This is a genomic window from Geomonas oryzae (assembly GCF_004117875.1).
In the GTDB taxonomy this organism is placed as follows: Bacteria; Desulfobacterota; Desulfuromonadia; order Geobacterales; family Geobacteraceae; genus Geomonas; species Geomonas oryzae.
Window position 1 is genome coordinate 288,358 of record NZ_RAHW01000002.1, and the last position, 113,941, is coordinate 402,298.

The window sequence follows — 113,941 nt, forward strand, 5'->3', positions numbered from 1 at the left end:
GGACTAAGTACGGACACGTCTACCGCACTATCGTCGGCGGTTTCACCTCGTGTTCCGGCCTGAACTGGAGCTTCTTCGCGCCGCGGTTGTTGAGGTACTTCGGAAGTTCAAGGTCGACCTTCTCTGGTACCTTCTCGCCGGCTTGGGCGAGTAACTGGCGCAGGTGCATGTCGGCTGCGGAGGCGTGATTCACCGCATCCTCCAGGACACGCATCCCCTCTGCGGGGTTGTGGAAACCGGTGGAATTCTCGGCCCCAACGAACACGAGCCGGTAGAAGGCCTGCTCGTAGTGCTCGCGCGCCATCCCGTACAGCTCCTGATCGATCTGCTTGCCGGCCCCTTTCGCCCGGTTTGCCATCTCGAACAGTTTCGCATCGGTCGCCACGGCGTACCCGGCTTTCAGATACCGGTCGGTGAAACGATCCTGGATGTCGATGACCTTCTGCCTTAGCTGGGTCGGAGTCTCGCCGTGGCAGGCGGCACAGGCGGACATGCTCCCCTTCAAGGGGCTCATGATCCTGTGGTCGGTAAGCTCCTGGCCGTCGGCGGTCATCACGGGCATGTGGCAATCGGCACAGGTTACGCCGGCCATGTAGTGCGGGCTCTGATTCGAGTAGAACTCGTACTCGGGGTGGCGGACGAAGCCGAGCTTGAAGCCGGTAACCGCCTGGACCCACTCCCCGTTCGCAGGCGAGCTCTTGATCTGCTTGATGATGTTCTCGATGGTGATGTGACCTTCCTGGCTCCCGGCCCAGGGGAAGATCACGTTGGTGGAGTGCATGTCCTTGTCCTTCGGGATCATGTAGGTCACGTGACATTGGGCACAGACGAAGGTCCGCTTTTGTTCCCTGGTCAGTTTCGTCTCGTCGAGCCCGATCTCCTTGAGCGCCTTACCGAGCGTGAAACCGCGCGAGATCCTCAGGGCCATCCCCTTGTTGTCATGGCAATCGATGCAGGCAACCCCCAGGGTCTGCTTATCCTTGGGAAGCCTCGCCAACACTTCCTTGTACGGTGTCGGGAAATAGGCAGCCCCCATATCTTTGGCAAGCTTCGGCGCGTAGGGTGTCTTGCAGGTGAGACAGGCGCCGCCCGCCTTGATCCTCCCCGGATCGACCTCGAGCTGGTCCTGCACCATGTAATAGTGGCCGCGAGGCTCGTTGTACTCGGCCCCGAACCCCCAACCGTTGTACAAAAGAGCGAGGAACGGGTATTCATCCAGCTTGTCGCGCCGTTCCTCACCGACGTCGTACCCCCTCTTGTATTTGCTGAGACCTGCCGGGGTAGGCTCGCTGGTCAGTTTCCACTGCTGGTAGTGAATGGGATAGAGCTTGCCCCAGCGTGCCGGGTCTATGGCGGCATCGGCTGGATCTACCTTGCCTTCCGGTGCCATTTCACTGGTTACCGGGTCCATTCTTTTCTGCACGCACGCACTCCAGATCAAAACCGCAGTCATAAAAGCGAAAACTGAAAGATACCTTGCTTTCCTGCTCCGCATTTGTGCCTCCTTTTACTCATGGTTTGATTGGAAAACGCCCCACAGTCTACCACCAATTCTGCAGATGTCCTCCCCCACCCGGCAGTCTGTCATAGGAACAGCACAAAGGAATAAATCAGACAGCGGTATTGATGATCGTTTTTGACCTAAGTCAAAGATGTATACATATAAAGAAGTTACTAAAGTAACCGACAAGTATTTCAAGCTCGTTTTCAATGGTTTATTTATCACTTTTGGGGGGCACATGTTACAGAACCTGAAGATTCGCTACAAACTGTTGCTGCTACTCGTCGTACCCTTGTGTGGCATGGTGATGTTCGCCTCCTGGGGGATAAGAAACAACTATCTCCTGTCACAGAGGATGGTTCAGACGGAGACCCTTACGAAATTCGCGGTACAGGTAGGTGACCTGATCCACGAAATCCAGAAGGAGCGAGGATATTCCTCCGGATTCATAAATACAAAGGGGGCGAAGTTTGGTGCCGAGCTGAACGGACAACGTGAAAAGGTGAACCAGAAACTTGCTGCGGTAAAGCAGGTATTTACGACCAACGCCTCAGTACTTGCCGCAGCCGGACCCGGGTTCGACGCAGCCGGCACGGTACTCTCCTCCCTTCAGCAGACACGAGGCCGGATCGACGCGCTGCAGATTCAAGGCTCCGAGTCGTTCGGGTTCTACACGAAACTCATCGAGGCGTACACCAGGGTCATCGCCAAGGTGGCGACAACGAGCGGCGCCCCCGAGGTCATGAGGGAAGCGTCCGCCTACTACGCCTTCGTCAAGGCGAAGGAAGAAGCCGGGAAAGAGCGCGCTACGCTGAACGCGGTGCTGAGCGCGGACCGCTTTGACGACGAGACCTACCAAAGAACGTTCGACATCGCGGGCGCCCAGAAAACCTACCTCGAACAGTTCAGGACCTTCGCGCCGGAATCGGTCCTGCGTTCGTATGATGAGAAGTCGGCTCAACCAAGCTTCGAGAAAACCCGGCAGATTCGCTCGGCTGTCCTTGCCAAGGGGGTGAGCGGAGGGTTCGGCATCGCGCCGGAAGAATGGTTCGCCAGCGCTTCGGAAAAAATAAACGTACTGAAAGAGCTGGAGGATGAGCTGGCAAAAAGGATCATCGTGACTGCGGAAGGCCAGGCCGCCGAGGCAAGACACTCATTGCTCGTGGCTCTTCTGTCCACCTTGGCCCTGTGCGTGGTAACCGTCATTGTCTGTTTCATCATCATGCGCGGCATAACACACCCCATCGCACAACTCCTCGCGATGCTGAAAGACATCGCCCAGGGAGAGGGAGATCTGACGAGTAGGCTCACTGCCGAACGAAAGGATGAACTGGGAGAAGTAAGCCTCTGGTTCAACCGCTTTGTCGAGAACGTGCACGGCATCGTCGCTCTGATAGCCAAGAGTACCGTTGAAGTCTCGAGCGCTTGTCACCAGTTGAGCAGCACGGCGGAACAGATAGCCACTGCGGCCGAGGAAGTCGCCTTCCAATCCGGTACCGCGGCAACCGCAAGTGAAGAGATGTCGGCAACCTCGAACGAGATTTCCAGAAACTGCGGTGAGGCGGCGATGTCCTCCAAGCGGGCGACCGACACGGCACAAGGTGGCGCCCAAGTGTTGCACGAGACGCTGCAGGGGATGGAGAAAATAGCGGCCAACGTGCGCGAATCGGCCCGCACCGTATCGAACCTCGGGACCCGTTCGGACCAGATCGGCGAGATCGTGGGAACCATAGAGGACATAGCCGACCAGACGAACCTGCTTGCGCTGAATGCGGCCATCGAGGCTGCGCGTGCCGGTGAACAGGGAAGAGGTTTCGCCGTCGTTGCGGACGAGGTGCGGGCCCTTGCCGAACGCACCACACGGGCGACCCGGGAGATCGCGGAGATGATAAAGACGATCCAGTCCGAGACCGGCGGCGCCGTGGAGACCATGAATCTGGGCGTTGCCGAGGTGGAAAAAGGGATGGAGAGTTCCAGGAAATCCGGCGAGGCCCTGCACCGCATCCTGGAGGTGATCGACGAGGTGAACCGCCAGATCGACCTGATCGCGACGGCCGCCGAGGAGCAGACCGCGGTGACCGGCGAGATATCGACGAACGTGCACCAAATAAAGGACGTGGTCTCTGAGACCGCGCGGGGGGCCCACGAAACGGCGGACGCCGCGGCCCACCTGAACCGGATGGCGGACGACCTGCAAAAGATCGTCGCACGCTTCAAGCTGTAGCGGGATCGAGGCGCCCCGTCCCTGCCAACGGCGGGGCGCGCTACCCGATGCTGAGCCGGTTTTTGCCGGACGTCTTGCTCTGGTACATGAGTGAATCGGCGCGCTGCAGGAGGGTCTGCAGCGTGTCGGTCTTGAGCGCCATGGTGGCGCCGATGGAGATGGTGACGCGCAGATGCGCGTCATCCACGAGGAGGAAGGACTTCTCTACCAGTTTGCGCAGGCGCTGCCCCATGTGCTTCAGGTTCGCCGCGGTGACGTTGCGCACGATGCCGACGAACTCCTCCCCTCCCCAGCGCCCGTAGAGGTCGAAGGGGCGGGAGTTGGCGCTCAGCGTTCCGGCAACGAACTGCAGCACCCGGTCACCGGTTTCGTGTCCGTAGCAGTCGTTGATGCGCTTGAAGTCGTCCAGGTCCATGAAGAGAACGCCGAAGGGGATGTCGTACCGGTTCAGCTCCTCGAGGCGTGATTCCAACTCACGGTCCAGGTAGCGGCGGTTGGCAAGCTGGGTGAGCCCGTCCAGGAGGGCGAGCTTTTCCAGCTCCTGCAGCCGCATCTCGTTGGCAGCGGTAAAGCTGTCGTCGGAGAACATCTCGACGCCGCCGATTACCTTGCCTTGGTCATCGGTGAGCGGCACGACCCGGACCGAGACCGGCAGCCGGTGCCCGTTTTTGTGGTGCAAAAAGACGTGCGCTTCGTGCGGAGTGCCGGATTCTATGGTGTTCGCGAGGGGACATTCGCTGCAGCAGAGGTTTAGACCTATATCGTCGACATGGCAGAGGATGTTGTCGGCACATGGCTTCCCGACCACCTCATCCGCGCTGTAGCCGGAGATCCTTTCCGCGGCGTGGTTCCAGAAGACGATCTTCCGGTCCATGTCGACGATGTACAGACCGTCACGCAGCTCTTCGATGATCTTTAGGTATGAAACGCTGCTGAGATCCATGACACGTACTCCTTCGGGGCGGAGAAGGCTGAACCGGGATCCGAAGGATGCACGGCCGGACAGCAAATAATGAGCGGTAGGTGGCCGAAGTGTTAATGAGTATAGACGCCGCCTTGAAAGTTGTCAAAAAACCCCGCCGCAGCTAGACCCCGAGGATCGCCCCTTCCAGCAGTCCGGAATCGCTCACCTTGAAGCTTTCGAAACCGAAGACGCGCATGGTGGTCAGCACCACCAGCACTCCGGCGACGATGAGGTCCTCCCTCCCCGGCTCGAGTCCCGGCACCAGGAGGCGCTCCTGAGGCGTCAGGGGAAGCAGCCGCTCGAACATCGCCTCGACCTTCGCAAGCGGCAGGGTGTGGTTGTTCACCCGGCGGTAGTCGTAGTCGGTCATGCCGAGGTCGATGGCGGCCAGGGTGGTAGCGGTCCCGGCGGTGCCGACCAGGGTCGCGGCGGCAAAACGCTCGAGATGCCCTTCCCCCTGAAGTTCCCTTTTGAGCCCTTCGAGTTCGCGCCTGATCTTGTCCTCCATGGCGGCGACGCTCCCCTTCCCTTCCGTGAGACGCACCACCCCTATGGGAAGGCTGCGCGAGAATAAAGGCTGCTGCCGCGCGGCCAGCGTGTACTCGGTACTCCCCCCTCCGACGTCGAAAACGGCAAGATCCTCGTCCTTGTTGTCGAGGATGGAGGCGACCCCTCTGAGGGTGAGGACTGCCTCCTCGTTGCCGTCGATCACCTCGAGGGTGATGCCGGTCTCTTCCTGCACGCGACGACAGAACTCCGCGCCGTTTTTGGCGTCGCGTACCGCGGAAGTCGTCACGGCTCTCACGCGACGGACGCCGTGTCCCGCCATGTCGGCGGCAAATTCCTTGAGAGCCGCAAGCGAGCGCAACTGCGCCTCTTCCGAGAGCCCGAACTCCCTGGTAAAGCCCCCCCCAAGCCTGGTGATGATCCTTTTCAGCAGGATCTGGCGGTAGGGATCCCGGCCGGCGATCAGGAGGCGCGCGGTGTTGGTGCCGAGGTCGATGGAGGCTACTTTTTCGGTCATGGGGTTATTCCTTTCTTTTGGTTGATCATGGAGAAACCGAGCTGGGCGACCTTTGAGAACGATGTGATCATGTCGCCGTACAAAAGCCCGGAGACGATGCTGCATTTGCCGCTTTTCAGACGGCGCAGGTGACTTGCCTGCAGCTCGCTTTCAAGCGATGCGATCTCAAGCTTTAGCTGGGTCATGTCGGGGGCGTCCTCTCCTTTCAGGACCGCCTCGCAAAGCTTAACCACATCGCCCACGCTCGCCGCAAACCGCTTCAACTCGTCCATCGCGGTCGACGAAAAACGCAATCGCTCTTCCTTCTTGCGCATGAGGTAGTTAAGCACCGCCTCGATGTGGTCACCCACCTGCTCGATCTCGTTCACAAGCTCCAGCATGGCCGGAATCTCCACGGCGCGCTCGAGCGAGAGGGTCTCGCGCGAAAGGGCCACCAGGAACTGGGACATGTCGCGGTGCAGGACGTCGAGGACCACCTCCTTGTCCCGTACCGCGGCGGCTACCTTCGGGTTGAAGCCGTCGAACTGGGAAACGAGGTCGGCGTACATCGAGGCCGCGATGCTCCCCATGCGGGCCAGTTCGTTCCACGCCTGCACGAGGGCGATGGTCGGCGTCTTGATGACGCGCACGTCGATGAAGCGGGGCCTCGGCTCGCTCTCGGAACGTCTCGTCGGGAGGAGCGTTTCGGCGGAACGGGCGAAGAAGCCGATGGTGGGGAGAAACACGAGCAGCGACGCGACGGTGAAGATGGTATGGGCGTTGGCCAGGTGCCGGGCGATATGCGGGCGCATGGCCTGCACCACCGCCTCAGGCGGAGCCCCCTGATGCAGAAGGGTCAGGTCGCCGGGCGAGACCTGGCCGACCAGGCGCAGAAACAGCGGGAAAAAGATGAGCGCGAGCGCGATGGCGCCCCAACTGATGCCGAGGTAGATGATCACCGCACGTTTCGCGGTCTGGCTGCCGCCGATCGAGGCGATGAGCGGGATGAGCGCCGCACCCGCCACTTCGCCAATCACCATGGCGATGGCGGAATCGTAGGAGAGGACACCGGCCGAGGCGAGTGCGATGACGATACCGAGGGTGGCGCTGCCGGACTGCACCACGAAGGTAAGAAGGGCGCCGATAAGGACCGCCACCAGGCGAAGCGAAGGGAGCGTCTGGTGCAGACCCGCGATGATGGCGCTCTCACTGAGCGGCAGGCAGGCCCCCTCCAGGATGGAAAGGCCGAAGAAGACGAGACCGATGCCAAGGAGCATCCGGCCAAGGTTGGAGAGCCTCCTGCTGCGCGAAAAGAAGCTGAAGAACACGCCGAGGGTGATGGCCGGCAGCCCGAGCGCGGAGACCCGGAAGGCGATGAACTGGATGGCGAGCGTGGTGCCTATACCGGTGCCGAGCAATACGCCCAGGGCCTGGTAAAGCGAGAGGAGGCCCGCGTTGACGAAGCCTACCACGAGCACCGAAGCAGCCGGGCCGGACTGGAGCAGCGATGCGAGACAGCTGCCGAGCAAAGGGGCGGTGAGGCGGTTTCCGGTGGTGCGCTCGAGGATGCGGCGCAGACGCTCTCCGGTGACCTTTTGCAGCCCCTCCGACATGGTCCGCATGCCGAGGATGAAGAGCGCGAGGCCGCCGAGGGCCTCTACGATATACGACCAAAAGGTGGGAAACATGGCAAGGCCGGTTCTGGCTCTGTAAAAGCTGTACTACAGCTACAAAAACAATGGGCGCCCGCCGGCGGGAAGCCGGCGGGCGCAATGGTGACTACGAAGATCTTCGGATCCCGCGGACGTCGAGGGAAGCTTCTGCTAACCGGAGACCTTTTCCTTCAGTTCCTTGCCGACCTTGAAGAAGGGAAGCTTCTTGGCCTTTACTGCAATGGATTCGCCTGTCTTGGGGTTCCTTCCGGTATAGGCGTCGTACTCTTTCACCACGAAGCTTCCAAAGCCCCTGATCTCGATCCGGTCACCGGACAGCAGGGCTTCGGTCATCGAAGCGAAGACCGCGTTGACCACCTCCTCGGCTTTCTTGAAGGAGAGGGTTTTTCTGGCAGCGAGAGATTCAATGAGTTCTGATTTGTTCATTGTCCACCTCCGGGGAACCACTTGCTTTAACAACAACCCTTTAAATATTTTTTGGTCAGGAACTTCACGTCGTCGGTGCGTCCCTGCCCGTTGAGAATCGGAATGAGCCTTTCCGCGGCGGAACGCGCCACGCTCGGATGCTCGAGCGACTTGGTCCAAAGCTCCATGGCGCGCTCGGTGTTGCCCGTGGTCTCGTGCAACTCGCCCAGCATGAACTGAGCCTGGTCGGGGAGGATGTCAAGCTCGAGCATCTTCTCCACGACCGCCATGGCCTGCGGATAAGCCCCGCCGCCTGCGTAAAGCTGGACCAGCGCGAGGTATACCGCAGCGTTCTGCGGATTGAGGGCGAGAGCACGATTCAGGAGCTTTTCGCTCTCATGAATTTGGCCGCCCCTGAACATTATAAGTGCCACTTCGTATAATACAATGTCATTTTCACCAGATAACAACATTTCCTGCAAAATTGTGAAAGCGTCGCGGTCGTTACCCTCATGAATCAGGAGGTAGGCGCGGGCGAATTTCGGCCCCATCTCGGCATAGCGACCCGGCAGGTCGCCGGGGAGCGGCTGGACCATGAGGTAGAACTGATCCTCCTCGGAGAGGCTCATTCCCATGGGTGCCGGCTCCTCGTGGTGGTGCCCGCCATGCCCCTTGCAGCTCGTGCAGGAGCCGCCGCTGTGCGGCTTGTAGTTGCCGACACCGGCCGGTGCCGCAGCCGGTGCCGCGGCAGCTCCGGCGGCAGCGCCGCCAGCTGCGCCGGCGGCAGCAGCAGCCGGTGCTGGGGCGGCCGCGGGCTGCTCGAGTTTCAGGGCCTCGGCCTCGGCGCGCGACTTGATGCCGCGGTCGACGGCGAGATCGGCGGCAAGCCGGAAGTGGTCGTAGGCTTTTTGCGCCTCGCCCGCCCTGAGGGCGTGCTCCCCTTCCTGGAGGTTCAACTCGCCCAAGCGGTCGCAGGCAAGGGTGAGCCCCTCACGGATCGCCGCAGCGTCCTGCGTCGCGTCCTCGGGGCAAAGCCTCAGCGCTTCCTCGAAATCGACGCGGGCATCCGCGAAACGCTCCGCCGCGAGGTGCTTCGCACCCTGGTTCTGGTAGTGACGAAAATCCTTCTTGCCGAACAGTCCGAAAAACATGCAGCCTCCGATAATGGTGGAAATAACAAACTCAGATCACATTCGAATGAGTTCGGTAACACTTTCTAGGTGGTACGTCTGCGGGAACATGTCGACCGGCTTGGACCGGGCGACCCGATAGCCGGCGCCTTGCAGTTGCGCGAGATCGCGTGCGAGGGTCGTCGGATCGCAGGAGACGTAGATGATCCGCTGCGGTTCGAGCAGGGCCAGTTCTGCGGCGGCTTCGGCTCCCGCGCGAGGCGGGTCTAGGACGACAAGATCGAACCTCTCCTTGCGCTTCGCCAAACGCCGGACCGCGAGTGCCGCGTCGCTTACCTGGAACGAGACGTTGTCGACCCCGTTTGCCTCCGCGTTGGCCGCCGCGTCCTGGATCGAGGGGGCAAACCCTTCCACCCCGAAGACCTCGGCGGCGTAAGGGGCAAGAGGGATTGAGATGTTGCCGTTGCCGCAGTAAAGATCGAGCACCCGCTCCTTGCCGGTGAGGGCCGCCCACTCCCAGACGGTGCGGATGAGCTCGAGGTTTTGCCGGTAGTTCACCTGGGAGAAGCCGCCGCGACTGAAACGAAGGCGCATCTCCCGTCCCCCCGGAAACAGGTCGGCCGGGATGCGGTAGCTCAGGGAATCGATGCCGAAGGCGCGGATTAACTCCCCCTTCGCCCCCCCCTTCACGTACGCTCCCGACACGGACGGGATGACATCGCGTGCGGCGGCAAGCTCCTCCGCCATCTGCTCCGGCCGCGCCTCGCGGCAGTGCAGGATGGCGATCCCCTCCCCGTCGTCGCCCACGGCGAGATCGAGTTGCTGTACCGCCTCGCCGCGCGGCAGCCGCGACAAAAGAGAGCGGAGCTCACCCGCCATCCGGTTCAACAGCTCGTGGGCCAGGGGACATCCGGCGCCGAAGTCGACTACGTCGTGGGAACCGGTGCGGAAGAAACCAAGCCTCAATGCGCCCTTGTACCGGGAGACCTTCAACTGGACCCTGGAGCGGTAGCCGTAGCACTCCGGCGAGGGGGAAACCGGGAGGACCACCTCGCGCGGCACCTTCCCGATGCGGCTCAAGGTGTCGGTGAAAATGGTCCCCTTGCTCGCCAACTGGTCGACGTAGGAAAGGAACTGCCAGTCGCAGCCGCCGCAGGCGCCGAACACCGGGCAGGAGGGCTCGATGCGCAGCGGGGACGCCGTCACAAGTTCGAGCAGCTCTGCCTCGACGAAGGAGCGCTTCTCCTTGACGACACGGACGCGGGCAATGTCTCCCGGTGCAGTGAAAGGCACGAAACAGGCCTTGCCGTCGAGGCGTGCGAACCCGGCACCGCCGTAGCAAAGGCTGTCGATGGAGACCTCGTGCTCAGCCATGGACGCCCCGCGGGATGAACCCTCTTTTGCGCCCCTGGGCCTTGACGAGTTCGGCCTGCGCGAGTTTTTTAGGGAAACCGGAACCACTGAAATAATCGAGGGAGTGCTCTACGAAATGGGTGATCACCCGGTCGACGGTCTCCTCGACCGAGGCGCCGGCAACGCCCTGATGCTCGATCTCTTTCTGGTAACTGACACAGGCGCCGAGAAGCTTTAAGGCTGTCTCATAGGACGCCTCATCCTGAAACAGGTCCTGAGTGAGAGGCACGTCGCAGCTTATCTTCACCCTCACTTGGTGGTAGTCGCCGAAGTAGCGGCGGGACGCATCGAAGAAACGAACGGTGAGCCCGTTGGAGAGCGGGATCTCCCTGATCAGTTTTGACATGTAAAAGGACACCTCTGGCAGAAATCTCGTCATTTTTTTAGCATGTTATGGGTGTTCTGTAAATAGCGATGATACCGTGAGGAAAATGGAGCAGACGGCGAAAACCAGCTTGCTTTTTTAAGTAAATATTTGTAGACTCGCCTGTTGTTAAAACAAGCCACACATACCGCCAGGAGCGAAAATGAGCAAGGAAGAAGCAATTGAAGTCGAAGGGACGGTCATAGAGCCGCTTCCCAACGCAATGTTTAAGGTGAAGCTGGAAAACGACCACATCGTGCTGGCACACATCTCCGGCAAGATGCGGAAGTTCTTCATCAAGATCCTGCCGGGCGACAAGGTCACCGTAGAGCTCTCCCCCTATGACCTGAGCCGCGGCCGCATCACCTATCGCGCCAAGTAGTCCTCCCCCGTACGTCACCGGCGTCTGTCCCAGCCACACTCAGCTTCGCTGCAAGGCAATACGGATAACATAGACCCGATACCGGTTTAGCGCGCGCCGCCCACGCCGCACGCTAGAGCCCTATCCAAATACCAATTTAGAACGAGGAAGAACCTATGTACACTGCAGCCGATCTGAGAAAAGGCCTGAAGATCGCCATCGACAACGAGCCGTACATCATCACCCACTTCGACTTCGCGAAGCCGGGCAAGGGGCAGGCTCTTTACCGCACCAAGCTGAAGAACATGATCACCGGCTCCACCCTGGACCGCACCTACCGTTCCGGTGAGACCTTCGAGCCCGCACAGCTCGAGGACCGCAAGATGCAGTACCTCTACAAGGAAGACGATCACTACTGCTTCATGGACAACACCACCTACGAGCAGATCCACATCAGCGAAGACGCCATGGGCGACGCCAAGAACTACCTGATCGACAACCTCCCGGTTGACGTGCTCCTCTTCAGGGAGAAGGCGATCGGCGTCGAGGTTCCCAACTTCGTCAACCTCCGCGTCGTGCAGACCGACCCGTGGGTCAAGGGCGACACCTCCGGCAGCGACTCCAAGCCGGCCACCGTCGAGACCGGCTACGTACTGCGCGTACCGCCGTTCATCGAGGAAGGCGAGCTGATCACCATCGACACCCGTACCGGCGAGTACTCCACCAGGGTGAAGGGGTAACGGATGCCGGGAAGTTGGCCACTGGCCAGGCGCTCACAGGCCCTGGCCCAGCGTGGCGCGATCTTCAACAGGATCAGGATGTTTTTCCATGAAAAGGGGTATCTCGAGGTCGAGACCCCTTTTCGCATACCTGCTCCCGCCCCCGAGGCCCAGATCGACGCCATCCCCAGCGACGGCTGGTTCCTGCAGACCTCCCCGGAACTCTGCATGAAGCGCCTTCTGGCCGCGGGCTATCCGCGCATCTTCCAGATCTGCCGCTGCTGGCGGGCCGGCGAGCGCGGCTCGCGCCACTTAAGCGAGTTCACCATGCTCGAGTGGTACCGTGCGCAGGCGGACTACCTCTTCCTCATGGCCGAGACCGAGGAACTGGTCCGTGCCGCCGCCGGGAAGGAAAGCATCGACTACCGCGGCCACAAGATCGACCTTTCGCTTCCCTGGGAGCGGATCACGGTCCGCGACGCTTTCCTGCGCCACACCGACACCACGGCCGAGGCGGCTCTTGCCGACGGGAGCTTCGACGAGCTCATGGTGGAGCGCATCGAACCGCAGCTCGGCCTCACGCGTCCCACCTTCATCTACGACTACCCCGCCAGTTGCTCGGCCCTCGCGAGGCTCAAGGCATCCGACCCAACGGTGGCGGAGCGCTTCGAGCTCTACATCGGCGGGCTCGAGATCGCCAACGCCTTCTCCGAACTGATCGACCCGGTCGAGCAGCGTGCCCGCTTCGAGGCGGAAACGGCCGAGCGCGCGACGCAGGGGAAGCGGACCTACCCGATGCCGGAGAAGTTTCTCGCCGCGCTGTCCGGGATGCCCGAGGCGGCCGGCATCGCCCTCGGGCTCGACCGCCTGGTCATGGTGCTCCTTGACGCCGACTGCATCGACGACGTCGTCGCCTTCACCACCGAAGAGCTCTAGTCAAGCGCGTCCCGTGCGTTCAGCAGTCCCTGTCCTTGCGCACTCCCCCTCCCAACCTCCCCCTCCAGGGGGAGGAGTATGAACCGGCAACGAGTGGCGTCCGGTGAATGGATCCCCCCCCCACCACACCGGCATCACAAATCGTCAACCACATTTCTCGAAGAGGTTGACAACCAGCTTCTCGGCGTGATACACGACCTGCTGGAGGATCGTTCATGGAAAAATTCATCGCTGAAATTGCACAAAGGATCATCGCCGGCGGCTCCATCACGCCCGAGGAGGCCGTCCGCCTCACCGAGGCCGAGGGCTCGGCAATATACGACCTGTTCCGCGCCGCCACCCGCGTCAAGGAACACTTCGTCGGCAACGAAGTACATCTTTGTTCCATCATCAACGCGAAGTCCGGCCGCTGCGCTGAGAACTGCGCCTTCTGCGCCCAGTCCTCGCACCACACAACCGATGCGCCGGTCTACCCGCTGGTCCAGGAGGACCAGATGGTGGAGTGCGCCAAGACGGCCGAGACCAACGGCTCCGCCTGCTTCGGCATCATCACGAGCGGCACCACGGTGAAAGGGCAGGAACTGGAACAGATCCTCGCCGCGCTGCGCCGCATCCGCAAGGAAACCACCATCCTCCCCTCCTGCTCGCTCGGGATCATCGACGAGGAGACCGCGCTCAAGCTGAAGGACGCCGGGATGGACACCTATCACCACAACCTCGAGACCGCAGAGAGCTTCTTCCCCAACATCTGCACCACGCACGAGTACCGCGAGGACGTGGAGACGGTTCGTGCCGTGAAGAAAGCGGGGGTAAAGGTCTGCTCGGGCGGGATCTTCGGCATGGGTGAGAGCGCCGCACAGCGCGTCGAGATGGCCTTCACGCTGAAGGAGCTCGACGTCGACTCGGTGCCGATGAACTTCCTGAACCCGATCGACGGGACCCGTCTCGAGGGGGCCGCCCTCATCAGCGCCATGGAATGTCTCAAGACCATCGCCGTGTACCGCCTGATCCTGCCGGAGAAGCGCATCACCATCTGCGGCGGCAGGGAAAAGAACCTGCGCGACCTGCAGTCCTGGATCTTCTTCGCCGGCGCCAACGGCACCATGATCGGCAACTATCTCACTACGCTCGGGCGCAACGTCGACACCGATCTGACCATGTTCAGCGATCTCGGCCTCACCACGGTGATGTGCGCGCATTAGCACGAAGCGGAAAGGAACCCACATGTCTGCAAAAAGCATCTTCATCACCGGCACCGATACCGGTGTGGGAAAAACCATCGCGTCGGCGACCATCGCCATGCTGCTCAGGAGGATGGGACACAGCGTCGGCGTGATGAAGCCGGTAACGAGCGGCTGCATCGAGCGGGACGGAAAGCTCGTCTCCGAGGACGCCGAACTCCTCTGTTTCGGAGCCGGCGTGCCGGTTACGCCGGACTGCACCCCCTACCTACTCAGAGCCCCCCTCGCCCCTTCGGTCTCGGCAAGCCAGGACGGCGTCCGCATCAACTTCCAGGTGATCAAGGAGGCCTACGACCGGCTCGCCCAGAAGCACGAGTTCGTCATCGTCGAAGGGGCCGGCGGGCTCATGGTCCCCCTCGCCGGAGGACTTCTCGTCGCCGACCTCGCCCTGCACCTGGGGCTCCCCATAGTGGTGGTGGCGCGTCCCAACCTCGGCACCATCAACCACACCCTGCTCACCACCTTCACCGCACGCACCATGGGGTTGAAGGTGAAAGGGGTCATCGTGAACCGCTACCCGGACGCCCCGGACCAGGCCGAGTCCTACGCGCCGCACATGATCGATTCCCTTTCCGGCTCTCAGCTCCTAGGCCTCTTCCCTGAGATCCAGGGAGCCGACGAGCGCGAGACGGTGACCCAGGTCACCGATCGTCTGCTGCAGCACCCGGCAACGGGGATCATGCTGCGCGAGATGTTCGAATAACCAATCGGCAATTGACGGTTGACGATTGACAACGCTTGGCGCTGCCGCCGGTACCTTTACGGTGCGGCGGCAGAACCTTTTCAGGAGGAATGACGTGGTCGAACTGGATACGGAAACTCTCAGGCGCTACGACAGCGACTACCTTTGGCACCCCTTCACCCAGATGAGCGAGTGGGAGGGGGCGGAAAACATCATCATCACCAGGGGCGAGGGCTCCTACATCATCGACTCGGACGGCAACCGCTACCTGGACGGCGTGGCGGCCATCTGGACCAACGTGCACGGCCACTGCAAAAAGGAGATCAACGACGCGATCAAGGAGCAGGTGGACCGGCTCGAGCACGCGACCCTCCTGGGCCTCTCCAACGACCGTGCGGCCCTTCTCGCCAAGCGCCTGATCGATATCGCTCCTTCCGGACTCGCCAAGGTTTTCTATTCCGACAACGGCTCCACTGCGGTGGAGATCGGCGTGAAGATGGCCTTCCAGTACCAGCAGCAGACCGGAAACAAGGACAAGAAGAAGTTCATCCGCTTCGACAACGCCTACCACGGCGACACCGTCGGCTCGATGAGCGTGGGCGGCATCGCCATCTACCACGAGGTCTACGCGCCGCTCCTCTTCCCTACCATCATGGCCCCCTCCCCTTACTGCTACCGCTGCCCGCTCTCGCCGGAGGGGGACTGCACCAAATGCGGCCTGCTCTGCCTTAAAGAGCTCGAGCGCCTCATGGAGGAGCACGCGCACGAGCTGGCGGGACTCGTGATAGAACCCTCGGTCCAGGGCGCAGGCGGGATGATCGTCCAGCCTCCCGGCTTCGTGAAAGGGGTGCGTGAGCTTTGCGACCGTTTCGACGTTCTCATGATCGCGGACGAGGTCGCCGTCGGCTTCGGGCGCACCGGCGCCATGTTCGCCTGCGGCAAGGAAGGGGTGACGCCGGACATCATGGCAATATCGAAAGGAATCTCGGCGGGATACCTGCCGCTTGCCGCGACGCTCACCACCCGCAAGGTCTACGACGCCTTCTGGGGGGATTACAGCGCGCTCAAGACCTTCTTCCACGGCCACACCTTCACCGGCAACCCGATCGCCTGTGCCGCGGCCCTCGCTAGCCTCGATCTCTTCGAAAAGGAGCGCCTCCTGGAGCAGCTTCCCGAGAAGATCGACTACATCCAGGACCGTCTACAGCGGCTCATGGAACTCCCCCACGTGGGAGACGTGCGACAGGAAGGGATGATCGGCGGGATCGAGCTGGTCAGGGACCGCCACACCCGCGAGCCGTATCCCTGGGAGGAGCGCGTCGGGGTGAGAGTCATCATGGAGGCGAGAAAGCACGGCCTCTTCCTGCGTCCCCTGGGCAACGTGATCGTCGTGTTCCCGCCGCTTTCCATCTCCATGGACGAGCTCGCCATCCTCATGGACGGCATCGAGGCATCCATCCGCAGCGTGACCGAATAGTGCGCTGCCATGCCAGGCAGAAACATCTGGCGTCTCGCGCAACCATCCAGTATAAATAGAACTTCCGCCTTGCCCCCTCCTCCGCCTTCGGCGGCTTATTCCATGCACACCCCTCCCCCTCTGGGGGCGGGGAAACCACGGACGGAGACGAGGCCGAGGGGGACAGGCACCTGCGGAGCCAGTCCCCTATTCAAAGCTCAAGGAGCACTTCATGGAACTGATCGACAGCCATTCGCACATATACGGCGAAGAGTTCGCAGAGGATTTCGAGGAGATGATGGCGCGCGCCGAAGAGGCGGGTGTCGGCACCATCATGGCGGTAGGCGCCGACATGGAGTCGAGCATCGCCGCCTGCGAACTCGCCAAGACGCGCGACAACATCTACTGCTCGGTCGGCATCCATCCCCACGACGCAGAGGGGGTGACCGAGGCGGATTACCAGACGGTGCGCGAGCTCGCCCTCAACAACCCGAAGGTCGTCGCCATCGGCGAGGTGGGGCTCGACTTCTTCCGCGACCGCTCCCCACGTCCGGCCCAGGAAGAGGTGTTCCGCCGTTTCATCAGGATGGCGCGCGAACTAGCGCTGCCGCTCATCATCCACGACCGGGACGCCCACGACCGGATCCTCGCCATCCTGAAAGAGGAGAAGGCGGAAGAGGTCGGCGGCGTACTGCACTGCTTCTCCGGCGACCTGGAGATGGCCCGCACCTGCATCGACATGAACTTCATGATCTCGATCCCCGGGACCATCACCTACCCCTCCAACGAGGCGCTCAGGGAAGTGGTGCGCGGCGTGAAGATCGAGAAGCTCATGGTGGAGACGGACGCGCCGTACCTCACGCCGGTGCCGCACCGCGGCAAGCGCAACGAACCGGCCTTCGTGCGCTTCGCGGCGGAGAAGGTCGCCGAACTGAAGGGACTATCGCCGGACGACGTCGGGCGCATCACCTCGTTCAACACGCGCAGGCTTTTCCGGATTGAACCGCCGGCGCAGGACGACACCATCGCCTACATGATAAGAAACTCGCTTTACCTGAACATCACCAACCGCTGCTCGAACCGCTGCACCTTCTGCCCCAAATTCGAGGAACTCTCGGTAAAGGGACACGAGCTGAAGCTCTCGCACGAGCCGAACTACGCCGAGGTGATCGCGGCCGTCGACGCCGCTTCCGATTTCAAGGAGGTGGTGTTCTGCGGCTTCGGGGAACCGCTCATCAGGCTTGATCTGGTCAAGGAGGTGGCGGCAGAGCTGAAGCGGCGCGGACTGAAGGTGAGGATCAACACGGACGGGCAGGCGAACCTCGTGCACGGCAGGAACGTGCTGCCGGAGCTCTCCGGGCTCGTCGACGCGCTCTCGGTAAGCCTCAACGCGTCGGACGCCGAGGAGTACGAGAGGCTCTGCAATACCCCGTTCGGAGGGGGCGGTTTTAAGGGGGTGTGCGAGTTTCTGCGCGAGGCGCCGCGGTACGTGCCGCAGGTGACGGCGAGCGCGGTCACGGTACCCGGGGTGGACGTGGAGAAGGTGCGCAAGCTTGCGCTATTGCTCGGGGTCGAGTTCCGCGAGCGCGAGTACGAAGAGGTGGGCTAAGGTTCATCAAAAGCAAATCCCCCCCGTCCCCCCTTCGCAAAGGGGGGAGCGCGAGGTCACCTGCCGCGCTTCGTGGGAACACTTTCAGCCATCCCCCGGAATTCACTGATAAAGCTGGGCTAAGGGGTGTCACCCGGCGGGATGGTGAAGTAGAAGGTCGCCCCCTCGCCGGGCTTCCCCTCGCCCCATACCGTCCCCCCCATGCGCTCGATCATGCGCCGCACCATGGAGAGACCCAGGCCGTGTCCGGCGAAATCGGAGCCGTGGTGCAGTCGCTGGAATGGCAGGAAGAGCTTGTTCGCCTGCGACATGTCGAACCCGACGCCGTTGTCCTTCACGTAGCAGATCCCGTCGCGCCTGCCGAAAGAGATCACGGTTTCCGGTTTCCCCGCGCTGTACTTCCAGGCGTTCCCCAGTAGGTTCTCCATCACGCTGGCGAGGAGCTTCTCGTCGCCGTTCACCTGCACCCCTTCCTCGATCTCAACGCAGACGGCCCGTTTTACGTCGGTAACCCTCAATTCGGCCACGATACGCTGCGCCATCGCACTCAGATCAACGCAGATCTCCTTGATGGGAGCAATACGCGCCTCGGATATGTCGAGCATCCGGTCAAGCGTCGCTTCCATCCGCTCGCCGCCGCTGATGATGTTCGCGAGGTAATCGCGCGCCGTCTCGTCCAGCCGCCCCCCGTAACCGTCGAGGAGCAGTTCCCCGTACCCGTAGATCACCCTGAGCGGGGTGCGCAGGTCATGCGACACCGAATCGTAGAGGAACTCGAGCTCAGCGTAGGCCTGACTCAGCTCAGCGGTCCGCTCGGAGACGCGCCGCTCCAACTGTTCCGAGGCCTTTCTCAGCTGATCGGAGAGTTTGCGCTCGTTGGCAAGCCGCATGGCGTTGCGGATAGCGACCCCGATCACCGGTGCGACCCCCTGGATCAGGTTCAGGTCGCTTTGCAGCAGCCCACCGTCACGGTTCGCGTCGTCGACGGCAAGGACACCCAGGGCTTCGCCTTCGCAGACTATGGGCGCGCAGATGAACGAGCGTACCCCGAGGGCCACGAAGAGGGAGAAATTCTCGGGAATCGCCTGGTCCCTCACGTCGTCTATGTTGTCGACGAGCATCGGGTTTTGGGTGCGGAAACAGCTGACGATGACCCCGGGCGCGACCGAGTCGTCGAGCGGAAGCTCGATGCGGCGGATCTTCTCCTCGTCCTCCGGGGAGAGCCCGAAACAGCCGCGCAGCAAAAGCGCATTTTTTTCCTTGTCCGCCAGCACCATGATGCCGCGCCCGTAGCCTAGGCGCTTGTGCAGCACCTGGTTCACGCTGGCAAGGATGTCCTCAAGCTCGGTCCGGGTCGAGATCACCTTGCCGATCTCGTTGATGGTGAGAGCGCTGTCGCAGTTCTCCTGTACCTGGGCAAGCAGCTTTTCGCTGGAATTGCGCATGCTGGTGAGCGAGGCAAGCAGGTCCTTGCGCTCGACACGGTTGCCGAGCAGGGCAAGCAGCAGGTAGAAAACCAGACTGCAGATGAGGACCGGCTCCAGCAGGAAATGGCTCAGAAAGAAGGTGGAGACGCAGAGAACGAGCAAAGCGATGAAGGTGATGCGCCGTGCGAGCAACAGGCGCGCAGTCAGTGAGGGGCGCCACCTGATCAGGTACCGGCAGACCTCGCCGCCGTTGAAGACGCATTCGGTATGCTCGATCTCAGGGAAGTCGTGGCCGAAAACGAGAAAGGCGGCCTCGAAAAACCCCATCCTGTTCTCGCACTGGTTCGGATTTTCCCGCACCCCCTCGTTGAAGGCCACCGTGACCTCGATCTCGCGGGAACCGGTCCTGCGGTGCGTGCAGCGTGAAGAGCGGGTGAACCTGGGGGCGACCTTGTTGATGAAGTGAAAGATGTACTCGGGCCCCACCATGCCGAGCATGAAGGAGCGCAGCGGCCCAAGGGCCTCAGGAGATGCGGCGTAGCGGCCAGCCTCACGGGCGATGCCGCGCCCGCCGGTCAACTGCACCAGCCGGTCGTGAAACCGGTCCACCTGGCGCTGCGTGAACCAGTGCCCGGGGTCGGCCACCTCGTGCGGCTTCATACCGGCGTGAGCGAGGAGTGCCGCCGTGTCGATGTGGGGGTATTTCTGCCTGAGGAGCTTCAGGTAAGAGTCGAAAATGCGGCTGTTGTATAGCGGAGTATCGTGCAACGCTGGATTCCATGCCCTTTTAACGCTTCAACGGAGCGTGGAGTTTACCGGCTAAATGCGCGGGAATCAATCAAATTATTTCTCACGAGATTCAAGGCGAATATCGCACTGTCAACCGGCGTCGGGGGGCTCCACCAGACAAAGGTTCTTTTAATCAGCCAAGGCTCAGGCGTGACAAGTTCGCTATTTGGTGGGCCGCGCAAGGGCGATGTTGTGGTGTAGCCCGGCCCTTCCCTGATATCAGCAGATAAAACTGCGATATATGTGATTTAAAATACTGACTTTATGGATGAGGTTCATAATATTAACATAGCCCAAAATGCAGTGAGCCCTATCAACTTTCGCCAGTGAGTTTCCCGTCTGGCGGCGTTGAGTGAAGTCGAAGAAACCGGTAATTATCAAGATGTAATGTCCGCCGCTGATGAAGGAGCTTGTGCCCTTTTGATCGAAACACAGAGGGCGGACCTTGGCGCAAAACGTGCACTTATGATGTGATTCCGGGCGCGGCCGTTACGCCGGCCGTCCGTGAAAAGCAACTTTCAAACCGGAGTGACTGGAACGTGGCGCAGCAAACGGCTGACATACCACTTCAAGACCTGCTGGTGCAGCTGAAGGAGCTTCCCTCCCTCGCGCACTACAGCCTTACCCTGTACCGCAGGCGTAACGGCGCCGTCGCGTCCTGTCAACATTTCGAAACCTGCTCCACCATCATCGAAGACCCTCTCTGCCGCGACGTATCCCGCCAGTTTTTCGAAGAAAACATGGACGTCTTCTTCGAGGAGGGAACTCCGTCGGTGTGCCGCTACGGCGGCGGCTTCCTCGGCTTTCTCATCCCCTTCGGCGTCGGGGGCGACGATTGCTGCCTCGTGGGCGACGGGGTGCGCGACGAGTCCATCGACCTGTGGCAGCTTGCCGCCCTCTCCCGAACCGAAGGGGGCGGGGATGCCTTTTCGCTGCTCCCCTACGTGGAATCGCTTCACACCGCGCGTTACGAAGAGGTGGAAAACGTCGCTCAGGAAGTGGGGCGCGCCATCGAGCAATACCGCTTCCCGACGGCAAGCCCCCCCCTCCCGCAGATCGTCACCGCTCCCTGCGAATCGGTCACCGACCAGCGCCTTCAGGCCGTCTCCCAGGCGCTCGAGCGTATCGACCGATGTACCTCGGTCACCGCCTGCGTCGCCATCGGCTGCGAGACCATAGCCGCCGAGTTCGAGGTCCCGCGCATCGCCGTGGCGCTCCCAGACGCCGAGGGTAAATCCTATCCGGTGACCGGCGTGTGGGGGATGCCCGACGAGATCGGGGTCGTTCCGGCCGAGTCCCTGCACCTGTTCCTGGCGCCCGCCAAGGGGGGGAAAGCGGTCCCCTGCGACGCCAAGATGCGCGCCGCCCTCCCCGGGCTCAACGCCGCCATGTGCGCCTTCTTCCCTCTCAAGTCGCAAGGGGAGCGGCTGGGCTTTTTGGCGCTACCGGAGAGCGATATCCCGCAGAACTCGGCCATGCTCGTCAACATGCTGACCGGCGCCATGGCCGCCAAAATGCGCTGGATCGTGAAGGACGCGGAACGCTCCAAGGAAAACGCCCTCTCCGAGCGCCTCATGTCGCTCACCGACACGCTGCTGCAGATCGACAGCAAGGAGCAGCTTTACGAGGCGATCATGAAGATCGCGTCCGACCTGATCGAGGCAACCCAGGGTTCCATCATGCTGATCGACAAGGACGGCGAGGGGATGCACATCGTCTTCACGCTCGGCATGACGCTCAACATCGCCCGCTGCCTGCAGTTGAAGGTCGGCAAGGGGATCGCCGGCATGGTGGCGAAGACCGGGCAGCCGCTCCTGGTGAACGACGTGGAGAAGGACAGCCGCGTCGCCATGGCCAACCGGCTCCGCTTCAAGTCCAAATCGCTCATCTGCATCCCGCTGAAACTCAAGGACAAGGTGATCGGGGTCTTGAACCTCTCGGACAAGAAGAACCTCCGCCCCTTCACCAACGGGGATCTGCAGCTCCTCACCTCGTTCGCGAACTTGGCCTCGCTCATGATCGAGCGCACCGAGGTGCTCGAGGAGTCCGAACGTTTCGAGCAGCTTTCGGTCACCGACGCCCTCACCGGACTTTACAACCGCCGCTTCCTGAAGAGCAGGCTCGAAGAGGAATTGAACCGCAGCACGCGCCACAGCCTGAACCTCACCATCATCTTCATCGACCTCGACTTCTTCAAGAGCTACAACGACCTTTGCGGGCACCTGGCCGGGGACGAGGCGCTCAAGATCACCGCGGACATCATCAAGGACTCGCTGCGCGAGATGGATATCGTCGCGCGCTACGGCGGCGAGGAGTTCTGCGCGGTCCTTCCAGGGACCTCGAAGAGCGAGGCCATGATAGTCGCCGAGAGGATCCGCACCGAGATCGAGGGCAAGCGCTTCCCAGGCGAGAGCGATATTCCGCTGAGGCGCCTGACGGCAAGCCTCGGCGTCGCCTCCTTCCCCGAGGACGGCCGGACCTTCCACGATCTGGTGCACGCCTCCGACGTCGCGCTCTATGAGGCGAAGGCGCGCGGCAGAAACCGCACCGTCGCGGCGCGAAGCTCCGCGCCGCAAGCCGAGAAAAGCGTCGACGTGGAGCCGCGCCAGGGCGCGTCTTCCCTCGCTAAAACCCTCGATTTCAACGCCTACCTGGAGGCCTCGCTGCAGTCCAAAGGATGACGTCCCCTCAAGCTGAACGCTCAACGTCCTTCCCTCCTGAAACAACCTCGGCTACTGCTGTATTTTTGTTGCTTCACACGGCGTTTTATTAGTGAAAATGTGTACGAATCGTGCTAATAATCACATCGCGCTTCGGAAGCATGCTTTGCGCTCTGCTGACAGCCGCCGGTCCCGGTTGAATTCGGCAGCACAGCCTTTGCTTTCTCCTGTCGCCATGTGAGGTACTGATGAAAGACGCCAGCAAGATTCTTCAATTTGCCCGGCCAGATACAGTAATAGAATTTGCACCCGGTTCAGAAAAGGAAGTTGGTCTAAACAAACTGATCAACAAACTGAACTTCATCAACTTCCAGGAAGAATCCATCCTTGTCAACTTCAGGCACACGAAGTACCCCCGCACGGTAACCATCGAGGCGGCTCCCCTCCCCTGTCTCAACAACAAGCTCGAATGCCGCTGGATCACGACCGACGCCATGAACGCGTCGACCGTCGGCTGCGTTTTCGACAACATATTCGTCGTGAGCGGCCACCGGCTCATCATGGCCGAGCCCGAGCTGATCAGCATCGACGAGGAAGGCGCCACCTTCCTCCTTCCCGACAAATGCATCGAGGTGAACTACCGGAAGTCGCGCCGGCACCCCTGCCAGGGAATCGCCGTCGAGCTCTTTCAAAACGGTGCGCGCCTGAACGGTACCCTGCTCGATTTCAGCGCCCTCTCCTTCAGGGTCGAGGCGACGGGAGACGGCAGCAGGAACTTCAACTGGATCAACGACGAAGCGCCGGTGCAGGTCATCTTCAGCGACGACCACACCACCCTCTATTCGGCCGAGTGCCGCATCGCGACCCAGACGCTCGGGAACAGCCGCAGGATCTACGTCCTGGAACCGCTGCAGGCCCACATGAGGCGCTTCAAGGCGAAGGAGGTCCGCAGCCTCCGCCACGAACTGCTCCCCTTGCCCAATGCCGTATTCAGGCACCCCTTCAGTCACAGAAACATCGACCTGAAGGTACTGGACATCTCCGGTTCCGGCTTTTCCGTGTGCGAGGATTTCGAGTCGAGCGTCCTTTTGCCGGGGATGATCATCCCCGACCTGGAATTGCGCATCGGCAACGGCTTCGCAACGAGGTGCTCCGCACAGGTGATCTACCGCGAGGACAAGCCGTTAAAGGAAAAGTCCTCCCTGGTGAAGTGCGGGCTGTGCTTTCTCGACATGGACATCCGCGACCATGTGAGCCTGCTCTCCATTCTCTACCTGGCCAAGGACAAGCACTCCTATATCAGCACGCAGATCGACCTCGACGCACTGTGGCAGTTCTTCTTCGACAGCGGCTTCATCTACCCGGAGAAGTACCACTACGTGCAGGCGAACAAGGCGCAGTTGAAGGAGACCTACCGCCGCCTCTACACGGAGAATCCGAGCATCGCGCGCCACTTCGTCTACCAGGAGCACGGCACCATCCTCGGACACCTGGCGATGCTCCGTTTTTACCGGGGGAGCTGGCTTGTGCACCACCACGCCTCGAACAAGGCGGAGTCGAGCCTCGGCGGGCTCATCGTGCTGAACCATCTCTCGCACTCAACCAACGACTCCTACAACCTGAAGTCGTCGAAGATGGACTACCTCATCTGCTACTACCGCCCGGACAACAAATTCCCGAACCGGGTCTTCGGCGAAGCGGTGCAGGCCATGGGGGACAAGAAGGGTTGCTCCATCGATACCTTCGCCTACTTCCATTACCACCGCACCTTCTCGGACAACTGGAACTTCTCCGGCCCGTGGAGTCTCACCCGCACGACCCGGGAAGACCTGTTCGACCTCGAGGCCTTCTACGAGCAGCACTCAGGCGGCCTCATGCTGAACGCCTTCGATCTGGAGCCCGGGTGCGACTGCGGCGAACTCGCGCAGGATTACCGGGAAGCGGGCTTCAAGCTGGAGCGGCACCTCTACACGCTAAAAAGAGGCGGGACGGCCAAGGCGGTCGTCATGGTCAACATCTCCGACATCGGCCTGAACCTCTCGGACCTGACCAACTGCATCACGGTATTGATCATCGACCAGGAACAGTTCCCCAAGGACATCCTGCTCATAGCGCTGTCCATCATCACGCACAAGTACCAGCAAAACGACCTGCCGGTACTCGTCTACCCGGCGAGCTACGCCGAGCACACAAGTCTCCCGTTCGAACGCAAGTACACACTCTGGGCGTTCAACATCCAGACCCACACTTCCAAGTTCATCAAGTACCTAGGTGACCTCCACAACCGCAACAGGCACAGAAGGACGCAGGGAACAGAGTCGGCTCAAGGCACTTAAGGAACAGATGATGAACGATCCGTTATACAACAGCAGCATCATCGACACGTACATAAAGCTGATAAAGAACCGGTACAACTTCATCAACGTCGGTGAACTGCTGAGCTACGCCGGGATGACCCCGCTCGAGGTGGCCGACCCGGGGCACTGGTTCACCCAGGAGCAGGTCAACCTCTTCTACGAACGCCTCCTGAAGCTTACCGGCAATGAAAACATCGCCCGTGAAGCGGGACGCTACGCCGCCTCCCCCGACGCCATCGGCATCCTCAGGCTCTATTTCTTAGGGCTCGTAGGGCTCGCGCGCGCATTCAGCCTCATCGGCGATACCGTCAACTGCAACCTCGTCCGCTCCTCCACCTACACCTCCAGGCAGATCAGCAGCAACAGCTATGAAATCATCGTGACCCCGAGGCCCGGCACGCAGGAGGAGCCGTTCCAGTGCCAGAACAGGATGGGCTTCTTCGAGGCGGTGGCGAGCCTGTTCCAGGCAAAGCTTCCCCGCATCGAGCATCCGGAGTGCATCTTCAACGGCGACCCGGTGTGCCGGTACATAGTCACCTGGGAGAAGTCGAGCATCAACTTCTGGCGCTACGCGAGGAACTACGCCTTCGTCGTCATCCTTCTCGTGACGGCTCTTTGCTTCCGCGCCGGTCAGATGAGGTCGGTCTACCTCCTCGCCCCGTGGGCGCTCTCCCTGCTCCTCGCCCTGAAGATCGGCTCCCTGCGCAGCGAGAAGACCGCCCTCTTCACCAGCCAGAAAAGCCTCAAGGACCTGAGCGACAACCTCTTCAAGAAGATGGAGATCAACTACACAAACGCTCTCGTCACCAACGAGATCGGGCAGGTGATCAGCAGGCAGACCGCGGTCAACGACATCCTGCAGAACGTGGTGCAGATCCTGGAGAAACGCCTGGACTACAGCCGCGGCCTCATCCTGCTCTCCAATCCGGAGAAGACGCGGCTCGTATTCCAGGCCGGCTTCGGATACCACGACGAACAGCTCGCCTTCCTCGGAAAGACCACCTTCCACCTGGACCGCCCCGACTCCAAAGGGGTGTTCGTCATATCCTTCCGTGAGCAGCGCCCCTTCCTGGTCGCCGACGTGAAGGAGATCGAAGGAAACCTCTCCGGCAAGAGCCAGAACTTCGCGAAGCAACTCCTTTCCCAGACCTTCATCTGCTGCCCGATCATATGCGAGGGGGAGTCGCTCGGGATCATCGCCGTCGACAACCTGAAGTCGAAGCGGCCGCTCGTGCAGAGCGACGTCTCGCTTTTGATGGGGATCGCGCCGGTGATCGGCATCAGCATAAGAAACGCAAAGCTGCACGAGGCGAAGTCGAACCAGTTCAGCTCGTTTCTCAAGGTCATGGCGGCATCCATCGACGCCAGGGACCCGCTCACCGCAGGTCACTCCGAAAAGGTCACCGAGTACTCGGAAGAGATCTGCGAAGAGCTGGGCATTGAGGCGGCGGAGCGGGAGATGATCAGGGTGGCGGCGCTTCTGCACGACTACGGGAAGATCGGGGTCCCCGACGCGATACTGAAGAAAAACGGGCGGCTCTCGGAGATGGAGTACGAGATCGTCAAGACCCACTGCCACAAGACGCGCGACATCCTGGAACAGGTCAACTTCGAAGGGATCTACCGCGAGGTGCCGGAGATAGCCGGCGCCCATCACGAAAAGATCGACGGGACCGGCTACCCGAAAGGATTAAGGGGAAAGGACATACCGCTGGGGGCGAAGATCATCGCCGTTGCCGACTTCTACGAGGCGGTCACCTCGCAGCGCCACTACCGCGATCCGATGAAGACGGAAGATGCCTTCCGGCTGCTCCGGGAAGGGGCCGGAAGCCATTTCGACAGAAACATCGTCGAGGCGCTCATCACCTGCCGCATGAGAGCGGCGGAACAGGATGAGGGGCAAGCGGCTCAGGAAGCCTGAGGTTTGCGTCCGCGGCAGGAGATGATCGGCGTGTAGGTGAAGCGGCGCGGGTTGGCGAAGAAGCTGCGGAATTCCTCGAGGAATTCCTCGTATCCCCCGGCGTATTCGTCGAAACCGTACCCGGACCTCTTGGCGGCGACCTCGACCTTCTTGGTCCAGTTGAACTCGTCGACCTGCTTCAACTCTCCGAAGATCTGGTGATGCGCCCCGACCTGCACGTCGATGTCCTCGTAGCCCAGGTCGTACAGGAAAGAGTAGAGTTTGCGGCCGACATAGGGGTCGAAGTCGTCGTTCACCTCGAGGCTCCTGATCGTTGCGGCGACGGCACGCTCCATCCGGGGTGAATGGCCGAAGTGGCTGAGGCAGTTGTAGTCGAGGTCGATGAGGCAGAGGATGCCTCCCGGCTTCACCGCCTCGGACATGTTCTTCACAAGTTGGTAGCAGTTGGAGAGGTGGTATTCGAGGAAGAACCTGCACCAGGCGAAGTCGTACTGCCCCAGGTAGTTGAGCGGCTGGTAAAGGTCGCAGCGCTCGAAACTCACGGTGTCCGAGCCGTAGTGTTCGCGGGCGTAGGCGATGCGTTCCTCGGAGAAGTCGACGCCGACCGCCCTCCCCCCTGGCTGTACCAGTTCGCCGAGCATAGCCGTGGTCTTGCCCGGGCCGCAGCCGATATCGATTACGCTCATCCCGGGTGCGAGCCCCGCCCAGCGTGCCTGCTCCCCGGTAACGGCGTTGTCGGTCTTCATGTCGAGCCGCAGCGATTCATCCGCGTGCTCCATCAGGTACTTCCGGTCTGACTGCATCAAACGCTCCTGTTAAGCTTTTCGAATCATTAGGGTTTATCACATATGCCGCTGATTCGTCAATCAGGCAGTTGGGCATGCCCCAGCTGCTCAGCACACAGTCACGACAAAGCCCGCCACATGCAAGCTTTACAAGATTGGTAGGCTATGGTAATTGGAATGCCGCCTGCCCTAGGGCGGTGCAAAAGGTTCCGTCGAATGAAATCAATCCTTGAGGAGGATCCATGAACTACAGGAAGAGCCTGATCGCCGGCGTGTTTGCCTCGGCGGTCACACTCGGAGCAGGAGCTTTGTCCGCAGCCCACGCCGCCGGCTACGCAGTATTCACCCACGGCGCGTCCGCGCTGGGACAGGGGAACGCGGTCACCGCCCACGCGAGCGACCCGAGCACCATTTTTTACAACCCCGCACTGATGAACAAACTGGAGGGGACCCAGCTCCAGGTCGGCACCACTGCCATCTTCTCTTCCCGCGAGTACACGAGCTCCGTCGGCAGCAACTCCACCTCCGACAATGCCGCCTTCTTTCCGAGCACCTTCTACGTGACCCACAAATTCAACGACAAACTGAGCGCGGGCTTCGGCGTCTTCAATCCCTTCGGCCTCGGCACCGAGTGGGGCAACGGGTGGGACGGCCGCTACATCGCGACCAAGTCCGAACTCACCACCTTCGACTTCAACCCGGTCGTCTCCTACCGCGTCCTCCCCTCGCTCACCGTGGCCGCAGGTTTGGACGTCTTCTATCTCGACGCCACGCTGCAGCGCATGATGCCGTCTTCCAGTCTGGCCGCATATGGGATGCCGGGGGGGTACGATATCGGCGTGAAATTCAAGGGTGACGGTACCGGCATAGGGTACAACCTTGCCGCGGCCTACGACGTTTGCGAGCACCTCACCTTGGGAGCCTCGTACCGCAGCCAGGTACATGTCGACATCTCAGGCGACGCCACCCTCTCCAGCCCGGTGTTGCCGGTAAGCGCCTTCAACAGCGGCGGCAAGACCAGCCTCACACTGCCGCCGCAATTCACCGCCGGGGTCGCCTTCAAGGGCATCGACAGACTGACCCTCGAGGCTGGTATGCGCTGGGAGGGGTGGTCCAAATTCAAGGAACTCAGCATCCAGCAAGACAACGGCTTCAAGACCGAGACGCCGAGAAACTGGAAGGACAGCTGGGGGCTCAACCTGGGCGGCAGGTACCAGTATGACGACACCGTCGCCCTCCTGGCCGGCTACGTGTACGGCGACACCGCGGTACCCGACAGCACCTTCGATCCCTCCATCCCCGATGCCAAGACCCACGTCTTCTGCGTCGGCACGGATCTCAACCTGAAGCCGGTCACCGTCGCCCTCTCCTACGCCTATCAGCTCTACGAGAACCGGAGCAAGCACAACACGCTCTACGGAGTTGACGAAACCTCCGCGAACGGCAAGTACGAAAACGACGCACACCTTGTGGCGGTCTCCGTCGGCTACAAGTTCTAGGGAAATTCCGCATATTAATGGCAAAAGGCCTCTTCCCTGACGGGAGAGGCCTTTTCTTTTCCAAAGATTTTGCAGCCTTAGGCAAAAAGCGTTGTTTTTCAGAGCAAAGCCGAAAGTTTTGATGCAAAAACTTTTACTTTTCAGGTGAAAAAAGTTGCTTTTCAGGTAAAAACAGTTGCTTTTCAGGTAAAAACAATTGCTTTTCAGGTAAAAACAATTGCTTTTCGAGCAAAAACAATTGCTTTTGAGCAAAAACTGATTTTTTTTGGACCAAAACTGTTACTTTCCGGGCAAAAACTTTTACTTTTGGTGGCAAAACTTTTACTTTCCGGCGATTGAGAACTACTTGAGCTTCGCGAATCTCGGATCCATGCTCCGCACCAGGTCGTCGTACGCCACAAGCGCCTTGATCTGCGGCGAGGTCTTCTTGACCGTCGCATCGAAGAGCGTGAGTTTCGTGTTGAACACCTGGGCCTTGTTCTTGAGGGCCGCAGTGCTCTCGGCGAGGAAGCTCTTCTCAGCCTTGTCGTCGCTTTTCAGAAGCGCCTTCGTCTTGTTCCAGTATTCGTCGGTGGTGCCGACATAGTGGTTCAGGCTCTCGAGGAACGAGAGCGACGAGGTGGAGAGCTGTGAGGTGGTCGTCAGACGCTCCTGCACGTCCGTCATCCCCTTGAGAAGATCCTGGTCGGCGAAACGGACCAGGTCGGAGACCTCCTGGGCGTAGTTCGGCTTGTTCGGATCGAGCGCATCCGCGCGGGTCAGGAACTGCTGTGAGGTGCCGAGATACTTGTTGATGGAGACCGAGGCGGCCCCGAGGGAAACCGCAGCGTCGGAGACGAACTTGGTGAAGAGCGAGGCCTGTCCCGCGTAGGGGATCGGCAACACCCTGGCGAAGCGAGCCGCTACCGAGCCGGCCTGGATGTACTTGGAGTATCCGGCGACGTGACCGGACATCCATTTGACGTAGCTCTCGAAATCGGCCATCGCCTGGCGCTGGGCACGCACGTCAGCGGTGATCTCCTTGAGTCTCTTGCTGTTGCGCGCGGCAAGATCGGTCGAGGTGATGCTGCAGCTTTGCAGCGCCTTGAGCTTCTCCTGAAGGAGCGCGTTCTCCTGCGTGAGTGCGGCTATGGTTGCGGCCTGGTCGCCGGTCTGCGGCATGACCACGGCAGCCGGAATTGCAGCTGCAGGGGAAGCGGCCGGGGCTTCAGAAGCCATGGCATGGGAAGCGATGAAGCCGGCTCCGATGATGGATGCGGCGATAACGATGCGGATTTGCACGGGTAAGCTCCTTTGACAAAATCGGTCAAACTGCTGGGAACATACATCAATAGAACCCGACAGACAAACAAAAAAGGTCTTTCGTGATTGCAATGAACGTGCAGTGACCTCTCCACAAAGCGATGCACCGTTTAGAGATCGTTCCTACGGTCCTCCGTGGGAACGCACGCTGGGAACGCTCCAGCGTCCCCTATACAGACGCCGGAGCGTCCGAGGCTTTGCGTTCCCACGCTGGAGCGTAGGAACGATGCAATGATTTTCCGCAGCACCACGTCTACATTCCCTCTCCCTCCGGGAGAGGGTCAGGGTGAGGGCGTCGGCAGTTGCAACTACTCACTTCGCGGCAACGCCCTCACCCGCCCTACGGGCACCCTCTCCCGCAGGGAGAGGGGGACTAGCGGATGAGCATCGCTAAACGAGAAAAAAAATGGGCCGCGCATGTCGCAGCGCGGCCCTAAAAAAGACTGAGGTAGTTTTCTTCTTTATTTTTCTTTGTAGCTGATGCGGTAGCTAAACCCTTTCGGATCGTACCAGTTGAGCATATCGCCGCCGACCTCGGCATAGGGATAGCCGAAAGTGTTGAGCGGAGCGCCTGCCTGTGGCGGATTCAGCACGACATCCCGTCCCGAAGCGATCTTGAAGCGGTAGGGATCGATGCCCCCCAAGAAGTATTCGCGGTACGCGCGTGTCTTGGCGTCGGCAAGCTCGAGCTTCTCGACGAGCATCGCCTTTCTCACGTCGGCAGGATCCACCGGGACCCAGCCGGTGCCGGGGAGGAAGAACTCGACCCAGCAGTGCTGCCAGGTGGTGATGTCCTCCTCCGCCTTCTTGCCGAGGCGCAGACCGAAGACCTCGCGCGCCGGCACCCCGGCGGCACGGGCAAGGGCGATGTAGACCGAGGAAATGTCGGTGCACTTGCCGCCCGGCTTCTTCAGGAGTTCGCAGACATCCCCTTTGCCGCAGCCGACCGTCGCCGGGTCGCGGTACATGTTCTCGCAGGTCCAGTCATAGATCGCCCTCGCCTTCTCCAGAACGGTCTTTTTACCTTTGACGATGGACTCGGCAAGTTTCTTCACCTCGCCGTCCACCGGCCCCATCGAGGTCGGGGCAAGGTACTCGGCGTAGTCCGCAGGGTTCCATGCCGGTTCCTTGCCCGACAGGTTCTTCATCTGGATTTCCTCGCGCTCCACCTTGAAGGTGTAGGTGAGCTTGCGGCTCTTGGCGTCCTTGTCCCACTTGGCGAAGAGCATCGGCGTGCCGTTCACCTTGTCGGTGTAGACCGCCGAAGCTGCGAAGTCGCCGGCAACCTTCACGTCGGTGACGTTCTGGTACCGGTCGGATACCGCATAGGGTATCCACAGTTTCGTCTCCTTGCCCGCTTCCTGACGGGAAAGATCGACTTCGACGCTCACGATACCACTGCGGCTCTGGGCCCAGGCGGCGGGCGCGAGGCTAAGGGAGAGGGCCAGCAGCGAGAGCAACAACCTTTTCATACAAACTCCTTGTTTAACTCGATATTCAACGGCACCAGCAGGTGCCTTACAGTTGCGACTTGACTACGGGCAGCCCGGCCTCTTTCCATTCGGAAAGGATGGCCTGGTAAATGGAGGGATAAGCGAGCTTCATCAGCTTGCGGTAGGCGGAGTAGCTGCGCCCGCCGCTGTTGCAGTACACGATGATTCCCTTCTCCTTCTGGAGCACACCGGACTTGGAGGCGAAATTTTCGGCCGGGATGTTTATCGCCCCTTCGATGTGCCCCTCGGCGAACTCGAACTCGTCACGTACGTCCACGAGGACGTAGGCGTCCTTCTTCTCCTTCAGGATCGCGGTCAACTGCGCCGGCGTGAGCTTGGTCGTCTCGATCTTCTTCGCGTAATCGGGACCCGCGACGATGGGGTACCCCTTCTCCTCCCAGACCGGGAAACCGTCCGGGTAAATGACCAGGTTGGTGTAGCCCGCGGCTTTCGCCTTGGCGGCGACCTTCTTGCTCTTGCCGCATTTAACCCCGTTGCAGTAAAGGACCACGAGGGCTCCCTTGTCTTTGGGAAGAAGCGCGAGTCCCTTCTCGAAATCCTTCTCGGTGACGTTCACCGCAGTGACCAGGTGGGCGACTTGGTATTCGTCGTTTGTGCGCGCGTCGACCAGGGTGAAGCTCCGCTTTTCATCCAGCATATCCCTCAGGGCCTCGCTGGAAACGGTCTTGAAGTCGGCATCCGCGGCAGGAAGCGGCAGTGCGGTCGCCAAGAGAAGAAAAAGGGTCAGCAGCGAGACTGTGGACCTGCCCAGTAAACGGATGACGCTGTTCATAGTTGCCTCCAATTGATATGCATGACATTGAAAAATCAACGTGACATCTCTGGTTTTCGAACACAACTGAGCGACAGTACCGTCTCACCGGTCACCCTCCGAGCCTGGCGCTTATCAGCTCCAGAAAGGCCTCTATCCTCACCCTGAGCTGCTCGGTGTCGGACTCCGAGTAGTCGGTTTCGATCTGCAGGAACGGAGTCCCGGGTCCTTGCTGCAGATGGTGCTTCACGCTAAGCGACTCCACATTGTAGGTATGGCACCCCTGCCAGGTGAGGTCGATGACGCCGTCGACCTGGAACTCGTCGACCAGCCGCTCCAAAAGGGAGAGCCTGCCGTGGTTTGGGGACATGCACGAGCAGGGTATGCGCAGGTACTTCTCCGCGATGCTACGGAGCAGATCCGCGCCGGGGACGACGGGATCGACCTTCTTGTAGGCCCCGCAGCTCTCGAAGCAGACCACGGAACCACCCAGTTCCTCGACCAGGCGCACCACCTTGTCCGACCCGACGCCGACGGGTACCCCGGTGAGGAGGATGCGCGGGGTGGTGCTGTCGAAGGGGGAAACGCCTCGCTCGGCCAGTTCGGTGAGCTCGGCGGTAAGCCGGTTTACAAGTTCGATCGCCTCGTGCTTGTCCACCGTGAAGCCCCGGTTGTGTAGCACGGTCAAAAGATCGATCCCGGTGATCGGCGCGGGCTTACGTTTCATTACGTCCTGGAGCGCCTTGAGGGACCGGCGCTCCTCGTTGAGCAGCATCACGGCGGATGCCAGACGCTCCGGAGTGATCTGCACCGAGAACTCCTCTTCGAGTCGGCGTATCAGGCGTTTGAGTTCAAGGATCCAGTACTCGAGGGCCGCCTCGTCCTGCACCTGCGGCAGCTGCATAAGGTGCAAAGGCTTCATCCGGCCTAGCAGCTCGTACATCTTCTTCTTGCCGTCACAGGTCGTTTCCGCAAGCAGCAGGTCGGAAAAATGAAAGAACGGGCAGGTATCGGTGAGAGCGAATCCGTAGCTCGACTTGATGAGAGGGCAGAGCGAGCGCGGCAGCACCTTCTCGGCGGCCGGTATCGGCGTGGGGCTGGTGCCGCACAGGGAAACCGGGATGGCACCGGCGGCGACGATGAGCTCGACCGGCGAGAAAAGGCAGTAAGTGCCGACGACCTTCTTGCCTCGCTCTTTGGCCATCTTAAGCGATATCGCGTTTCTCTCCCGCAGGCCGCTGATCTCTTGCAGGGTGGGTGTGCAAACCTCGCTCATGCTTCAAACCCGACTAGGGCGGCGCCCAGGGCACCCACCAACTGAGGGGCTGCAGGGACTAGGACCTCGGCGCCGAGGCCGGAGCCGATGGCACGGCAGATGGCCGGGTTCAGCGCGACGCCGCCGCTGAAGGTGATCCCCCCGGAAACGGAGACCTTGCCGGCGAGTCCCTGCATCCTGGAAGCGATGGACTGGAAGACCCCGGCGGCGATGCGCCCCTTGTCGACCCCCTTCGCGAGCAGACCGATGATCTCGGATTCGGCGAAAACGGCGCACATGCTCGAGATACGCACCGGTTCGGCACCCGCCGAGATGCTTCCCAGCTCTTCGAGCGATACCCCAAGCACGCCGGCCATGACCTGAAGAAAGCGTCCGGTCCCGGCGGCACATTTGTCATTCATGGCAAATTCAACGACTTTTCCCTCGGCGTCGACGCTGATCACCTTGCTGTCCTGTCCGCCGATATCCAGCACGGTACGGGTTTCCGGGTGGAGGAAATGGGCGCCGCGGGCGTGGCAGGTGATCTCGGTGACCTTCTTGTCGAACAAGGGCAGCGACACCCGTCCGTAGCCGGTCCCTACCACCCTTCCGACCGCCCCCTCGGCTATACCGGCGGCGTCCAGAGCCTGGCGAAAGGCGGCAACCCCGGCGCCGGCCGGATCCCAGCCGGTAGGAACTACCGCGGTGGCGCGAATCGCTCCGTCAAAGAGAACGGCCTTGGTGCCCGTCGACCCTATATCGATTCCTGCTGCGATCATGGTGCCTCGTTTTTATGGATCTCTCAGGCGGCCGAAGGAGAATAAGGGCCTGACATCAATAACCAATTGACCATCGAGAGTCAAATTGATAAATTCGATCAAATAAATACTAGGTATCGCATCTACCAATAAGGAGGTGTGTGGTGAACCTGAAACAGCTCGAAGTGTTCATAAAGGTGGCGGAAAGCGGAAGTTTCTCGAAGGGGGCGGAGGCTACCTTCATCACCCAATCCACCGTCAGCCAGCACATATCCGCGCTGGAAGGTGAGTTCGGCATGAAGCTTCTGGACCGTACCGGCAAGGGGGCACTCCCGACCGAGGGGGGGAAGATCCTGCTCGAGCGCGCACGCAAGCTCATGGATTATGCGAAGGAGATCCCCGTCGCCATGGCGCGTTTCAAGGGCGTCGAGGAGGCCGAGCTGAACATCGCCGGTAGCAGCATCCCGGGCGAGTACATGATACCGGCGGCACTGCCGCTTCTAATCAGCCGTTTTCCCGGGGTCACCATAGTGCTGCGTCAGGGGGACAGCCGCGACGTGCTGGGAAAGCTCATCTCGGAAGAGGTTGAGCTGGGCGTGGTAGGCGGGCGTTTCGAGGAGGAGAGCCTCGAGTTCATGCCGCTTGCCGACGACGAACTCGTGCTCATCGCCCCCGCCGGGCATCGCTGGAGCGGCAAGAAGGGTATCAGCAAGGAGGATTTGTTGGGAGAGCAGGTCGTGCTGCGTGAAACAGGTTCGGGCACCGGGAAGGCTGCCGCTCAGGCGTTGCGCGAGGCGGGGATAGATCCGGCACGGCTCAAGGTGGCGGCGCATCTTGGAAGCAACGAGGCGGTGAAGCGAGCGGTCATGGCGGGGATCGGGGTTTCCTTCGTCTCCGCGGTGTCGGTACAGCACGAACTGGAGCAGAAGTCGCTTGTGCAGGTTCCCATCGACGGCGTCAGCATGAAGAGACAGTTTTTCCTGGCGAGCCGCAAAGGAAGGGAACTTTCGCCGGCGGCGCTGGCCTTCAGGACCATCATGACGGAGATGTACAAGGGGGATTCAGCTTCCTGATTAGCCCCCCCCCCCTCCCCCTGGGAGAGGGCCAGGGTGAGGGGGGGGGGCGATAGCTGCCGTCCTGTCACTTCGCGGCAACGCCCTCACCCGCCCTTCGGGCACCCTCTCCCAAAGGGAGAGGGGACTTACGACTCTCAATCGTCAATGCGCCTCCCCCTACTCTTCTTACGATCAGAAACCGCCTTCTTGTCGGATAACCGTTTCTCTTTGGCGCCTCTGGGCACCTTAGTCTTGATTCTCTTCTTCGCCTTCTGCTCGCGCCTGCGCAGCATCTCGGCCAGGCGCTCGAGCGCCTTTTCCCGATTTTGAAGCTGCGAGCGGCTCTCGCTTGCCTGCGCCACGATCCCTGTCGGGAGATGGCGTATGCGCACCGCGGAATCCGTCGTGTTGCGGTGCTGCCCGCCGGGCCCCGAGGCGCGGTAAAACTCTACTTTTATATCGGCTTCCCTAATCTCAATCATTTGATGGTTCATCCTTCCTGCTTACTGTGACTGTTATACATACGACGTAGCTGCAACTGGCATAACTTCAGCAACTAGCGCTAAAAATTTCATACTTACCGATTTACCGGATCACACACTTACACATCCCGCCCTTTGTAACTTCCGCCCGTATTGAACTGCCGTGCGATATCTGTTACAGTGCCGCACTTCTGGAAAAATCCGCCTCAAGGAGGAGCACCGGCATGCCCGTCATCACCATCGACCTTGGAACCATGGCGAACAAAGAGAAAAAATGCGAACTGGTTCAGGCTTTGACCGAAGCCGCCAGCACTGTAACACAGATCCCCGCTGAAAAGTTCATCGTCTTCATCAACGAAATGGAGCGCGACAACATCGGCGTCGGCGGCAAGCTCCTCTCCGACATCATCAAATAAACGGAGCCATCCGCAATAACAATTCAAGGAGGACCTATGAAAAAGAGCCTGGGTAAGGCGACGCACGCCATGCCGACGCCGGTCTGGCTGGTCGGCACCTACGACAGTGAAGGAAAAGCAAACCTGGCCACGGTCGCCTGGGGGGGCGTCTGCAGCTCCGACCCGGCCGCGGTCACCGTCTCCTTGCGAAAGGCACGGCACAGCTACGACGCCATCATGGAGCGTCAGGCGTTCACGGTTAATATCCCCTCCCGCGACTTCGTGGTCGCCGCCGACTACGCAGGCATCGCCTCGGGCAAAAACGCCGACAAGTTCGCCGCCGCAGGCCTCACGCCGGTGAAAAGTGATCTCGTCGACGCACCGTACGTCGCCGAGTTCCCGCTCGTAATCGAGTGCAAGCTGCTGCAGACGGTGGAAATCGGGGTGCACACCCAGTTCATCGGCGAGATCGTCGACGTCAAGGCCGACGCATCGGTGCTCGACGAAGCAGGCCTCCCGGACCCGACCAAGGTGCAGCCCATCGTCTACAGCCCGACCAACCGCGGCTACTACGCCCTGGGCGAAAAAGTGGGCCAGGGTTTCGACATCGGCAAACAGTTGATGAAGTAACTGGAGCCTCGTCGCTCATACGGTATACTCCTTCCCGTTATCTCATCTGGGGTGAGGGAGTGCCATGGACGACGAGACCTTCAAAAAGGAAGTGCTGGACCGGCTGCAACAGATCATCGAGATGCTCGCCTCGATCCTGCCGGAGGCGTGTATCGAGGAGCCGGAAGAGACGACAGCGACAACGGATAGAGGGGTACGTAACAGAGCCGACGAAGCTTATTCCATGCTTGAGGAAATGCAGGATAACTACCAGTACGCCGTTGAGAAATGGCAGAGGGAGCACGGTGCCTGACACCTCTTTTCTCCGCACCTTAAAAGGCTGGTTGACCGATGGTCGACCAGCCTTTGCTGTTTCAGCGTTCAGCCTTTTGCAGCGGCAAAGCGCCCCGCCACGAAGCGCGTTTCGAAAGCGGCCGTCACCCGCCTCAGCCGATCATCCAGAAAATCCATGGTCCGCTTGGCGATTTGAGCCGGGACCCCGCCGTAGAAGGCCTCGGCAATTGCTCCGGTGATGCAGGCCAGGGTGTCTGAGTCCCCTCCCAGTGAGACGGCGAGGCGGATGGCGCTTTCGAAATCGTTTGATTCGAGAAACGCGGTGACGGCCTGTGGAACCGTCCCCTGGCAGGAGACGTCGAAACGGTACGAGGGCCTGATCTCATCGCAGCTGCGCGCGAGATCGTAGCCGAATTCCCCGGTGATGAAGCAGCGCAGCTCGTCCTTCGAGGCGCCGGTGCGCCCCAAAAAGACCGCGCCGGCAACGGCCTGCGCCCCCTTCACCCCCTCGGGGTGCCCGTGGGTCGGGAGGGTGCAGCTCCTCGCCAGGGACAAAGCGTCGGCAAGCGTATCGCAGGCCCACCCCACCGGGCTCACGCGCATTGCGGCACCATTGCCCCAGCTGTTGTAGGGCTTAGGCGCATCCGACTCGGCCCACGCGACGAATCCCCTGCCGTATCCCGCGTCTGGGTAGCTGCGGTAGTAATGCCTCATGGTGTCGTCGTACGGCGCGCCGGTCATGATCGCGTCGGCGAGCGCCACGGTGAGCACGGAGTCGTCGGTAAAGCGGCAGCTATCCTGGAAGAGCGGGAACTCCGTGCTCTTTATGTTGTTCCATTCGTAGATGGAGCCGACGATGTCTCCGGTCAGAGCACCCAGCATTGCGCATTCCCCCTACCCCGCTTCGTGCGGTTCTGGTATCATCCCTTCTCATGAACTACCTGTTCCATCTATACCTCTCCGGCGACGATCCCGACATCCTCACCGGAAACTTCATGGGCGACTTCGTGAAGGGGCGCCTCACCGACGCCTACCCGGACAAGCTGCGACGCGGCATCGAGCTGCACCGCCGCATCGATTCCTTCGCCCAGAACCATGAGAGTTTCACCGCCAGCAGAAAGCGCCTGGGGGCTGACTTCGGCCTGTACCGCGGCATCATGGTCGACATCTTCTACGACCACTTCCTCGCCGTGGGATGGCGACAGTTAAGCACCGAAGCGCTCCCGGACTACCTCAAGCGCGTACGCGCGAGCGTCGAGGCGCGTCGGAACCAGCTCCCCGAGCGTCTCAAGGGACTGGTGCCGGTGATCTTCGAGGAGATGATCCCTTCCTACCTGGACACCGAAGGGGTGGCCGACGCGCTGCGCCGCATGTCGCGACGCGTGCCGAGGGCGAACCCGCTCGCTTCAGGCGGCCAGGAGCTTACCCGCCACTACCGCTTCTTGCAAGAGGATTTCCACGCCTTCCTCCCCGACATTCGACGTTTTGCCGAGGAGACCATCCGGCGCTGACCCTTTCTTCGGCGCGGCAACGGTTCAGATGATGCGCGTGAATTTTTCCTTCGGGTAGATGGAGCGCGCGAAGAAGTCGACGAAATCGTCGACCACCTGTTCCACAAGGGCCGGATCAAGCATTTCCGGGCACTCCTCCTTCGGGGGACCGTCGAACTGCATGGTGAACTTCCGCATTTCCAGTTCCGCACTTATCGCACTGCCGCGCAGGCCATCGCCTTCCGGTTCGCGCTCCCAATAGACGCGCGCATACGGCAGGGCCTCCCTTAGTCTCAACATGATCTGCCTGCCGATATCGTGCATCGGCTCACCTCCCGCTTACGTTCCGATTTGGCAAAAACAGCTGCAATATTAGCGGTCCCCTTAGAATTTGCAATTCATCGGCAAGCTAGTTTTGAGATCGTTCCCACGGTCCTCCGTGGGAACGCACGTTCGGGACGCTCCAGCGCCCCTTAGGCAGACGCCGGAGCGTCCCACGCTTTACGTTCCCACGCTGGAGCGTAGGAACGATGCCGTCTCCCTCCCTGCCCCTCCCCTCCGGCGGCCGGACCTCGGCGCTCACTCCAAAGAGATCTCCTTATGCTACAAAAGTGCAATTCCCTCTGCTCTTTTCGCCGAAAAACCTTACATTGCGCTTGAATCCGAGCCCGGAGCAAGGTACATTAGAGCGCCGCATAGACGCCGCTAATTGGAGAAGACCGATCGACACGATTCAACTGCTCATCTTCACCCTTGACGACCAGCGTTACGCGTTGCGTCTGGACCACGTAAAACGGGTGGTCCGGGCGGCGGCCCTCACCCAGCTCCCCAAGGCTCCTGATGTGGTAATGGGCATCCTGGACCTGCACGGAGAGATCGTTCCCGTCATCAATCTGAGGAGGCGCTTCAAGCTCCCCGAGCGCCCCGTCGCCTCGAGCGACCAGTTCGTCATCGCACGCACCGGCAGGCTCACCCTTGCCCTCGTCGTGGACGGTTCCGAAGGGGTCATCGAGCCGCCTTCGGCCGACATCGTCGCCGCCGACGAAATCGTGGCAGGAGACGGGTTCGTGGCCGGAGTGACGCGGACCGCGGATGGACTGGTACTGATCCACGACCTCGACGCCCTGCTCTTCCCTCACGAAGAGGAGCAGATCGCGGCGGCGCTGGCACGCACCTGACATGGCGCAGTCGCAGACAAGCGCGACGCTGCAGCTGTTCGCCGCGTTCGTAGCAAAAGAACTTGGGCTTCACTTCCGCAAGGATCGCTTCGCGGAACTGGCACAGAAGATGGCTCCCCTTGCGCAGCAGGAAGGAGTCGATGATCTGGACCGCTTCCTGCTGCAGCTCATGTCCGCCCCGCTGGGAAAGGAGCGTCTGCGGCTTTTGGCAGGCGCCCTCACCATCGGTGAGACTTACTTCCTGCGCGACCCGAAGAGTTACCGGGTGCTCGAGGAGCGGGTGCTCCCGGAACTTGTCGCGGCCAGGCGACGCGGGAACCGCACCATCCGGATCTGGAGCGCCGGATGCTCCACCGGCGAAGAGCCCTACAGCATCGCCATCATCCTGAGCCGGGTGCTTCGGGACACGACCGGCTGGAAGATCAACATCCTCGGCACAGACTTGAACGAACACGCCCTGGAACGAGCCCGGCTGGGGGTGTACGGCAAGTGGTCCTTTCGTAACGCGCCGGGGTGGCTCATGAATTACTTCACCCAGCGGCCGGACGGCAGCTTCGAGATAGCATACGGCATCAGGGAGATGGTCCGTTTCGGGCATCTGAACCTTGCCGAGGAGACCGATACCCCCTCCCCCATCGCCGGGGGCGCCGATGTCATCTTCTGCCGTAACGTGATGCTCTATTTTCGCGAGGAGCAGATCGAGAAGACCGTCGCCAGGTTCCGTTCCGCGCTCAGGCCCGGTGGCTGGCTCTTCATGGGACCGACCGAAGTGGACCACCACAGGGTGGAAGGCTTCACCTGTCACATCTTCGATGGCGCCTTGGCGCTGAAAAGAAGCGATGGACGCCATAAAGCGACCCGGGCCGCGCTTTCAGTACCCGCTGCCGTGCCGGCGCCTCTTTCCGGTGCACACGCGGGGCAGGTGATCGGGCGCAACGCGACATCTATCGCCGAAAAGCGCCCCCCGGCTCGCAAACCGGCGCCCGGAGCCGAACTCCCTGCGGCGCAGGCGATACCGGACGCACCGCAGAGCCCGGACACACTGCAGCAGGCGCTGTCGCTGTTTGAAACGGGAGCCTATGAACGGGCGGCCGAGGTCGCCCTCGCCGGAGCGCAGCAGGCCGAGCACCTGGCCCTTGCGGCACGCTGCTACGCAAACCTCGGGCGTTACGACGAGGCACGGGAATTGTGCGAAAGATCGATCCGGCTCGAGCGACTGAACCCGCACAGCCACTACCTCCTCTCCATGATCCGCGAGCAGGCGGGGGACGACGAAGGCGCCATCACATCGCTTAAGCACGCGCTCTACCTCGACCACGACTACCTGTTAGCCTACTTCGCGCTCGGAAACCTCTTCCGCAAGCGCGGTGAGCGGCAGGAGGCGGAACAGAGTTTCGGCAACGCCCTGCGCCTTTTGCAGCGGCTCGACCCGAACGAGGCCATCCCCGACACCGAGGGGATGACGGCCGGCATGTTGATCCACCTGATCAAGGGCATCAGCCGGGGATAACACGGCAGGTTTTAAGCGCCGAGCCTGCCCAGCGCACCTCCCCCCGGAGGGGGGAGGCCGGGAGGGGGGAAGTCGGGTCAAGCCGCTACGCTCCCCCTCCCTGTCCCTCCCCCTCCGGGGGCGGGAACGCCTGGGCTACTTACTTAGAAGGAGAAGCAGATGTCGCAGAGAAGTTCCGCCATAGACTGGGCGTCGCTGCTCACCCGCCAGCAGGCGGCCTTCGACGCCGTTCTCCAGGACCGGCACGACCACGAGCGCGAGCAGGCGCTGCTTCAGGAACGCGCCCGGCTCATGAGCCAAAAGCCTGCCGAGGACGCCGGGAGCATTGCCTGCGTCGACTGCCTGGAGTTCACCCTCTCCGGCGAGCACTACGCCATAGAGCTCTCCTTCATCGCGGCCACGCTTCCCCTGGCCGACTTCACCCCTTTGTTCTGCACCCCTCCCTTCGTTTTGGGGATCACCAGCGTGCGCGGCAGAATCATCTCCATCGTCGACCTGCGCCGCTTTTTCGAACTCCCGGCAGCCGGACTTTCCGACCTTAACCGGGTGATCGTCGTAAGCGACGGCACCATGGAATTCGGCGTCCTGGCCGACCGGGTCGAGGGGATGCGCTCGCTGCCCCGGTCGGAACTCAACCCGGCACCCGACACCTTTACCGGGATGAGAGGCGAGTTCCTTGCCGGGGTCACTGCCGAGCGGCTTGCCCTGCTCGACATGGCCAGGATACTGGCCGACCCGCGCCTCATCGTGCACGAAGAGGTCGGGTAGACCTATTGAAATCAAGATCGAGGTTGAGGTTGCGTCTCAACCTGACTTTTGGAGGTTCCATGCTCAGCACCCTTAAAATCCGCTCCAGACTGATCGCAGGCTTTTCCGTGCTGCTCGTGTTCCTGGTCCTGATCGGCGCGCTCTCCCTCAAGAACCTCGCCGCCGAGGGGCGCCTGCTCAGCGAGTTCTACGAGCACCCCTTCGCGGTGACCAACGCGATCCAGCAGGTCGACACCAACATCGCGCGCATGCACCGCGGCATGAAGGACGTGGTCCTCTATGCCGCCGACCGTGAAGACCTGGAAGCAACCCTTGCGGAGATCGCCAAGTACGAGCAGGAGGTCTATCGCGGCCTCGCCCTCGCCCGCGAGCGATTCCCCGGCGACCAGGCGAAGATCGACCGGATCAAGGAGTCGATGGACCAGTGGAAGGAGGTCCGCGCCAAAACCATCGCGCTCACCCGCCAGGGCAAGGTGAAGGAGGCGGTCGCCTTCCACAAGAACTACGCCCGCCGCACCGTTGCCCAGATCGACGCCCAGGTGGAAGAGGTGCTGAAGGCTTCGCACGCCATGGCCGACAACTTCGCCGCCGAATCAGCCCGGAACCAGCGCCTCACCTTCGCGGTCACCGCGATTCTCGTGGCACTGGCCTGCATCATCGCCGCCATAATCGCCTTCGCCATCACCGCCTCCATCACAAGGCCCCTGAACGACGCGGTGCAGGCCGCCGACCGACTGGCCCAGGGGGACGTTTCCGTCGAACTCGACAGCGCCTCTCCCGACGAACTGGGACAGCTTTTACGGGCGATGAGAAAAATGGTGCTCTCCCTGCGCCGCATGGGGGAGACCGCGAACCGGATCGCCGTCGGCGACCTCGATCTCGAGGTGGTTCCCCTCTCCGAGCGCGACGTCTTCGGCAACGCCATGAGCAACATGGTTGCCTCCCTGAAAAGGCTCGCCGCCAGCGCCGACCGCATTGCGGCCGGGGATCTCACCATCGAGGTGCTCCCCGCCTCGGATAAAGACCGCCTGGGTAACTCCTTCAGCGTGATGACCAGGAACCTCAGGGACTTGAGCCTCGAGATCTCCGAGGTGGTGAACGTCTTAGCCGGGAGCGCCGCCGAGATCATGACCACGGTGAGCGAGCTTGCCTCCAGCTCGGCCCAGACCGCCACCTCCATCTCCGAAACCAACGCCACGGTCCAGGAGATCCGCCAGACCACCGACCTCACCTCGCAGAAGTCGCGCCAGGTTTACGAAGGGGCGCACCGTTCCGCGCAGATCGCCAAGACCGGCCGTGAGTCGGTGAACAGCACCCTGGACGGCATGCAGGGAATCGACGAGCGCATGGGCTTCATCGCCGAGCGCATCGTGAACCTCTCCGAGCAGAGCCAAGCCATCGGCGAGATCATCGCCACGGTGGCCGACCTAGCCGAGCAGTCGAACCTCCTCGCGGTCAACGCCGCCATCGAGGCCGCCAAAGCGGGTGAGCACGGCAAAGGGTTCGCCGTGGTGGCCCAGGAGGTGAAAAACCTCGCCACCCAGTCGAAACAGGCGACCTCCCAGGTGCGCAGCATCATAGGGCAGATCCAGAAAGCCACCACCGCGGCCGTCCTCGCCACCGAGCAAGGGAGCAAGGCGGTCGAGGCGGGGATGAAGCAGTCAAGCGAAGCGGGCGAGTCGATCCGCCAGCTTGCCGCGAGCATCGAGGACTCTTCCAACGCCACGCTGCAAATCGTCACCTCGACACAGGAACAGGCGATCGGCATGGACCAGATCGCCATCGCCATCCAGAGCATCAACCAGGCAAGCGATCAGAACGTGGAGGGGTCGCGCCAGATCGAGGCGGCGGCCAAGAACCTTTACGAGTTGAACCAGAAGCTGCAGAAGCTGGTGAGCGGCTACCGGCTCGCCTGATCCCCTTACGCGGCGGCGATCACGAATAAAAGGTGACTGTTACGACATGAGCGACCATGAGGCGCTGTTGAAAGAACTGCTCGCGACCTTCGCGATAGAGGCGCAGGAACACCTGGACGCCCTATCCTCCCATCTCCTCGCCCTGGAGCGCGAAGAGGAGGAGGCCGGGCGGCAGCGCCTGCTCGAAGGGGTGTTCCGCCGCGTGCACACCCTGAAAGGGGCGGCGCACGCCGTCAACCTCGTCGACGTCGCCCACGACTGCCAGGAGCTGGAAGAGGTGCTGGCAGGGATCAAGCGTGGCGAGGCGGAGTTCGGCGTGGAAACCTTCGACCTCCTGCACCGCGAGATAAACCGGCTTTCGGCCCGCATCTTCCCGGCAGGCGCCCCCACCGCCGCGCCTGCACCGGCGCCACAGGGCGCTCTTCAAAGCGCCCCCCCCTCCCCTCTTCCGACGGCGCCCGCACCGCCTGTTGTCGCCGAAGCGACCGCCCAAGCGCCCGCTTCGGCGCAGCCGCGCCCCGCGGCGCCCGTCCATGCCGCCGACGAAACGGTGCGGGTCTCCGCTCGGCTTCTCGAGACGCTCCTTTTGCAGTCCGAGGAGCTCGTCTCCGCGAAACTCGCCGCCTCGGTACTGCAGGAGGAACTCTCCTCCCTGGTCGGTGAGGTTGCCGAACGGAGCGCCGAACGCGACCGCGCCCTCGCGGCGGCAAGGCGCGCCATGAAGAAGGGGACCGGCGGTGAGGCCTCGCTTGCCGGACTTCTCGAACAGGGGTGCCGGCATGAACGTACCGTGGAGGGGCGCCTGCGCCTTCTGGAGAAAAACGCGGAAAAACAGACCCGCTCGCTGCAGGCTCTCGTCGACCCGCTCCTCGAGGAGATGAAGAAACTGCAGCTCCTCCCTTGCGCCTCCATCCTCGACCCTTTCGCAAAGCTGGTGCGCGACCTCACCCGCGAGCTCGGCAAGGAGGCCGACTTCTCCCTTTCCGGCGGAGAACTGGAGTTCGACCGCCGCATCCTGGCCGAGCTGAAGGAGCCGCTTCTGCACCTCGTGCGCAACACGGTGGACCACGGCATCGAGCTGCCGGAGATAAGGGAAGCCTCGGGCAAGCCCCGCCGCGGCACCGTGAGCGTGGAGGTGAGGCTGCAGGACGCAAATCGTGCCGAGCTCGTCCTCTCCGACGACGGCTGCGGCATCGACATCGAGCAGGTGAAACGTTCGGCGCTGCGCCGGGAACTCGCGACCGACGAGGCCCTCGCGCGCATGTCCGACTCCGAGGCGCTTCAGTTCATCTTCGAGTCCGGGCTTTCCACCAGCGGCACCGTCGGCAGCATCTCCGGACGCGGGGTCGGCCTCGCCATCGTGCGGGAGACGCTGGAGCGGCTTGGAGGACACGTCACCGTCACCAGCATGCCCGGAGCGGGTACCACCTTCCGGCTCGTCTTCCCGCTTTCGTTCGCCCGGATGCGCGCGCTCTTGGTGCAGGTGGCCGGCCGCGACTGCGCCATCCCGGCGACGGTGGTCGAACTGAGCGCACGCGTGCCGCTCGCAGAGGTGAAACGGGTGGAAAACCGCGACACCGTGGTCGCTGCGGGCGAGGTGCGGCCCCTCGTCTCACTGGCCGGCATCCTGGAAACGGGGCGCCGCAGCGTCGAGCCGGACGCCACGGTATCTTACGTCATCTTGCGTGCCGCCGACCGGCGCATCGCGTTCGCCGTCGATCAGGTGCTCGGGGTGCAGGAGATACTGGTGAAGCCGCTCGGGCGCCAGCTCTCGCGGGTGCGCAACGTGGCCGGCGCCACGGTGCTCGGTTCGGGTCGCGTGGTCCCGGTTTTGAACGTGGCCGACCTCTTCCGCTCCGCCCTTGGGAGTGGTGCCGCCGTCGCCTCCCTGCCGGTAGCGAAGGCACCGGCACGCCGGGCGCGCGTATCGGTGCTGGTTGCGGAAGACTCCATCACCTCGCGGACCTTGCTGAAGAACATCCTGGAGGCCTCCGGCTTCCTCGTGCGCACCGCGGTCGACGGGGCGGACGCCATGGCGCAGCTTAAAACCGAACCGTGCGACGTGGTGGTCTCCGACATCGAGATGCCGCGCATGGACGGCTTCGAGCTCACCCGGTCGATCCGCGCCGACGCGAAGCTCGCCTCGCTCCCCGTGATCCTCGTCACCGGTCTCGAGTCGCGCACCGACCGGGAGCGCGGCATCGACGTCGGCGCCAGCGCCTACCTCGTGAAGAGCAGCTTCGACCAGACCAACCTCATCGAGGTCATCCAGAAACTCACCTGACAAGGAAGCCGCGTGATCAGAGTTCTCGTAGTTGAAGATTCGAAAACCGTGCAGCAGGCGCTGGTGGCCGCTTTCGATGCGGACCCCGATCTGACCGTGATCGGCACGGCGGAGAGCGGCGAGGCCGCCGTGGAGGCCGCAAGGAGCCTCAGGCCGGACATCATCACCATGGACGTCAACCTCCCGGGCATGGACGGTTTCGACGCCACCCGCGCCATCATGTCGAGCTGCCCGGTCCCCATCGTCATCGTAACCGGGAAGATGAACCCGAAGGACTCGGCCACCCTCTTCCGGGTCATGGAGGCGGGAGCCCTCATGGTGCTGGCAAAGCCCGCAGCACCCGGCTCTCCCGATTACCGCGAGTCGGTGGCGGACCTCATCCGCCACGTGAAGCTCATGTCCGAGATCAAGGTGGTGCGCCGCGTGTTCCCGACCGGGAAGATGGCGCCCTCCCCGGCCGCAGTCCCGGCGCCCCGGACCGTCCCCGCCGCCCCGGTAAAAGTTGTGGCCATCGGCGCCTCGACCGGCGGCCCTCCCCTTTTGCGCCGCATCCTCGCAGGGCTCCCGGCCTCCTTTTCCGCCGCGGTCCTCGTGGTGCAGCACATGGCCGTCGGCTTCACGGAAAACTTCGTGCACTGGCTGAACCAGCACTCCACCATGCCGGTGCTGCTCGCCGCCGACGGCATGATGCTGGAACCGGGGCGGGTTTACGTGGCGCCGGACAGCTACCATATGGAAGTAGCCCGAGAAGGGCGCATCCGCCTCACCGGCACGGCACCGGAAAACGGCGTGCGTCCCGCCGTGTCGGCGCTTTTCCGCACGGTGGCGCAGCACTACGGTCGTAATGCGGTCGGGGTGCTCTTGACCGGCATGGGCAAGGACGGGGCCCTGGAACTCAAGACGATCCGCAGCAGCGGAGGCGTCACCGTAGCACAGGACAAGGAGACCTCCATGGTCTTCGGGATGCCGGGCGAAGCGATCCAGATCGACGCCGCCCAGCACGTCCTATCGCCAGACGGCATCATCGATCTGCTGACCACGCTGGCGGCAAAAGGCGCCGCCGCCTTGAAATGAAGGAGTTGGCAACGAACATGAATCAAAGCAGCACGACAGCGGTTCCGCACCGCATCCTCATCGTTGATGACAGCCCCACCCAGGCGAAGCTCCTCGAGCAGATGCTCGCCGAACAGGGGTACCGGGTCGTCGTGGCCAGAAACGGAGACGAGGCGCTCGAGTCCCTCTCGCAGATGCCGGATCTGGTCATCAGCGACATCCTCATGCCGGGGATGGACGGTTTCGAGCTCTGCCGTCGCATCAGAGAGTCGAAGACAGGAGGCGAAACACCGATCATCCTGCTCACCCACCTGAACGACCCCGCGGACGTGCTGCACAGCCTCGAAGTGGGCGCCAACTACTTCGTATCGAAGCCGTACAGCAAGAAACTGCTCCTGTCCCGCATCGGCGCCGTGTTGAACGGGGAGCGGGTTTGCCGCCGGGGTGACAACGACGGGGAGGTCGCCGTCTCATACCGCGGCAAAAACTACCGCGTACAGGCCGATTGCGCCCACACCATCGAACTGCTCCTTGCCACCTACGAGATGGCAGCGGAAAAAAACCAGGAACTCCTCGGGGCGAAGGCATCCCTGTCGAGCCTGAACCGGGAACTCGAGCAGCGCGTCGTTGAGCGGACTGCGGCCCTCACCCAGGAAACCGCGGAACGCCTGCAGGCGATGGACGAGTTGAGGAAGAAGGACGAAGTGCTCATGCAGCAAAGCCGCCAGGCTGCGATGGGCGAGATGATCGGCAACATCGCGCACCAGTGGCGCCAGCCGCTAAACGCCGTGGGGCTGTTGGTCCAGGACCTCACCCTCTCCTACGAGTACGGCAACTTCAGCCGTGAATACCTGGAGACGAGCACCGGGAAGATCATGCAGATGGTCCGGCACATGTCGCAGACCATCGACGACTTCAGGAACTTCTTTACGCCGGACCGGGAGAAGAGCGCGTTCGAACTGAAAAAGGTGGTCCGCCGCGCTCTGGCACTCATGGAGGGGAGTCTCGCCGACAAGGGTATCCGGGTAGAGGTCGCGGATGGAGACGTCCCTCCCATCGTCGGGCACCCCAACGAATTTTCCCAGGTGCTTTTGAACATCATCAACAACGCCGCCGATGCCCTTTGCGATAAAGGGATACCGGACCCGAAGATCAAGGTCACGGTGGCCCGCGAGGGGGAGAAATCCGTCATCACCATCGCCGACAACGCAGGCGGCATCCCCCAAAACATCATGGGGCGCATCTTCGAGCCGTACTTCACCACCAAGGAACAGGGGAAAGGCACCGGCATCGGCCTGTTCATGGCCAAGAACATCGTCGAAAAAAGCATGAACGGCTCGCTCTCGGCCCGAAATACCGGGATCGGTGCGGAGTTCAGGATCGAGGTCTAACATGTCAACAAAACCAGGGGCGGGTTTCACCCTGCTCTACGTGGAAGACGAGGAAGTCACGCGTGAAACGGTGCTTGGCCTTCTCGCGCGCCGTTTTCCCGGCCTGACCATCCGTGGCGCCGAAAACGGGGCGAAGGGGCTGGAGCTTTTCGGCAGGATTACCCCGGACCTCGTGGTCACCGACATAAAGATGCCCTCCATGAGCGGTATCGAGATGTCACGGCAGCTTCTCGAACTGAAGCCGTCCCTGCCGGTCATCATAACGAGCGCTCATAGCGACATGGAGTACCTGATCGAGGCGATCGAGCTCGGCGTGTCACGCTACGTGCTGAAGCCGATCGACTCGGGGAAACTCTTCGCCGCCATCGAGGCCTGCCTCGCCTCCCTGACCATCGAGCGGGAGCTCGCAGCGCAGCAAGCGTTCGTGCGGAAGCTCTCCCGGGCCGTGCAGCAAAGCCCGAGCAGCATCGTGATCACCGATCCACGCGGCTTCATCGAGTACGTGAACCCGAAGTTCGTCGAGCTGACCGAGCGCCCGGAGTCCGAGGTGAAGGGACGCCACCTTGCCACCATCCTCCAGGGTGGCGATGCCATCTGGTCCTCGGTAGCCGCCGGTAACCAGTGGCACGGAGAGCTGACCGGGGCGCGCAAGCACGGTGCCCCCTTCCACGAGGCAGCCTCCATATCGCCCGTCTTCGACGAGGCCGGCGCACTCAGCAACTTCGTGGCGGTGCTGGAGGACATCACCGAACGGGTGCAAAACGAACGCGAGATCAGGGAACTGAACGAATCCCTTTCCGCCCGGGCTCAGGAGCTTGAGATCGCCAACCGCGACCTCGAAGGTTTCAGCTACACGGTCTCACACGACCTGCGCGCTCCGCTTACCAACATCAACGGCTACTGCCAGGTGATCCTGGAGCTTTACGGGGAAAAGCTCGAGCCTGGGTGCAAGGAGTTCATCGACATCATCTTCAACGAGACGGTGAACATGAACCAGCTGATCCGCACACTGCTGGAGTTCTCGCGCGTGTCGCGCTCCGAGCTGTCGAAGCAGCCGGTCGACCTGAGCGACATGGCACTTCTCATCGCGGCGGCGCAGCAGTTGGCCGAGCCGGGGCGGCGTTTCTCCTTTTCCATCGCGCCGGACCTGACCGCTTACGGCGATCCGGACCTCCTGAAGGTGGTGCTGCAAAACCTCATCTCCAACGCCTGCAAATACTCGGCACAAAAAGATGAAGCGCGCATCGAGTTCCTGAAGACGGAGGTGGACGGTACGGAGGCCTTCGTCGTGCGCGACAACGGCGCCGGGTTCAACATGGTGTACGCCGGCAAGCTGTTCAGCCCTTTCCAGCGGCTTCACTCCGACCGGGAGTTCAAGGGGTTCGGCGTCGGACTCGCCACCGTGCAGCGCATCGTGCAGCGGCATGGCGGCCGGGTGTGGGCGGAAGGAGAAGTCGACAAAGGGGCAAGTTTCTTTTTTACCCTGCCGGCTCCCGACAGCGGGACGTGATGCGGCCTGGGCTTTTTATGCAGTCATGAAGGAGGGGATGCTGAAGTGAAAGCAAGCAACACGCAACGGATCTTGCTGGTGGACGATGAGTCGGACATCCTTTACGGCTGCCGCGCCTGCCTGAGCAACAGCGGCTTTGGCGATGTCCTCACCGAGAGCGACAGTCGTCTGGTGCTGCCGCTTCTGGAGCGCGAAGAAGTCGATGTCATCGTGCTCGACCTGCACATGCCCAACATCTCAGGGATCGACCTGCTGCCGCAGATCGTGAGCCGACACCCGCAGATCAAGGTGATCGTGGCTACCGCAAGTAACGAGGTGGAGACGGTGGTGAGCTGCATGAAGGGGGGCGCCTTCGACTACATGGTGAAACCGATCGACGTGAAGCGGTTGCTCACCTCGGTCAGGAAGGCGCTCGAGCTGAAGAGCCTCTCCAACGAGCTCTCCAGGTTGAAACAGTACATGTTCACCGACCGCCTGGATCACCCGGAGGCCTTTTCCAGCATGGTCTCATCGAACAAGGCGATGCGCGCGGTATTCCAGTACATCGAGGTGGTCGCCGGCACCAGGCAGCCGGTCACCATAACCGGCGAGACCGGCACGGGAAAGGAGCTCGCCGCCCGCGCCATTCACGACCTGAGCGGACGCCGTGGCCCCTTCGTTCCTTTAAACGTCGCAGGGCTCGACGACAACATGTTTTCCGACACCCTTTTCGGCCACGTAAAGGGAGCCTTCACCGGAGCCGACACGGCGCGTGACGGGCTCATCACCCGGGCGTCGGGGGGGACGCTGTTTCTCGACGAGATCGGGGATCTGGGCGAGATGTCGCAGATCAAGCTGCTGCGCCTTTTACAGGAGCAGGAGTACTATCCGGTCGGCTCCGATTTCGTGAAGAAGAGCGACGCCCGCATCGTCATGGCGACGAACCGGGACCTCCAGGAGTTGATCAAGCAGGGGAAGTTCAGAAACGACCTCTACTACCGGCTCTGCGGCCACCGGGTGCATCTCCCTCCCCTGCGCGAGAGACTGGACGACGTCCCGCTTTTGCTCGATCACTTCCTCGAGAAGGTGTCGGCCGACCTCGGAAAGAAGAAGCCGACCCCGCCCCCGGAGCTCCCCCTCATGCTGAGCCTGTATCGCTTTCCGGGGAACGTGCGCGAACTGGAGGCGCTCGTCTCCGAAGCGGTTTTGCGCCACACCGGCGGAGTCCTCTCCATGGAGACCTTCCGTAACGCGATCGGCTGCGAGCCCCCCGTCGCGTCGGAACTCACCGCATCGCGTCCTACCACTTTGGAGCAGGCACTAGCCGCCATTTTCGGCCGGTTCCCGACCATAGCCGAGGTGGAGGAGCACATGATCGCCGAGGCGATGCAGATGGCGAAGGGTAACCAGGGGCTGGCCGCGAACATCCTCGGCATGGCGCGGCAGACTCTCAACAAGCGTCTGAAGTCCCAGTTCGCCTGAAGTATAGGAAGGGACACTTGAAAAAAAGAAACCGCCGGGGCCTTTGGGCAACCGGCGGTTTCTTTTTTAGGATGATTCCCCAGCCAGTCCCCTCTACCTCCGGGAGAGGGTGGCCGAAGGCCGGGTGAGGGCGCAGCCATTAGGGAAGGTTTCGCATGCAACGCCCTCACCCTGGCCCTCTCCCGGGGGGAGAGGGAAGTGGACGAACGTCCGTTAGAAGTACTTGGCGACGATCCCCTGTGCCAGGTCCATGGACGAGGTGAAGGCGGGCGAGATGGGGTTCAGGACGTGCACACCCTCCCCTTCGGCGACCACCAGGAAGTCCATCACCAGCTCCTTTTTCTCCCAATCCACCAGTTGCGGCCTGATCCCCACCTTGGAGGCGGGCACCACGTCTTCGGGCTTTAACTCCTTCACGAGCCGCGCGGCGTCCTTGAAGAACACCGACGGGAGGTACTTGGCAGGCTCGCTGAGTGCCACGTTGCGAAACTGCTTGTTGGTCATGAAGAGGACCAGGTCTTCCCAGGCGATCGAGAGCGCTTCGGCATCGATGCCGGCGACGATGCCGTAGTTCTCCCGGCCGAAAGCGGGAATGGCGGTGGGGCCGAGATAGACGTCGCCGTGGACGCTGCGGGTGAAATGTACCCCGAGGAATGGGTTACGGATGTCGGGGACCGGGTAGATACTTGAGTTGACCGTGTAGGGAGCGTCCTTTTTGAGCAGGCGGTACACCCCCTTGAAGGGGATGAGACGGTACTGCTCCCCTACCCCGAAAAAGCCCGCCACCTTGTCGCAGAAGGCCCCCGCGGCGTTCACGAACCGGTTGAAACGGATCTCCCCACGGCTCGTCACCGCAACACCGCTCCCCTTGATCCCGGTCAGGCGGCACCCCATGACGAAGGTGACCCGGCCGCTCTCCTCCAGATCCTTTCTGAGGCTCTTCAGCACCGCCTTCGGATCGACCACGGCGGTGTAGTGGGAGAACAGGGCGCGCTCCACGGTGCGTGCGTTGGGCTCGATGGCGGAGAGCTGCCGTTCGTCGATCATCTCCACCTTGGCGCCGTTTGCGGTGGCGCGGCGGAAGAGTTCGTCCAGGACCGGGAGTTCGTCCGGGGTGCGGGTGACGATGACCTTGCCGCTCTCCAGCAGGGGAAGCCCCTTCTCCTTGCAGTAGGCCCGCATCAGGAAGTTGCCGTTCAGGCAGGACTTCGCCTTCATGCTGTCCGGCGAGTAGTAGATCCCCGCGTGCAGCACGCCGCTGTTGCGGCCCGAGGCGTGCACCCCGAGCTCCGCCTCCTTCTCGATGATGACGATGTCGCCGTAGCCGGTACGCACCAGTTCGCGCGCTATGGTGAGGCCGATGATGCCCGCCCCGACGATGAGGATGTCGGCTTTGTCGAAGCTCATAGATCAAACCTCCAGATGGTTTGTTCGCGGAAGATGCCGCGATCCCGTTGCATGGCCTAACAAGGCAAATCCCCCCTGTCTCCCCCCTTCGCAAAGGGGGGAACCTCAGGGCTCATGCAGCGCTTCGTGAGATGCTCTTACCGTGGATGCCACTTACCCTTCCCTCTACTCCCCGGAGAGAGGAAGCCCGAAGCTACTCGCGGATGGAGAAGCGTGCAAGGGCGTCGCAGCGCACAATCTGCACGGCGCTCGTGTTACCGCGGGGATAGATCTCACGGGCGAGGTAGGCCATCTCCTCGGTTTCCTCGTCAGCGGGAACGTCGCGCCACCACGCCTTGCTTCCCCCTTGCGAGCCGTCGCTCCAGCGATAGCCGCGCTCCTTCAGGACGTCCTTCTTGTCGAAGGGGGCGGAGACGGCGAAGATGCGCGAGGTGATCTCGTGGGCCCGCTTCAAAAGGGTCAGGAAAATGGAAGCGCCGCTCACCGGCAGCCGCTCGAGAAGGAGCCCCAGCACCCCCTCGGCGTCATCGAGCGCGCGGTGCGCGTTGATGGTGAGCGAGCCGGTCTTGAAGAGCAGGAACTCCAGGGTGCGCGAGGAGAGCCGCTCGGCGCCCCAGTCGATCTGCGACACGGTGCAGGCCCAGGGGAGTTTAGCATAGGCGGGATAACGCGACTCGACGAACTTCCGGTCGAAGGCGGCGTTGTGGGCGATGACCAGGTCGGCCTTTGCCGCCAGTGCATTCATGAACGCATCGTCGAAGGCCTGGCCGCGCACCATCTCGTCGGAAATCCCGGTGATCTCCCGCACCTCCGGCGGGATGGGGAAGCCGGGGTCCTCGAAGCCGGAGTAGCGGTCAGTGATGCGGTAGATCTCACCGGTCTCACCGTCGTATTCGAAGGCGACCACGCCGAGCTCGATGATCCTGTCACGCCGGAAATCAAGCCCAGTGGTCTCGGTATCGAGGCAAAGGGCCACACGCGCGTGCTCCGGCCCCGGGCGCCCGAGCCTCGCGTCGCGCGCCAGGTTCAGGCGGCGCAGCACCTGGTAATCCCCGGTGGAGTGCAGCGAAGCGATGGCGATCTCGATCTCCAGCGGGTTCATCTCCACTACCCTGTTTGTCTTTGGCGTCTTGGCCATCATCACCTCAAAAGTGCCCGATCAGGAGAGGTACTTCTCCCTGAGCGCAACCTTGTTGATCTTCCCCACACTCGTCTTGTCGATCGCTTCGACGAACTTCACCTTGACGAGTACAACCTGCTTGCTCACCACACCCTTGTCGGCATACTGCCTGACGTGATGGGAGATATCCTTCTCAGTCACCTTCGTTGCAGGCTTCGGTACGACCAGGGCGAAGGGACGCTCGCCCCATTTCTCGTCCGCCTTTCCGATCACGGCCACCTCGGCGACCAGCGGGTGATGCGCGATTATGTCCTCGAGCTCAAGCGATGAGACCCACTCCCCCGCCACCTTGATGACGTCCTTGCTCCGGTCGGTGATGCGCACGTAACCTAGTTCGTCGCGCACGGCAACATCGCCGGTGTGCAGATAGCCGCCGGTCCAGAGGCGCTCGGAGGCCTTGTGATCCTTCAGGTATCCCTGGCTGAGCCACGGCGAGCGAACCACCACGTTGCCGGCACTCACGCCGTCGCGGGGGAGTTCGTTAAGGTCCGCGTCGACGACGCGCAGGTCGACCAGCGGCAGGGTGAGACCGGTCTTGCAGCGCACCTCTGCCTGCTCGGCGGGAAGAAGCTCCAGCATGGCCGGGGTCAGCTGCGAGATGGTGAGGATCGGGCAGGTCTCCGACATGCCGTAGCCGGTGAAGACGTCGATGCCGGCCTTCAGCGCTTCGACGCAAAGGTTGCGCGACATGGCGGCCCCGCCGATGATGAGCTTCCAGCCGCTGAGATCCATCCCCTCCGCGTGCGGGTGCTTAAGCATCATGTGCAGGATGGTCGGGACGCAGTGCGAGAAGGTGACACCTTCTCTCTCCTTCAACTCGAGCAGGGTCTCCGGGAGATAGCGGCCGGGGTAGACCTGCTTCAGTCCGAGCATGGTGGCGACGTAAGGAAGCCCCCAGGCATGCACATGGAACATCGGGGTGATCGGCATGTAGACGTCGTCGCGGTGCAGTCCGCCGTGCGCCGTAATAGAACCCAGGGTGGCCAGAAGACCGAAGGTGTGCAGCACGAGCTGCCGGTGACTGAAGTAGACCCCTTTGGGCATGCCGGTGGTGCCGGTCGTGTAGAAGGTGGTCGCCCGCGTGTTCTCGTCCAGGTCCGGGAAATCCGACATCGGCGCGGCCTTGGCGAGAAGCTCCTCGTATTCCCCGGCGAAAGGGACGGTGCCGTCGTGCTTTTCGCCGTCGTCGCGGATGAGAACGTAGGTGCGCACGTTGTCAATCCTGCCGCGGATCTGCTCGAGGATCGGGAGAAACTCGGCGTTCACGAGGAGCACGTCGTCCTCGGCGTGATCGATGGTGTAAAGGATCTGCTCGGCCGAGAGGCGGACGTTGATCGTGTGCAGCACCGCCCCGATCATCGGCACGGCGAAGAAGAGTTCAAGGTAGCGATGGCTGTCCCAGTCCATGACCGCGACGGTCTGCCCGGGACGGACACCGAGTTCGGTCAGCATCCCGGCGGCACGACGCACCCGTTCCCTCAAGTCGCGGTAGGAGCCGCGGTAGAGGTCGCGGTAGACGATCTCCTGCCCCGGGTCGTCGACCACCGGGTAGAGCAGCATGTTCTTGATCAGCAGAGGGTAATCGTATGCGGACGGGGTACGGGGGATCAGCAATTTACTCATCGTTGAGTTCTCCTGTATCGGTCAATCACATCTTTTTGCAGTCGTCGAGGAATTCCTGGAGCACATCTTCCTCGACGCCGGCCAAAGCGGCGATGCGGGAAAGGCGCGGGAAGGACCAGTTGGTGCGCCCTTCGGCGAGGCGCTCCCCTTCGGCGTCGTAGATCGCCATGGCGACCTCGGCCTGGGGAGGATCGAAGCTGACGATCTCGCCGACGACGCGGATCTCGGTGCCGGTCCGCACCGGCTTCAGGAAACGGACCGTGATGTCGCGGGTGACGCCGAGCTTTCCGTGGCGGGCGAAGAGAGCGTAGGCGGCGGCCTCGTCCATCAGGGCGGATATGATACCGCCGTGGACCATGCCGTCGAAGCCGCAATAGGTGGCGGGGATGCTCGTCACGCAGGCTACGCCGTCGGTGGTGTGATGGAAGCGAAGGCCGAGACCGTGGGGGTGACCTTCGGAACAGACGAAACAGGAGCCGGGCCAGCGCCCCTGTACCTTGGGCAGGTTGAGAACGGACGCGTGGTCCGGGCAGCAGGTTTCTTTCATCTCTCCTCCTTCAACGCAGTTGGCACTGCGATGTCATTTCAGCATTTATGGCAGCGCACGTTGCCCTTTTCGCCCCAGCGGCGCACGGCACGGGACAATTCTTCCAGCCCCGAGGCGGCGGGACGGTTCAGGGCGAGGCAAAACAGGGGGGCCAGCAGGCCGGTGAATTCGGAGCGCTGCAGAAAAAGAAGCCGGTCGGGCGCCTCAACCGTGATGCGAAAGGAGAAAGTCCAGGCGAGCAGGCCGGAAAAGAAGAGCCTGCTTTTCCAGGAAACATGCCCGGGCTCGGCGGTGACGAGGGAAGCGGTTACGTGGAAGATTTCCATCCCGGGCAGATGCACGACGAGGTCGTGGCGCCCATCGTCACCGAGCGGGGTCACCCTGGGAAAAACCGGGTTCCATTGCGAGTAGAGCGAGAAATCGGCGAGAAGCGGGGCGACCCTGTCGAACGAGGTTTGCAGCGGGGTTTCCAAAGTTACGGGTTTCATGTTCACCTGCTATTTCTTTTTCTCCGCCTCGTCAGCCATTCTCTTCTCGTGGGCCTCGCGGATCTGGTCCATTTCCTTCCAGTGGGCGTCCCAGTCCTTCCTCCTGATGAAGTGCAGAGCGAAACTCCCGAGGACGATGCAGACCCCGAAGAAGAACTGCATCACCTTGAACCCTTCGGCGACTCCGTAGACCATGCAGCCGACCCCGACCATGCCGAGCAGGAAAGGTGCGCTGAAAATGAGGCTTCCCAGGGATTGCTTCTCTGCCATCTGATTTCCTCCGTAAAGGTTTTACGCAGTGCGGCTCGTGATCTCGATCAGGTGGTAGCCGAACTGGGTCCGCACCGGGCCGAGCACCTTGCCCACCTCGCCGGTGAAGACGACCTTGTCGAATTCCTCCACCATCTGGCCGGGGCCGAACTCGCCCAGGAGTCCACCCTGGTTGCCGGACGGGCAGAGGGAGTGTTCCCTTGCGACCTCGGCGAAGTCGGCACCCGCCTCGATCTTTTCCTTGAGTGCGAGGCACTCGGCCTCGGTTTCCACCAGTATGTGACGCGCTTTAGCTCTTGCCATGGTAAGTCTCCTTATGCGTAGCGAACCAGTTCGGACATGTCGCGCACGGCGCGGTCGAGACCGACCAGGATGGCGCGCGACATGATGGAGTGGCCGATGTTGAATTCCTCGATGCCGCCGATCGCGGCGACCTTTTTCACGTTGGTGTAGTTGAGGCCGTGCCCGGCGTTGACGCCGAGGTCGAGCTTGCGCGCGAGCTTCACGGCATTCTCGATCTTGATCAGCTCCTGCTCCTCTTCCTTCCAGGTGGGGGCATCGGCGAAGGAACCGGTGTGGATCTCGATGTAATCGGCGCCGATCTTGTTGGCGACCTTGATCTGGTCCGGATCGGGATCGATGAAGAGGCTCACGATGATCCCCCCTGCCTGCAGCTTCTCGATGGCTACCTTGAGCGCCTCCTGGTGGATCCGGACGTCGAGTCCCCCCTCGGTGGTCAGCTCGGCCCGCTTCTCCGGCACCAGGGTGCAGCACTCCGGCTTCACCGCGAGAGCGATGGCGATCATCTCGTCGGTAGCCGCCATCTCCAGGTTCAGCTTGGTCTGCACGGTTTGGCGCATGATCTTGAGATCACGGTCCTGGATATGCCTTCTGTCCTCGCGCAGGTGGATGGTGATGCCGTCGGCGCCGGCGAGTTCCGCTATGGCCGCGGCCGCGACCGGATCGGGCTCGCTCCCCCCTCTTGCCTGCCTCAGAGTCGCCACATGATCGACGTTGACGCCCAGTTTAGCCACGGTTCTCTCCTCCCAGGGCCGACGCCGCGGTTTCGGCGATCTCGTTGGCCCAGTTGCGAATTTTGGTTTCGTCGTCCCCTTCGAGCATGATGCGCAAAAGCGGTTCGGTGCCGGACCAGCGGATCAGCACCCTCCCCTCCCCTTTCAGCCTACCCTCTACATCGTTGATAAGGGTCGCGATCTCGGGGACCTGCATCACGTCGGTCTTCTGCGAAAGGCGCACGTTCACGAGCACCTGCGGCAGGGAGTGCATGACGAGGGCGAGCTCGGAGAGGCGCTTCTGGCGGCGCTGCATGATGGCAAGCACCTGCAGTGCCGAGAGGATGCCGTCGCCGGTCGTGTTGTGGTCGAGGAAGATCATGTGGCCGGACTGCTCGCCGCCCAGGTTGTAGCCCCCCTTCAGCATCTCTTCCACGACGTAGCGGTCGCCGACGGCGGTCTTGATCACCTCGCCCCCGGCGCGCTTCATGGCGATATCGAGGCCCATGTTGCTCATCACGGTGGCGACCAGGGTGTTCTTGTTCAGGGTCCCCTGCCGGATCATCTCGGTCCCGCAGATGGCCATGATCTTGTCGCCGTCCACGACGTTGCCGTACTCGTCGACGAAGATGACGCGGTCCGCGTCGCCGTCGAGCGCGATACCGAGGTCGGCGCCGTGCTGCTTCACCGCCTCGCTCATCACCTCAGGGTGCAGCGAGCCGCAGTCCGCGTTTATGTTGGTGCCGTTGGGCTTAACGCCGATCGTTATCACCTCGGCGCCCAGCTCCTCGAACACCGCCGGGGCGACCTTGTAGGCTGCGCCGTTGGCGCAGTCGAGCACGATCTTCAGGCCGGAAAGGTCGAGATCCTTCGGGAAGGTGCTCTTCAGGAAGACGACGAAGCGCCCCTGGGCGTCGTCGATGCGGTATGCCTTGCCGACCTCTTTGGCGGTCGGGCGCAGGGAGTCGATGCGCTTCGAGAAGATCAGGTCCTCGATCATCAGCTCGGTCTCGTCCGGGAGCTTGAAGCCGTCGCGCGAGAAAAACTTGATGCCGTTGTCCTCGAACGGGTTGTGGGAGGCGGAGATCACGACCCCCGCGTCGGCACGCATCGAGGAGGTGATGTTGGCGATGCCCGGCGTCGGAAGCGGGCCGACCAGCAGGACATCGACGCCCATGGAGCAGATGCCGGCCATGAGCGCGCTCTCGAGCATGTAGCCGGAAAGACGGGTGTCCTTGCCGATGACGATGCGGTGGCGTTTCTTGCCGTTTTTGAATATGTAGGCGGCGGCGCGGCCGATCTGCATCGCCATCTCCGCCGTCATCGGGTAGACGTTGGCCACGCCGCGGACCCCGTCGGTACCGAAAAGTTTCTTCATTCTCTTCACCTCGTAAAAATAGTCAGTCTGAAACAGCCTTATTTCTGGTCCCTGCTGGTAAGGGCGATGGTTACCGCCGCCGGTGCGACGTGAACCACCTTGATCTCCGGATCGAGATCGAAAAGACCGTCCTTCAGCGAGATCTGCTGCTGCCCGGCAGTGGCACCGGTCAAATCGATCCTGCAACGGGTCTGGTGAAACGGCAGCAGGAACAGTAGAATCCGCGGCCCGGAGACGACGACCTCCGCCTCGGCGGGCGCCCCCCCGTCGAGCTGCAACCCCGGCGGCATGCGATCGAGTCCTACGGGAACGACAAGCACCATCTCCCCGGGGCGCTCCAGGATCACGCTGAGCCAGATCAGAACGGCCAGAAGCACGGAAAGCGCCTTGACCCCCTTCAGCCATTCACGGCCTCTTGCGTGCATGGTCGTCATTTGAGCCACCTCGGTTCGACGAGCCTTCTAAGCGTTTTGCCCAGGGACGGCATGTCTACTACGTCGGTCTTCTTGCCCCCCACCACCACCGAGGCGGTCCCGGTTTCCTCTGACACCACGACGACCAGGGCGTCGACCAGCTCGGAGAGGCCGATGGCGGCGCGGTGCCTGGTCCCGAGCGCTTTGTTCACCTCGAGGTTCTGGGTGAGCGGCAGAAAGCACCCTGCCTTCGTCAGCTTGCCGTGCTGGATGATCACGGCGCCGTCGTGGATCGGCGAATACGGCAGGAAGATCGAGGAGATCAGTTCGCTCGTCACCTTGGCGTCGATGTCGGTGCCGACGGCAAGGTAGCTGTCCACCGAGATGGCCCGCTCGATGACGATGAGCGCCCCGATCTTCTTCTGCGCAAGCCCCGCGACGGCGAAGACGAGCTCGTCGATGACGTCGGACATCTCGACGTCCTTCTCGGTGCGGCTTCTGGTCAGCGTGGCGAAGGCCCTGCGGATGTCGGTCTGGAAGATGACCGCTAGCCCCACCACGGAGGAAGCGAGGATCAGGTCGATGATGAGCCGAACGGTCTGCAGGGAGAAAAAGCGCGCCAGGAGATGAAGGGCCACGAGTGCCGAAAGGATGGCTAGGATGCGCAGCGCGAGCACCCCTTTGAGGAGTCGCGCCAGCCTGGAGACGATCAGTATCGCGAGCGACAGGTCCAGGAGGTCCCGCAGTACACCTATATTTTGCAGGAATGAATTCATCCGCACCGGTCGGGAAGCAGCGCTTCCGGTTTGTCGGGCCTGCGGGTTACATGAGCGCCCGCGTCATGACGGCGACATCCCTCATGGCTGCCACGTCATGCACCCGTATGATGGCGGCTCCGTGCGCGATCGACATGACGACCGCGGCTGCCGTGCCGAAAATCCTCTCTACTCCGTCCCTTCCCGTGACCGCCCCGATGAACGATTTTCGGGAAGGACCTACCAGGATGGGACAGCCAAGCGGCCGGAATTCCTCCAGCCGTTTGATCAGCTCCAGGTTCCCCTGAACGCTCTTGCCGAAGCCGAGCCCCGGGTCGACGACGATGCGCCCATCGGCCACCCCGGCGCGCCGGGCAACTTCTATGGAGCCTTTCAGGTACTCCTTCACGTCGGCGATCAGATCGTCGTAGTTCGTGTCCTTCTGCATGGTGTCGGGCATGCCGCGGGTGTGCATGACCACCACTCCCGCGCCGGACTCGGCCGCAACCGCAGCCATCTCCGGATCGAACATGAGCCCGGTGACGTCGTTGACTATCTCGGCCCCGGCGACACAGGCGGCTCTCGCGACCCCCGCCTTGTAGGTGTCGATGGAGATGGGAACGGAGATGTTGCCTCTGAGCCCCTCTATAACGGGAAGCACCCGGTCCAGTTCCTCCTGCAGGCTTACCGCAGGGGCATCGGGCCGGGTGCTTTCGCCGCCGATATCGATGATGTCGACCCCCTCCCGTTCCATCTCGCGGGCCCGCTCCACGGCCCTCTCAACGGAGAAGAAGCGCCCCCCGTCCGAGAAGGAGTCCGGAGTCACGTTCAGGATGCCCATGATCTGCGGACGCTCCAGGGACAGGGTGCGTCGGGAAAGTTCCCACTTCTGAGTCTGCATCGTTACTCGGTCACGGCAGGCTCGGAGGAGATCTCCTTGCCTTCGATGATGCGGTCGACTTCCTCGCCGGTCAGGTTTTCCTTCTCGATGAGTGCGTGCGAGATGCGGTGCAGGGCGTCGAGGTTGCTCCTGAGCAGGTCCTGAACACGTGCGTAGTTCTGCTCGACGATGAGCCTGATCTCGTGGTCGATCTCGATGGCGGTCGCCTCGGAGTAGTTCTTCTGGTGCGCCATGTCGCGCCCGAGGAAGATCTGCTCGTCCTTCTTGCCGAAGGAAACCGGACCCAGTTTTTCGCTCATGCCCCACTCGCAGACCATCTTGCGTGCGATGTCGGTGGCGCGCTCGATGTCGTTCCCCGCACCGGTGGTCATGGAGTTGAAGATGATCTCCTCTGCTACGCGGCCGCCAAGGAGCACGGCGATGCGGTCAAGCAGCGACTCGCGGGAGTAGCTGTGCTTGTCCTCGATCGGGAGCTGCATGGTCACGCCGAGAGCGCGGCCACGCGGGATGATGGAGACCTTGTGCACCGGGTCGGCGCCCGGGATGAGTTTCGCGATGAGGGTGTGACCCGCCTCGTGGTATGCGGTGTTCTTCTTCTCCTCGTCGGAGATGACCATGGAGCGGCGCTCGACACCCATGAGGACCTTGTCCTTCGCGTCGTCGAAGTCGATCATCTCGACCATGCTCTTTTCCTTGCGTGCGGCAAGGAGTGCGGCCTCGTTGACCACGTTGGAGAGGTCCGCGCCGGAGAAGCCCGGGGTACCGCGGGCCACGACGCCGAGGTCGACGTCCGGGGCGAGCGGGGTCTTCTTGCAATGCACCTTGAGGATCATCTCGCGCCCCTTCACGTCGGGACGCGGCACCACGACCTGGCGGTCGAAGCGGCCCGGACGAAGGAGCGCCGGGTCGAGGACGTCGGGACGGTTGGTGGCGGCGATGAGGATGACCCCTTCGTTGGACTCGAAGCCGTCCATCTCGACCAGGAGCTGGTTCAGGGTCTGCTCGCGCTCGTCGTGACCGCCGCCCAAGCCGGCGCCGCGGTGACGGCCGACTGCGTCGATCTCGTCGATGAAGATGATGCAGGGTGCACTCTTCTTCCCTTGCACGAAGAGGTCGCGAACGCGCGAGGCGCCGACGCCGACGAACATCTCCACGAAGTCGGAACCGGAAATGGAGAAGAAGGGAACGCCCGCCTCACCCGCGATGGCGCGGGCCAGAAGCGTCTTGCCGGTGCCCGGAGGGCCCATGAGCAGGACGCCTTTCGGGATGCGGCCGCCGAGCTTGGTGAATTTCTTCGGGTCCTTCAGGAAGGAGATGATCTCCTCGAGTTCCTCCTTGGCCTCCTCGATGCCTGCCACGTCCTCGAAGGTGACGCGCCCCTGCGCCTCGGTGAGAAGCTTCGCGCGGCTCTTGCCGAAGGCCATCGCCTTGCCGCCGCCCCCCTGCATCTGGCGCATGAAGAAGATCCAGACCGCTACGAGGAAGATGATCGGGAACCAGGAGATGAGCAGCGAGAACCAGGAGAAGTGCTCCTCCTCCGGGCGGGCCGACACGGCGATCTTTTTCTCGATCAGCAGGTCGGTAAGCTTCGCGTCGGCCGGCTTGAAGGTCCTGAACTCCTTGCCGTCGGCGAACTTGCCTAAGACCTCATCCCCCTGGATGACGACGCTCGCCACCGGACGGTTCACGTTCTTCACCTTGCCGGTTTCCACGGCCTCGATGAAGTCGCTGTAGTCGAGTTTTTCCTGGGTCGGCTTCGGCTTGTTGAACAGGTTGAACAACAGGATCATCATCAAGCTGATAACGAGCCAGAGCGCCAAGTTTTTATAGAATTGATTCAAGTTTCCTCCCGATTAATCGGTGTGCCGCAACTCCGTGTACTATCAGTGTTTGCCGTTGATACATAGCACGGGCTGCGAGGTTGAAGTTCGTCTTATGCCAAGCATTTATGAGAAAGAAAGAAAAAGCATTCAAATGAGTAAAAAGGATTACCATAAAGGGTGCAGGTTGACAAGAGCTTTAAGGTGTAATTTCAAGAATTTCCAAACGTAAAACCGCGCCAGCTGTAGGTTTTACCCGTCCTTTCTCGGCAAGCCTCACCCCGGCCACCCAGATGACGTCCCCATCGCTGAAAACAAGCGGTACTCTGCTGCGCTCGTGCGGCGGGAGTTTTTTGTTGATGAAGAGTTCCTTCACCTTCTGCGAGCCGTTCAGACCCAGTGGAGTGAAGCGATCCCCAGCGGCGAAAGGTCTCACAAGCCAGGGAAACGGTGCCGCTTCCGCCGACACGTAGGCGATCTTCTCGGAGCCGGTAACGAGGTCGGCAGGCCGTGGCACCCGCTGCACGTTGAGCGTCATGCCGTTCGGCAAGGGGTAGCTCCCCTCTCCGGAAATCGTCACCTCCCAGTTCTGCTCGGTGGGCTTCGCGACGCAAGTGAAGCGGAGTTCGTCGTAACTGCGCTCCACGCGAAGCTCGTCCGGGAGGTTCAAGCTCGCGTTGGGGCGACTGGAGACTACGAGGCGGTCGATCGCGTCGAGGTGCGTCAGGGCGATGCGCATGAGGTCGCCGCGCAGTTCGCGCAGCACGTGTCGGTACAGGCGCAAACGCAGGCCGCGGCGCTCGCCGAGGAGGGATGCGATCCCCAGGCGGACACTTTCATCCTCACTGCGGGCGAGCCGCTTGAAGGTCGCGTCGGTCAACTGCTCGAGGAGTTCCTCGTCCGAGGCGAGGATCTCCGCGGTTGCGGCGAGCCGCTCGGTCACCTTGGGGTTGTACTTTTTAAGCAGTGGGATGAGCTCGTGGCGGATGCTGTTGCGCAGGATCGCGGTGTCCGCGTTAGTCGAGTCGGTGCGCCAGCTTAGGTCACGCTCTCTCAAGTAACGCTCCAGTTCCGCGCGGGTCACCTTAAGGAGCGGCCGTTTCAGCATGTTGCCGCCCACCGCAGACATGGCGCTCAGCCCGGCGCCCCCGGAGCCGCGCAGAAGTCGGATCAGCACCGTCTCGGCCTGATCGTCCATGTGATGGGCGAGAGCGATGCTGGTCGCGCCGTGACGGCGGGCGACCTCGCGGAAAAAGGCGTAGCGCGCCTGACGTCCGGCATCTTCCAGGGAAAGCCCTTCCGCAGCGGCGAACGAGGCGACATCGACCCGGATCGAGAGGAAAGGGATATGGTAGCGGGCTGCTAGGTCTGCGACGAAGCGTTCGTCTTCGTTGGATTCCGCGCCTCTTAGGCAGTGGTTCAGGTGGGCGACGATGAGTTTCAGGCGTTCAGTATCGAGCCGGGTGAGGATATCGAGTAGCGCCACCGAGTCGGCGCCACCCGAGACCGCAACCACCACGGTTTCGCCGGTGGAGAAGAGGTTTTGGTTGCGGACTTTGGCGAGTAGGTCTTTCAAACGGCATGGGCTCCGTGAGTGTTGAATAGCGAGAGCGATGAGGAGGTCGGCTGGGCAGGCCGCAGGCCGGGTGAGGGCAAAGCCAGTTGCTGCACTGTCTCTTCGTGGCGACGCCCTCACCCCGCCCCTCTCCCGGAGGGAGAGGGAGGATGTGCGAGTGAACAGGTTTTCAACTTAGAACTTAGAACGTAGAACTTAGAACGTAGAACGTAGAACGGCCTCTAGTCCTTAAGGGTGCACTCTTTCTCCCAGGCGAGATACCCGTCCCCGACTATGTCCCAGAAGCTCTCGATGCGTCCGGCGTAGTAGTCGAGTTCCGCGCACTCAGCCTCGATGGCCTGGAGGAACTTGAGCGAGATCAACTGGTGCCCGTACATGAAACGGTAGAACTCGCGGACCCCCGCCAGGTAACCCTCGATCTCGGAGATGAGCGGCTCCATGGTGTTGACGATGTACCAGTTGCCCGCGAACTGGCGCACGATCCCCGCACGTTCGTCGAAGATGCTGCGCTGTTTGATGGAGACGACGAAATCGCGGGTGAAGTAATCGGCGGCACCGGCCAGTGCCGTCGCCTGCTCCGGCGACATGCCCGTCAGCTGGATCTCCTCGTAGAAGCGGTGCAGCAGGTCGCTGACCAGTTTGTCGACCCGTACCTCGTCCTCGAGGGTGGTCGGAACGTAATCCCTTTTATCGACCTTCAGTACGTCAAATGCCTCTTCGCAAAGTTCTGCCATGTGCTCCTCTTTTCCTAAAAATGTTCAACGTTCTACGTTCAACGTTCGCCACGGCTTTCCTTGTCCGCCCCTTCATCTTGGCGGCAGTCGAATCGTACTGTGCCACGAGACAGGATCTTGTAGAACGTAGAACGTTGAACGTTGAACGGCCGTTAGCCTCTCCTTCTCGGGTCGAGCGCGTCGCGGATACCCTCCCCTACCAGGTTGTAGGAGAGCACGGTCACCAGGATGGCGAGTCCCGGGAAAAGGGAAAGCCACCAGGCAAATTCTATGTAGTCCTTGCCGGAGGTCAGGATGTTCCCCCAGCTCGGCGTCGGCGGCTGCACCCCGATGCCTAGAAAGGAGAGCGCCGACTCGGTGAGTATGGCGCCGGCAACGCCGAGCGTCGCCGAAACCAAAACCGGCGAAAGCGCGTTGGGCAGGACATGGCGGAAGATGATGCGCAGATCCGACGCCCCGAGCACCCGGGCGGCCAGGATGAAGTCGCGGCTCTTAAGCGAGAGAACCTCGGCACGCACCAGACGCGCCACCCCCATCCATCCGGTAAGTCCGATGATCACCATGATGTACCAGATGGAGGGCTCCAGCATGGCGATGACGGCAAGGATCAGGAAGAAGGTCGGGAAGCAGAGCATGATGTCGACAAGGCGCATCAGCACGGAGTCGATCCAACCGCCGTAGAACCCGGCGAAAAGCCCCACCACGGTGCCGACCACTACGGCGATGCCGACCGCGACGAAACCCACCTTCAGGGATACGCGTGCGCCGTAGACTACGCGGGTGAAGACGTCACGCCCGAGTTCATCGGTGCCGAACCAGTGTGCCGTCGATGGGGGCAGCAGCACGTGCCATGCGTCGATGGTGTCCGGGCTGTAAGGCGTAACGAGGGCCGCCGCCAAAGACAGCAGGAACAAAACCGCGATGATGATAAGTCCCGCAGTGGCGAAACGGTTGGTCGTGAAACGCTCCCAGAACTCCCTGGCCGGGCTGCTCACCTTGTTTGCACTCATCCCCTACCCCTTTCCGTGCCTGATCCTGGGATCGGCGAGGGCGTAGCTCACGTCGGCCAGGAGGTTGCCGATCAGGGTGAGGCAGGCGCCGATGACCAGGATCCCCATGACGAGGGGATAGTCGCGCGCCATGACGCCCTGGTAGAAGAGCTGCCCCATTCCCGGGATGGAGAAGATGGTCTCGAAGATGACGCTGCCGCCGATCAGGGCGGGTAGCGAAAAGCCGAGCAGGGTGATCACCGGGAGCAGCGCGTTTTTGAGGGCGTGCCGGTAGATGACCACGCGCTCCTTCACCCCTTTGGCGCGGGCGGTGGTGATGTAGTCCTGCGAGAGCACCTCGATCATGGTGGAGCGCATGTAGCGCGACAAGCCGGCAAGGCTCCCGAAGGTGGCGATGGCGATGGGGAGCACCAGGTGTTTCGCGAGATCGAGGACGCGCCCGAAAAAGGGTAGCTGCTCGCTGCCGAGCGAATGTATGCCCGAGATCGGGAGCCAGGAGAGTTTCACCCCGAAGAAGTACATGCACAAAAGGGCCAGCCAGAAGGTCGGCACGGCGAAACCGACGAAGACGAAGAACGAGATGGCGCGATCGAGCAGCGTGTCGCGGTGCACCGCCGCCAGGATGCCGATGGGAAGCGCTAGGCCGAATTCGAGGATCAGCGCGATCACGTTGAGCGAGATGGTGATCGGGATCCTTTCCTTGATCTTGTCGAGCACCGGGCGGTTGTCCGGCGCGAAGGAGCGGCCGAAGTCGAGCCGGGAGAGGTTACCTAGCCACTTGGCGTACTGCACGTGCAGCGGCTTGTCGAGTCCGTAGAACTCGCGCAGCCTCGCCCGCGACTGGGCCGAGACCTTCGGGCTCATCGCCGTCTGCATCTCCACCGGTTCGCCCGGTGCGAGATGAATCACCGTGAAGGTGATCAGCGTGATCCCGAGAAGCAGCGGGATCAGCATCAGAATTCTTTTTATCAGGTAGTTGGCCATAATCGCCTATTCCACGTACCACTTGATGAAGTTGTGCATGATCCCCGCAGGAGCGGGCTCGATCCCCTTGATCCTGGAGGAGACCACCGGCAGGGCGTCCGGGACGTACAGGAACGTGTAGGGCTGGTCCTTCGCGAGGATCTCCTGGATCCGGTAGTAGCAGTCGCGCCGCTTCTCCATGTCGAAGGTACCCCTCCCCTCCACGATGAGCCGGTCAAGCTCCGGGTTCTTGTAGTTGATGAAGTTGAGTTCCTTCGGGCCGGTCTTCGAGGAGTGCCAGACGTCGAACAGGTCCGGGTCCTGGGAGATGGTCCACCCGAGGAGCACCGCCTCGAACTTCCCCTTGTCGATGAAGTTGGTGAGAAACGACGCCCATTCCACCACCCGGATCTTCACGTCGATGCCGACCTTCTTCAGGCGCATCTGGATGATCTGGGCCGCCTTCAGACGCTGGTCGTTTCCCTGGTTGGTCAGGATGGTGAAGCTGAGCGGTTTGCCGTCCTTCGCCAGGATGCCGTCCGCCCCCATGACGTATCCAGCCTCACGCAAGAGGGCCTGGGCGCGCGCCGGGTCGTACGCGGGGTCGTTTTCCACCTTCGCCTTGTAGGCCCAGGTCCCGGGCTTGTAGGGGCCGTGGGCGATCTGCCCCATCCCGAGCAGCACCCCCTGGATGATCTCTTCCTTGTTGATGGCGCAGGTGATCGCCCGGCGCACCCTCGCGTCCTGGAACATGGGGAGGCGCAGGTTATACCCGAGGTAGGTGTAGGCGGAGGCCGGGTAGCGGTACTTGTTGAAGCGCGCCAGGAACTCCTTCGTGTTGGTCTGGCGCTGGTACTGCACCGGGGAGAGCCCCATCATGTCGACCCCGCCGGCCTTCAGCTCCATGTACATGGTGGAGCTGTCGGGGATGATGCGGTAGACGTAGCGGGAAAGGCGCGGCTTCCCCTCCCAGTAATTCGGGTTCGCCTCGAGGATCAGGCGCTGTCCGGGGATCCACTCCTTGAAGGTATAGGGGCCGGTGCCGATCGGGCTGCGCGCGAGCGGACTCTTGGTGATGTCCTTACCCTCCAGCAGATGGGCGGGGAGGATGTTCATCCCCCAGGAGGCGAGAGCCGGCGCGAAAGGCTTCGCGTAGCGGACCTTGAAGGTGTAGTCGTCAGGCGCCTCGGCACTCTGCACCTGCTTGAAATCCTCGGCGTACGCGGTCGGGGTCTTGGGATCGACGGTGACGCGGTAGGTGTAGAGCACGTCGCGCGAGGTGAAATCCTTGCCGTCGTGCCACTTGACGCCGCGGCGCAGGTGGAAGGTGATCTGCAGGCCGTCCGGGGAGACTTCCCAGGACTCGGCAAGGTCACCCTCGAGCTTCAGGTTCTTGTCGTAACGGACCAGGCCGTTGTAGACGAGCCCGGCGATGTCGCTCGACGAGGTATCGGTAGCGAGGGTCGGGATGAGGGTCGAAGGCTCCCCTATGCTCCCGGTGACGAAGGAGGAACCATTGGCGCCGGGTCCGCGGCTCCCGGCCCGGTCCGCGGGCGCACCCTGGCTGCAGGCGGTCAGCGTCAGAAGGACGAGGAGGAGAAGGCGACGCAGCGGGATCATTTCTCGCCGGCTTCCTGTCGGCAGTGCTTGATCTTCTCGGCGAGCTCGGCGCTTTGCTCCGGCTCCATCTTCTGCAGCTTCTTGTAGAGCGGCAGCGCCTTCTTGTAGGCCCGGACGGCGCAGTAAGCATCGGCCAGGTGCCCCATGACGATGGCGTCGCCGTCGGAAAGTTCGACCGCACGCTCGAGTTGGGTAACCGCGTCGTTGTAGCGCTTGAGCTTGAAGTAGGTCCACCCGAGGCTGTCCAGAATGAACCCGTCGTCCGGTTTCAGTTCGACCGCCTTTTTAAGGTAGGTAAGCGCCTCGTCCAGGTTCACCCCCATCTCCGCGTAGGTGTACCCGAGGTAGTTGAGCGCCTGCGCGTCGTTCGGGGTCGCGGCGATGACCTTCTTCATCATGTCGACGGAGAGTTCCTTCTGTCCCAGCTTGTCGTACATGATGCCCAGCCGGAACAGGACGCGCGGGTCCGCCTGGAGCTTCGCGTCCATCGACTTCAGGGTGTTGATGCCGAGCTGGTACTGCTCCATAGACTCGTAAAAACCGGCCAGGTGCAGGTAGGCTTCGATGCGGGAAGGCTGCTTCGCGATCTCCTCAAGCAAAAGGGTGACCCCTTTTTCCGGATGCCCCTTCTCCTTGTACAGGTAGGCCAGGTGCCCCAGAGAGTCCAGGTAATAGGCGGAGTCCCGCGGGATCATCTGGAACTGCTCGATGGCCTGATCTACGTCCTCTTTCTCCTCGAAGGCACTGGCGAGATAGAAACGGACCTGCTGCGCGTCCGGCTCGGCCTTTAAGATATCCTGGAAGACCTTGATGGCCTCGTCGTAGCGCTCAAGCTCGAGCAGCAAAAGCCCTATCTTGCGGGAGTTTTCCAGTGAACGCCCACCCTTTTGCTGCAACAGGGCGAGGGCCTCGTCCAGGCGCTTTTGCTGGATGTAAAGCTGCACGAGGTGCTGGATCACGTTGGCGTTGTTCGGGTTTATCTCGAGAAGGTCCTTGTAGCTGTCGATGGCGTCAGGGATGAGTCCCTGGGTCTCCTGGGAGATCCCCATCTCGATCAGGGCCTGCTCGAAGTCGGGCTTTATCTCGATGGCCTTCTTGTAATAGGTGAGCGCCTCCTTCGGCAGACGCATCTGCTCGTAGGTCTTGGCGAGGTAGTAGTAACCAAGCGCCGAGTCGGGCGAAGCCTTCACCAGTGCCTTCAGCGTGTCCACCGCCTGCTCGTACTCGAAGCTCTTCAGGTAGTAGATGGCGACGTGCAGGTAGACGTCTTCCTTGGAAGGATCGAGCTCGATCACCTTCTTGTAGTGCTGGACCGCCTCTTTTTCGCGCTGCAGCGTCATCAGGATGTTGCCGCAAAGAAGCTGTGCCGGCACGGACGACGGGTCGATGGCGATGGCGGCCTGGCATTCCACGAGCGCTTCTTCCGGACGGTTTTGCTGGAGGTAGATCTGGGCCGATGTGTGATGCAGGAACGCGGAGCCAGGATCGGCCGCTATCCCCTCGCGCAATAAGACCTGCGCGGCGTCCAGGTCACCTTCGGCCGCCCGCAGCCTCGCGAGAGCGAACAGGTACATGGTCTTCCCGCCCCCCGGGGGCGGAGCCGGCGCGGTGATGGCGCCCAGATCGGCGAGCGGATTCGAAACCGGAGCTTGCTCCGTGGCGCAGGCGTTGATCAACAGGGGTAGAAAAAGGAGCGGCAGACACTTCTTGGTCATGGGGTACCTGTGGCTTCGGTAGATTTGGGGCAAAAACCTAAAAAACGCGGCACCCTCTCTGGATACAGTATCCGTGGGTGGCGCGGTTAATTACCATGAAAGCTAGCATAAATAGGTAGCAGCGTCAAACAACATTTAGCTGCATTTTAGGAGGTTGCGCCGCAAATGCGGTATGGTACTATTCTCAAATGAAATCATCATCTTACCGGTAAAACGATGATCCTAAACGTTATAAAATCGCTACTTGAAGCTAAGGCCTACCCAGACCCGACGACGAAAGTGCGCCTGGTAGAGACGCACGTCTCCTTCATATTCCTCACCGATCACTTCGTCTACAAGGTGAAAAAGGCGGTAAATTACGGCTTTCTCGACTTCACCACCGTCGACAGGCGCCGCTTCTACTGCAACGAGGAAGTGCGCCTGAACCGCCGTCTTTGTCCGGAGGTCTACCTGGGCGTTGTCGAACTGCGCGACAGCGAGGACGGACCGGGTTTCGGCGGTACCGGTCCGGTGCTCGACTACGCCGTGAAGATGCGGCGCCTGCCGCAGGAGCGCATGCTCGACAGGCTCCTTGCCGAAGGGAACGTCGAAGTCCGCGACATGACGCGCATCGCACAGGCGGTCGCCCGCTTCCACGAGGGGGCCGAACGCGGTCCGGCGATCGACGCCTGCGGAGAAACCGGCGTTATACGCGAGAACTGGGAGCAGAATTTCCGACAGGCGGCCCCCTTCGTAGGTGTAACCGTCTCAGCCCCCCAGATGACGGAGATCCGGCAGTGGGTGACCTCCTTTCTCCGGGAAAACGACGCACTCTTTCGGGAGCGGGTGACCGGTGGCTTCATCAGGGACTGCGACGGCGACCTGCACTCCGGCAACATCTGCCTCACCGACCCGGTTTGCATCTTCGACTGCATAGAGTTCAACGAGAAGTTCCGTTACATCGACACGGCGGCGGACCTCGCCTTCCTGCTCATGGACCTGGAATACGCCGATCGAAAGGACCTGGCCGTCGAGCTTCTTAACGCCTACCAGGCGGCAAGCGGAGACGTCGGGATGGCGCCGCTGCTCGACTTCTACAAGGCCCAGCGCGCCTTCGTGCGCGGCAAGGTGACCAGCCTGCGCCTCGAGCACGCGTCCCTCACCGAGACGGAGCGTATCGAGGTAAAAGACGCGGCGCTCCGCTACTTCAGGCTGGCGCGCGGCTACACCTTGAGGGCAGGAATGCGCCCCATGCTCGTCCTCACCTGCGGGATGATCGGAAGCGGCAAGAGCACGCTCGCCCGCGCGCTCAGCCGGGAGCTCGGGTTCGCCCTCAAGCGCTCCGACGTGGTGCGCAAGGAACTGGCCGGCGTTCCCGCTGCGGGAGCGGCGCCCACCCGGTCCTACCGCGCAGGGATCTACAACAGCGAAATGGACCAGGCCACCTACGACGCACTCCTGAAAGAGGCGGAGCGCTCGCTTTCCCGGGGTGAAGGGATGGTGGTGGATGCCACCTTCCGGCGCATTGCGGACCGGGAGCGCTTCCGCGAGCTCGCCTTGCGGCTCGGCGTGCCGTTTCTGCTCGTCGAGACGCGCTGTTCCGAGGAGGTCGCGCGCCGGCGCCTGGAGGCCAGAAACGGCGATGCCGCAGAGGTATCGGACGCGCGTTGGGAACATTACCGCCAGTTGGAGGCGGAGTTCGAGGCGCCGCGGCCGGGCGAGGCAATCGTCGTCGACAGCGCCCTTCCCGTGGGCCAAGGGGTCGACCTGGTGATCGAGGCAGCGGGGTTACCGTCATGAAAAAGAGACTGAAGGAACTGGTGATACACCGGCTCAAATTGAAGGACACCTGGGTCATCTGCTTCGTGCTCGGCCTGGTCATGATGAACTACCCGTTTATCAGCATCTTCAACAAGGAGGTCCTCCCCTTCGGGATACCGCTTCTCTACCTGTACCTGCTGGTCGGATGGAGTTTTTCCATCTTCATCGTCTACCTTTTCAGCCGCGCCGCGCGCCGCGACAGCGATACCAAGGGGCACCTTTGATGCTTGAGGTCAACTGGGTCTGGGGCACCGCCCTGCTCTACATAGCCCTCCTCTTCCTGGTCGCCTACTACGCCGACCAGCGGCAGAAGGCCGGGCGCAGCATCACCGCCAACGCCTGGGTCTACTCCCTCTCCATCGCGGTCTACGCCACATCCTGGACCTTCTACGGCAGCGTCGGGAAGGCGGCCACCACCGGGATCGACTTCCTCCCCGTTTACCTCGGCCCCACCCTGACCGCCTTTACCTGGTGGTTTCTGCTGAAGAAGATGGTGCGCATCTCCAAGGAGAACAACATCACCTCCATCGCCGACTTCATCAGCTCCCGCTACGGTTCCTCGCAGTGGCTGGGCGCCATCATCACGGTGATCACGGTCATGGGGGTGATGCCCTACATCGCCCTGCAGCTGAAAGCGGTCTCCACCTCATTCACCATCATCACCGGCTACCACGACTTCCACCTGGGGTTCATGGAGCGGGTCTACATCCCCTCCCCGCACCCCGGGCTTTTCACGGCGCTGCTGCTCGCGGTGTTCAGCGTGCTCTTCGGTGCGAGACACCTGACCTCTACCGAGCGCCACGACGGCCTCGTGGCGGCCATCGCGCTCGAGTCGGTGGTGAAACTCGTCGCCATGCTGGTGGTCGGCGCCTTCATCACCTACTTCGCCTTCGACGGCATGGGGGACATCTTCTGGCGCATGTTCCAGAAGGAGCCGCACACGCTGTCGCGCCTCGTCACGCTCGACGCCACCGGGGAGAACTCCTACGCCTCGATGTTCAGCATCCTCGCGCTCTCGATGAGCGCAGTCATGCTCCTGCCGCGTCAGTTCCAGGTCATGGTGCTGGAAAACGCGCACGAGGCGCACCTGAACAGCGCATCCTGGCGCTTTCCCGCCTACATGTTCCTCATGAACCTGTTCGTCATGCCCATCGCCCTCGCCGGGATCCTGATGACCGGGAGCAACAACGGCGCCGACTATTTCGTGCTCACCCTGCCGATGCGGCTCGATTCACCGTGGATCGCCCTGGTCGCCTTCCTGGGCGGGTTCTCGGCATCGGCCGGAATGGTGATGGTCGAATCCATCGCGGTCTCCACCATGCTTTTGAACCACGTGCTGATGCCGGTCGTGATCCGCTTCAGGCCGCAGTCCTGGTTTCCCCTCCTGCTCATCAACCTGAAGCGCTTCGGCATCGTGCTCGTCATCCTGCTGGGCTACCTGTACCAGAGCGCGGTAGGCGAGAGCTACATGCTCGCCAACATGGGCCTCATCTCCTTCTCCGCCGCGGTCCAGTTCGCCCCCGCCCTGATCGGCGGCCTCTACTGGCCGCGCGGCAACAAGGCGGGCGCCATAACCGGGCTGTTGCTCGGCTTCGCGGTCTGGTTCTACACCCTGCTCCTCCCCTCCGTGCTGCAGGCGGGAGGCTGGCAGACCGACCTTTTGCTCTACGGCCCGTTCGGGATCGGGATTTTGCGCCCCCAGGCGCTCTTCGGGCTGACCGGTCTCGACGAGTTCACCCACACGCTCTTCTGGAGCATGTTCATGAACATCGCGGCCTACCTCTCCCTCTCCATCCTCCTTGGCCAGGGTGAGAAGGAGAGCGAACAGATGAACCGCTTCGTGCGGGTCTTCTCGTCGGAGGGGACACCGCAGTGGGAGACCAAGCGCCTCTCGAAACCGGTCACCATCGTGCAGTTCGTCACCCTCATGTCCAAGTTCATAGGCGAGCAGCAGGCCCACGCCGCGATCGCGGACTACCTTGGGGAACGCGAGATCGACGGCAAGGGGGGGGTCTCCGAATTCGAGCTTCCGAACCTGAAGCGCTTCGTGGAAAAGACCCTCGCCGGCTCGCTCGGTGGTGCCGCAGCCGGCGCCGTGGTGGAGAGCTTTCTCAGCGACATAGGCTCCAGGATGGAGCCGGTGTTCGACATATTTTCCACGGTGCGCACCTCGCGCGACCAAAGCCGCGAGGCCCTCTTCGTAAGGCTGCGCGCCTCGGAGATCATGAACCGCTCGCTGGAGCTCGACATCATCATGGGGGACCTCCTGGAGCTTCTTCTGCGCGAGTTCAAGCTCGACCTCGCCGTGATACGGCTTTTAAACGAGGAGTCGGTACTGAAGGTCCGTTCCTACCGCGGCGTCGGCGGGGAAAGGATAACGGCGGAGGACCGCATCCTGGAGATAGACACCCACGTAGGCGAGGCGTTTCTCGGGCGCCGGACCGAATTCTTCAACGACACCGCCTTCATAACCAAGCCGATCGCCAAGGAGATCTTCCAGAAGGAGGGGATCAAATCCTTCGCCCACATCCCGATCGCCAGCGAAGGGTCCCCGCCGGTCGGGGTGCTTTCGGTTTTCTCCCGCTCCATCATCGGCCTTTTCACCGAGCAGTTCGTCGAGCTCCTTGAAAGCCTCGCCGGGCAGCTCGCCCAGGCGGTGCGCATCGTCGAGGAGCGCGAGGCGAAGGAGCGCGAGCGGCGCCAGAAGGAGGCGGCGCTTCTTGAGAACGCGCGGGTCACCCGCGACCTCGAGCTAGCCAAGCAGATCCAGCTCTCGCTCCTGCCGGAAAGCCCACCGTCCCTCCCCGGGCTGCACATCGCCAGCCGCTGCGTCCCCGCCGCACACGTAGGTGGCGACTACTACGACTTCTTCCACCGCGGCACCGGGGTGATGGACGTGGTGATGGGGGACGTCTCCGGGCACAGCGTCGGGGCCGCCCTCATCATGGTCGAGACGAGGAGCGTACTGCGCGCACAGATGCAGGAGTCGAGATCCCCCAAGGACCTCCTGAAACTTTTGAACGAGCTTTTATACGATGACCTGACCGGTGCCGAACTCTTCATCACCATGTTCTGCGCAAGGTACGACGACGCGAAGCGCGCCCTCACCTTTGCCAACGCCGGTCACACCCGCCCCATCCTGTTCCGCGGCGGGAGCTGGCAGGAGTTGGACGCCGAGGGGCTCATCCTGGGTGTCGAAAAAAATGTCGTTTTCGAGGAGCGCCATACCCCCCTGGAACCGGGGGACCTCCTCTTCATTTACACGGACGGCATCATCGAGGCGGAGAACGACGCGGGGGATTTCTTCGGGGTGGACCGGCTTTGCCGGCTGCTCTCCGGGCTGCTTAAAGAGGAGCCTGAGGTGGTGATCGAGAGAGTGCTGACCGAGGTGGGAACCCACGCCTGGCCCCAACCTTTACAGGATGACATTTCCATGGTAGTCATGAAGGTGGCGTGACCCAAGAGGGGGCGCCTCTTGCTAAATGTCGGCACTTATTGCACAATGAAGCAGGCTGTATACCGTATCGGACCTCACAACAAGGAGAAGGCCATGAACCTAGCAAGCGAGACGAGGAACGACGTTGTAATTATATACGTCAAGGAGGAAAGGCTGGACGCGCACAATTCCACCGAGCTGAAGAGTGCGGTGCAGAAGCTTTTCGAGGACGGGAAAAAGAACGTGCTGGTGGACCTGAAGGATGTCCGCTTCATCGACAGCTCCGGTCTCGGCGCGCTGGTGTCCGGTTTTAAGAACGCCATTTCGCACCAGGGGAACCTGAAGCTCTCCTCGCTGCAGTCTCAGGTCAAATCGATGTTCGAACTGACCCGTCTGCACCGGGTGTTCGAGATATTCCCATCCACGGTTGAGGCGGTGGAGAACTTTCAGTCCTAGGCGGGGCCCATGGTCCTGAAGCGAGGCTCCAGATGCAAGGGAACACGATCGAGGTCGACATAAAGGTCCCCAACAAGACGAGGTACCTGAGTCTTATCGGGAAGATCGGGGAGGACATCGCCCGCGAGCTTGAGCGCTTCAGCGGCGACAAGGAGGTGCTCGCCTACCACCTGAATCTGGTCCTCACCGAGGCGATGGTGAACGCCATAAAGCATGCCGGCCCCAAGGAGCCGGAAAAGCTCGTTCGCATCGTGATAAGCCTGCATCGCGACGATCTCACCATCAGGGTTTACGACGACGGTCAGGGATTCGACATCAACGCCATCCCCGCCCCCAACTTCGAGGAGTTGGAGGACCGGGGACGCGGCATATTCCTGATCCGTACCCTGATGGACTCGGTCGCTTACAGAAAGAGCTGCAAGGAAAACATGCTGGAGATGAAAAAGAAACTCGCCTGACCCCTATCCGCGGCGGTAGCGCCTGATCACCATCGCCACCCCCAGAAGGAACATCGGGAAGCTCAGCATCTGTCCCATAGACAGCCCTCCGAAGAGAAAACCTATCTGCTCGTCGGGCTCCCTGACGAACTCCACCAGGAATCGGAACAGTCCGTACAACGCGATGAAGGACCACACCACCACCCCGTCCTTTTTCACCTTGCGCGAAACCAGGTAAAGCACGGTGAACATGACCGGCCCCTCGAGAAACGCCTCGTAGAGCTGGGAAGGATGGCGCGGCAGCGGCCCCCCGCTGGGGAAGACGATCCCCCAGGGGACGTCGGTGACCCGGCCGTAGAGCTCGCCGTTGATGAAGTTGCCGATCCTGCCGAAGCCAAGCCCCACCGGGCCGGCCAGAAAACCTATGTCGGCCAGGGGATAGAAGGCGAGCTTGTGCTTGCGGATGTAGTAAAGGCTCGCCAGGGTGGCGCCGATCAGGCCGCCGTGGAAGGACATCCCCCCCTCCCAAACCGCGAACAGTTTCAGCGGATGGCTCAGGTAGTAGGAGAGGTTGTAAAAGAGTATGTAGCCTAAGCGGCCGCCCAGGATCACCCCGAGGGCGACGGTGAAGATGATGTCGGCGACCTGGTCCTTGTTGAGCGGCAGCCCCTTGCGCTTCACGCCGGAGAGGATGATGAAGTAGGCGCTGACGAAGCCGCAGATGTACATGAGACCGTACCAGCGGAATTCCAGCGGCCCAAGGCGCAGGAAGACCGGGTCGATGTTCGGGAAAACCATGCTTTTCTCCAGGCGGTGATGCCGGCCGGACCGGGTAACCGCACGAGGCGGCGCCCGGTCCGGGGTTGGCGGGATGTCTTGTTATTTACGGTATTCGGCGGGGACGCCGAGACGGTCGGCGCTCTCCTGAAGCAGTTCGAGTCTCTTGCGCTGCGCCTGGACCCGGTCCTCGGCGTACCTGATGCTGTTCTGGATCGAGAGGTACTCGGAGCGGCTCATGGTCGAGGTATCACGCAGCCTCCCTTTGAGCGTTGCGAGATCGGACTCGGCGTTTTTCAGGTTGAACTCGGCCTGCGAAAACTCCCTGCGCCAGGCCGCTTCGTCCTTCCCGCCGTAGAGCTTCTTGCCGGCTTCCGGCTCGTCCTTCTTCGCCTTTGGTTCCGCCGGGGCGTCGTTGATGATCTTCACCGGCTCCTCATCGACGCCGAGCCTTTTGGCCTTTTTCCGGTACTTCTTCGGAACCTTTCCGAGGTCCTCGGCGAAGTTCACCGTTCCCCTCTCGTCGGTCCACTGGTAGGTCTCCGCGATCGCCGAGAGCGGATAGAGCAGGAGCAACAGCACGAGCAGTTTTTTCATCTTTTCTCTCCTTAGGCTGTACCGTTTCAGGTTCCGTTACCCCGAACCTACCCCGGAGGCCACCCGAGCTTGCGCCCGGCCAACAGGTGGAAATGAATGTGAAATACGGACTGGCCGGCGCCGGCGTTGGTGTTGTTCACCAGGCGGAACCCTTCCTGATCGAAGCCGCGCTCGCGGGCAAGGGAGGCGGCAACCCGGTGCACCGCACCGATCAGCAGGTCGTCCTCGGGGGCGAGGTCAAGCGCGTTCACCAGGTGCTTCTTCGGGATGAGGAGCATGTGCACCGGCGCCACCGGGTTGATGTCCTCGATGGCGAAGAGGAGGTCGTCCTCGTAGACCTTCCTGACCGGGATGCGCCCGTCCGCCATCTTGCAGAAAAGACAGTCGTTCATGTGAAACACCTCCTGCGGGATGGAAATCTACTCCGAAGCGATCGGGTCCCCGGGTTCGGGAACCGCGCCGCCTTTTTTCAGATGGATCAGGAACTCCTTGTTCCCCTTAGGGCCGAGGATCGGGGAGTCGCAAACGCCGAGGACGGTAAGGCCCAGGCCAAGGGCGAGATCGGTGATGCCGTCGACCACCTCCTGGTGCTTTTTCGCGTCCCGCACCACGCCCCCCTTCCCCACCTGCCCGCGTCCCACCTCGAACTGCGGCTTGATCAGGGCCACCACGATGCCGTCCTCCTTGATGAGGCGCAAAGTCGGCGGAAGCACCTTGTCCAGCGAGATGAACGAGGCGTCGATGACGGCCAGGTCCGGGGTTTCCGGGAGCGACTCGAGGTAGCGGATGTTGGTCTTCTCGAGGTTCACCACCCGCGGGTCCTCGCGCAGCTTCCAGGCGAGCTGCCCGTAGCCCACGTCGACGGCGAAGACACGCCGGGCGCCGCGCTGCAAAAGGCAATCGGTGAAGCCTCCGGTGGAGGCGCCGACGTCGACGGCGCAAAGCCCGCTGACCTCGATGCCGAAGCGGGCGAGCCCCTCGGCGAGTTTCAGTCCGCCGCGGCTTACGTACGGCAGCGGCTCTCCCTTCAGGCGGATCTCAGCCTCGGGGGCGACCATGAGCCCCGCCTTGTCGGCCAGGTGGTCGTTTACCACCACCTGTCCGGCCATGATGAGCGCCTTGGCCCTCTCCCGCGAGGGGGCAAGCCCCCGCTCGAACACCAGCTTGTCCAGTCTTTCCTTCGCCACCGTCACTCCAAAATCAAAACCGGCTCACGCAAAGCCGCAAAGTCGCAAAGAAAAACAAGTTTCGGGTAAAAAGCATCTCTGTTTCGCGCTTCTCTCTTAATAAAGCCCGTGCAGCGGTCCGCCGGGTGCCGCGAGCTCGTCCACCTTGCGCTCCACCGCGGGGTCTTCGACCAGGGGCGGTGCGTGGTGCGGCTTTATACGCGCGTCGATCACGACGGGTCCGGTGCACCCCCACTGCTTGCAGACCATGGAGGCGCCCACGCCGTAGATGTCGGCGGCGGGATCGCTGCGGGTGAAGGCGACCCAGAGGAAGTTGTTCAGTTCCGCCGCGGTGAAACGGCTGTCGTCGCAGACCACGATGAGCGGGAACCCCTCCAGCCCCTCGACGCCGGAAAGCGTTTCGCAAAGCTCATCCATCCGCTCGTCCGGTTCCCCTTTCTTCGTCCGGCAGGCGGGGCCGCGCAGCGCGATGACGCCCGGGAGGCAGAGCCTGGGGTCGTCGAAGCCGGCGGGGAGCTTGAGCCCGGCGGGGAGCTCGGCAGCCAGGGTGCGACGCTTCTCCCCGATCGCGGCGATGACCACCTTGGAGCCGCTGTTCAGTCCCGAGCCGGAGTAGTCCAGGGTGTCCATGGTGGTTGCGGTCTGGAAGTGCAGGTCGCGGCGCGGGTCGAAACGCTCCAGGACGTGGGCCAAAAACGCCGGTATGTCGTGGATGTCCAGGCGCGGCGCGTCCTCGTGGGCGGCTATCATCAGGTACTTCGCCAGGGAGAGCTGCCCCTGCCCGAGGACCGCGTTCGCGATGGTCAGAAGCTCCTGCGGCGTGCGCCGCTCCCCGTAGGGGACGTAGCGCTCGCTGCCGACGGCGAATAAAAGCGGGTGCACCCCGGCCGCATCCACCGCGTGCACCGCCTTCACCCCGGGGATGACGGTCGGGATGAGCGGTCCGGTGAGCTCGTGGATGAAGGCGCCGAACGAGGTATCCTCCTGCGGCGGGCGTCCCACCGTGGTGAAGGGCCAGATGGCGCCGTCGCGGTGGAAGACTTCTTCCACTTTCACCACCGGGAAGTCGTGTGCGAGGCTGTAATAGCCGAAATGGTCGCCGAAGGGGCCCTCGGGGAGCGTCCTTTTGGGGTCGACGATGCCGGTGATGCAGAAATCCGCCTGCGCCGGGATGGGAAGCCTGCCCTCGCGCTGCACCATTTCGATGCGGTGCCCGGCCAGGAGCCCGGCGAAGGAGAGTTCCGGCATCCCCTCGGGAAGCGGCATGACCGCGGCGACCGTCATGGACGGGGGGCCGCCGACGAAGATGTTGACCCGGAACGGCTCGCCCCGCTCGATCGCCTCGGCGTGGTGAAAGCCGATGCCGCGGTGGATCTGGTAGTGCAGCCCGATCTCCTCGTTCTCGCGATAGGCGCCGCCGGAGAGCTGCACCCGGTACATGCCGAGGTTCGAATGGCGCAAGCCCGGTTGAGCCGCACTCTCGGAATAGACCTGTGGAAGCGTGATGAAGGCGCCGCCGTCGTCTGGCCAGGATTTCAGCTGCGGGAGGCCGGCGACCGTGGTGCGATTGGCGAGAACGGGGCCGTCCGTCACCGTTTTCGGGAGAAGGTGCCAGGCGGCGGGGACCGCGCCCAGCAGGGTGGTCGGTTCCTTCAGCGCGGTGCGCGGGTCCACCTTGAGCTTCACCAGGCGCTCCACCGCCTTGAGTGTGTCCCTGAAGATGTATCTCGTGCGGTCGAGGGTCCCGAAGAGGTTCCCGAGCATGGGGAAGGCGCTCCCCTTCACCCTGGTGAAGAGCAGCGCCGGGCCGCCCGCCTGGTAGACGCGGCGCTGGATCGACCCGATCTCGAGTTCCGCGGAAAGTTCGCAGTCGATCCTGACCAGCGCGCCGGTGCGCTCCAGGTCAGCGACGCAGGATGCAAGGTCTCTATATCCCAACCGATTCCTCCGGAAGATTCCAGCTGAACAACGGACTACTATTAATGCAGCCCCGCAGCCAAGTCAACACAAAAGACCCCCGGAGCCCGCTCGCAGACAGGCCCCAGGCGGGGCCCCCGCATCCCGTATCAGGGGGGACCGGCTCCGCAGGTGCCGGTCCCCTTCCCCCCCTTGCCTCGAAACACTATTCTGAAAGCGCCTTTTGTGCTAACCTGCCGAACTGATTAACCGCATGGGAGAGCCACGTGCCACGTTTCACCATCTTCAAAAAGATCCTAGTCATCACGCTGCTGCTCTCCCTGCTGCCGCTCTTCGTCTCGTCCGTCATCCTCCTGGCCAACCTGCAGGCGACCAGCGCAAAGCTCTCGACGGAGATAACGGAATCCGACGACCGCCAGGCCGTCGAGTCGCTGCAGATGAGGGCGCGGGACCTCGCGGAAAACATAAAGGATTTCCTGCACCAGTGCGAGAGCGACCTCCTCTTCGTCTCCCGGTCGCGTCTGGACCGGGAGACCCTGCTCGACTTCTACCAGACCAGGCTCTCAGAGGTCTGGCAGCGCGGCGGCGGCGCCACCGAAGCCCAGGGGACCCACGAGTTCCGCCCCATCTACCGCTCCATCGCAATCATCGACGCAAAGGGGCGGGAGCGCCTGGCGATCCGTAACGGCACCTTGGTCCCGGAAAGGGAGCTTGCCGACGTCTCCGACCCCGCGAACACGGAGTTCAAAAGCGAGGATTACTTCCGCCGCGTGCGCGCCTTGAAACCTGGCGAGATCTACGTCTCGCACCTGACCGGCTTTCACGTCAGCAAGCAGGAGCAGCTAGCGGGCGCCCCGGACCCGGAAAGCGCCTACGACGGAAAGATTTACCAGGGTGTGATCCGCTTCGGAGCGCCGCTTTTCGACCGCAAAGGGAACTTCGCAGGCATGGTGCTCCTCTCCCTGGATCACCGCCACCTGATGGAGTTCACCCAGCACATCGACCCGGGCAAGAACGCGGCGTCGCTCTTTCCCTCCTACCAAAGCGGCAACTACGCATTTTTGTTCGACGACGAGGGGTGGATCATCACGCACCCGAAGTACTGGGACATCCGCGGTGTGGACCCCGGCGGGAAGCTGGTCCCCCCCTACAGCAGCAGGTCTAGCAAGGCGGACGTGGAAAGCGGTCGCATCCCCTTCAACCTCGACTTCGCCGGTTTCATCCATCCCGGATACCCGCAGGTGGCCGCGGCGGTGCGCGCCAAGCGGGAGGGGCACGTGGACATCACCAACGTGGGGGGTGCCAAGAAGATCATGGCCTATGCGCCGATCTTCTACGACACCGGCGACTACGCGAAGCACGGCATCTTCGGCGGCGTCACCATAGGTTTCCAGGTGGACCGCTTCCACGAGGCATCCCGCAAGGGAAGCAGGCTCATCAGCCGCCAGCTCGGGGAGCACCGCAAGGCAAGCGCCGCCATCATCCTCATCACCGCCGTCTTCTCCGCGCTTTCAGCCTGGCTTTTGTCACGCGGCATCAGCGTGCCGCTCAGGCAGCTCACCGTGAGCGCCAAAAAGCTTGCCGCCGGAGACAGCGCGGTCCGGGTCGCGGTGAACTCGGCCGACGAGATCGGCGTCCTCGCCCAGACCTTCAACTACATGGCCGACGAGCTGGACCGCCGCAAACACAGCCTCCTCGCCACCCTGGATGAGCTCAAGCAGTCACGGCTGGAGATCCTGGACGAACGCAACTTCAAGGAGAGCGTGCTGCAGAGTATCTCGAGCGGCATCGTCACCTTCTCCCCGGAGGGGTTCCTCACCTCCATCAACAGCACCGGCCGCCTCTTTTTGGGCGAAGGGATCACGACGGGGATGCACTACCGCGAGGTTTTCAACGGCTGGGGAATGCTGGGCGACCGTATCGCCGACGTCTTTGCAACCGGTTCCGGGTACGGTCGCGAAACCTTCCGTTTCGACCATGAACCGGGCAAGACCCATTTCGACGTCGGCTTCTTCCCCATCGGCGTCGATTCCGACCAGGGGCTTACCGTGACCCTGCGCAACGAGACCGAGCGCGAGAATCTGCACGAGGAGATGATGAGACTCGACCGGCTCGCCTCCCTTGGGAAGCTCTCGGCGGGGATCGCCCACGAGGTGCGCAACCCGCTGACCGGGATCTCGCTGTTACTGGACGACCTGCACGACCAGGCGACCTCCAACCCGGCGGACAAGGAGCTCATCAAGAAGGCCCTCGTCGAGATCGAACGGGTGGAAAAGCTGATCAACGCCCTTTTGAACTACTCGTCGCCGGTGCGCGCGGAGTTCAGGGAGTGCGACCTCAATCGGCTCGTGAACGACACCGTGCTCCTGATGCGGCGACCGTGCGAGAAACAGCAGGTGCAACTGGTAATGAACGAGGGGGAGGTCCCCGCTTTCCGTTTCGACCCGGAGAAGATCAAGCAGGCGGTGCTCAACATCATCAAGAACGCGCAGCAGGCCCTACCCGGCGGCGGACGCATCGAGGTCTCCACTTCGGTTTCCGAGGGCTACGCCGTCATCACCATCAGCGACGACGGCCCTGGCATCGCCAGCGAGGACCAGCCTCTCATCTTCGAACCGTTCTTCACGAGAAAGGGCGCCGGCACCGGTCTCGGGCTGTCGATCACCCAGCGCATCGTCGAGGAACACCAGGGGCGGGTACAGGTGGAAAGCGCGCCGGGCCGGGGCACGCGGTTCACCGTCGAGCTGCCGCTTGGCGATCAACAGTAAGCCGGTTGAGTCCGGGACGGTAAAGCGTGAAAGCTGTGCAGAGCATCCGGAACAGGAAAAGGAACGCATGGAAAAGATACTGATCATCGACGACGAAGCCTTCATCTGCGAAAACGTGCAGCGCATCCTATCCGGAGAAGGGTTCCAGGTCTGCACCGCCCAGACCGGACAGGAAGCCCGCGACATCGTCGCCTCGGAGCAGATCGATCTCGCCCTTTTGGACCTGAACCTCGGAACCGAGAACGGCATCGACGTCCTCAAGGCCCTGAAGGAGCTCGACCCGGAGCTGCTGGTGATCATCATAACCGGGTACGGCTCGGTCGAAAGCGCGGTGGAATCGCTGCAGCTTGGTGCCTTCCATTACATGAAAAAGCCGTTCAAGGCGGACGCCTTGCGCCTCATCGTAAAGCTCGCGCTGAAGACCCAGACCCTGAAGCGCGAGGTGCGCAAGCTGCGTCAGGGAAACGCCTCGCTCCCTGGTTCCTCCCCCATCATCGGGAAAAGCGATGCCTTCAACGAGGTGGTGGCCCAGGTGCGCGAAATAGCACGCATCCCCTCTACGGTCCTGGTCACCGGCGAATCGGGGACCGGCAAGGAACTGGTGGCCCGGGCCATCCACGACCTGTCGGACCGCAAGGAGGCCCCCTTCATCGCCATCAACTGCGCCTCGATACCGGCGACGCTCCTTGAGAGCGAACTCTTCGGCCACGAGAAAGGGTCCTTCACCGGTGCGAGCGGACGCAAGAAGGGGCTCTTCGAGGAGGCGCACCACGGCACCATTTTCCTCGACGAGATCGGTGAGATGGACATGGCGATGCAGGCAAAGCTCCTGAGGGTGCTGCAGGAGAGGTCCATACGGAGGGTCGGCGCGGTGAAGGACGTCACCATCGACGTGCGGGTGATCGCGGCGACGAACCGCGACCTTTTGCAGCGCATCGCCGAGAAGAGCTTCCGGGAAGACCTCTTCTACCGCCTGAACGTCTTCCCGATCCACATCCCGCCCCTGCGCGAGCGCACCGCCGACATAGCCGCCCTCGCCGCCTACTTCCTCGACGGGTTCAGCCGCTCCTTCGGGCGCCAGTTCCGCGACATCTCACCCGAGGCGGAACAACTCATGGCGCAGTACGCCTGGCCCGGAAACGTGCGCGAACTCAGAAACGTCATCGAGCGCATCTGCATCATGCGCACGGGACCGACCCTCCTGCCGGAGCACCTGCCGCTTGAAATCAGGAACAGCCAGGACGGCGATCATGCGGCGATGGTCACCACCGCAACAGCGATAGAAGTTCCGGAGGATGTCGGGCTGGAGGAGGCGATCAACAGCATCGAGAAGACGCTCATCCGGCAGGCGTTGCAGAAAGCGGGCGGCAACGTACTGCAGACCGCCACGATTTTGAGGATCCCCCGCGGCACCCTGCGTTACAAGATGGACAAATACGGCCTCTAGCCCTTGCAATACCTGATGCTGTGAAAAGATGACGAGGCGTGGCCGCAGGCCCGCCTCGTTCTATTTTCGGCGCACCGCCAACATTAGCCCGCACCAACGGCAACTACCCTCACCCGCCGTACCCGCACAAAGTTTTTAATCCGACCGCCGAGACCGCTTTTGGCAGATATCCGCCACCCATGTGGCCGTTTTCCGCCACCACCTCACCTTTCAACCATCATTCTGTCCGCGCCGACATTCATTAATCAATACGTTACGACTCCCATCATATGGCACCGCAGTTGCAACAGAACAATGTATCGTATACGGACATACTTCAGGCCACATACAAGGCGCAGTTACAAAACTAATAAATATTTTCACATAACAGCAGGACAACAACCAAGGAGGAATACCCTATGAACCTGAAAGCCTGTTTTAAAACGTTGGCCATGGCGGCGGCACTCGCCCTGCCGGTGAACGCCTTCGCAGCCCCGATCGTGATCAAGTTCAGCCACGTCGTCGCGCAGCATACCCCGAAAGGACAGGCCGCCGATTACTTCAAGAAGATCGCCGAAGAGCGCACCAAGGGGCGCGTGAAGGTCGAGGTCTACCCGAACAGCCAGCTTTACAAGGACAAGGAGGAGATGGAAGCCCTGCAGCTCGGCGCGGTCCAGATGCTCGCCCCCTCCCTTGCGAAGTTCGCACCGCTCGGCGTAAAGGAGTTCGAGGTGTTCGACCTCCCCTTCATCTTCGACAACTACCAGGAACTGCACAAGGTCACCCAGGGTCCGGTAGGCGCCAAACTCCTCAAGAAGCTCGAGCCGAAGGGGATCCTCGGTCTCGCATACTGGGATAACGGCTTCAAGGTGATGAGCGACAACAAGCCGCTCAAGAACGTCGCCGACTTCAGGGGCCAGAAGATGCGCATCCAGTCCTCCAAGGTGCTCGACTCCCAGATGCGCTCGGTAGGTGCCATCCCGCAGGTACTCGCCTTCTCCGAGGTGTACCAGGCGCTGCAGACCGGCGTCGTCGACGGCACCGAGAATCCCCCCTCCAACCTCTACACCCAGAAGATGCACGAGGTGCAGAAGTACGTCACCCTCTCCGACCACGGCTACTTAGGCTATGCGGTCATCGTGAACAAGAAGTTCTGGATGGGGCTGCCCGCCGACATCCGCACCATCCTCGAAGGGTGCATGAAGGACGCTACCAAGTTCGCCAACGACGTCGCCAAGAAGGACAACGACGAGGCGCTCGCGGCCGTCAAGAAGTCAGGCCGCAGCCAGCTGATCACCCTCACCCCGCAGGAACGTGCCGCCTGGAAGAAGGCGATGGACAAGGCTCACAAGGAGAACATGGGCCGCATCGGCGCCGACATCGTGAAGGAAGTCTACGCAGCCACCGGGTACAACGCGAACTAATCACGCCGAACCTTGACGCGACGGCCGCATCGAGGCGGCCGTCGCCGAGAGTTCCAGGAGAAGCCCATCATGATGAAGTATCTTGACCATCTTGAGGAAATCATCATCACCTTCCTCATCGGCGCCGCCACGGTGATCATCGCCGTCGCCGTCGCCCATCGCTACCTGTCCGGCCTCCCGATCCCGGGGCTGCAGGACTGGCTGCTGACCATTAACATGAGCTGGGCGCAGGAGCTCTGCATCTACATGTTCGTCTGGATGGCCAAGTTCGGCGCCGCCTACGGCGTCAGAAGCGGCATCCACGTGGGGGTGGACGTTCTGGTGACCCGCCTCCCCGATTCCTGGCGCAAGACCACCGTGATCATCGCGGTCCTGGGCGGCGTCATCTTCACCGGCCTGATCGGCTCGCTGGGCGCCAAGTTCGTCTGGGAAAACGGCATGCACTACGCCGTCTTCAACAAGCTCGGCATGAACGTCGCCGACCTGATCGAAGGCCCCACCACCCCGGACCTCGAGTGGCCGACCTGGATCGTCTATTGCGCCGTGCCGCTCGGCTCGTACCTCATGTGCTTCCGTTTCCTGCAGGTGGGATACGCCTTCCTGCGCACCGGCGAGCTGCCGCGCCACGACCACACCCACGTCGACGGCATCGACGAGATCGGCACGCTCGACTCCACCGAGGCGCTGGAGGAATACGAGCAGCACAAGTTCAATCATAAGGAAGCTGGGGGTGTGAAATGAGTACTGCAGTAGCCGGCTGGGAACAGTTTTCCAAGAAAAAGGCGGCGACCTGGCTTCTCGCCATCGCCGTGATCCTTGGAGCGATAGCCACCCTCGGCAGCACCGGCATCGTCTTCGCGCTTCTATTGGCCCTTATGCTGACGGGGATGCCCATCTCCATCGCACTCGGCCTTACCGTGCTCACCTTCCTCTTCTTCTTCTCGGAGGTGCCGACCGAGGCGGTCGCCATGAAGCTCTTCACCGGCATCGAGAAGTTCGAGATCATGGCGATCCCGTTCTTCATCCTGGCCGGTAACTTCCTGACCCACGGCGGCGTGGCGAAGAGGATGATCAACTTCGCCACCTCCATGGTCGGGCACTGGCACGGCGGCCTGGCACTTGCCGGCGTCATGGCCTGCGCCCTCTTCGCCGCGGTCTCCGGGTCGAGCCCCGCCACCGTCGTCGCCATCGGCTCCATCATGATGCCCGCCATGGTGCGCGCCGGCTACCCGAAGCGCTTCGGCGCCGGCGTCATCACCACGTCGGGTTCGCTGGGCATCCTGATCCCCCCCTCCATCCCGATGGTGGTCTACTGCGTCGCCACCAACTCCTCGGTGGGTGCGCTCTTCATGGGGGGGGTCATCCCCGGACTCATGCTGGCCACCCTGCTCGGCCTCGTGGCCTGGTATCGCGCTAAGAAAGGGGACCTCCCCCGCATGAAGAAGGCGACCTGGGGCGAGCGGGCCAAGGCTTTCCGCGACAGCGTCTGGGGCCTGTTCCTGATCGTCATCGTCCTGGGCGGCATCTACTCCGGCATGTTCACCCCGACCGAGGCGGCTGCGATGAGCGCGGTGTACGCCTTCGTCATCGCCGTCTTCGTCTACCGCGACGTCCCCTTCAAGAAGGTCCCGAAGGTGCTCTTGGACTCGGCGAGCATGTCGGCGATGCTTCTGTACATCATCACCAACGCGGTGCTCTTCAGCTTTCTGATGACGCACGAGAACATCCCGCAGCTCATGGCGGACTGGATCCTCGGCCACAACCTGGGCGTGGTCTCCTTCCTTTTGGTGACCAACGTGCTGCTGCTTCTGGCCGGTAACGTCATGGAGCCCTCCTCCATCATCCTGATCCTCGCCCCGATCCTGTTCCCGGTCGCCATGCAGCTCGGCATAGACCCGGTGCACTTCGGCGTGCTCATCACGGTGAACATGGAGGTCGGCATGTGCCACCCGCCGGTGGGACTCAACCTCTACGTATCGAGCGGCATCACGAAGATGGGGATATCGGAGCTGACCGTGGCGGTCTGGCCTTGGCTGCTCGCCATGCTCTGCTTCATGATTCTCGTCACCTACGTGCCGATCATCTCGCTGTGGCTGCCGCGCGCACTCGGTTACTAGCGGCATCGCCGAACCGTTGAACGAAAAAGGGCCTGTCCAGATGACAGGCCCTTTTTACCTTTACCCGCTGACCAAGTTGCGCTATCAATGCCCGAGTCCCCCAAGCGCCACTCCCAAGGAAAGTCACTCCCATGGTAACCGTGCTCGTCGCCATCTTCTTAATCGCCTATGCGGCCATCGCCCTTGAACACCCCATCGGGATCAACAAGTCATCCTCGGCGCTTCTCGGCGCGGGGCTGCTCTGGTCCGTCTACGCACTCGCCACCCCGGACTCCCACCTGGTCGTGCACCAGTTGAACGAGTCGCTCGCGTCCACGGCGCAGATCGTCTTCTTCCTGATCGGCGCCATGACCATCGTGGAGGTGATCGACGCCCACAACGGGTTCGAGGTGATCACCTCCCACATAAGGACCAGAAAGCTCGCCTCGCTCATGTGGCTGGTGGGTTTCGTCACCTTCTTTCTGAGTTCGGTGCTCGACAACCTGACCACCACCATCGTCATGATCTCGCTGATGAAGAAGCTCCTCGACAACCACGAGGACCGCCTCTTCTTCGCCGGTCTCATCGTCATCGCCGCCAACGCCGGTGGTGCCTGGACCCCGATCGGCGATGTCACCACCACCATGCTCTGGATCGGCGGTCAGATCACCACCCTGGCGATCATGAAGGGGGTGCTCGCCCCTTCGCTGGTGAACCTTTTGCTGCCGCTTGCCGTGGTCGCGTTCCAATTGAGAGGCCGCGAGGTGGTGGCTCCGGTCCGTGAGGAAAACGGCGACATTCCGCAGAGCACCCTCTTCGAGCGCAACCTCATGTTCCTGCTCGGCATCGGCATCCTGGTGAGCGTCCCGGTGTTCAAGACGGTGACCCACCTCCCCCCTTTCATGGGGATACTGCTCGGGCTCGGCATACTCTGGCTCGCCGGTGACCTCGTGCACAGGAACAAGGAGGAGATGGACAAGCGGCACTTCACCCTGGCACACGCCCTGGAGAAGATCGACATGAGCTCCATCGTCTTCTTCATCGGCATCCTGCTCGCGGTGGCAACGCTTGAGCACACGCACATCCTGTCGGCAATCGCCGGCTGGCTCGACCGTACCGTGGGACGCCTCGACCTGATCGTCACCCTGATCGGGCTTGTGAGCGCCATCGTCGACAACGTGCCGCTCGTTGCCGCCTCCATGGGGATGTACAACCTGGCAGCGCATCCGGCGGACAGTTTTCTCTGGGAATTCATGGCCTACTGCGCCGGCACCGGCGGTTCCATTCTCGTCATCGGCTCGGCCGCCGGGGTGGCCGCCATGGGGCTCGAAAAGGTGCACTTCTTCTGGTATGTGAGGAGAATCAGCGGGCTTGCCCTTTTGGGCTACTTCGGAGGGATAGGAGTTTACTTGCTGCAGACGAGGATCTTTGGGTGACGGCTGATGCTTGCGCAGTCCTGTGGCATCCGGGCTATCCCCAGGTCCTGAAGTGCCCGGAGTCGATGTGAACGAAACCGGACTGAGGGTAGTAACCGACGCCGCCCGCGGCAAGAGTCAGGGCGCCTTTCCTTATCCGGTCGAGCCCGAATTTCGGTATGGCGAGGTCGATGGCCATCCCCTTCATGTGAAGGCTGTCTTTCGCGACCCCCTTTGAGCGGCGGCGCAACTCGGCGTTGTATTCGGGAGAGCGGTAACCGGAGATGATGTGAATCTCGTTGTCGCCCCCCAAGGTGTTGTCCAGCCGGTTCAGGTATTCGACGACGCGCAGGTCCATTTCCGTGGTCTGGTTGGTATGGTGGCAGCGGAAGATCCAGTTCAGGGACTGCAGCGCTTCATCGCAGTACTCGCCGAGACTGTTGCGGTAGGTTACGGTCAACCGTTCGTTGCAGTTGACGTTGTACAGGGAGAGTTTGCCCTCGGTAAGGCCGCCGGTACCGCCGTCGACTAGCCTCGCAAAGGCCGATTTGGCACCGATAAGGGTCGCAGCAAAAAAGGCGGAGGACTTGAGAAACATCCTGCGGCACAACATTGCATCTTTCACATAAACCTCTATAAATCAGGTAATTAGCGAGCCGTCGCCAATCCCTTGCTACCACAAACTCTCTCAAGCTGTCAACCCTTACCCCTCACATCCCCCCTCATCTTCCGCTGTCTTTAACTTGCTAATGTGGCGTTGTGTGCTTTGCTGTGTGGGTCGGCACCCACCTCCGGTCAGCACGGGGCCTGCCATGAAAATACCCTACGCCACCAAGACCACAGCGTTTGTTTCAGGGATCACGCTGGCGCTTCTGCTCTCCATGGGGGAGCACCTCGAAGGCCCGCTGAGCGCCCTTCTCACCCTATCGGGAGCCGTTTGGTTTCCGGTCTCCATCGCAGTGTTCGTCCACGGCAAGCAAACCATAGAGTTTAGGATTCAATCGCTGCGCGGCGAACGGCCGTACCTCGACATCCCCAAAGACATCACGCCGCGGGCCATCATCTGGTTTTCCTCGACCCTCGCCACCGCGTGGATGCTCAGCCTTTGGTACCAGCTGGGATAAAAAAAAGGGACGTTCCTCGGAACGTCCCTTCATGTATCCATCATTCTCCAGAGAGATCAGCTATCGCAGGCCACGTCCTGCTCACTCTCCAGCGCGCTCCTTATCGCCTTGATCATCTCGACCGGCGAGAACGGCTTCTGGATGAGCTGGAAATCCGGCTTGGCCTGCAGGTGGTCCGGGCGGTAGCCGCTCATGAACACCGCCTTCGCGGCCGGGTTCACCTTCTTTATCTCCCTGAAACAGCTGATGCCATCCTTGCGGGGCATGACCACGTCCATGACCACCAGATGTATCGGCTCGTTCTGCTTGTACTTGTCCAGCGCGTCCTGACCGTCTTCAGCAGTGATCACCCGGTAACCGTAGCTTACGAGGAAATCAGAGAGCATCTCGCGCAACTGTTTCTCGTCATCGACGATCAGAATGGTCTCTGTCCCCTGGTAGCAGTTGTTAATCTTGTTCATCATGATCTCCATGCTACTGATCCAGTCGATCTTGCTCCCGTCCGGCCTCATCCTTTCCGGAGTGTTTATTTTCAAGATGAATTCTGTCTCGAAGATGATACTGGAGGCGGATGCGTTGAGGGCGGAGGCAAGGGCAAAAATGGACAAGAGACTCGGCTGCTGTTTACCGCCTTCGATGTTGGATATGAATTTGCGGTCCAGGCAGCTTAACATAGACAGCCTGTCCTGAGAGAGGTTGCGTTCCCTTCTCAGTCTTCGTACGACTATGCCGAATGCTTCTTCAATGGTCATTAATGCTCCTCCAGACTTGGGAAGCTTTTATAGCAAATATTCACTTAAATTACTGTAGACAATTACCCCCACAACAAAAAAATATCCCTTATGACAGCACTGTGCAATCCGAGAGCGCCGTAGTGAACCTTCGAATGCACGGGCGGCATCATCATGCCCCCCATTTACCAGCACCCTATTAAACACTTGATTTGGCGTGACAAAACGCACCGCAAAGGACAAGCAAGCGCACCTTGGCGGTGTTTACACTGCAGTATCCTGCCTGCATATCCAGAACCGGGCAATTCCGAAAAACAGTAAATTTTATTCATGTGTAGGCGAGAATATGACAAGTATTTCGGTAGCCCCCGGCGTATACAGTGGGTTGCTGGTACGAAGGAAGGTTGTCTCAGCGAACGGTCGACAGAAAGATAGCGGGCTAACATGTCTGCAAGTCAGGCTGCTTTCGATGGAGGCTGACAGCCCGAGCCGGGACAAGTGGGAAAAAACTAGGAAAGATATTTGCGCTGGAGAGTATCCGGCGAGGAGAACGAGAAGTTTCCTATCCTCTGCGGGGCGGGCGGCTCCGGGAGTAACATGGCGATGGCACAGTAGCAGAGGAAAAGCAGCCCGAGCAGTAAAAAGACAACCGCAATGGCCGGACCGGAATGCATGGAGCTGAGGAACCACCACTCCAGCACGAATGGCAGGCAAAACAGTATCATCACAAAACCGCCCTTCTTACCGCTTCTCATAAACTCCTTCATCCTCCTAAAAGATGACATCGCGTGCAGCTCGGCACCTTACTGTATTGCCTCAAAGTCTTCAAGCTTGAAAGCATTAGCCATCTGGCAGGAACCACTCCTCATTGGCAACGACTGCATGAAAAGCGTCCCGTCGGGGTGAGGCACTAGGCTCCGATACGTGCTTGTCCGTCTAAAATGTAGGAATCTATACCGAAAGATATATTCATTTATTCCTACATATATATTTCATTTGCTTATCAGGTCATGTATGTGTAGAATGCCGTCGCTTTTAAGAGGTGCAGCCTGACCTACAGGTGACCGTCAAAATCCATCGGCCGAATGCGCCTTTAAAGCGGGTCCGGCTGGAGAGATCGCCATGTACAAGCTCTCGATGCTCAGATTTGTTATTAGTTTTGTTACTGTGTTATGCATTGCCGTCATCGCAGAAGCCGACGTGCCTCCTTGTGCGAGTTCCGAGGGAGCGGATCATGCGGCCAACGCGCCCGTCACGGTTCCGGGGACGGGCAAGGTGTGTCAGTTCTGTCATGTCCCGCACCAGGATACTACCGAGGGTGGCCTGTTGTGGAACAGCAAGGCCGAACAGACAAAGGCCGGGAAAACATATGCGCTCGCCATTCCAGCCAATGTCGCCGTTCCCGAGGATTTCGATCCGCGACTTGGCAAAGGGAGGTTGTGCATGTCCTGTCACGACGGGACAGTCGCTACTCCTTCCATAAAGGAGAGAAAAGACCTCCGCGCTTCTTCGTGCGTAAACTGGAAACTGGTTGCGCCATAGGTAAAGCCGTCTTCTACGGCTGCCATTCCATCACCAGCAGTCATAGATACGGCCTGAGCGCCGCCTCGAGGTACAAACACAAAAAGCCCCTGTATTTCTACAGGGGCTTTTTGGTTGTGGGCCGCCCGTCCCTTAAGAGACGGGCTAAATACTGCAACCTTCTTTGCAGTGCGATACAGGACGAATAGCAAACTTAGAGGTCCACATTGCCTGATCTCCTTTCCCATAATTGAGGTTATCTAGTTCTACACCGGCGGCGTCATCAAGTCAACATAAAAAAGATCATTTTGGTCTTCTTAACATCAAACCGATTCCGTCGCCTTCTCGTCCCTCACTTCGTCCACATCCCTGCTCTCTTCAAGCATCGCGAGGAAGGCTCGCATCAACGCAGTGCGGTAGTCGTTTTTTCTGGTGACAAGTAGCAGGGTGCGCTGCAGATCCACCGGGCTGGCAACCTCTAAAAGCCACCCGTGATCAAGTTCCCGCTGCACCGCAATTCTGGAAACGCACCCAACCCCGAGCCCCGCCTCCACCGCCTTTTTGATCGCCTCGGTATGACCGAGCTCGAGGGCTATGGAATAAGTCACCCCTGCCCTCTCCATGGCCGCTTCGAAGACCTCCCTTGTTCCGGAGCCCTTCTCGCGCACGATCCACGGGGCTTCCCGCAGCAGGTCAGGAGAGGCCGATCGAGCCACCGCCCAAGGATGCTGCGGCCCGACAACGATCACGAGTTCATCCCGCCTCCAAGGGGTGGTAGCAAGCGACGAAAGATGCGGCAGACCTTCGACGAGCCCAAGGTCCAGTTCACCAGACTCGACCCCGTGCTCTATCTGAAGTGCGTTGCCCACCTGCAGCAGCGCTTTGGCGTCGCAATACCGCCTCGAGAACTCGCCGACTATCGCTGGCAACAGGTAGTTGCCGATGGTCGTGCTCGCCCCGATGACCAAAGTCCCTTTAGGTGCGCCGACTGACTCGTCCAGGAAAAGCTCGATCATGCGTACGCGCGAAAGCACCTCCCGCGCTTGAGGAAGCAGCTCCCGCCCCCTATCGTTCAAAAACAGCCGCCTGCCGGACCGCTCGAAGAGGGGCGCTCCCGCCAGCCGTTCCAGCTCGGCAAGCGCCATGCTGACCGCAGACTGGGTCAACAGCAGTTGGCCGCTAGCCTGGGTCACCCCGCCGCATGAAGCGACTTTCTCGAATATCTCAAGCTGCCTGAGCGTTATCGTCATAGCTCCCCCGGAAAGCATAAATCAAACTGATGCTATTCATCTGAATTACTAATTTTTATTTATATCTCAAAAGACATATGATCGGCAACAGATTTCCACATTAAGGAGGGGAAAATGAGACACATTGAGGTCCGAAGCGTTGTTATGATTCTATGTCTGGCACTGGCCATATCCCCATGGGGCGGCCCCGCCCTGGCCCTCGCCCTCGGGACGGGTTACGCCCTGACCTTGGGCAACCACTGGCCGCAAAGGACCGCGAGCTTGAGCAGGGTGTCGCTGCAGCTCTCCGTGGTCGGGCTTGGTTTTGGACTAAAGCTGGGAGAAGTGGTGCAAACGGGAAGGGAAAGCCTTGGGTACACCATAGTGGGGATTAGTTTCACTCTCGGCGTCGGATACCTGTTGGGAAAGCTCTTCGGCACTCAAAGCAACACATCTGCGCTGATATCTGCGGGAACGGCAATTTGCGGCGGCAGTGCGATTGCGGCGCTAGCGCCGGTGCTGGAAGCCAAGGACGACGAGACGGCGGTGGCCCTCGGCACCGTCTTCACCCTCAACTCCGTGGCTCTGTTGCTATTTCCGCTGATAGGGCATCTGCTGAACCTGCGCCAGGATCTGTTCGGCACTTGGGCTGGACTTGCCATTCACGACACGAGCAGCGTCGTCGGGGCGGCATCCGCGTTCGGGGAAGAGGCCTTGAAGGTCGGGACCACGGTGAAGCTCACCCGGGCCATGTGGATCATGCCGGTCGTTTTCGGGGCGGCCCTGCTGAAAAAGTCCGACCAGAGGGTACGCGTACCGCTGTTCATCATCGGCTTCATCGCAGCAGCAGCCATGCGGACCCTATTGCCGGCTTTCGAGGTGCAGTGGAATCAGGTTGCGGCTTTAGCCCGGCACGGCCTGGGCGTCTCCCTGTTTTTCGTGGGGCTGGGGCTTAGCAGAGAGGTTTTGGGCAAGGTCGGGGTACGCCCCATGCTGCAAGGTGTGACGCTGTGGCTCGTGGTCAGCGGCGTGACCCTGGCCGCGCTAATGGTGAGCGCGGCAGGCTAGCCGGCAGCCAGTCGGACCAGTCGGACCAGTCGGACCAGTCGGACCAGTCGGACTGGTCGGACTGGTCGGACTGGTGGACTGGCCAGACCGGCCATGTTGATCCTCTGCTAGATACCGGTGCCATCATCGCCGTAGCCCTTGGCGGGGGCTGTGCCGCGCTTGAATAGCAGCACACTGGCGCCGTCACCGTTGCGGTCGAACTCAAAGGCCAAGTTCTTGTCGTAGGCCAACTGCGCCACCGACTCCAACTGGGCCAGGTCCCGCAGCCGGAAGAGGATGCGGTTCCCCTTTTCCAGGTACTCCTCGATGCTCCTGGCAAGATCCAGCAGGAAAAGCCCCTTCTCTTCGGTCAGATCGACCACGTTAAGGTTGGTCGCGGCGACGGCATCGAGCACGATGCGGCGCGGCGCCCACGGGCTGTCTTCCTGTGAAAGATGCGCCTTCTGCGCTTCATCCGGCCCGTCCAGGACCATGCCGGCGGCTACGGTCGCATTGGTGAACCGGTCGATGAGAATGAAGCTTCCCGTGTCGCGATTGGTCCCGTACGGGTCGAAGGAGACCGGACGGTCCAGCTCGAGCCGGGCAAGACCTATCTCGTTAAGCCCCAGGGTGGCAACCTGCTTCTGCTCCAGGGTGTTCACGTCCACCGCATACTGCACAGCGGTAACCCGCCCCGGGGTCACCCCGGTCGCCGTCTTCACCAGGTAAAGCTGCCCCGGCTGCAATGGCTCATCATGCATCCAGACGACGTGCGCCTCGGGATGCCTCGTGTAAAGGGGGGGCGCGTCCAGACGCGTGAGCATGTCGCCGCGGCTGATGTCAATCTCGTCCTCGAGGGTCAGCGTTACGGCCTGCCCGGCCACCGCCTCTTCCAGATCGCCGTTGAAGGTCACAATCCGGGCGACCCGGCTCGTTTGGCCGGAGGACGCGACGCGGACATCGTCGCCGGGACGAATGGTGCCGGAGGCGATGGTGCCGCAGAAACCGCGGAAATCGAGGTTCGGACGGTTCACCCACTGCACCGGAAGCCGGAAGTGGTGCTCGTCCCTGTCGTCCTCGACCTGCACCGTCTCCAGGAAGTGCATCAGGGTGGGCCCCTGGTACCACGGGGTCTCGGCGCTCTTCTCGATGATGTTGTCGCCGTTCAGCGCCGAAATGGGGAGCGCAGTTATGCTCTCGAAGCCGAGCGGCGCCGCGAACGCGCGGTAGTCATCCTCGATGGCCCGGAATTTCTCCTCGTCGTAGCCGATCAGGTCCATCTTGTTGATCGCCAGCACGATGTGCCTGATGCCTACCAGCGAAACGAGGAAGCTGTGCCTGCGGGTCTGGGTCAGCAGCCCCTTGCGAGCGTCGACCAGGATGACGGCGACCTTGGCGGTCGAGGCCCCGGTGACCATGTTTCTCGTGTACTGCTCGTGGCCCGGGGTGTCGGCGACGATGAACTTGCGCCGGTCCGTGGAGAAGAAACGGTAGGCGACGTCGATGGTGATCCCCTGTTCCCGCTCGGCCTGCAGCCCGTCCAGAAGCAGGGCGTAGTCGATGGCGCCCCCTTGCGTACCCACCTTCTTGCTGTCGGCCTCGAGCGCCGCCAACTGGTCCTCGAAGACCATCTTGGAGTCCCACAAAAGGCGCCCGATGAGGGTGCTCTTGCCGTCGTCGACGCTGCCGCAGGTGATGAAGCGCAAAAGCGACTTCTCTTCCTGGCTCTTCAGGTAGGCAAGGATATCTTTCTCGATCAGTTCCGATTGATGTGCCATTAGAAGTACCCTTCCTGTTTCTTCTTCTCCATGGAGCCGGCCTGGTCATGGTCGATCAGACGGCCCTGACGCTCGGAGGTGCGGGTGAGCAGCATTTCCTGGATGATTTCCGGCAGCGTATCCGCCTCGGACTCGACCGCCCCGGTCAGGGGGTAGCAGCCCAGGGTGCGGAAGCGGACCGACTTGTGTTCGATCTTCTCGCCGGGCTTCAACTCGAGCCGGTCGTCATCGACCATGATGAGCATGCCGTCCCGCTCGACCACCGGGCGCACCGCCGCGTAATAGAGCGGGACGATGGGGATCTCTTCCAGGTGGATGTACTGCCAGATGTCGAGTTCGGTCCAGTTGGAGAGCGGGAACACCCGGATGCTCTCCCCCGGCTTGATGCGGGTGTTGTAAAGACTCCAGAGTTCCGGGCGCTGGTTCTTCGGGTCCCACCGGTGGTTCGCGCTCCGGAAGGAGAAGATGCGCTCCTTGGCACGGGACTTCTCTTCGTCACGACGGGCCCCGCCGAAGGCGGCGTCGAACTTGTACTTATCGAGCGCCTGCTTGAGCCCCTCGGTCTTCATGACGTCCGTGTAGAGGGCGGAGCCGTGGGTGAACGGGGAGACCCCTTTTTTCACCCCTTCCTCGTTCACGTGCACGAGAAGCTCCATCCCTGATTCCTTCGCCATCCGGCCGCGGAAATCGATCATGTCGCGGAACTTCCAGGTGGTGTCCACGTGCAAAAGCGGAAAAGGCGGCGGCGCCGGATAGAAGGCCTTGCGAGCCAGGTGCAGCATGACTGCGGAGTCCTTGCCGATCGAGTAGAGCATCACCGGGTTCTCGAACTCGGCCACCACTTCGCGGATGATGTGAATGCTCTCGGCTTCCAGTTGCTGCAGGTGCGTCAGATTTTTCTTCATATCGTTTCCCGTATCGAATCTTTGTACCGGCGCCGGTCGCGCCGGGCGCGCTCCGTCTATCTCCGGTGCAGGCCGCATTCCTTGTGTTCGGGGTTCTCCCACCACCACCTTCCCGCGCGGGAATCCTCTCCCGGCTGAACCGCCCTTGTGCAGGGGGCGCAGCCGATGGAGCGGTACCCCTGCTTCAGAAGTCGGTTCTGCGGCAGGCGACGCTCCTGTATGAAGTCCAGCAACCGGGCTTCGCTCCAGTCGAGCAGCGGGTTGATCTTGATGATGCCGCCGTTCAGCGCATCCAGTTCGATCGCCTTCAGATCCGTCCTGGTCACGCTGTGCTCACGGCGCATGCCGGTGACCCACCCGGAAAGCTCCTTGAGCGCGCGCCCGAGCGGCTCCACCTTGCGGATGTGGCAGCACTCGTGGCGGTTCTCCAGCGACTCGCGGAAGGAGAAGAGCCCCTTCTCGCGCTCCAGCTTTTCCACCGCCTCGTGCTTCGGGAAATACCAGTCGATCTGGATGCGGTAGCGCTCCGTGATGGCGTCGGCCACCTCGTAGGTCTCCTCGTTCAGCCTGCCGGTGTCGAGCGCGAAGACGCCGACCTCCAGACCGGCCTCCCGGGCCAGCTCGATGATGGCCACGTCCTCGAGGGAGAACGAGCAGGCAAGCTTCACGGGGCCTTGCGCTGCGCTCACACCGAGGCGGAGAATCTCCTGGGCGGTTGCGTTAGGGGCGATTTCGGGAACAGATGTCATGTTGGCGTCCTCTTGGATGGATTCGAGCCGGGAGGTATTCCCTCTCAAAAAACTTGAGTCACCTTTTACCCTATCACACTAACATAGTCAACAAAAATAACAGCCATTGCAGACAATATCAGTAGGTTTTATTCGAACTCATGCAGCAGCCCCTTCAACAACGCCAGATAATTGCAGCTAAGACACTGTTTCAAAACGACTATCCTACATCTCATCGGTTGTGTGAAATGTCATGACGCAAGGAAATTTCAAAGGGATTCAGAGCAAAATCCAAACCATTGCCGACACGTTGAGTAGGAAAACAAAAAAAAGGCGCGACCGGAGCGCGGCGCGACCGGTGCTGAGGATATGGGGGTGACGGCGGAGGGGGAAGCGAAGCTCAGGCTAGTGATGCTGATGCAGCACCTGGATCGACCTCCAGGCACCGGAACGGAAACGCAACGACCAGACCACCGCGGTGAAGAAGACGAAACAGGTGGCAAGGGTCCATTCCGCGATGAGGCTCGGGATCAGCCAGGAGATGAACCACAGCAGAAGGAGAAAACCTGCCGAGGAGTAGAGGAAGGTGCGGGCGACCCAGCCGGTGTCCCCCGCCGAAGAGAGGACGCAGCCGGTCATCACGTTGGCGGCGTCGAAGAGGCAGTAAAAGGCGACGAACTTCATGATCACCGAGCCGGTCTCGATGATGCGGGCACTTTCCGGCCCGGCCCCGGCGAAAAGCGACATGAGCGGTCCCGGACAGGTGGCGAAGAGGACCGCCATGGCGAACATCCAGACCTCGCAGACGATAAGCGACTGCAACGCGATCTCTGGAACCTGATCGTCCTCCCCTGCCCCGCGTGCGTGCCCCACCAGGACCCCTGCCGCCTGACCAAGTCCGAGCGCCGGGAAGAAGGCCATGCCGTTGATGCGGAAGGCGATACTGGAGGCGGCGAGTTCCACGGTGCCGAGCCGCCCGAGCGCGACGAGGAACAGTGTCCAGGCGCAGAGCTCGCCGCTGATGCGAAGCCCCATCGGCATGGCGAGTTTCAAGAAGCGGGCGAAGTCCGGCCTGGAAAGGCGCCTCGCGATACGGTCGGACCACCCTCCCGCAACCATGAAGATGCCGCTGTAAAGAAAGGCGGCAACCGCCTGGGCGGAAACGGTGGCGAGCGCGGCGCCTGCGATTCCCAGGCGAGGCAGCCCCCATTCACCGAGGACCAGTCCCAAGGCGAGCAACGCGTTGACGACAAAGGATAAAAAGGTGACCGCGGTGACCAGGGCCGGTCTGCCGATCCCCGAGAGCCAGCCGGCGAGTGCGGAACCGAGCACGGGAAAAAGCGAGCCCGCCATGCAGATCCCGAAATAGGCGGTCTCGTCGCGCGCGACCTGCGGGGCGTGCCCGGCAAAGAGGAAGAGCTGCGCAAGCGGCCAGGCGAGCGCCAGTGCCGCTATCCCGGAAACGAGCGAGGTATGGATGCCGAGCCATGCGGAACGGCGCACGCCCGGGAGGTCGCCGCGGCCGTGGTTATGGGCGACGAAGGTCCCGGCGTACCCGGCGGTGCCGAAGAGAAAGCCCTGGAACAGGATGACGGCGAGCCCCGCCGGACCGATCGCCGCCACCGCCTCGCTGGAGTAGCGCGAGAGGACGATGGCGTCGACGATCTGCATCAGGGTTATTGCGGAGGTGGAAAGTATCATGGGGCCTGCCAGTTTCAGCAGGCGCGGTACGTGGTTCATTGCCGGCAAAGCGTGCCCTTCCTTGTTCTTCGCTTGGCGGCCTCACTCGTGACGCAGGGCGTCGATGGGGTTGAGACCGGCTGCCCGGCGCGCCGGGAAAAAGCCGAAGATAACCCCGATCGCCGCAGAAAACAAGAAGGATAACAGGTTGATCTTTACGTCGAACAGGTACGGGATGTTCATGGCGTGGGCGAGTGCCATGGAAGAGAGCGTGGCGAGGACGATCCCCGCCACCCCGCCCATGCTGGAGAGCACCACCGCCTCGACCAGGAACTGCAGGAGCACCTCCCGTTCCAGGGCGCCGATGGCGAGACGGATGCCGATCTCCCGCGTCCTTTCCGTCACCGAGACGAGCATGATGTTCATGATGCCGATGCCGCCCACCAGAAGGCTCACCGCGGCGACGGCGCTCAGCAGCATTGTTAGGATCTTCGTCGTACTCGTCAGCGTCTGGGTGATCTGCCGGGTGTCCATGACCCGGAAGTCGTCCTCCTCGTTCTCCCCGATCTTGCGCCGCTCGCGCAAAAGGAGGGTGAGCTGTTTCGTGGCGGCGTCGATGGAGGCCCCCTTGCGCACCGATACGGTGAAACGGCTCACGTCCTGGGTCCCGGTCAGGCGGCGTTGCACCGTCCTCAGCGGCATGATGATGGAGTCGTCCTGATCCGACCCCATCCCGGACTGCCCCTTCGATTTCAGCACCCCCACCACCTCGCAGGAGAACTCCTTCACCCTGATCTCGCTCCCCACCGGGTTCTGGCGCCCGAAAAGCTTCTGGCGCACCGTTTCGCCGATGACGCAGACCGCTTTCCCTCCCCTCTCCTCCGCGTCGCTGAACATCCGTCCGGCGGAAAGCTCCCAGTTTCCCGCGTGGAAATAGTCGTTGGTGGTGCCGCTTACCACCGTCGGCCAGTTCTTGGACTGGTAGACCGTGGTGGCCGATTTGCCCGTTATCGGCGCGACCCACTCGGCGCTGGAGATCTGGCTCCTGATCGCCTCGATGTCGGCGCTCTTGAAGCTAGGGGCCGCGTCCGAGCCCGGCCCGAAACGCTGACCTGGCATCACCATGAGGAGGTTGCTCCCCATGCTGGAGATCTGGTCCGAGACCGACTTCGTGGCGCCGTTACCGAGCGTTACCATGACCACCACGGCGGCGACGCCGATGACGATCCCCAGCACGGTGAGAAAAGAGCGCATCAGGTTGCGGCGGATGGCGCGCAGGGAAAGAAGCAGCGTGTTCCAGAACATCAGAGGATCTCCCTTTTGCGCTCATCGCTGTCGAGAAACCCGTCGACGAAATGGACGACGCGCCGCGCGTAGGCGGCGATGTCCGGCTCGTGGGTCACCATGAGGACGGTGATGCCGAGTTCTTCGTTCAGGCTGACGATCAGATCCATGATCTCCCGGCTGGTGCGGGTGTCGAGGTTCCCGGTCGGCTCGTCGGCCAGAAGCACCTCGGGACGGGTCACGATGGCGCGTGCGATGGCGACGCGCTGCTGCTGACCTCCCGAGAGCTCCGCCGGGGTGTGCGACTCCCACCCTTTAAGCCCCACCTGCGCCAGGGCGGCCCGGGCGGCTTCGTGGCGCGACGAGGCGGGCTCGCCGCGGTAGATGAGCGGCAGCTCCACGTTTTCCAGCGCGGTGGTGCGCGGCAGCAGGTTGAAGCCCTGGAACACGAAGCCGAGGCAGTGTCGGCGCAGAAGGGCCCGTTGGCTGCGCTCGAGCAGCTCCACCTGCACGTCCTTCAGGCGATAGCTCCCGCTCGTCGGTGTATCGAGGCACCCGAGGATGTTCATGGTGGTGGACTTGCCCGAACCGCTCGGCCCCATGATGGCGAGAAAGTCGCCGGAGTCGATCTCCAGGTCGATCCCCTTTAGCGCCTGGAAGGCGGCGTGGCCGCGGCCGTAGGTCTTGGTGATGCCGGAGAGGCTGATAAGGGAAGACGCACTCATTTCGCCGTCTCCAGGGTTTCCGTGATCACCTGCATGCCGGGCTTAAGCGCGCCGGAGACGATCTCGGTCATCTTGCCGTTGGTAACACCTGTCTTCACCTCCAACGCGGTCGGCCTCCCCCCATTGAGCACCCACACCTGGTGCAGGCCGTCCTTGGTGGTCACGGCGGCCTGCTTCGGAGCGGCCTGGGGAGGACGCGGCATCAGTGCGCCGAGCACGCCCCCCGAGCGTTTTGCCTGGGGCGCGCTCTCGGGCGGTGTGAAGCGCAGCGCCGCGTTGGGAACGAGGAGCGCCTTGTCGCGCGTCACCGTGGTTATCTCGGCGGTCCCGGTCATCCCGGGGCGCAGGCTGAGATCGCTGTTTTCCACCTGCAGTACGGTGAGGTAGGAGACCACGTTGTTCTTCGTCTGGGAGCCGTAACTTACGCGGGTGATCACCGCCTGGAACTTACGGCCGGGATAGGCATCCACGGTGAAGGTCGCCTGCTGTCCCACCTTTACCTGCCCGACGTCCGCCTCGTCCACGTCCACCTGGAGCTTCATCTTGGCGAGGTCCTCGGCGAGGGTGAAGAGTGTCGGTGCGGTGAAGGAAGCCGCCACCGTCTGCCCAGGCTCGATGCTCCGCTTGAGCACAACGCCGTTGATCGGGGAACGGATGCTCGCCTTATCAAGGTTGGTCCGGTCCGTCTGCAGGTTCGCCCGGGCCTGCGTCACCGCGGCGCGCGCGTTCGCCTCGTTCGCCTCGGCGCGCTTCAGGTTCGCCTCCGCGCTGTCCATCTCCGCTTTGGAGGGGACCTTGCCGCCGGAGAGCTGGGAGACCTGGCGGTAGCGGGCAAGCGCCGCCTTCGCCTCGGCCGTGGTCGCCTGCATCTGCAGCACCTGGGCCCGGGCTGAGGCGAGCGTCGCATCAGACTTCACCACGGCGTCTTTGAGTTTGGAGAGATCGAGGAGCGCCAGCACCTGCCCCTTCTTCACCCGGTCGTTGTCGTCCACGAGCACCCGGTCCACCATGCCGGAGAGCTCACTACCCACGTCGACCTGGTTCGTCGGCTGCAGGTTCCCGGTCGCCGAAACCTTCACCACCAGGGTGTCCTGCCGGACCGCTTCGGTGGCGAAGGCCGGCGCCGCCTCCTTGTCGGCAGGGCGCAGCGCGTAGGTGGCGGCCGCGACGAGGATAACCGCGGCTAGCATGATCAAGAGCCGGCGTTTCCAGGTCCAGGCGCCGGTACGGACTTCCAGTATCTTTTGGAGCGATGCCCCTTCTGCCTGCTGCATGTGCGTATCCTTCATCGTTTTTATTGTTCTCCTTCCTGACGCCAGCCGCCCCCCAGCGCCTTGTACAGCGCGACCAGGGACTGGAGCCTGTCACCGCGGGTGGCGGCAAGGGTATCTTCCACACTCAAGACGTTTCGTTCCGTGTCCACTACGGACTGGAAGTCGATGAGGCCGGCTCCGTAGCGCTGCCGCGCCATTTCCGCCGCGCTGCGCGCCGCCGTCACCGCTGTCGAGAGGGCCTTCTCACGTTCCTGGTTTCGCGACAGCGATACCAGCGCGTTCTCCACTTCCTGCAGCGCGGTCAGCACCGACTTTTGGTAGGCGACCAACGCCTGTTCACGCACCGCGTCCTGGACTTCCACCTGCGCGCGCAGCTTGCCGGCGTCAAAGACCGGTGCGGTGATACCGCCTATGATGGAGGACTTGGCCGCCGATGCGCCGAAGAGCCCGCCTGCGGTCAGCGCCTCCACGCCGATGGAGCCGGAAAGCTTGAGGGACGGGTAGCGTGCCGCCTCGGCCACACCCACCCGCGCCGTTTCAGCCGCGAGTTTGCGTTCCGCCCCCCTGACGTCGGGACGCTGGCGCAGCGTCTCCGCCGGGATGCCCACCGCGACCTCCGCGGGCAAGGCGGGGAGTTCCCGTACCGCGGCGAGCCTTTCCTGCAGGGTTCCAGGCGTCTCCCCCAGAAGGAGCTCAAGGCGATGCTCCGCCTCGGCGAGGCTCGTCTCGAACACCGGGATCTGGGCCTTCGTCTGTTCCCGGTTGCTGCGCGCCTGCTCCACGTCCTGGACGCTCACCAGCCCCGCCTGTGAGCGCCACTGGGTCAACTGCAGCGTCTCCGACTGGCTCGCCAGGTTGTCGCGGGCGATGCCGAGCCTCTTCTGCAGGGTGCGCAGCTCCAGGTAGCTCTGGGCCGTCTCGGCCGCCAGGGTCACCTGTACGTCCTGCAAAGAGGCGGTGCTCGCCTCGAGGTCGGCGCTTGCCCCCTCGACACCGCGGCGCACCCCTCCGAAGATGTCGAGTTCCCAGCTCGCGTCGAACCCGGCACTGAACAGGTTTGCCGTGGCGCCGCTGCCGGACTTTTCGCTGGAGCGGCTGTGCGCGGCGCTCCCCGATGCGGTGATGCCGGGGTACCTGTCCGCCGCGGCCACGCTCCGCCGGGCGCGAGACTCGCGCAGCTTCGCCTGCGCGCTGCGCAGATCCGGGCTCGCCGAAAGCGCCTTCTCGATCAGCTCCGAAAGAAACGGGTCGTCCAGCGAGAGCCACCATCGACTCAGGTCGTAGTTCTCGCCCACGGTGGTGCGCGTGCTTCCCTTGGCATCCAGTTGCTGCCAGGTGGCGGGCGTCTTCACCTCAGGGGTGACGTAATTCGGGCCGACGGTGGCGCATCCGGCGAGCCCCATGGCGGCGCACGCTACAAGCAAGCGGACCGGCGTTGAAGTCTTCATCTCATCCTCTTGGTGATCGTTCTTTTAAAAGCCCGCCCAGTATAGCGACAAAGGCGTTTCCACGTTGTAAAGAATTGAAATGTCTACGGTTACCGTTTTTTACAAAACTTTACACTGCGGAAACAGGTCTTAACTGAAGCGATCGGGGAACCGGGTAGAATCAAGCGAGCAGGCGAGACGAAAGGCAAAAGGAGGCAGTATGGTGAATGGAATCGGCGGCGCAGGGATGCGGCACACCCCGCAGGACTTCTACAAAAAGGTGGATAGCGACAGTAGCGGCGGCATTTCGCAGACAGAGCTGCAGACCATGGCGGAGAAACTGAAGGAAAAGAGCGGCACCACGCTTGACACGAGCGACGAGGCCTTCAGCGGCTACGACAGCGACGGCGACGGCTCGCTCAGTATGGACGAATTGAACGGCGTGATGCAGAACAGCGGGTTCGGCCCTGCGCTCGGCATGCAGGGTAGCGCCCCTCCCGTGCCGCCGCAACAGGGGATGGAGGCCTACAGCGCCTCCGGATCGTCTACCAGCAGCCAGGACGACCTCGGCTCCGTGATCGACAGCCTGAAGGCGCTACTGGACAAGTTATCGGCCTCCTCCACTGCAGATGCCGACCCCGCCGGGACAACGAACCAGGCCGGGAAGCAGCACGGCCATGGCGGTCTCTTCAAGGACACGGACACCGACGGCAGCGGCGGCATATCACAGGACGAGCTGAAGGTCCTTGCCCAGAACATGCAGCAGTCGACCTGGCAGACTCTGGACGTGACCGACGAGGCCTTCGCCGGCTACGACAGCGACGGCGACGGCGTGCTGAGCGCGGACGAACTGAAAGGAGCCATGGACGCGAACGGATTCGCACCGCCCCAAGGACCGCCTCCTCCAGCGATGCAAGCAAACTCAGGAACATCTGTGGAAGACCAGGTGAGCGAGTTGCAGAAACTGATAGAATCGTTATCCAAGTACGTGGACAGCAGCAGCACGCAATCAAGTTCCGTTCTGAGCGTGACAACGTAAGTCGTTCAGAGAAATTCTTTCACAGTAGAAACAAGGGGACAGGCACTCAATAGCTTGTCCCCTTTTCTGTTAGAGACTATGCCACACTGCCATTGCCCGGTTGCCAACCGAGTAAACGGCAGTAACATTTTCCACGCGGTCTGCAGGAAATAAACAAGCTGACAAGGGAGGATCAATGAAAGCCGCACTGCTCATCGTACTGTCTCTGATCGTATCGGCCCAGGTGTGGGGTTACGATGCGGACTCTCAGTGCGTAGTGTGTCACAGTGACAAGGCCGGGCTGAAGGCGATGGGCGCCGAGTCGATGTACCTAGACCCGGCGCAGGTGGATCTCGAGGTGAACATGCCGGGAGCGACCTGCGTGGACTGCCATCTGGGCGAGGGGAAGGAAAAGGACAAGGAAGCGGCGCATCGCGGCATGCTGCGTCCGTTCGTCGTCGGGGTGGGTCCCAGGGTGAAGGGTGAGGCGCTATCCCGGCAGACGGTAGGGGCGACCAAGGCCCTCGTGCCGCGCTCGTCCGACATGGAAGCGCTGATCCCGGAGGGGGACCCGGCGAAATTGGCGGCTGCGGGGGCCAAGGCGGCAACGGGGCTCCACTGGCAGGACCGCGATCCGAAGACCTTCGCCTTTTCCCCCGACATCGCGCGCAAGACCTGCGGCAGGTGCCATGAGCAGGAGGTGAAGGACTACGCAAACTCGGAGATGGGGTTGAACAAGCACCAGAGATCGTTCCGCAGTTGGTCCGAGAAACTCCCCGGTCCCCAGAACTGCGGCATGTGGTTCGGCCAGAACTACGACAACCTGAAAAAGCAGACTGCGGTCCCCTACTCCGAAGCGCAAAACGACGCGTCGAACCGCGCCTGCAACATGTGCCACGCCGGGTGCAACGACTGTCACTACAAGCCGCACGCAGGGACCGGCAGCCACCGCTTCGGCCGTCCCGACACGACCAGTTGCTACGGCGGCGGTCGCGGCACCATCTGTCACGCCGGTCCCATGGATAGAAGGCGCGGCGCCGGCTATTTCCGCGGCGACTACTCCTTCCCCCCCAACCTTCCGCAGGAGGTGCATTTCAAAGCCGGAATCACCTGCACCGATTGCCACAAGCCCACGAACCACAAGTTCGGCCACTTGGGTTCCGAGCAGGCACGCAGTTCCTGCAAAACGTGCCATGCCGAAATCGTCAAGGCGGTTGAAGCGTCCCCCCACGCGAAGGTCGACTGTGCGGCGTGTCACGTCACCGTGGTCGGCGCCTACCAGTACACCTTCTGGGGCCCGGGCGTCACCTTCGGAACGGAGACCCCTTACGGCAAGCACAAGGAGTATTACGGCACCCGTGACCTCCCCACCATCATCAGGAACGCAGACGGACGCTGGATCGGCGTCAAACCGTACCCGATGGCGGTGATGAATCAGACCATGGAACTCGGCCCCACCGGGCTATTGTTCCGCGAGATCCCGAAACGTCAGATACCGGGGAACACGGCCATCGGCGAGCCGGCCTCTTTCGAGGCGGTGCGCAGCGCGCGCGATGTCAACGACGCCTACATCGGGGTCGGTACGCGCGGCGGGCTCCCGTCAGGCAACAAGGCGATCCTTTGGGTGCAGATGGACAAGATGAGCCATGCCATTGGAAAAGCGCGTGGTTGCGGGACGTGTCATGATTCCGCGGTGCAGGTGGGGAAATCGGCCTGGAACTACTTCGAGAAGTCCGACGTGAAGAAGGCGTTCAAGGGAAGCTACACGGTGCTTGCCGACAAGGACGGGCTTAGGTTCACCGATCAGACCTGGGAGAAACCGGAACCGGCGGGGAGTCGTAAGCTGGAAGATTTCGCCCCGTTCGCCCTGCTCCCGGCGAACGCCTGGGACGTGAAGGGGATCGACTTCTCGCTTCCCTACGACAGGAAAAAGACGGAGGCCGCCCGCAAGGAACTAGATGATTTTCTTGCCCAGTTGGCAGATCGCAAGGGGGACGATAAAGCAAAGCTGAGGGGGGTGGCCTATCACAACCTGGAACTCGCTAAATCCATGCTGCGGCAACGCTAAGAGCTTCCCCCCTCCCAGCCTCCCCCCTCCGGGGGGAGGTGCGCCCCCCTAATGCTTTCGACCGAACAACTGAGAAGCCATAAAAGAAGGGCCCGCCTCTATCGAAGCGGGCCCTTTCTTTTCCGGGTCTCATCCGCCCCACGGCGGAGGCGGCTATCGATCCCCTAGTGCTTCATGAGCTGACGCAGCGTCTCGTTGGCCTCCTGGAGCTTCTTGTTCAGGATCTGCAGTTCGTCGCGGGTGTAGGTGGTGGCACCCTTCTCGTTGATGGCCGTCTGAAGTTTTCTGATCCTGTCCTGGATGCTGTCTACCTGGTTGTTGCAGTCCTTGATGAGAAGAGCGCAGTCCCGCTCGCAGTTGGCGTCACCGGCCTGATGCTGATGCATCATGTCGTGGGTCGTCGTGTTTTCCGCCCACACCGGAACCGCTGCCGAGAAAAGGGATACCGCCATCAGCACTGCCAGTTTGCGTTTCATAGTAAATCCTCCTGTTCTGAGTTGGTTTTATGTAGCGACATCCGCGCTACCTGCCTTGATATGAGCATCAGGCGTGCCAACCCGTAACAGGCTGATTTTACGCAGTCAAAACAATTGCGCCCAAAAAGAGTAGAGAATATCCGACAACACTCGCAGCATATTCCTCAGGAATCTAGGCGCCGCCGGCGGTACCGGCGATGGTAACCAGCGCGACCACGAACCTTCTTCCCGCCGCATCTTTAAGCACGTCCAGTTGGACCTCCCGGGCGTCCACGGAGACCTCCTTGCGCTTGATCCCCATGCGGTCGACCACCAAGGTCTCCCTGTCGACCCAGAGGTGCTCCTCGGCATGCCCAAGCACGTCGGCGACCACACCGAGATAGACCTCCAGCATCTTGTCGTCCTTACCTATTTCCAAAAGCCTCGCCTCGATTTCGGCAAGGTTTTTCTCCATCTCGGCTACATTCGGCTTCTCACCGGTAGTGGGATCGAAGCCCCACCCCTCGCGCTGCAATAGCGACAGCTTCGAGTTCAGCAGGGTGCGATGCTTTTCCAGCGCGCCGCGCCTCGTCTTGATCTCGGCGATCCTGCCGAGGGCGATACGCAGCAGGTGGTCGTAGGCGCGACGTTTGAGCTGGTACCGGGTCTCATCCTCCTTCCCGCTCACGTCCATGAGGCGGTGCGCCTCGAAACTGACCGACACCTGCGGCACGTCCTTCAGGATGACATCTCCGGAAATCTCGGCGCCAAGCCCCACCCGCTCCCTCTTTTCCATGAGCAGCAGCGCGGTCGCGCCGTGGCGCATGCCGTGCCTTTCGCGCAGTTCGGCCAGGTTCGGCTCCCGTTCCAGGAATTTCCGCAGCTCGTTAATAGAGATGAAATAGGTGCGCAGGTAGGGATCGCGGTCGTAGACGGCAGGATCCAGCGCAAGCGGGGAAGCGGTACCGTCCACGAGGGCGACGACGTGCTCGATGGCGTGCAGCACCGCGGGGCGCAGTTTTTTGCGGTAACCTGAGACGGCCCTGATCCAGGGATCGGTGCCGTCGACGGCCCGCTCGATGGCTTTAACGACGAGGGAGTCGGGGATACCGCCCCCTTCTTTGCGGGGGCGGCGGAAGATGGACTGGAAAAACCTGAGCAACGCTTCCTCCTGCTTCTAGATCACTTTGCATCCTTTGTTTTGGTCTGCTCGATGTCGAAGTCGCGCTTCATGGTGTAGAGGGTCCTGATCAGCTCGTATTCGAAGGGAGAGCCGGTCTGGCGGTACCGAAACGGGGTGCGGTGCCTGCGGTCGACCGCATACACCCCGAAATAGGCCCAGGTGGCGTTGCTGTCGTTCAACCAGGCCAAAGGGCCGATGTAGTCGAAGGTTGCCAGGTCGGCTACAAACCCTGCGGTGTCACGGACGTTGGACGCGCCGAGGACCGGGAGCATGAGGTAGGACCCGCCGCCGGTCCCGTAGTGCCCGAGGGTGAGCCCGAAGTCATCGTTCTGGCGCTTGAGGCCGAAGCGGGTGGCGGGGTCCCAAAGCCCGGCAACCCCCACGGTCGAGTTGATCACGAAGCGGCTCACCGTGACCCCGGCGGCCTTCAATTTGAACTGGAACAGGTTGTTAGTCAAGTTAGTTATTTCGTTGAGGTTGTCGATGGCATCCGAGACGCGGTCCTCGAGGTAGTCGGGCATGATGATCTCGTAGCCGCGCACCACAGGGCGGTACAGGTACTCGTCGAAGTAGTAGTTGAAGCGGTAGCTCCCCCGGTTGAACCCCTCCACGGAATCCTTCACTTCGAGCATGTTGAGCTGCCCCGGTTTAGCGAAATCCTCGTAACGGCGCAGAGGCGGCTCCACGGGCCCGGTCGTCTCGGGAAGGGTGCTGCAGCCTGCAACCAAAATGAGTCCGGCCGCAACTACCAGAAGACGTGCGCGTCCACGTCCGCGTCGGCCGCGCAGGTTATTGGACACTTTGCAAGGGGCGTGCTTTTTCATGGTCACTCCTCCTTACCCTTGAGAAATCCGGTTATCGCCGAGACCACATCGGGCTGGAACATGTTCCCCATGTGGCCGCCGCTCGGGAAAATCCAGGCCCGGTCGCCGAACACCCGTTCCAGGTACTCTATGTCACCCGGTACGAGGATGATGTCGTCCTCGTTGTGCACCAGGCCGAACTTCGCGTTTCCCTTCAGGTACGGCTCCAGCGCCCGCAGGTTCTCACGCTGCAGGAGCGCCTCGCGCGTCAGCCCCGGTTCCTTCATCTGGTAGTGCGGCAAGAGCCATTCGTTGAAGTAATCGGCAAAACTGGTCTTGTAGGCGACGATGGCATAACGGGTGAGCGAGGTGGTCGAGGTGAGGCGCACGTTTTTCGGGACGATGTAGCCGCCGCCGTTCATGACGTCTGCGCTGAAGATCATGTCCGCCGCGTTCATGCGTGCAGTGAGGCCGATCAGCGCGGCCAAGTTGCTCTCGCTTGGCTGCATCCGCTTGTAGGTGCGGTACATGGATTCACCGCTGAGTCCTCCCGGTCCCCAGGACTCGGCCAACTGCATGGTCTGGCTGAAGACGCCCCTAAACCAGGCATCGAAGTTGTCCATACCACCCGGGACGTTGTCGACCAGGAGCTGGTCCAGGGCGGTGACCGAGTCGTAAAGGCAGACCGGCGGGTTGATGAGCAGCACGCGCTTGAAATCGAAGCGGTGTTCGCGCTCGTCGATCCTGGCTATGAATGCGGCATCGAAACCGCCTAGACTGTAACCGGCGAGCATGAAGGAGGACACCCGGACATCCCCGCGCACCTTCTGCCAGGCAAGCTCCATGACCCGGTAAAGGTCCTTCGCATCGTCGCTTGCGATGCCGGGGAGCCCGCCTGCCGCGTTCACCACGAAATCCATGTGGGTCGGGGAAGTGATCGAGATGACGTGGAATCCCGCCTTGTAGAGGACCTTCTGCAGTTTGAGCATGCGCGGCACGTCGAAGCGCGACCCCGATCCGGCGATCAGGAAGACAAGGGGGGCTTCGCGATCCTGGTAGGCGAGGGAGCAGGTGAGGCCGTTCTCGTACCAGAACACCTCGGGGATGTGCCTCTTCGGAAAGGGATGCACCACGAATTCGCGCACCGGGATCTCGCTTGGAAGGCGGACCTCGAACTCGCGGGGAAGCTCCATCACCGTCGCCTCGTACGGGTTCACGAAGGGATAGAAATAGGTCGGCGGGACGGGAGCCGCCGCGAAAGCGGCAGCGGGAAGAATCATGAGTAGCGCAAGGACCAGAAGACTTTTCATGATGAACCTCCGCTAGCGGCCTTAAGGGATGAGGCCGGACTCTCTGAAGTAACGCGCGGTGCCGGGGTGCAGCGGGATCACCGCCACCCTGGCCGCCTGCTCGGGGGTTAGCTGCTGCAGGATCGGGTGCTGGCGTCTGAACAGCTCGAAATTCCCCATGATCTCGCGTACCACGGCGTACACCTTTTCATCGGGTACATCGCTGCGGGTGAAGAACACAGTGCGGATACCGAGGCTTCTGACCTCTCCCACCAACTCCACCGCAGGGTAGTACCGCGTCGGGATGACCACCGGTGCGAGAAGTGGGTTGCTCCCCGCCACCTGCCCGATCAGTGCGTCGCTTAAGGGTACCAGGCGGACCTTCCTCGTCCCCGCGCTCGCCTCTAGTACGGTCAGGTTGGGATGGC

General features: G+C 61.8%; 102 protein-coding genes and 1 pseudogene (1 of these 103 cut by a window edge). 43 read left to right on the forward strand and 60 right to left on the reverse strand.

Annotated elements, in window-relative coordinates:
• Positions 1–19: 19 nt before the first annotated feature.
• Positions 20–1,453: an ammonia-forming cytochrome c nitrite reductase subunit c552 gene (locus tag D6Z24_RS05995; RefSeq protein WP_407925412.1), complete on the reverse strand. Its 1,434-nt coding sequence runs from the start codon at positions 1,451–1,453 to the stop codon at positions 20–22.
• 286 nt (positions 1,454–1,739) lie between these two features.
• On the opposite strand from D6Z24_RS05995, the gene D6Z24_RS06000 reads away from it, so the two are divergent.
• Positions 1,740–3,725, forward strand: coding sequence for a methyl-accepting chemotaxis protein (locus D6Z24_RS06000; RefSeq protein WP_129125660.1), 1,986 nt, complete (start codon positions 1,740–1,742; stop codon positions 3,723–3,725).
• Positions 3,726–3,765: 40 nt separating this feature from the next.
• Here D6Z24_RS06000 and D6Z24_RS06005 read toward each other — a convergent pair whose 3' ends face one another.
• The 7 genes from D6Z24_RS06005 to D6Z24_RS06035 form a co-directional block, all read right to left on the reverse strand.
• The gene (locus D6Z24_RS06005) at positions 3,766–4,668 is read right to left on the reverse strand and encodes a sensor domain-containing diguanylate cyclase (RefSeq protein WP_129125661.1); all 903 of its coding nucleotides are present in this window, start codon (positions 4,666–4,668) and stop codon (positions 3,766–3,768) included.
• A 142-nt stretch (positions 4,669–4,810) separates the two neighbouring features.
• On the reverse strand, positions 4,811–5,713 hold the full coding sequence (locus D6Z24_RS06010) for a Ppx/GppA phosphatase family protein (RefSeq protein ID WP_129125662.1): 903 nt from the start codon (positions 5,711–5,713) through the stop codon (positions 4,811–4,813).
• Positions 5,710–7,380 (reverse strand): Na/Pi cotransporter family protein, encoded by a 1,671-nt coding sequence (locus tag D6Z24_RS06015; RefSeq protein ID WP_129125663.1) that lies wholly within the window; start codon positions 7,378–7,380, stop codon positions 5,710–5,712. The genes D6Z24_RS06010 and D6Z24_RS06015 overlap by 4 nt, the downstream gene beginning before the upstream one ends.
• Before the next feature lie 135 nt (positions 7,381–7,515).
• A complete protein-coding gene (locus D6Z24_RS06020) occupies positions 7,516–7,791 on the reverse strand; it encodes an HU family DNA-binding protein (RefSeq protein ID WP_129125664.1) in 276 nt (91 codons plus the stop codon).
• Positions 7,792–7,817: 26 nt separating this feature from the next.
• Positions 7,818–8,921: a tetratricopeptide repeat protein gene (locus D6Z24_RS06025; protein WP_129125665.1), complete on the reverse strand. Its 1,104-nt coding sequence runs from the start codon at positions 8,919–8,921 to the stop codon at positions 7,818–7,820.
• Positions 8,922–8,957: 36 nt separating this feature from the next.
• Positions 8,958–10,274: a 23S rRNA (uracil(1939)-C(5))-methyltransferase RlmD gene (gene rlmD / locus D6Z24_RS06030; RefSeq protein WP_129125666.1), complete on the reverse strand. Its 1,317-nt coding sequence runs from the start codon at positions 10,272–10,274 to the stop codon at positions 8,958–8,960.
• The gene (locus D6Z24_RS06035; protein WP_129125667.1) at positions 10,267–10,659 is read right to left on the reverse strand and encodes a hypothetical protein; all 393 of its coding nucleotides are present in this window, start codon (positions 10,657–10,659) and stop codon (positions 10,267–10,269) included. The genes rlmD and D6Z24_RS06035 overlap by 8 nt, the downstream gene beginning before the upstream one ends.
• Positions 10,660–10,840: 181 nt before the next feature.
• Here D6Z24_RS06035 and infA point away from each other — a divergent pair, with 181 nt between their 5' ends.
• The 7 genes from infA to D6Z24_RS06070 all read left to right on the forward strand — a co-directional run bounded on the left by infA (position 10,841) and on the right by D6Z24_RS06070 (position 17,681).
• On the forward strand, positions 10,841–11,059 hold the full coding sequence (gene infA / locus D6Z24_RS06040) for a translation initiation factor IF-1 (protein ID WP_129125668.1): 219 nt from the start codon (positions 10,841–10,843) through the stop codon (positions 11,057–11,059).
• A gap of 155 nt (positions 11,060–11,214) precedes the next feature.
• A complete protein-coding gene (gene efp, locus D6Z24_RS06045) occupies positions 11,215–11,778 on the forward strand; it encodes an elongation factor P (RefSeq protein ID WP_129125669.1) in 564 nt (187 codons plus the stop codon).
• Between the two features lie 3 nt (positions 11,779–11,781).
• Positions 11,782–12,693, forward strand: coding sequence for an EF-P lysine aminoacylase EpmA (gene epmA / locus D6Z24_RS06050; RefSeq protein WP_129125670.1), 912 nt, complete (start codon positions 11,782–11,784; stop codon positions 12,691–12,693).
• Between the two features lie 215 nt (positions 12,694–12,908).
• The gene (gene bioB, locus D6Z24_RS06055) at positions 12,909–13,895 is read left to right on the forward strand and encodes a biotin synthase BioB (protein ID WP_129125671.1); all 987 of its coding nucleotides are present in this window, start codon (positions 12,909–12,911) and stop codon (positions 13,893–13,895) included.
• A 22-nt stretch (positions 13,896–13,917) separates the two neighbouring features.
• Positions 13,918–14,637, forward strand: a complete 720-nt coding sequence (bioD, locus tag D6Z24_RS06060; RefSeq protein ID WP_129125672.1) for a dethiobiotin synthase — start codon at positions 13,918–13,920, stop codon at positions 14,635–14,637.
• A 94-nt stretch (positions 14,638–14,731) separates the two neighbouring features.
• Complete coding sequence (gene bioA, locus D6Z24_RS06065; RefSeq protein ID WP_129125673.1) at positions 14,732–16,093, forward strand: adenosylmethionine--8-amino-7-oxononanoate transaminase; 1,362 nt, start codon at positions 14,732–14,734, stop codon at positions 16,091–16,093.
• 211 nt (positions 16,094–16,304) lie between these two features.
• Positions 16,305–17,681, forward strand: a complete 1,377-nt coding sequence (locus tag D6Z24_RS06070; RefSeq protein ID WP_129125674.1) for a TatD family hydrolase — start codon at positions 16,305–16,307, stop codon at positions 17,679–17,681.
• Between the two features lie 119 nt (positions 17,682–17,800).
• Here D6Z24_RS06070 and D6Z24_RS06075 read toward each other — a convergent pair whose 3' ends face one another.
• On the reverse strand, positions 17,801–19,876 hold the full coding sequence (locus D6Z24_RS06075; protein ID WP_129125675.1) for an ATP-binding protein: 2,076 nt from the start codon (positions 19,874–19,876) through the stop codon (positions 17,801–17,803).
• A gap of 560 nt (positions 19,877–20,436) precedes the next feature.
• Between D6Z24_RS06075 and D6Z24_RS06080 the strand changes: the two genes are divergently transcribed.
• The 3 genes from D6Z24_RS06080 to D6Z24_RS06090 all read left to right on the forward strand — a co-directional run bounded on the left by D6Z24_RS06080 (position 20,437) and on the right by D6Z24_RS06090 (position 26,835).
• Positions 20,437–22,578, forward strand: coding sequence for a sensor domain-containing diguanylate cyclase (locus D6Z24_RS06080; protein ID WP_129125676.1), 2,142 nt, complete (start codon positions 20,437–20,439; stop codon positions 22,576–22,578).
• 227 nt (positions 22,579–22,805) lie between these two features.
• Positions 22,806–24,893 carry a PilZ domain-containing protein gene (locus D6Z24_RS06085; RefSeq protein WP_129125677.1) on the forward strand — a complete coding sequence of 696 codons (2,088 nt, stop codon included), beginning with the start codon at positions 22,806–22,808 and terminating at the stop codon, positions 24,891–24,893.
• Positions 24,894–24,900: 7 nt separating this feature from the next.
• Entirely contained in the window at positions 24,901–26,835 is a 1,935-nt protein-coding gene (locus D6Z24_RS06090) for an HD domain-containing phosphohydrolase (RefSeq protein ID WP_129125678.1), read from the forward strand.
• On the opposite strand, the gene D6Z24_RS06095 is transcribed toward D6Z24_RS06090, so the two are convergent.
• Positions 26,823–27,638 (reverse strand): class I SAM-dependent methyltransferase, encoded by an 816-nt coding sequence (locus D6Z24_RS06095; RefSeq protein WP_129125679.1) that lies wholly within the window; start codon positions 27,636–27,638, stop codon positions 26,823–26,825. The two genes, D6Z24_RS06090 and D6Z24_RS06095, sit on opposite strands and share 13 nt — an antisense overlap.
• A gap of 224 nt (positions 27,639–27,862) precedes the next feature.
• Between D6Z24_RS06095 and D6Z24_RS06100 the strand changes: the two genes are divergently transcribed.
• Positions 27,863–29,119 (forward strand): OmpP1/FadL family transporter, encoded by a 1,257-nt coding sequence (locus tag D6Z24_RS06100; RefSeq protein WP_129125680.1) that lies wholly within the window; start codon positions 27,863–27,865, stop codon positions 29,117–29,119.
• A 144-nt stretch (positions 29,120–29,263) separates the two neighbouring features.
• Entirely contained in the window at positions 29,264–29,458 is a 195-nt protein-coding gene (locus D6Z24_RS06105) for a hypothetical protein (protein ID WP_129125681.1), read from the forward strand.
• 3 nt (positions 29,459–29,461) lie between these two features.
• Here the strand turns inward: D6Z24_RS06105 and D6Z24_RS06110 are convergent, their stop codons facing one another.
• The 5 genes from D6Z24_RS06110 to D6Z24_RS06130 all read right to left on the reverse strand — a co-directional run bounded on the left by D6Z24_RS06110 (position 29,462) and on the right by D6Z24_RS06130 (position 34,720).
• Positions 29,462–30,400, reverse strand: a complete 939-nt coding sequence (locus tag D6Z24_RS06110; RefSeq protein WP_129125682.1) for a hypothetical protein — start codon at positions 30,398–30,400, stop codon at positions 29,462–29,464.
• A gap of 482 nt (positions 30,401–30,882) precedes the next feature.
• On the reverse strand, positions 30,883–31,893 hold the full coding sequence (locus D6Z24_RS06115) for a transglutaminase-like domain-containing protein (protein ID WP_129125683.1): 1,011 nt from the start codon (positions 31,891–31,893) through the stop codon (positions 30,883–30,885).
• 46 nt (positions 31,894–31,939) lie between these two features.
• On the reverse strand, positions 31,940–32,707 hold the full coding sequence (locus tag D6Z24_RS06120; protein WP_129125684.1) for a rhodanese-like domain-containing protein: 768 nt from the start codon (positions 32,705–32,707) through the stop codon (positions 31,940–31,942).
• A gap of 91 nt (positions 32,708–32,798) precedes the next feature.
• Positions 32,799–33,962: a double-cubane-cluster-containing anaerobic reductase gene (locus D6Z24_RS06125; protein ID WP_129125685.1), complete on the reverse strand. Its 1,164-nt coding sequence runs from the start codon at positions 33,960–33,962 to the stop codon at positions 32,799–32,801.
• Positions 33,959–34,720 carry an acyl-CoA dehydratase activase gene (locus D6Z24_RS06130; RefSeq protein ID WP_129125686.1) on the reverse strand — a complete coding sequence of 254 codons (762 nt, stop codon included), beginning with the start codon at positions 34,718–34,720 and terminating at the stop codon, positions 33,959–33,961. Before D6Z24_RS06130 ends, D6Z24_RS06125 begins: the two co-directional genes overlap by 4 nt.
• Positions 34,721–34,863: 143 nt before the next feature.
• Between D6Z24_RS06130 and D6Z24_RS06135 the strand changes: the two genes are divergently transcribed.
• The gene (locus tag D6Z24_RS06135; protein WP_129125687.1) at positions 34,864–35,772 is read left to right on the forward strand and encodes a selenium metabolism-associated LysR family transcriptional regulator; all 909 of its coding nucleotides are present in this window, start codon (positions 34,864–34,866) and stop codon (positions 35,770–35,772) included.
• Positions 35,773–35,909: 137 nt separating this feature from the next.
• Here D6Z24_RS06135 and D6Z24_RS06140 read toward each other — a convergent pair whose 3' ends face one another.
• Entirely contained in the window at positions 35,910–36,236 is a 327-nt protein-coding gene (locus tag D6Z24_RS06140) for a peptide chain release factor family protein (RefSeq protein ID WP_246014584.1), read from the reverse strand.
• A gap of 224 nt (positions 36,237–36,460) precedes the next feature.
• On the opposite strand from D6Z24_RS06140, the gene dmpI reads away from it, so the two are divergent.
• The 3 genes from dmpI to D6Z24_RS06155 all read left to right on the forward strand — a co-directional run bounded on the left by dmpI (position 36,461) and on the right by D6Z24_RS06155 (position 37,553).
• Entirely contained in the window at positions 36,461–36,652 is a 192-nt protein-coding gene (dmpI, locus tag D6Z24_RS06145; RefSeq protein WP_129125688.1) for a 4-oxalocrotonate tautomerase DmpI, read from the forward strand.
• 36 nt (positions 36,653–36,688) lie between these two features.
• On the forward strand, positions 36,689–37,261 hold the full coding sequence (locus tag D6Z24_RS06150) for a flavin reductase family protein (protein WP_129125689.1): 573 nt from the start codon (positions 36,689–36,691) through the stop codon (positions 37,259–37,261).
• Positions 37,262–37,325: 64 nt separating this feature from the next.
• Positions 37,326–37,553 (forward strand): hypothetical protein, encoded by a 228-nt coding sequence (locus tag D6Z24_RS06155; RefSeq protein ID WP_129125690.1) that lies wholly within the window; start codon positions 37,326–37,328, stop codon positions 37,551–37,553.
• A gap of 68 nt (positions 37,554–37,621) precedes the next feature.
• Here D6Z24_RS06155 and D6Z24_RS06160 read toward each other — a convergent pair whose 3' ends face one another.
• Positions 37,622–38,416 carry an ADP-ribosylglycohydrolase family protein gene (locus tag D6Z24_RS06160; protein WP_129125691.1) on the reverse strand — a complete coding sequence of 265 codons (795 nt, stop codon included), beginning with the start codon at positions 38,414–38,416 and terminating at the stop codon, positions 37,622–37,624.
• A gap of 50 nt (positions 38,417–38,466) precedes the next feature.
• Between D6Z24_RS06160 and D6Z24_RS06165 the strand changes: the two genes are divergently transcribed.
• A complete protein-coding gene (locus tag D6Z24_RS06165) occupies positions 38,467–39,045 on the forward strand; it encodes an acyl carrier protein phosphodiesterase (RefSeq protein WP_129125692.1) in 579 nt (192 codons plus the stop codon).
• Between the two features lie 24 nt (positions 39,046–39,069).
• Here D6Z24_RS06165 and D6Z24_RS06170 read toward each other — a convergent pair whose 3' ends face one another.
• Positions 39,070–39,348 (reverse strand): hypothetical protein, encoded by a 279-nt coding sequence (locus D6Z24_RS06170; protein WP_129125693.1) that lies wholly within the window; start codon positions 39,346–39,348, stop codon positions 39,070–39,072.
• A gap of 326 nt (positions 39,349–39,674) precedes the next feature.
• Between D6Z24_RS06170 and D6Z24_RS06175 the strand changes: the two genes are divergently transcribed.
• The 9 genes from D6Z24_RS06175 (at position 39,675) to D6Z24_RS06215 (ending at position 52,095) form a co-directional block, all read left to right on the forward strand.
• Entirely contained in the window at positions 39,675–40,202 is a 528-nt protein-coding gene (locus D6Z24_RS06175; RefSeq protein ID WP_246014585.1) for a chemotaxis protein CheW, read from the forward strand.
• A 1-nt stretch (position 40,203) separates the two neighbouring features.
• The gene (locus tag D6Z24_RS06180) at positions 40,204–41,712 is read left to right on the forward strand and encodes a CheR family methyltransferase (protein WP_129125695.1); all 1,509 of its coding nucleotides are present in this window, start codon (positions 40,204–40,206) and stop codon (positions 41,710–41,712) included.
• Between the two features lie 159 nt (positions 41,713–41,871).
• Positions 41,872–42,480, forward strand: a complete 609-nt coding sequence (locus D6Z24_RS06185; protein WP_129125696.1) for a chemotaxis protein CheW — start codon at positions 41,872–41,874, stop codon at positions 42,478–42,480.
• Positions 42,481–42,539: 59 nt separating this feature from the next.
• A complete protein-coding gene (locus tag D6Z24_RS06190) occupies positions 42,540–44,396 on the forward strand; it encodes a HAMP domain-containing methyl-accepting chemotaxis protein (protein ID WP_129125697.1) in 1,857 nt (618 codons plus the stop codon).
• A gap of 46 nt (positions 44,397–44,442) precedes the next feature.
• Positions 44,443–46,680 carry a hybrid sensor histidine kinase/response regulator gene (locus D6Z24_RS06195; protein WP_129125698.1) on the forward strand — a complete coding sequence of 746 codons (2,238 nt, stop codon included), beginning with the start codon at positions 44,443–44,445 and terminating at the stop codon, positions 46,678–46,680.
• A gap of 12 nt (positions 46,681–46,692) precedes the next feature.
• Positions 46,693–47,754 (forward strand): chemotaxis-specific protein-glutamate methyltransferase CheB, encoded by a 1,062-nt coding sequence (cheB, locus tag D6Z24_RS06200; RefSeq protein ID WP_129125699.1) that lies wholly within the window; start codon positions 46,693–46,695, stop codon positions 47,752–47,754.
• A gap of 17 nt (positions 47,755–47,771) precedes the next feature.
• The gene (locus D6Z24_RS06205) at positions 47,772–49,124 is read left to right on the forward strand and encodes a hybrid sensor histidine kinase/response regulator (protein ID WP_129125700.1); all 1,353 of its coding nucleotides are present in this window, start codon (positions 47,772–47,774) and stop codon (positions 49,122–49,124) included.
• Position 49,125: 1 nt separating this feature from the next.
• Positions 49,126–50,634, forward strand: a complete 1,509-nt coding sequence (locus D6Z24_RS06210; RefSeq protein ID WP_129125701.1) for a sensor histidine kinase — start codon at positions 49,126–49,128, stop codon at positions 50,632–50,634.
• Positions 50,635–50,679: 45 nt separating this feature from the next.
• The gene (locus D6Z24_RS06215; RefSeq protein WP_129125702.1) at positions 50,680–52,095 is read left to right on the forward strand and encodes a sigma-54-dependent transcriptional regulator; all 1,416 of its coding nucleotides are present in this window, start codon (positions 50,680–50,682) and stop codon (positions 52,093–52,095) included.
• 213 nt (positions 52,096–52,308) lie between these two features.
• Here the strand turns inward: D6Z24_RS06215 and lhgO are convergent, their stop codons facing one another.
• The 19 genes from lhgO to D6Z24_RS06310 all read right to left on the reverse strand — a co-directional run bounded on the left by lhgO (position 52,309) and on the right by D6Z24_RS06310 (position 71,508).
• On the reverse strand, positions 52,309–53,502 hold the full coding sequence (gene lhgO, locus D6Z24_RS06220) for an L-2-hydroxyglutarate oxidase (RefSeq protein ID WP_129125703.1): 1,194 nt from the start codon (positions 53,500–53,502) through the stop codon (positions 52,309–52,311).
• Positions 53,503–53,695: 193 nt separating this feature from the next.
• Positions 53,696–54,640, reverse strand: coding sequence for a 3'-5' exonuclease (locus tag D6Z24_RS06225; RefSeq protein ID WP_129125704.1), 945 nt, complete (start codon positions 54,638–54,640; stop codon positions 53,696–53,698).
• 21 nt (positions 54,641–54,661) lie between these two features.
• Entirely contained in the window at positions 54,662–56,305 is a 1,644-nt protein-coding gene (locus D6Z24_RS06230) for a fatty acid--CoA ligase (protein ID WP_129125705.1), read from the reverse strand.
• Between the two features lie 25 nt (positions 56,306–56,330).
• Positions 56,331–56,852, reverse strand: a complete 522-nt coding sequence (locus D6Z24_RS06235) for a PaaI family thioesterase (RefSeq protein ID WP_129125706.1) — start codon at positions 56,850–56,852, stop codon at positions 56,331–56,333.
• A 38-nt stretch (positions 56,853–56,890) separates the two neighbouring features.
• Entirely contained in the window at positions 56,891–57,340 is a 450-nt protein-coding gene (locus tag D6Z24_RS06240; RefSeq protein WP_129125707.1) for an SRPBCC domain-containing protein, read from the reverse strand.
• A 9-nt stretch (positions 57,341–57,349) separates the two neighbouring features.
• The gene (locus D6Z24_RS06245) at positions 57,350–57,610 is read right to left on the reverse strand and encodes a hypothetical protein (protein WP_129125708.1); all 261 of its coding nucleotides are present in this window, start codon (positions 57,608–57,610) and stop codon (positions 57,350–57,352) included.
• A 21-nt stretch (positions 57,611–57,631) separates the two neighbouring features.
• The gene (locus D6Z24_RS06250; protein WP_129125709.1) at positions 57,632–57,913 is read right to left on the reverse strand and encodes a peptidylprolyl isomerase; all 282 of its coding nucleotides are present in this window, start codon (positions 57,911–57,913) and stop codon (positions 57,632–57,634) included.
• A gap of 11 nt (positions 57,914–57,924) precedes the next feature.
• Positions 57,925–58,644 (reverse strand): pyridoxine 5'-phosphate synthase, encoded by a 720-nt coding sequence (locus tag D6Z24_RS06255; protein WP_129125710.1) that lies wholly within the window; start codon positions 58,642–58,644, stop codon positions 57,925–57,927.
• Complete coding sequence (glmM, locus tag D6Z24_RS06260; protein WP_129125711.1) at positions 58,637–60,001, reverse strand: phosphoglucosamine mutase; 1,365 nt, start codon at positions 59,999–60,001, stop codon at positions 58,637–58,639. The genes D6Z24_RS06255 and glmM overlap by 8 nt, the downstream gene beginning before the upstream one ends.
• 38 nt (positions 60,002–60,039) lie before the next feature.
• Positions 60,040–60,435: a YbbR-like domain-containing protein gene (locus tag D6Z24_RS06265; RefSeq protein WP_246014586.1), complete on the reverse strand. Its 396-nt coding sequence runs from the start codon at positions 60,433–60,435 to the stop codon at positions 60,040–60,042.
• The gene (gene cdaA, locus D6Z24_RS06270; RefSeq protein WP_129125712.1) at positions 60,432–61,190 is read right to left on the reverse strand and encodes a diadenylate cyclase CdaA; all 759 of its coding nucleotides are present in this window, start codon (positions 61,188–61,190) and stop codon (positions 60,432–60,434) included. Before cdaA ends, D6Z24_RS06265 begins: the two co-directional genes overlap by 4 nt.
• A gap of 46 nt (positions 61,191–61,236) precedes the next feature.
• Complete coding sequence (gene folP, locus D6Z24_RS06275) at positions 61,237–62,070, reverse strand: dihydropteroate synthase (protein ID WP_129125713.1); 834 nt, start codon at positions 62,068–62,070, stop codon at positions 61,237–61,239.
• 2 nt (positions 62,071–62,072) lie between these two features.
• Complete coding sequence (ftsH, locus tag D6Z24_RS06280) at positions 62,073–63,911, reverse strand: ATP-dependent zinc metalloprotease FtsH (RefSeq protein ID WP_129125714.1); 1,839 nt, start codon at positions 63,909–63,911, stop codon at positions 62,073–62,075.
• 178 nt (positions 63,912–64,089) lie between these two features.
• The gene (gene tilS / locus D6Z24_RS06285) at positions 64,090–65,466 is read right to left on the reverse strand and encodes a tRNA lysidine(34) synthetase TilS (protein ID WP_129125715.1); all 1,377 of its coding nucleotides are present in this window, start codon (positions 65,464–65,466) and stop codon (positions 64,090–64,092) included.
• 221 nt (positions 65,467–65,687) lie between these two features.
• Positions 65,688–66,200 (reverse strand): hypothetical protein, encoded by a 513-nt coding sequence (locus D6Z24_RS06290; protein WP_129125716.1) that lies wholly within the window; start codon positions 66,198–66,200, stop codon positions 65,688–65,690.
• A gap of 152 nt (positions 66,201–66,352) precedes the next feature.
• On the reverse strand, positions 66,353–67,210 hold the full coding sequence (gene opp4C / locus D6Z24_RS06295; protein ID WP_129125717.1) for an oligopeptide ABC transporter permease: 858 nt from the start codon (positions 67,208–67,210) through the stop codon (positions 66,353–66,355).
• 3 nt (positions 67,211–67,213) lie between these two features.
• Positions 67,214–68,194, reverse strand: a complete 981-nt coding sequence (locus tag D6Z24_RS06300; protein WP_129125718.1) for an ABC transporter permease — start codon at positions 68,192–68,194, stop codon at positions 67,214–67,216.
• A gap of 6 nt (positions 68,195–68,200) precedes the next feature.
• A complete protein-coding gene (locus tag D6Z24_RS06305; RefSeq protein ID WP_129125719.1) occupies positions 68,201–69,793 on the reverse strand; it encodes a peptide-binding protein in 1,593 nt (530 codons plus the stop codon).
• Positions 69,790–71,508 (reverse strand): tetratricopeptide repeat protein, encoded by a 1,719-nt coding sequence (locus D6Z24_RS06310; RefSeq protein ID WP_129125720.1) that lies wholly within the window; start codon positions 71,506–71,508, stop codon positions 69,790–69,792. The genes D6Z24_RS06305 and D6Z24_RS06310 overlap by 4 nt, the downstream gene beginning before the upstream one ends.
• A gap of 216 nt (positions 71,509–71,724) precedes the next feature.
• Between D6Z24_RS06310 and D6Z24_RS06315 the strand changes: the two genes are divergently transcribed.
• The 5 genes from D6Z24_RS06315 (at position 71,725) to D6Z24_RS06335 (ending at position 77,658) form a co-directional block, all read left to right on the forward strand.
• Positions 71,725–73,287 (forward strand): bifunctional aminoglycoside phosphotransferase/ATP-binding protein, encoded by a 1,563-nt coding sequence (locus D6Z24_RS06315; RefSeq protein WP_129125721.1) that lies wholly within the window; start codon positions 71,725–71,727, stop codon positions 73,285–73,287.
• The gene (locus D6Z24_RS06320; RefSeq protein ID WP_129125722.1) at positions 73,284–73,532 is read left to right on the forward strand and encodes a hypothetical protein; all 249 of its coding nucleotides are present in this window, start codon (positions 73,284–73,286) and stop codon (positions 73,530–73,532) included. Before D6Z24_RS06315 ends, D6Z24_RS06320 begins: the two co-directional genes overlap by 4 nt.
• Entirely contained in the window at positions 73,532–76,765 is a 3,234-nt protein-coding gene (locus tag D6Z24_RS06325) for a SpoIIE family protein phosphatase (RefSeq protein WP_129125723.1), read from the forward strand. The genes D6Z24_RS06320 and D6Z24_RS06325 overlap by 1 nt, the downstream gene beginning before the upstream one ends.
• 93 nt (positions 76,766–76,858) lie before the next feature.
• Complete coding sequence (locus D6Z24_RS06330) at positions 76,859–77,200, forward strand: STAS domain-containing protein (protein ID WP_129125724.1); 342 nt, start codon at positions 76,859–76,861, stop codon at positions 77,198–77,200.
• Positions 77,201–77,232: 32 nt separating this feature from the next.
• The gene (locus D6Z24_RS06335) at positions 77,233–77,658 is read left to right on the forward strand and encodes an ATP-binding protein (RefSeq protein WP_129125725.1); all 426 of its coding nucleotides are present in this window, start codon (positions 77,233–77,235) and stop codon (positions 77,656–77,658) included.
• A gap of 3 nt (positions 77,659–77,661) precedes the next feature.
• Here the strand turns inward: D6Z24_RS06335 and lgt are convergent, their stop codons facing one another.
• From lgt to D6Z24_RS06360, 5 genes are all read right to left on the reverse strand, one after another.
• A complete protein-coding gene (lgt, locus tag D6Z24_RS06340; RefSeq protein WP_129125726.1) occupies positions 77,662–78,435 on the reverse strand; it encodes a prolipoprotein diacylglyceryl transferase in 774 nt (257 codons plus the stop codon).
• 81 nt (positions 78,436–78,516) lie between these two features.
• Positions 78,517–79,011, reverse strand: coding sequence for a DUF4124 domain-containing protein (locus tag D6Z24_RS06345; protein ID WP_129125727.1), 495 nt, complete (start codon positions 79,009–79,011; stop codon positions 78,517–78,519).
• Positions 79,012–79,058: 47 nt separating this feature from the next.
• A complete protein-coding gene (locus tag D6Z24_RS06350; protein WP_129125728.1) occupies positions 79,059–79,403 on the reverse strand; it encodes a histidine triad nucleotide-binding protein in 345 nt (114 codons plus the stop codon).
• 27 nt (positions 79,404–79,430) lie between these two features.
• Positions 79,431–80,198 carry a TlyA family RNA methyltransferase gene (locus tag D6Z24_RS06355; protein WP_129125729.1) on the reverse strand — a complete coding sequence of 256 codons (768 nt, stop codon included), beginning with the start codon at positions 80,196–80,198 and terminating at the stop codon, positions 79,431–79,433.
• Positions 80,199–80,294: 96 nt separating this feature from the next.
• Positions 80,295–82,136 carry a UbiD family decarboxylase gene (locus tag D6Z24_RS06360; protein ID WP_129125730.1) on the reverse strand — a complete coding sequence of 614 codons (1,842 nt, stop codon included), beginning with the start codon at positions 82,134–82,136 and terminating at the stop codon, positions 80,295–80,297.
• A 245-nt stretch (positions 82,137–82,381) separates the two neighbouring features.
• Between D6Z24_RS06360 and D6Z24_RS06365 the strand changes: the two genes are divergently transcribed.
• From D6Z24_RS06365 to nhaD, 6 genes are all read left to right on the forward strand, one after another.
• Entirely contained in the window at positions 82,382–84,883 is a 2,502-nt protein-coding gene (locus tag D6Z24_RS06365) for a PAS domain-containing sensor histidine kinase (protein WP_129125731.1), read from the forward strand.
• A gap of 67 nt (positions 84,884–84,950) precedes the next feature.
• The gene (locus D6Z24_RS06370) at positions 84,951–86,330 is read left to right on the forward strand and encodes a sigma-54-dependent transcriptional regulator (RefSeq protein ID WP_129125732.1); all 1,380 of its coding nucleotides are present in this window, start codon (positions 84,951–84,953) and stop codon (positions 86,328–86,330) included.
• 398 nt (positions 86,331–86,728) lie between these two features.
• Positions 86,729–87,733, forward strand: a complete 1,005-nt coding sequence (locus D6Z24_RS06375) for a TRAP transporter substrate-binding protein (RefSeq protein ID WP_129125733.1) — start codon at positions 86,729–86,731, stop codon at positions 87,731–87,733.
• A gap of 69 nt (positions 87,734–87,802) precedes the next feature.
• Positions 87,803–88,474, forward strand: coding sequence for a TRAP transporter small permease (locus D6Z24_RS06380; protein ID WP_198419512.1), 672 nt, complete (start codon positions 87,803–87,805; stop codon positions 88,472–88,474).
• Positions 88,471–89,850 (forward strand): TRAP transporter large permease, encoded by a 1,380-nt coding sequence (locus D6Z24_RS06385; protein WP_129125734.1) that lies wholly within the window; start codon positions 88,471–88,473, stop codon positions 89,848–89,850. The genes D6Z24_RS06380 and D6Z24_RS06385 overlap by 4 nt, the downstream gene beginning before the upstream one ends.
• Before the next feature lie 131 nt (positions 89,851–89,981).
• On the forward strand, positions 89,982–91,265 hold the full coding sequence (gene nhaD, locus D6Z24_RS06390) for a sodium:proton antiporter NhaD (protein ID WP_129125735.1): 1,284 nt from the start codon (positions 89,982–89,984) through the stop codon (positions 91,263–91,265).
• A 34-nt stretch (positions 91,266–91,299) separates the two neighbouring features.
• Here nhaD and D6Z24_RS06395 read toward each other — a convergent pair whose 3' ends face one another.
• Positions 91,300–91,869, reverse strand: coding sequence for a YcbK family protein (locus D6Z24_RS06395; protein ID WP_129125736.1), 570 nt, complete (start codon positions 91,867–91,869; stop codon positions 91,300–91,302).
• Between the two features lie 187 nt (positions 91,870–92,056).
• Here D6Z24_RS06395 and D6Z24_RS06400 point away from each other — a divergent pair, with 187 nt between their 5' ends.
• Positions 92,057–92,368, forward strand: a complete 312-nt coding sequence (locus D6Z24_RS06400) for a hypothetical protein (RefSeq protein WP_129125737.1) — start codon at positions 92,057–92,059, stop codon at positions 92,366–92,368.
• A 56-nt stretch (positions 92,369–92,424) separates the two neighbouring features.
• Here the strand turns inward: D6Z24_RS06400 and D6Z24_RS21790 are convergent, their stop codons facing one another.
• From D6Z24_RS21790 to D6Z24_RS06410, 3 genes and pseudogenes are all read right to left on the reverse strand, one after another.
• Positions 92,425–92,829, reverse strand: coding sequence for a response regulator (locus D6Z24_RS21790; RefSeq protein WP_246014607.1), 405 nt, complete (start codon positions 92,827–92,829; stop codon positions 92,425–92,427).
• Positions 92,830–92,946: 117 nt separating this feature from the next.
• Positions 92,947–93,120: pseudogene (locus D6Z24_RS21795) on the reverse strand (helix-turn-helix domain-containing protein); the annotation flags it as partial.
• Positions 93,121–93,608: 488 nt separating this feature from the next.
• A complete protein-coding gene (locus D6Z24_RS06410; protein ID WP_129125739.1) occupies positions 93,609–93,866 on the reverse strand; it encodes a SurA N-terminal domain-containing protein in 258 nt (85 codons plus the stop codon).
• A gap of 355 nt (positions 93,867–94,221) precedes the next feature.
• On the opposite strand from D6Z24_RS06410, the gene D6Z24_RS06415 reads away from it, so the two are divergent.
• Positions 94,222–94,641: a hypothetical protein gene (locus tag D6Z24_RS06415; protein WP_129125740.1), complete on the forward strand. Its 420-nt coding sequence runs from the start codon at positions 94,222–94,224 to the stop codon at positions 94,639–94,641.
• Between the two features lie 302 nt (positions 94,642–94,943).
• Here the strand turns inward: D6Z24_RS06415 and D6Z24_RS06420 are convergent, their stop codons facing one another.
• Positions 94,944–95,870 carry a LysR family transcriptional regulator gene (locus D6Z24_RS06420; RefSeq protein WP_129125741.1) on the reverse strand — a complete coding sequence of 309 codons (927 nt, stop codon included), beginning with the start codon at positions 95,868–95,870 and terminating at the stop codon, positions 94,944–94,946.
• Between the two features lie 144 nt (positions 95,871–96,014).
• Here D6Z24_RS06420 and D6Z24_RS06425 point away from each other — a divergent pair, with 144 nt between their 5' ends.
• Positions 96,015–96,917 (forward strand): YeiH family protein, encoded by a 903-nt coding sequence (locus D6Z24_RS06425; protein WP_246014587.1) that lies wholly within the window; start codon positions 96,015–96,017, stop codon positions 96,915–96,917.
• A gap of 107 nt (positions 96,918–97,024) precedes the next feature.
• Here the strand turns inward: D6Z24_RS06425 and cysN are convergent, their stop codons facing one another.
• The 8 genes from cysN to D6Z24_RS06470 all read right to left on the reverse strand — a co-directional run bounded on the left by cysN (position 97,025) and on the right by D6Z24_RS06470 (position 106,718).
• A complete protein-coding gene (gene cysN / locus D6Z24_RS06435) occupies positions 97,025–98,674 on the reverse strand; it encodes a sulfate adenylyltransferase subunit CysN (protein ID WP_129125743.1) in 1,650 nt (549 codons plus the stop codon).
• Positions 98,674–99,579 carry a sulfate adenylyltransferase subunit CysD gene (gene cysD, locus D6Z24_RS06440; RefSeq protein ID WP_129125744.1) on the reverse strand — a complete coding sequence of 302 codons (906 nt, stop codon included), beginning with the start codon at positions 99,577–99,579 and terminating at the stop codon, positions 98,674–98,676. The genes cysN and cysD overlap by 1 nt, the downstream gene beginning before the upstream one ends.
• Before the next feature lie 56 nt (positions 99,580–99,635).
• Positions 99,636–100,346, reverse strand: coding sequence for a phosphoadenylyl-sulfate reductase (locus D6Z24_RS06445; protein ID WP_281275019.1), 711 nt, complete (start codon positions 100,344–100,346; stop codon positions 99,636–99,638).
• 366 nt (positions 100,347–100,712) lie between these two features.
• Complete coding sequence (locus D6Z24_RS06450) at positions 100,713–102,047, reverse strand: MATE family efflux transporter (protein ID WP_129126091.1); 1,335 nt, start codon at positions 102,045–102,047, stop codon at positions 100,713–100,715.
• A 42-nt stretch (positions 102,048–102,089) separates the two neighbouring features.
• Positions 102,090–103,292 carry an ABC transporter permease gene (locus tag D6Z24_RS06455; protein WP_129125746.1) on the reverse strand — a complete coding sequence of 401 codons (1,203 nt, stop codon included), beginning with the start codon at positions 103,290–103,292 and terminating at the stop codon, positions 102,090–102,092.
• A complete protein-coding gene (locus D6Z24_RS06460) occupies positions 103,292–103,996 on the reverse strand; it encodes an ABC transporter ATP-binding protein (RefSeq protein WP_129125747.1) in 705 nt (234 codons plus the stop codon). The genes D6Z24_RS06455 and D6Z24_RS06460 overlap by 1 nt, the downstream gene beginning before the upstream one ends.
• Positions 103,993–105,285: an efflux RND transporter periplasmic adaptor subunit gene (locus D6Z24_RS06465; protein ID WP_129125748.1), complete on the reverse strand. Its 1,293-nt coding sequence runs from the start codon at positions 105,283–105,285 to the stop codon at positions 103,993–103,995. Before D6Z24_RS06465 ends, D6Z24_RS06460 begins: the two co-directional genes overlap by 4 nt.
• A gap of 5 nt (positions 105,286–105,290) precedes the next feature.
• Entirely contained in the window at positions 105,291–106,718 is a 1,428-nt protein-coding gene (locus tag D6Z24_RS06470; RefSeq protein WP_129125749.1) for an efflux transporter outer membrane subunit, read from the reverse strand.
• Between the two features lie 199 nt (positions 106,719–106,917).
• Here D6Z24_RS06470 and D6Z24_RS06475 point away from each other — a divergent pair, with 199 nt between their 5' ends.
• Both D6Z24_RS06475 and D6Z24_RS06480 read left to right on the forward strand, forming a co-directional pair.
• The gene (locus D6Z24_RS06475) at positions 106,918–107,736 is read left to right on the forward strand and encodes an EF-hand domain-containing protein (protein ID WP_129125750.1); all 819 of its coding nucleotides are present in this window, start codon (positions 106,918–106,920) and stop codon (positions 107,734–107,736) included.
• Positions 107,737–107,911: 175 nt separating this feature from the next.
• On the forward strand, positions 107,912–109,783 hold the full coding sequence (locus D6Z24_RS06480; protein WP_129125751.1) for a cytochrome c3 family protein: 1,872 nt from the start codon (positions 107,912–107,914) through the stop codon (positions 109,781–109,783).
• A 164-nt stretch (positions 109,784–109,947) separates the two neighbouring features.
• Here D6Z24_RS06480 and D6Z24_RS06485 read toward each other — a convergent pair whose 3' ends face one another.
• The 5 genes from D6Z24_RS06485 to D6Z24_RS06505 all read right to left on the reverse strand — a co-directional run.
• Positions 109,948–110,259: a hypothetical protein gene (locus D6Z24_RS06485; RefSeq protein ID WP_129125752.1), complete on the reverse strand. Its 312-nt coding sequence runs from the start codon at positions 110,257–110,259 to the stop codon at positions 109,948–109,950.
• Positions 110,260–110,431: 172 nt separating this feature from the next.
• Positions 110,432–111,400: a hypothetical protein gene (locus D6Z24_RS06490; RefSeq protein ID WP_129125753.1), complete on the reverse strand. Its 969-nt coding sequence runs from the start codon at positions 111,398–111,400 to the stop codon at positions 110,432–110,434.
• A 20-nt stretch (positions 111,401–111,420) separates the two neighbouring features.
• The gene (locus D6Z24_RS06495) at positions 111,421–112,245 is read right to left on the reverse strand and encodes an MlaA family lipoprotein (RefSeq protein ID WP_129125754.1); all 825 of its coding nucleotides are present in this window, start codon (positions 112,243–112,245) and stop codon (positions 111,421–111,423) included.
• A 2-nt stretch (positions 112,246–112,247) separates the two neighbouring features.
• A complete protein-coding gene (locus D6Z24_RS06500; RefSeq protein ID WP_129125755.1) occupies positions 112,248–113,534 on the reverse strand; it encodes an alpha/beta hydrolase in 1,287 nt (428 codons plus the stop codon).
• A 21-nt stretch (positions 113,535–113,555) separates the two neighbouring features.
• Positions 113,556–113,941: the end of a TAXI family TRAP transporter solute-binding subunit gene (locus D6Z24_RS06505; RefSeq protein ID WP_129125756.1), read on the reverse strand. Its footprint extends 607 nt past the window's final position; only the last 386 of its 993 coding nucleotides appear in the window; its start codon lies off the right edge, out of view; it ends in the stop codon at positions 113,556–113,558.

What these genes read in the sequence shown, in the direction of transcription:
- D6Z24_RS06335 (WP_129125725.1), top strand. Translation starts at nt 77,233, where the DNA reads ATGCAAGGGAACACGATCGAGGTCGACATAAAGGTCCCCAACAAGACG.
- D6Z24_RS06235 (WP_129125706.1), bottom strand. Translation starts at nt 56,852, where the DNA reads ATGAAAGAAACCTGCTGCCCGGACCACGCGTCCGTTCTCAACCTGCCC.
- D6Z24_RS06085 (WP_129125677.1), top strand. Translation starts at nt 22,806, where the DNA reads ATGAAAGACGCCAGCAAGATTCTTCAATTTGCCCGGCCAGATACAGTA.
- D6Z24_RS06480 (WP_129125751.1), top strand. Translation starts at nt 107,912, where the DNA reads ATGAAAGCCGCACTGCTCATCGTACTGTCTCTGATCGTATCGGCCCAG.
- D6Z24_RS06160 (WP_129125691.1), bottom strand. Translation starts at nt 38,416, where the DNA reads ATGCTGGGTGCTCTGACCGGAGACATCGTCGGCTCCATCTACGAATGG.
- D6Z24_RS06120 (WP_129125684.1), bottom strand. Translation starts at nt 32,707, where the DNA reads ATGAACAGCGTCATCCGTTTACTGGGCAGGTCCACAGTCTCGCTGCTG.
- D6Z24_RS06070 (WP_129125674.1), top strand. Translation starts at nt 16,305, where the DNA reads ATGGAACTGATCGACAGCCATTCGCACATATACGGCGAAGAGTTCGCA.
- lgt (WP_129125726.1), bottom strand. Translation starts at nt 78,435, where the DNA reads ATGGTTTTCCCGAACATCGACCCGGTCTTCCTGCGCCTTGGGCCGCTG.
- infA (WP_129125668.1), top strand. Translation starts at nt 10,841, where the DNA reads ATGAGCAAGGAAGAAGCAATTGAAGTCGAAGGGACGGTCATAGAGCCG.
- cysD (WP_129125744.1), bottom strand. Translation starts at nt 99,579, where the DNA reads ATGAAGAAAAATCTGACGCACCTGCAGCAACTGGAAGCCGAGAGCATT.
- D6Z24_RS06320 (WP_129125722.1), top strand. Translation starts at nt 73,284, where the DNA reads ATGAAAAAGAGACTGAAGGAACTGGTGATACACCGGCTCAAATTGAAG.
- D6Z24_RS06425 (WP_246014587.1), top strand. Translation starts at nt 96,015, where the DNA reads ATGATTCTATGTCTGGCACTGGCCATATCCCCATGGGGCGGCCCCGCC.
- dmpI (WP_129125688.1), top strand. Translation starts at nt 36,461, where the DNA reads ATGCCCGTCATCACCATCGACCTTGGAACCATGGCGAACAAAGAGAAA.
- D6Z24_RS06130 (WP_129125686.1), bottom strand. Translation starts at nt 34,720, where the DNA reads ATGATCGCAGCAGGAATCGATATAGGGTCGACGGGCACCAAGGCCGTT.
- D6Z24_RS06415 (WP_129125740.1), top strand. Translation starts at nt 94,222, where the DNA reads ATGTACAAGCTCTCGATGCTCAGATTTGTTATTAGTTTTGTTACTGTG.
- D6Z24_RS06115 (WP_129125683.1), bottom strand. Translation starts at nt 31,893, where the DNA reads ATGAAAAGGTTGTTGCTCTCGCTGCTGGCCCTCTCCCTTAGCCTCGCG.
- glmM (WP_129125711.1), bottom strand. Translation starts at nt 60,001, where the DNA reads ATGAAGAAACTTTTCGGTACCGACGGGGTCCGCGGCGTGGCCAACGTC.
- D6Z24_RS06090 (WP_129125678.1), top strand. Translation starts at nt 24,901, where the DNA reads ATGATGAACGATCCGTTATACAACAGCAGCATCATCGACACGTACATA.
- rlmD (WP_129125666.1), bottom strand. Translation starts at nt 10,274, where the DNA reads ATGGCTGAGCACGAGGTCTCCATCGACAGCCTTTGCTACGGCGGTGCC.
- opp4C (WP_129125717.1), bottom strand. Translation starts at nt 67,210, where the DNA reads ATGAGTGCAAACAAGGTGAGCAGCCCGGCCAGGGAGTTCTGGGAGCGT.
- D6Z24_RS06305 (WP_129125719.1), bottom strand. Translation starts at nt 69,793, where the DNA reads ATGATCCCGCTGCGTCGCCTTCTCCTCCTCGTCCTTCTGACGCTGACC.
- D6Z24_RS06185 (WP_129125696.1), top strand. Translation starts at nt 41,872, where the DNA reads ATGTCGCAGAGAAGTTCCGCCATAGACTGGGCGTCGCTGCTCACCCGC.
- D6Z24_RS06470 (WP_129125749.1), bottom strand. Translation starts at nt 106,718, where the DNA reads ATGAAGACTTCAACGCCGGTCCGCTTGCTTGTAGCGTGCGCCGCCATG.
- D6Z24_RS06460 (WP_129125747.1), bottom strand. Translation starts at nt 103,996, where the DNA reads ATGAGTGCGTCTTCCCTTATCAGCCTCTCCGGCATCACCAAGACCTAC.
- D6Z24_RS06225 (WP_129125704.1), bottom strand. Translation starts at nt 54,640, where the DNA reads ATGGCCAAGACGCCAAAGACAAACAGGGTAGTGGAGATGAACCCGCTG.
- D6Z24_RS06230 (WP_129125705.1), bottom strand. Translation starts at nt 56,305, where the DNA reads ATGAGTAAATTGCTGATCCCCCGTACCCCGTCCGCATACGATTACCCT.
- epmA (WP_129125670.1), top strand. Translation starts at nt 11,782, where the DNA reads ATGCCGGGAAGTTGGCCACTGGCCAGGCGCTCACAGGCCCTGGCCCAG.
- D6Z24_RS06165 (WP_129125692.1), top strand. Translation starts at nt 38,467, where the DNA reads ATGAACTACCTGTTCCATCTATACCTCTCCGGCGACGATCCCGACATC.
- D6Z24_RS06250 (WP_129125709.1), bottom strand. Translation starts at nt 57,913, where the DNA reads ATGGCAAGAGCTAAAGCGCGTCACATACTGGTGGAAACCGAGGCCGAG.
- D6Z24_RS06380 (WP_198419512.1), top strand. Translation starts at nt 87,803, where the DNA reads ATGATGAAGTATCTTGACCATCTTGAGGAAATCATCATCACCTTCCTC.
- D6Z24_RS06195 (WP_129125698.1), top strand. Translation starts at nt 44,443, where the DNA reads ATGAGCGACCATGAGGCGCTGTTGAAAGAACTGCTCGCGACCTTCGCG.
- D6Z24_RS06265 (WP_246014586.1), bottom strand. Translation starts at nt 60,435, where the DNA reads ATGACGACCATGCACGCAAGAGGCCGTGAATGGCTGAAGGGGGTCAAG.
- D6Z24_RS06495 (WP_129125754.1), bottom strand. Translation starts at nt 112,245, where the DNA reads ATGAAAAAGCACGCCCCTTGCAAAGTGTCCAATAACCTGCGCGGCCGA.
- D6Z24_RS06010 (WP_129125662.1), bottom strand. Translation starts at nt 5,713, where the DNA reads ATGACCGAAAAAGTAGCCTCCATCGACCTCGGCACCAACACCGCGCGC.
- D6Z24_RS06205 (WP_129125700.1), top strand. Translation starts at nt 47,772, where the DNA reads ATGAATCAAAGCAGCACGACAGCGGTTCCGCACCGCATCCTCATCGTT.
- D6Z24_RS06370 (WP_129125732.1), top strand. Translation starts at nt 84,951, where the DNA reads ATGGAAAAGATACTGATCATCGACGACGAAGCCTTCATCTGCGAAAAC.
- D6Z24_RS06500 (WP_129125755.1), bottom strand. Translation starts at nt 113,534, where the DNA reads ATGAAAAGTCTTCTGGTCCTTGCGCTACTCATGATTCTTCCCGCTGCC.
- D6Z24_RS06345 (WP_129125727.1), bottom strand. Translation starts at nt 79,011, where the DNA reads ATGAAAAAACTGCTCGTGCTGTTGCTCCTGCTCTATCCGCTCTCGGCG.
- D6Z24_RS06330 (WP_129125724.1), top strand. Translation starts at nt 76,859, where the DNA reads ATGAACCTAGCAAGCGAGACGAGGAACGACGTTGTAATTATATACGTC.
- D6Z24_RS05995 (WP_407925412.1), bottom strand. Translation starts at nt 1,453, where the DNA reads ATGACTGCGGTTTTGATCTGGAGTGCGTGCGTGCAGAAAAGAATGGAC.
- D6Z24_RS06400 (WP_129125737.1), top strand. Translation starts at nt 92,057, where the DNA reads ATGAAAATACCCTACGCCACCAAGACCACAGCGTTTGTTTCAGGGATC.
- D6Z24_RS06125 (WP_129125685.1), bottom strand. Translation starts at nt 33,962, where the DNA reads ATGAGCGAGGTTTGCACACCCACCCTGCAAGAGATCAGCGGCCTGCGG.
- D6Z24_RS06315 (WP_129125721.1), top strand. Translation starts at nt 71,725, where the DNA reads ATGATCCTAAACGTTATAAAATCGCTACTTGAAGCTAAGGCCTACCCA.
- D6Z24_RS06020 (WP_129125664.1), bottom strand. Translation starts at nt 7,791, where the DNA reads ATGAACAAATCAGAACTCATTGAATCTCTCGCTGCCAGAAAAACCCTC.
- cysN (WP_129125743.1), bottom strand. Translation starts at nt 98,674, where the DNA reads ATGGCACATCAATCGGAACTGATCGAGAAAGATATCCTTGCCTACCTG.
- D6Z24_RS06140 (WP_246014584.1), bottom strand. Translation starts at nt 36,236, where the DNA reads ATGATTGAGATTAGGGAAGCCGATATAAAAGTAGAGTTTTACCGCGCC.
- D6Z24_RS06245 (WP_129125708.1), bottom strand. Translation starts at nt 57,610, where the DNA reads ATGGCAGAGAAGCAATCCCTGGGAAGCCTCATTTTCAGCGCACCTTTC.
- D6Z24_RS06450 (WP_129126091.1), bottom strand. Translation starts at nt 102,047, where the DNA reads ATGAACCACGTACCGCGCCTGCTGAAACTGGCAGGCCCCATGATACTT.
- D6Z24_RS06190 (WP_129125697.1), top strand. Translation starts at nt 42,540, where the DNA reads ATGCTCAGCACCCTTAAAATCCGCTCCAGACTGATCGCAGGCTTTTCC.
- D6Z24_RS06180 (WP_129125695.1), top strand. Translation starts at nt 40,204, where the DNA reads ATGGCGCAGTCGCAGACAAGCGCGACGCTGCAGCTGTTCGCCGCGTTC.
- D6Z24_RS06170 (WP_129125693.1), bottom strand. Translation starts at nt 39,348, where the DNA reads ATGCACGATATCGGCAGGCAGATCATGTTGAGACTAAGGGAGGCCCTG.
- D6Z24_RS06465 (WP_129125748.1), bottom strand. Translation starts at nt 105,285, where the DNA reads ATGAAGGATACGCACATGCAGCAGGCAGAAGGGGCATCGCTCCAAAAG.
- D6Z24_RS06300 (WP_129125718.1), bottom strand. Translation starts at nt 68,194, where the DNA reads ATGGCCAACTACCTGATAAAAAGAATTCTGATGCTGATCCCGCTGCTT.
- D6Z24_RS06455 (WP_129125746.1), bottom strand. Translation starts at nt 103,292, where the DNA reads ATGTTCTGGAACACGCTGCTTCTTTCCCTGCGCGCCATCCGCCGCAAC.
- bioD (WP_129125672.1), top strand. Translation starts at nt 13,918, where the DNA reads ATGTCTGCAAAAAGCATCTTCATCACCGGCACCGATACCGGTGTGGGA.
- D6Z24_RS06290 (WP_129125716.1), bottom strand. Translation starts at nt 66,200, where the DNA reads ATGGCAGAACTTTGCGAAGAGGCATTTGACGTACTGAAGGTCGATAAA.
- D6Z24_RS06000 (WP_129125660.1), top strand. Translation starts at nt 1,740, where the DNA reads ATGTTACAGAACCTGAAGATTCGCTACAAACTGTTGCTGCTACTCGTC.
- D6Z24_RS06015 (WP_129125663.1), bottom strand. Translation starts at nt 7,380, where the DNA reads ATGTTTCCCACCTTTTGGTCGTATATCGTAGAGGCCCTCGGCGGCCTC.
- D6Z24_RS06155 (WP_129125690.1), top strand. Translation starts at nt 37,326, where the DNA reads ATGGACGACGAGACCTTCAAAAAGGAAGTGCTGGACCGGCTGCAACAG.
- D6Z24_RS21790 (WP_246014607.1), bottom strand. Translation starts at nt 92,829, where the DNA reads ATGAACAAGATTAACAACTGCTACCAGGGGACAGAGACCATTCTGATC.
- efp (WP_129125669.1), top strand. Translation starts at nt 11,215, where the DNA reads ATGTACACTGCAGCCGATCTGAGAAAAGGCCTGAAGATCGCCATCGAC.
- D6Z24_RS06240 (WP_129125707.1), bottom strand. Translation starts at nt 57,340, where the DNA reads ATGAAACCCGTAACTTTGGAAACCCCGCTGCAAACCTCGTTCGACAGG.
- D6Z24_RS06410 (WP_129125739.1), bottom strand. Translation starts at nt 93,866, where the DNA reads ATGAAGGAGTTTATGAGAAGCGGTAAGAAGGGCGGTTTTGTGATGATA.
- nhaD (WP_129125735.1), top strand. Translation starts at nt 89,982, where the DNA reads ATGGTAACCGTGCTCGTCGCCATCTTCTTAATCGCCTATGCGGCCATC.
- D6Z24_RS06375 (WP_129125733.1), top strand. Translation starts at nt 86,729, where the DNA reads ATGAACCTGAAAGCCTGTTTTAAAACGTTGGCCATGGCGGCGGCACTC.
- D6Z24_RS06385 (WP_129125734.1), top strand. Translation starts at nt 88,471, where the DNA reads ATGAGTACTGCAGTAGCCGGCTGGGAACAGTTTTCCAAGAAAAAGGCG.
- D6Z24_RS06420 (WP_129125741.1), bottom strand. Translation starts at nt 95,870, where the DNA reads ATGACGATAACGCTCAGGCAGCTTGAGATATTCGAGAAAGTCGCTTCA.
- D6Z24_RS06485 (WP_129125752.1), bottom strand. Translation starts at nt 110,259, where the DNA reads ATGAAACGCAAACTGGCAGTGCTGATGGCGGTATCCCTTTTCTCGGCA.
- D6Z24_RS06035 (WP_129125667.1), bottom strand. Translation starts at nt 10,659, where the DNA reads ATGTCAAAACTGATCAGGGAGATCCCGCTCTCCAACGGGCTCACCGTT.
- D6Z24_RS06025 (WP_129125665.1), bottom strand. Translation starts at nt 8,921, where the DNA reads ATGTTTTTCGGACTGTTCGGCAAGAAGGATTTTCGTCACTACCAGAAC.
- D6Z24_RS06475 (WP_129125750.1), top strand. Translation starts at nt 106,918, where the DNA reads ATGGTGAATGGAATCGGCGGCGCAGGGATGCGGCACACCCCGCAGGAC.
- D6Z24_RS06100 (WP_129125680.1), top strand. Translation starts at nt 27,863, where the DNA reads ATGAACTACAGGAAGAGCCTGATCGCCGGCGTGTTTGCCTCGGCGGTC.
- D6Z24_RS06150 (WP_129125689.1), top strand. Translation starts at nt 36,689, where the DNA reads ATGAAAAAGAGCCTGGGTAAGGCGACGCACGCCATGCCGACGCCGGTC.
- cdaA (WP_129125712.1), bottom strand. Translation starts at nt 61,190, where the DNA reads ATGAATTCATTCCTGCAAAATATAGGTGTACTGCGGGACCTCCTGGAC.
- lhgO (WP_129125703.1), bottom strand. Translation starts at nt 53,502, where the DNA reads ATGAGCTTCGACAAAGCCGACATCCTCATCGTCGGGGCGGGCATCATC.
- D6Z24_RS06095 (WP_129125679.1), bottom strand. Translation starts at nt 27,638, where the DNA reads ATGCAGTCAGACCGGAAGTACCTGATGGAGCACGCGGATGAATCGCTG.
- D6Z24_RS06005 (WP_129125661.1), bottom strand. Translation starts at nt 4,668, where the DNA reads ATGGATCTCAGCAGCGTTTCATACCTAAAGATCATCGAAGAGCTGCGT.
- folP (WP_129125713.1), bottom strand. Translation starts at nt 62,070, where the DNA reads ATGCAGACTCAGAAGTGGGAACTTTCCCGACGCACCCTGTCCCTGGAG.
- D6Z24_RS06350 (WP_129125728.1), bottom strand. Translation starts at nt 79,403, where the DNA reads ATGAACGACTGTCTTTTCTGCAAGATGGCGGACGGGCGCATCCCGGTC.
- bioB (WP_129125671.1), top strand. Translation starts at nt 12,909, where the DNA reads ATGGAAAAATTCATCGCTGAAATTGCACAAAGGATCATCGCCGGCGGC.
- D6Z24_RS06325 (WP_129125723.1), top strand. Translation starts at nt 73,532, where the DNA reads ATGCTTGAGGTCAACTGGGTCTGGGGCACCGCCCTGCTCTACATAGCC.
- D6Z24_RS06310 (WP_129125720.1), bottom strand. Translation starts at nt 71,508, where the DNA reads ATGACCAAGAAGTGTCTGCCGCTCCTTTTTCTACCCCTGTTGATCAAC.
- D6Z24_RS06210 (WP_129125701.1), top strand. Translation starts at nt 49,126, where the DNA reads ATGTCAACAAAACCAGGGGCGGGTTTCACCCTGCTCTACGTGGAAGAC.